Genomic DNA, 113,879 nt, shown 5'->3' with positions numbered 1-113,879 from the left:
TGGCATAGTTATCGCGCTGTCACGCAATCAGATGACAGTCCCGCGTTTTTGCTAGAACCCGCAGCGCAACCTCTGGTGCTTGAGGTGTTTCAAGCGACGGGTTTCACAGAAATCAGCAGTTATTTTTCGGCCCGCGTGCCCCTTGCGCAAACGGCACAAACGCCCCCGCCAGCAACTGAAAACTTCACGATTGAAGCTTGGAACGGCAAAAATCCCGAAGGATTGTTTGAGCAGGTTTTTGCCCTGTCTACCCAAGCTTTTGCGAAAAACGCGTTCTATAAACCCATAACCCACGAGGCGTTCATGGCGATGTATATGCCCATCGTACCCTTGTTGAAACAAGAACTAATCTTCTTTGCCCGCAGGCCGGATCAATCTTTGGCTGGGTTCCTATTTGGCACCCCGAATTATGCAGAAGGGCCAAACCCAACCAGCGCTATTCTCAAGACCTATGCCAGCCTATCGAAAGGCGCGGGCCAACATCTGGCTTATGCTTTTCACACTGCGGCGAAGAAGGCCGGATACAGCAGCGCTATCCATGCCTTGATCCACGATGACAACTTGTCTGCATTGCGCAGCGCTACTGAAGGGGCGGATATCTTTCGACGCTATGGTTTGTTTGGGCTGAAGTTGGATGACTAACCTCCTTGATGATTTTGCCGCTGCGGTTGCCAAACATCCTGACAGGATTGCAATCATAGACGGCAAAGGGCGCGAAGTAACATTCGCTCAACTCAAGGAGCGCGCCGACGGTTTTGCGCGCGCATGGCATGCACGCGGGATTCGTCGGGGCGATAAAGTCCTGTTGGCGATGTCGGTTGACGCCGACCTCTACGCCGCACTTGCCGCTCTTTGGGTCCTTGGGGCGACGGCGGTTTTGCCCGAACCTGCGATGGGTCTCGCCGGATTGCGCCATGCGGCACGCGCCACAAATATCAGCGCATTTTGCAGCTCTGGACTGTATGGGCTTTTGAAATGGGTCATACCCGCATTATGGGCGCGGCGTCATCTAAGGCCACATGGTATCAAGGGGGCGGATTTCGACCTCCACACGCCCGATGACTCGGATATCGCGCTCATCTCATTTACGTCAGGAACCACGGGCGCGCCAAAAGCTATTCCCCGCAGCCACGCGTTTTTGTCAGCGCAACATCGGGCCATCGCCCCTTTGCTGCAAAGCGCTCAGGTGGAGCGTGATCTCGTTGCGTTTCCTGTTTTTGTGCTGATCAATATAGCAAGTGGGCGGACGTCCATTTTGCCCAATTGGAAAATGTCCCACCTTGATCAACTGACTCCAGAGCAACTTGTCGCTTGGATCACAAGCCAAAACATAACGCGAGCCCTGCTGCCGCCGTCGCTTTGCGAAAAACTGACCAAGGCGAGTATTACGGATTCGCTACACACTGTCTTTACGGGGGGTGGGCCCGTCTTTCCCGATGCTCTGGATCGTCTGACTACGTCGAAACCCGATCTGAAAATTGTCTGCGTTTATGGTTCGACCGAAGCGGAGCCCATCGCTCATCTTGACGCCGCCGACATCTCCTCCGATGATCGTTCTGCGATGGCCAAGGGACGCGGACTTCTGGTGGGGCGTCCCGTAGAGGACATTCGCCTGCGCATAAGAGATTATGAGATTCAAGTCGCAGGCGCCCACGTCAACAGTGGCTACCTAGACCCCCGCCAAAATGTGGAAAACAAGGTTCAAGAAGGAGATACCATCTGGCATCGCACCGGAGACGCGGGGTATTTGGATGAACAGGGGCGTCTTTGGCTCTTGGGGCGGATGGGCTCGCAAGTTTTCCTAGCGGGCCGCGCGACTTTTCCATTCTCGGTTGAGGTCGCGGTGCGCCAATGGGACGGCGTGAACCAATGCGCGCTCATGTCCATGGAAAACGAAAGCTACCTCGTGATTGAGGGGGATCCGCGCCATGAAACGATTTGGCAAAAACGGGCCACAGAGTTCGATATTGATCGAGTTGTACGGGTCGCCAAGATGCCGATGGACAAACGACACGCCTCCAAGATTGATCGATACGCACTGCAGAAAATGATCGCCTCCTGACAATGTGCACGGCCGCCCTACATACCTATCCTACTTTAAATTGTGGCCGTTTCCTTGTGTCTAAGAGAAAAGATTTGCGCCGAGAAAATCCATCTTTCGCTCTCGTCGGATGTGAAGGCTGCCCACCGTCCACGCATCTGTTTTCAAAGGCCTCACTTAGCCGATCGCAGCGAGTTCCTTTGATGCAAAGTCGTAAGGTTGCTCGCCTAGCGTGGCGCCAGTTCGATGCGGACTAATGGGCCGTGTCATTGTCCTTGTCGTGCCTCGTTCGAATTTGTTGCACAGTACCTCCATCGTCTTTCCAACGGTCGATAGGAACCTCGCGCGTCGAGGACGATGTCTCTATTGCGAAATGGTTTTTGGGTTCAAATAAATGTGGGAAGAGCTCTTCAAAGTCAGCTTTACAAATCATCATTGGTTTGTCCCTTTCAGGTTGATTTTCTCTTTCATTTTCGTTCGGATGGGGTGCGTCCTTTAAGTACAAGGGCGCGCCCTTTTTGGTCTGCTTCTCATTACGCAGCTTGCCGCAAAGTGTTTTGATCTTCCACACGCGCGATTTGCTTTGGCGCAAATGGAACTATGCCGAGTTCACGTTCTTCAATGCCATCAACGACGCGCTCAATGTCGTAGCGGAAAATGCCGATATCTCTGAGCAGGCGGTCATCCATTGCCTGCAATACCGCGATCATTTTGCGCCGCTTCCAGCTTCGGATGGCCGAACGCAACCAACGCCGCAAGACCCCGCCCCGAACGGGTGCCCTGTGAGGGTGTACGACCGCTGCGTTCATACGATGTGTTAAGTGATTCCGGTTCAATATATAGGGATGCATGTCATCCTCCAAGTATAAGGTTGCTGAAGCCATGACGCCGAATTTTGCCGCACCCAAATTTCAGACAACGGTTATTCGCGATTTGAAATTGGACTGTGCAAAGACGGGCGTCTTCGAAATAAGATCAAAGTGATCTGTATGAACCCCGAGGCGGAAAGCGGCACAAATGGCGCGCCCCCCTCGGGGTTATCAGCGGTTCGGTTGTTTACCTGCAAAAAGCAGGAACCTCATATCAACGTTATACATCATTACTCTAATGTGGGGGGCCTGACCGAGCGCTTCAAGACGGATGGGGGCGGAGATTATCTTTTTAAGCAGGCATGTTTGCTTCTGGGCCATTTGGGTAACAAGACGCTTAAGACGCCAATATTTTCCCGTCAGGATTGACTATTGAGGCGTCGATACATAGCTATAGAGGCATGTTGGAACACGCAGATCATTATCGATTTCTACTGCTGAACCGCCCGTAACCCCGGGCGGTCAAGGTGCGTTCGCACCTTCCATACCTTCCGGGGTCTCCTCACATTCCTAAAACGTGAACGCGGCGAAATCTCGCCCGAGGAGGTGGTATGAAAAGTCTCGTCCAAGCCGAACAGTCCAGTAATCAATGCCACTCTATTTTGCGGGCCCTCCGGAATATTCCGTCTCCTTTGCCCGAGGCGGATTATCAGAAACGACAAGCGCACCTTGAAGATTGCGCACGTGCCATGCGCTTGAGTTCGCAACTGCCTATGTCCTGGCGAATAAGTTGATGAACACGCGGCCTTTAGCCGATGTCTATTTCTCTGATTTGGTGATCGTCGTCACACATTCGGCCTAGGCCATCACATAATTTACAAAAGGAGTATCCCTTATGTCACTCACCGTCCAACCCCTAAAAAGAGCGACCAAAGCTAACCCAAGAGTCATCATTAATGCAGAAGAGCTTGCGCATTTGGAAGGCCTCGCTGACGGCATAATGAAGCGTAATCCGGCATTGGCTGACCGCATGCTCGAAGAGCTTTCCCGCGCGCGCATTGTGGCTCCCGCAAAGGTGCCTAAAAATGTCGTGACCATGGGCAGTACCGTGAGGTATCGCGACGAAATGACGGGCCAAGAAAAAACGGTGACGCTGGTATATCCGGAAAACGCCGATATCGCACAGCTTCGGGTCTCGGTGATGACGCCAATCGGTGTCGCCCTATTGGGACTGGCAGAAGGCGCAAGCTTTTATTGGGATACCCGAGATAATCAGCGCCGTATGTTGACGATTATCACGGTCGAGCAACCTGCGGCGATAAATTAAACATTGCGTATTGAGGGTAAGGCGCCTTGAGTGGTTCGTACCAATTACCTGACCATTACATGAGTATAATATGCCGATGCGCATCCCTAACGAGAAGGCTGCGCATCTACACACAAGGTAACAGCAGATACGGCGCTGGAAACAGCCGACGCTGCCAACGAAAGGGTTTGCTATGAAGGTTGTTGTTATGGGCGCGGGCGTCATCGGCGTTACCACTGCGTATTATCTGGCCAAACAAGGTGCCGAGGTCGTGGTGATTGATCGTCAGACAGGTCCGGGGCTGGAGACCAGCTATGCCAACGCGGGCCAGCTAAGCTATGGTATGACTTCGCCTTGGGCCGCTCCTGGCATTCCGATGAAAGCCGTCAAATGGATGTTTATGAAGCGCCGCCCGCTGTTCATCTGGCCATTGATCAGCCCGACCATGTGGAAATGGTGCGTGCAGATGGTCGGCAATTGCAACGAGGAAAGCTATCGCATAAACAAGGGGCGTATGGTGCGTGTCTCTAGCTATTCGCGCGATGTTATGCCCGATCTGATTGCGGAAACAGGCGTCGAATACGATGGCCGCGCGCAGGGTACCTTGCAGCTGTTTCGGACTGCCAAACAGATGAAGGGATCCAAGGCCGATCAGGATATTCTGGCGGAATACGGATCGCCCTATGAGGTGCTTGGCCGCGACGCCTGTATCGAGGTTGAGCCTGCTCTGGCAGAGGTGCGCAACAAATTCGTCGGTGGCCTGCGCCTGACGGCCGACCGCACTGGCGATTGCCGCATGTTCACAATTGCGCTGACGGAGAAATGCATCGAAATGGGGGTAGAGTTTCAATATGGTCAGGCGATCAAATCCATCGCCGTTGAAGACGGCAAAATCGCTGGTGTGGATACAGAAATTGCGGGGCGCATCACGGGCGACGCTTATGTCTGTGCCATGGGCAGCTATGCTGTGAATGTACTAAATCCGATTGGAATCAAGCTGCCCGTCTATCCGGTCAAGGGGTATTCCGTCACGCTCCCTGTCACCGATGATGCCTTTGCTCCCCAATCCACGATCATGGATGAAACCCACAAGGTCGCGATCACCCGTTTGGGCGACCGCATTCGCGTGGCAGGGCAGGCCGAGATTGCGGGGTATTCCAACCGCCTTGGGCCACACGCCACCGATACGGTGAAACACGTCATCGGTGATTTGTTCCCCAAAGGTGGCGATATTTCGCGTGCCGAAGGATGGACAGGTCTGCGCCCTATGACACCAGATGGCACACCGGTTCTTGGGCCAACCCAATACGATAATTTGTTCCTGAATACTGGCCATGGCACTTTGGGGTGGACGATGGCCTGTGGCTCAAGTCGTGCCGTAGCTGATGTGGTCCTAGGGAAAACGCCCGAGATTTCCATGGAGGGGCTGACTGCGGCGCGTTACGCGCGTTAGGGGGCGCGGTTGCCGCTTAGTGTGGATCATCCAATGAGCCGTGAATTGCGAATTGCTCAAGCCCCGCCGCCTGTGCTTCGATCACGCGGTAGCTTTCCCGCACGCCTGCCTCGGTGAGGTCGCGCGCGACCGTAAGCAATGTGTTGGGATCGTGTTCATCACACAAATCCGTCATCTGTGACAACTCTTCCAGCGCGACATTGCGGGCGGCCTCAAGGGAGGGCGCGCCGTAGATGTCGACGAAATGCTGCGCCAATAAATCGGCCAGCGCGTCGCGTTCGGCGGGTTCTATTTGGGTCACGGCCACGAAACTGACGCGGCCAAAGGTTTCGCACCCCATCCAGCCGTTGGCAAAGGCCTGCCGTGCTTTTCCCGTCAGGTCCGCCTCGGACCAGTTGGAGAATTCAAAGCCGCCTGAAATGCACCATTCGCCAGTGCGCGCAGGGTTGTGGAAAACGCGTGTGTCGCTTTCGTCAAAATGGATGGCGCGGGCAAGTTTCATGCGGGCTCCGTAAGCAGGTCGGTGAGAGGGAACAGGCGGGTTTCGCCTTCGGATTTTAACAAGAGGCCAAGGTTTTCATCAATCCCGATGTATGTTCCGCGATGCCCAGATATTGTCATGTCGGTATCGAGTCCCTGCGCCAAGCCAAGCCAGTTGCGATGCAGGCGCGCAGGTCCATCATCGGCCCAAGTGTTTATTTCGACGAGTGTGTGCCGCACCCATGCTTCCAGCAATGTCACCGCGTCGACCTCGCCACAGCCCTCGGCGTAAAGGGCGGTGGCGTCGGGCGTTAAGCCCGTGTCATCAGAAGGCGGCCAAAGATCCAAGGTGATACCGATGACCAACCAGTCGGGGAGCGCGTTAGGATCACGGCTTGATGCCGCGATGCTTAACTTACCGCAAAGGCCGCCGTTCAAATAAATTTCGCCGCCCCATCCCAAATGCACGCCCACTTCTGGCGGGGCCAACGCCCCAAGTGCATTTTGAAATCCAACGCCACATAACGGCAGCATGCAAGCCGCGTCGCGCAGCGGCACTTCGGGGGCAAAAACGATTGCGGCCCGCAGCCGATCATAGGCTAGATCATAGGTGACCAATCCCGCGTCGCACACGTTTGACGCCTCGGCACAAGCCAGCACAAAAGGGCTGGTGCCTTTGGCGTCTAAGCCGGAAAACAGCGGAGGGAACACGGGCGGTGTCATGCGTGGCCAAGTTCTATCAACTGCTGTGCCACGGCGCGAAACCCTGCAGCTTGGGGACTGTCGGGTTTGGAGACGACAATCGGCGCGCCTCCATCTGCGGCCAGTCGGATATCAAGGTGCAGCGGAATTTCGGCCAGCAACGGTACGCCCAGTTTGGCGGCCTCCGCCTTAACGCCGCCATGACCAAAGACATGTTCCTCGTGACCACATTGCGTACAGATATGCGTGGACATGTTCTCGATCATCCCGATGATGGGCGTGCCGAGTTGGTTGAACATATCAATGCCCTTGCGCGCATCCAAAAGCGCCACATCCTGCGGGGTGGACACAATGATCGCCCCGTTAAGTTGTGCTTTTTGGGCCAATGTCATTTGCACATCGCCCGTGCCAGGGGGCAGATCAACGATCAACACATCTAGCGCGCCCCACTGCACCTGTGTCAGCATTTGCTGCAACGCCCCCATCAGCATCGGGCCGCGCCAAACAACGGCTTGGTCTTCATTTGTCATCAGTCCGAGGGACATCATCGTCACGCCGAAATTGCGCATCGGCAGGATCGTTTTGCCATCTGGCGACGAGGGCCGCCCCGACACGCCGAGCATGCGCGGTTGCGATGGGCCGTAGACATCGGCATCGAGCAGCCCAACACGCCGCCCTTCCGCCGCCAGAGCACAGGCGAGGTTGGATGCGACCGTGGATTTCCCTACGCCGCCCTTGCCTGAGGCCACGGCAACAATCCGATCTACTCCGGGTATTTTTTGCGGCCCTGCGGGTTCTGCGGGGCGGCTCAATTTAAGGTCGGGAGGCGCGGCAGGTGCGCTGTGGGCCGTCATTACGACAGACAGTTTTTCAACACCGGGCAGGGCCTTAATCTTGGCCTCAGCCTCCTCCTTGACCTTACCATACGTTGCCGCATGGTTGCCGCTGACTTCCAGCACAAATCGCACGGCACCGCCCTCGACGGTTAGCGCCTTGATCAATCCAGCATCAACAAGCGACGCGCCACTGACTGGATCGGTCAATGTTTTCAGCGCGGCCAGCACATCCTCGCGAGCGAGTGTCATATCCGGATCAACCCTTGATCGTGCCGGTTACGACGTGTTCTAAATCCACGCCATCAATGGTCAGGACTACGCGCGCCTCGAATTGCTTGCCCTCGGTTCCGCCCGCTTTGCGAAACGCTTCTTCGATGGCCTGTTGCGAGGTCACACCGACCTGCTTGAGAAATTTACGCATGGACATGTTGAGATCTTCGCTCATTTTCGTCTCCTATTCGAATTTAGTGATCTTTGCGTTTTGACAGGTAGTCGTCCGTCGTGCGTACACGTGGGCGTTCTTTGCCCGCGAAGGGATTGTCTTGAGAATGGAATTGGGCTTGAACGCGGCAATTGTCGCACATTTGGATCATCCGCGCGGTCGCGGGATTGGCGAACATTGCGTGGTTTCCAGCAAGTTTTTCCATGATCTTTTCGACGGTGGATTTGACACCAAAAAGGTTGCCGCATTCAACACAGGCGAAAGGCTCTTCCTCGTTTAGCACCACTTGCGCTAGGGCCGTGTCGGTGAGGTTGATTTGCGGTTGCAAGGTGATGGCCTTTTCAGGGCAAACATTGGTGCACAGCCCGCATTGCAAGCAGGCATCCTCCTGAAACCGCAGTTGCGGCATATCGGGGTTGTCGACCAATGCGCCAGAGGGGCACAGCGAAACGCAAGCCAAGCAAAGGGTGCAGGCATCCGTGTCGACGATCACCGCGCCGTAAGGTGCGTGCTCGGGCAGGGGGGCGACTTGGACGTCAACCATGAGGGCTTTGGCTGCGAGGCGGGTAATTTGGCGTCGCGACCCTTGGGCAAGGATGGGGTTTTCCACACGTATAGGTGTCGCCGCGCGATCATGAAGTTGCTCGGACAATTCGTCGGGATCGGCAATATCAAGCAGTCGCAGCGAGTCTCCCGCGCCCATGGCCATGGCCAGTTCAGATTGGGCCGCTAGCACGGCGCGGTCGCTTTTTGGAGCAAGCAAAATGTCGACACCCGCAAAGCCGCTGGCCAGAGCGGCAAGCATCTCGGCGTGGCCGAACATGGCAAGGGCGTCGATCTCCATGGGAATGACCTGTGCGGGCAGGCCGTTGCCAAACCGCGCGGCCAATCGGATCATTTCGGCCCCGTGGGCGTCATGGATCAGCAGCACGCCATCTTTGCCGTCCGCCTTGCGATAGGCCGAAGCCAACGTGCCGACGCGGCGGAAGACGAAATCAACCGGCGGCGTATCATAGCTGATCGCGCCCGAAGGGCAGACCGCAGAGCACGCGCCACATCCAGCGCAAATCATTGGGTCGATGCTTACATGCTCTCCCGCCGAGAGGATCGCACCGGTGGGGCATACATTCAGACAGTTGGAGCAGGCAGGCTTTTGCGCGCGCGAATGGGCGCAGAGAGAGGTATCTAGCCGGATATGCAGCGGTTTTTCAAAGGTGCCGATCATTTGGCTGGTGGCAAGGATGGCATCGGCCACAGCAGGGAGGCTTGCGGGGTCGGCGCGTACATATCCGTCGCGCTTTTCATGGGCCGAAAACAGCGGGGTGTCGCCCGTTAGGTCGAGAATTAGATCACATTCAGATTGCGCGCCATCGCGCGGTTCTGTCAGTAAAGGGGCGCCACGGCCGCCTGGTAAAACCTGTTGGAACCCGTCAATCGAAACGCGGAATTGCCCGAGTGTTCCCTTCGCATGGCGCAATTTCCCAACGTGGGCGTCATAGGTGTCCGTCACGGGCATATCTGAAGCTTCGGCTACTAATACGGTGACTGTCAAAATATCCGCGAGCTTCTCTGCGGCAGCAAACGCAACCTCTGGTGCTCCGATAATCAGGCAGATCCCTTCGGATACAACATCCACCGTTTTAGGGGATGGTTGCGGTAAAAGGGCGTCCGCCACCAATGCCGCCATCTTGGCAGAGGTGTCGCCAAGGTCGGACGTCCAGCCCGCGCGGTCGCGGATATCAACGAAAGCGGGAACGGGCGCGCCAAGGTCTTCGGCAAGGGCCGTGAAACGGGGGGCTTCTTGCTGGCAGGCAATCACCACGTCTCCGGTTTTGATGGCTTTAGCCGCGAGGTCGAGCTGGGATTGGCAGAGCGATGTATGCATCCGCGAACATTCCAGCCCTGTTGCCGTACTTAAGGCAGATGCATCAATAGTTTGTGTGCCAAGGCAATCACAGATCAGCAGTGTTTTTTTCATTTTGCCCCCCTTAAGCTTGCAACGGTAGATTGGATCGGCAGTGGATGAAAGAGGCTCCGTCACAATTCTGATCCAAATTCTACTTTGGACCCCATAATTGACAGAGAAATCGGATCGAGAAGCGAAACGATGAAGATGCCATCTTTAAATTATTTCAATAATTCAGTATACTGTGGTTAAACAATGATGTTGTCCAGCCAGCGGAGGAGCCAGCTTGTCGTTCGTCTTTCCTAATTCTCAATCCATCCCACTTGGAGTTGTGATCCGCAAATCACCCGGCGTGACCCGCTGGGCGAAGTGGGCATGGCGCGCGGTTGGTATTTTGCCTGGTGCGGGGCCTGCGGAATGGACGGTTTTGCGCCAAGAGGGGGACGTGACAGAGTTTCATGCGGGGACTGTGCCGCTTAATTTATATGTTTCGGATACCGAAGCCTATGTTCACGAATTACAGACCCGCGCGCCGTCTATCTATGTTGTCCTGAGCCCAGATACCACTTTGCCGAGTATACCGTGGAAGGTGATGTTAGCGACCGCTTCGCCTTATGAAGCGCAGGATTATTGCGACTCAGCTGAGGTCCAAGTCGAAAAAATTGTGATGCCAGAGGGTATGTTGGCTTGGGTCGCGGATTTCGTAAATAGCCACCACGAGGAAGAAGCTTTTGTCAAACGCAAGCGTCGAGACTGGCGCGAAGACGAAAAGGAGGATGGTATCGGTGATCCGCGGATTTCGCAGGACAGCGATGTGTATCGCGCGCCTCGGGGTCGCAAGGCAGGGATGAAATGACACGCACACCAACCTTCTGGGGCCAGCGCCGCGCTGCGGTCAAAGCCGAAGAAATCGCCATCGCCGATGCCGAAAAAGCCGCGCAGGAAGCCGCGTATCAGCAAACCCTTGCGGAGAAAAGTGACGAGGAGATTCTGCAAGAGCTGGACCTGCCTGATCCAGAAACGCTGAAGTTAGGCGATGATTTTGCCGCGTTTATGGCGCAGGCCGTACCTGAGCATCTGCGCAAACGTGCCCTGCGCAAGTTGTGGCGGAGCAATCCGGTTTTGGCCTGTGTGGACGGGCTTAATGATTACGATGATGATTATCTGACGGGCAGTTTTGGCAATGCGCCGATCACCACGAGTTATCAAGTGGGCAAAGGCTTACTTTCGCATGTTCTCGAGATGGCGAAGCCGGACGAAGTTGAAGCCTCTGAGCAGACCACCCTCGACAAAGTGGAAATTTTGGCCGAAGATATACAGCAAGAGGATTTGGTGGCTGACGCTGGGACGGATGTTTTGGCGGAAGATGTTGAAGAACCAGAGTTTTCACCACCACGCAGAATGGTTTTTAGTTTCGACGGGAGCGACGCATGACAGCGGTTCAAGCACAAGTCAAAATTGCCGAAGAAGATCGTCTGCGCGCGGACCTTTACAACTATCTCGGCGTTTTGCTTGCTGGGCCACCGGATGAGCTATTGTTGGCGCAAACTGCCGGTTTGACGGGGGATTCCTCACCATTAGGGCAGGCGATCAGTGGCCTTGCTCGGGTCGCAAAAGTCACCAAACCCAAATCCGCACTGAGCGAGTATAACGCCCTTTTTATCGGTTTGGGACGGGGCGAACTCTTGCCCTATGCCAGCTACTATATGACCGGATTTCTGAACGAAAAGCCGCTCGCCAATCTGCGCGCTGACATGGCCGCACAGGGAATCACGCGCTCACAGGATACGTTTGAGCCGGAAGACAGCATCGCGTCGTTGATGGAAATGATGGGCGGTATGATCGTTGGGCGCTTTGGCGATGTGGCTCCTTTGGAGCAGCAGAAGGATTTCTTTAACAAACACATTGGTCCATGGGCCACACATTTTTATACGGATCTACAGGGGGCAAAGACATCGGTTCTTTACGCTTCTGTCGGGGCCGTTGGCGCAGAATTCCTGAAAATTGAGCGGGAAGCGTTTAGGATGATGATAGGCTGAACGCCTGTCCCCTCATACGCAACATCGAAGACAACGGGAGAAGGAAACATTTTATGGCTGATACAAAAGCAGAGACAACCCGCCGGAATTTTCTGAAGGTAGCAAGTGCCGCCGTTCCAGGAGTGGTGGCGGTTGCCGCGGGTACCCAAGCAGAGGCTGCAGCTCCTGCGCCGGTCGACCTGTCATCGGACGTGATGCAAGACACAGAACATACGCGTGCTTATCTTGAAAGCACCCGTTTCTAAGACACCTCGCCCCGACTTACTGTGTCAGGGCACCGAAATTTTATGGCTACCAAGGCTGAGGCAACGCAGTAGTAGGGAGAACGACCATGCTCAGAAGAAAGACCAATGGCATTGCACGCGGGTCGGCACGACCCGCAGTGGCACAGGCCAAATCCACCTCCGTTGACCGCCGCTCGTTTTTGCGCGGCTCAGGACTTGTGATCGGCGGACTTGCCGCTGTTGCCGCAACTGGCGGAACTGTTTCAAAAGCCACAGCGCAAACTGCCTTGGACCGCACGGTCGAGATCAAAAAATCCATTTGCACCCATTGCTCGGTTGGTTGCACGGTTATTGCCGAGGTTGATAATGGCGTCTGGACGGGGCAGGAACCCGGCTTTGACAGCCCGTTCAACTTGGGGGCGCATTGCGCCAAGGGTGCTTCGGTGCGCGAACATGCCCATGGTGAGCGCCGTTTGAAATACCCGATGAAGAAAGAAAACGGCGAATGGGTAAAAATAAGTTGGGAAACTGCGATCAACGAGATCGGCGATGGCATGATGAAAATCCGCGAAGAAAGCGGACCGGATTCGGTTTATTGGCTAGGCTCTGCGAAGCACAGCAACGAGCAGGCCTATTTGTTCCGCAAATTTGCCGCTTATTGGGGCACTAATAACGTCGACCATCAGGCGCGGATTTGCCACTCGACCACTGTGGCGGGTGTGGCGAATACATGGGGCTATGGCGCCATGACCAACAGCTACAACGACATTCACAATTCCAAAGCGATTTTCCTCATTGGTGCAAACCCCGCCGAGGCCCATCCGGTTTCCTTGCTGCATTTGCTAAAAGCCAAAGAAGAAAACAACGCGCCACTGATCGTTTGCGATCCGCGCTTTACCCGCACGGCGGCACATGCCGACGAATACGTGCGCTTCCGTCCCGGATCGGACGTGGCATTGGTGTGGGGCATTCTGTGGCATATCTTTGAGAACAAATGGGAAGATACCGAGTTTATCCGCACCCGTGTTTGGGGCATGGACCAGATCCGCGATGAAGTGAAGCAATGGAACCCAGAAGAAGTAGAACGTGTCACAGGCGCGCCTGGGGAACAGTTAGAGCGCGTGGCGCGTACACTGGCGAACAACCGTCCCGGCACTGTGATCTGGTGCATGGGTGGCACCCAGCACAGCAACGGGAATAACAACACCCGCGCTTATTGCATCCTGCAACTGGCGCTTGGAAATATGGGTGTCGCAGGCGGGGGAACTAATATTTTCCGTGGCCATGACAACGTGCAAGGCGCCACCGACCTTGGCGTCCTAGCCGATACTTTGCCGGGATATTACGGCCTGTCCGACGGCTCTTGGGCGCATTGGGCGCGTGTATGGGACGAAGACCTTGACTGGCTCAAGGGGCAATTTTCCGATGCGAGCTTTGGCGATACCAAGATGATGAATCTGACCGGGATTCCGGTCAGCCGTTGGATTGACGGGGTGCTAGAGGATAAGGCCAACCTTGATCAGCCTGACAATACCCGCGCCATGGTTCTTTGGGGCCATGCACCAAACTCGCAGACCCGTATGAAAGAGATGAAAACCGCGATGGAGCGCCTCGAGATGCTCGTTGTGATCGATCCTTATCCGACGGTTTCTGCCGTGATGCAGGATCGCACAGATGGGGTTTACCTTCTCCCCGCCGCGACACAGTTCGAAACTCGCGGTTCTGTCACGGCATCGAACCGGTCACTGCAATGGCGCGAGCAGGTCATGGACCCATTGTTTGAGTCGCTGCCCGACCACACAATCCTCGCCAAGTTTGCCGAGAAATTCGGTTTCCATGAACGGATGTTCCGCAATATCGCGATTGACGAGGGCGGTGAGCCGAATGTCGAAGACCTGACCCGCGAGTTTAATCGTGGCATGTGGACCGTCGGTTATACGGGGCAAAGTCCCGAGCGGTTGAAAATGCACATGGAAAATCAGCACACCTTTGACCGCACGACGTTGCGCGCCATTGGCGGACCTGCGGATGGCGATTTTTACGGGTTGCCATGGCCTTGCTGGGGCACACCGGAAATGAATCATCCCGGAACGGCCATTCTGTATGACATGTCGATCCCTGTGGCGGAGGGCGGCCTGACCTTCCGCGCCCGCTTTGGTGTGGAGCGTGAAGGTGATAACCTGCTGGCCGAGGGCGTTTATTCCAAAGGGTCAGAGATTAAGGACGGCTATCCCGAATTTACGGTGCAGATGCTGCGTGATCTGGGATGGGAAAATGACCTTACCGATGTCGAAAAAGCCAGTATCAACGGCGTTGCCGGATATCCCGATGGGGCGCCCTTAACGGCGGAGCCTGCGGATGATGGTGGCTCTAACAATGCTGAAGAAGTGGGCGAGACATCGCAGCAAGGCGATATTCCGTCAGACTTCCTAGCCAAAACAGGCGGCGTGAATTGGAAGACCGACCTGTCGGGAGGCATTCAACGGGTTGCGATTGCGCATGGTTGTGCGCCCTTCGGGAACGCCAAGGCCCGCGCTGTGGTCTGGACTTTCCCTGATCCAGTCCCCCTTCACCGCGAACCCCTTTATACCAACCGCCGCGATCTCGTGGTCGATTATCCGACCTACGAAGACAAGAAATTCTGGCGGGTACCAACAATGTACCGCTCGATTCAGGAAAATGATTTCTCGCAAGAATACCCGATAATCCTGACCTCCGGTCGCTTGGTTGAATACGAAGGCGGGGGCGACGAAACCCGCTCCAATCCATGGCTTGCGGAATTGCAGCAGGACATGTTCGTCGAGATCAATATACGGGATGCCAATAACCTTGGTGTTCGTGATGGCGCACAGGTTTGGGTCGAAGGCCCTGAGGGTGGCAAGGTCAAAGTTATGGCTATGGTCACCGAACGCGTAGGGACGGGCGTGGCGTTCATGCCCTTCCACTTTGGCGGCCATTTTGAGGGGAGGGACTTGCGGGACAAATACCCCGAAGGCGCAGACCCCTATGTATTGGGCGAGTCGGCCAACACGGCGCAAACCTATGGCTATGACAGCGTAACCCAGATGCAAGAGACCAAAGCGACTCTTTGCAAAATCTGGTCGGCATAAAGGGAGACAGATCATGGCTAGAGCAAAATTTCTCTGCGACGCCGAACGGTGCATCGAATGTAACGCCTGCGTTACGGCTTGTAAAAACGAGCACGAGGTTCCGTGGGGCATTAACCGCCGCAAGGTGGTAACGATCAATGACGGTAAACCGGGAGAGCGATCAATCTCGGTTGCGTGTATGCATTGCTCGGACGCGCCTTGCATGGCGGTGTGCCCTGTGGATTGTTTTTACCAAACCGAAGACGGCATCGTTCTGCACTCCAAAGACCTGTGCATCGGGTGTGGCTATTGCTTCTATGCGTGCCCCTTTGGTGCGCCGCAATATCCACAGGCGGGCAATTTCGGGTCGCGTGGCAAAATGGACAAATGCACTTTCTGTGCCGGTGGACCGGAAGAAAACCACTCGTCCGCCGAGTTCTCCAAGTATGGACGCAATCGGATCGCAGAAGGCAAACTGCCACTCTGCGCCGAGATGTGTTCCACCAAAGCCCTGCTCGCAGGGGACGGTGATACCGTTGCTACCATTTACCGCGAACGTATCGTTTCGCGCGGATTTGGCGCTGGGGCTTGGGGCTGGGGTACGGCTTACGGTCTAAAGGGCGGTTAATTTTCGCCCTCCCTTTGCGATGCAAAATGGGCGGTCTGTGACGGACCGCCTTTCTTTTACGACACTGTAAAGGTCCACTCTGATGTTTCGTCTTTTCGCTGTTTTTTTCTTGCTGTGCAGTCTGCTTTCTCCGGCTGTAGCGCAACAAGCTGCTGTTACGCCGCGCGCGGAAACGGGCGGCGCACAGACGCTTAACGATATTCTCCTCCGGCAAAATGCGCAAAAAGTGGACGACGAATTCCGCCGCTCGGCTGTTGGCGATCCGGACGCTGCCGCGCAAATCACCGCGCCGCTTGGCACGCTTGGTGGCCAATCTGATCCGGAACTGTGGCGGGCGCTGCGGTATAACACGGCCGATGTGCAGACCCAATCACGCGGGCCCGCAGCGACAACGTTGATCCAAGATGGTGGCATGTGGTGGTTGGAGTTTCGCCAAGGCCCACTTTTGACTTATGGCGCTGGGCTGCTCGGGGGCACTTTGGTGCTTCTAGCGTTATTCTACCTCATCCGCGGACGTGTTCTCATCGAAGGTGAAAAAACGGGCCGCACAATCACACGTTTCGGTGGCGTTGAGCGGTTCGGCCATTGGCTTTTGGCGAGTTCGTTTCTTATTCTTGGCGCGACGGGCTTGATATCGCTGTTCGGGCGCAAAGTGTTGATACCGACCTTCGGCCACGAAGCCTTCTCTACCGTCGCCATCGGCACTAAGTGGGTGCATAACAATATTTCTTGGGCGTTCATCGTGGCGCTTATTATTATCTTTGTTTTCTGGGTTGGGCACAATTTGCCCGATCGAACCGATCTGTTCTGGCTGAAGAAAGGCGGCGGTATCTTTGGCGGAGGTCACCCGCCAGCCAAGAAGTTTAACGCAGGTCAAAAGGTAATATTCTGGTCTGTGATCGTCTTGGGGTCGTCGATTTCGGTGTCGGGACTCTCTTTGCTGTTCCCGTTTGAATTCCATATGTTCGGGGCAACGTTTGCAAAGCTGAACGCTTGGGGCGTGACGGGATGGTTTGGATTTGACCCGCTGCCATATCCGTTGGCGCCGCAGGAAGAGATGCAATATGCCCAGTTGTGGCATGCAATTGTGAGCCTCGTTTTAACGGCCATAATCTTTGCGCACATCTATATCGGGTCTGTTGGTATGGAAGGTGCTTTTGATGCTATGGGCAGTGGTGAAGTCGAGGAACAATGGGCGCGGGAACACCATAGTCTTTGGGTTGAAGACGTTCGAAAAGCCGAAATGCAGCAAAGCAAGGACGCGTAAGATGAAGGCATTTTTGTTAGCATTGTTTATGTTGGTGGTGATCACAATTGGTGCGAACCGGGTACTGGTTATGAGCGGTTTTTCATCAGAGGCAACCTCGGTGTCATCCGGAAATGTTAGGCTAGGTGAGGGCGCTGCCGGAGGAAACTAGCCGATTTCGTTGCAGTTGATTGCTACAAAATACGCCATTTTCCACACCTCCGCTTTGCCAAACCAAGGCATTGCTGTGGTCACGCCGTTTGTCTCAAGTGACGCTGCAATCGTTGCGAAGGCCGTGGACGAAATCGCCAAGGAATTCTCGCAGGTTGAAAAAGAGCTCGCAGCTGAAAATCAAGTCTATTTGCCGACAGGCGTTGCTCACGCTCATATCAAATTTTCTCGATAGCTAGTTTTATCCGTTGCCGATCTTGGAGGCAAAAAGGTTGCGACTTCTGGATGCAATCTTCGTTGCCTCGAAGGAATTGAAGGCGCCGCGGGCGTTCAAGGCGGATTGCCCACCTTTTATCACATGGTGCAAACGGGCGCGACTGAAGCGGCAATGTTGTGGCCAGAAGCGGCGCTGACTCACAACATGGTTGAGGTTGCACCCAATATGCTCAAGGCTGTCCTTGGGGCAGTAAACTCGAAAATATTGACATTCAATGCGGCGTTTTTTTGCTCATCTCCATGGCCGGATGCCGGGCTTCCAAATCAACTCGAAGAAGCTCTGCCCACGAAGGACATGTCGTTCTTTCAGATCCTGGTCATCTCTGTGACTCTTAAGCCGGTCCTGATCTTATTGATCTAGTCCCCCATCCTCTCCCCTTTAAGTCTACACTAATTAGGAATTCCGATGATGGACGTTTCAAGCTATACCATAACCCAAGCCTTTGTGGATTATTGCGCCAAGGATACCGGTACGCATTTATCAAGGAAACGGAACAGACCCAAAAGAGTGGATACGCGGTCCCAATTTCTGATGGATGCTGGGAAAATTTCGGACAATGAGTACAGCGAGTTTGATTTATTTCTGATGCCACAGGTCTGTCTTCGCTGCTAGATATGTTTGGTTCGCAACATGAAAGTACCTCGGAGCGTGCTTGGCCCCTTCGACATTTTGGGGCTCCCGAAGTCCCTGTTGGCGGCGACCCTAAAAAGGACAACGGCGGCGCAAACAGTGTTGTTGAGGGTAGAATAACAACGCCCGACGCAATCCCGAGCGAAGGGGCCGTGCTTGACCTGTGGCAGGCCGCCGTTAACGGGCTATATTCTGGTCAAGATGAGAGCCAGCCCGAGTATAACTTTGGGGTTCCAGGAAAGTAGGGGCCGAAAGTCGCTAGGCGCTGACATTTACCCTGTTCGCTTTGCGGTGTTTGTGTGTGCGAAAACTTGGTGACGGTTTGTAATGCACCATAATGGCAAAAGGCTTGGCTGGCCGCGTGCCAATGAAATGCGCCATCGAATTTAGCCACTCAAGGCGCGCCAGTGCCACTGTGGAAACGACAGGCAGGGTCCAAAGGTTTCGCATCATTGGCTTTTTCGGACGCAAGAAACCATGCGACATCCGCGAGTAGGGACTTGCGGGTCTCTGGGAGCATCGCGTCGATTTCTTCTTTCGTTGCAGGAAGGGATTTTGCCAGTTCAGAATCGTCGCGCGGCCATTTGCCGAAGCTCATGATGGCATTTGGGATTTTGTTGTGAGGGCCACTTTGACAGAAAATCAGGGGTTCTTCCTGAAGGTCGTGGTGAAAAGTTCAAGCGGCGATTTGGTGCCGCCCTCAAGGTCTTCCTGTGTATCGAGTTCGCTGTTGGGAATGGAAACGGTAACATAGCCACTCGCCGTTCCCGTCACGGGAACCGATGCAACGACCCCTGACTTTCCGGTTCGCTTGGCATTGCTGTTTAGACGGGGTTTTTGCTCATCCTCTGCGATGAATTCCTGAAAATGCGCGCTGCTTGAAACGTCAAAAGGCTCGGATCGGTTGGAGCACTCGACATATCCTGAGGGGGCACATATTCGGCGAAGGAAAACCGACCTTGGGATTCCGCATCAAAACGGCAGAGCACGCCTGCGCATCGCCAATAATATCGGAAACCGCCGCAGTGAGAGCCTTTGCCGCGCCCAAGCCCCACCATGAATGCTTCGCGTTCTGACTGGGCATAGTAAGTGGTTCGTGCGTGAAGATTGAGGTTGCGTACCTCGGCCAACTCCCGTTGCAACACTTGTGTTTGATGGACGGCAATCAACCCGTGAGGGAGCAAGGCAACCGTCAAAGTCGCCGCTAATTGTACTGAACACGGCGGCATCCCCGTTTTCGGCGGCCGCTTTCGATGTCTGCGGTTTCTTGGTCATCTCGATCTCCTAATCGATAAGATGAACCAGAAATCCTCCCTTATTCAAATCCTCAAATCTGTCCAGCAGGTGCTGACGTCAGATACCTCTTCGAAAACCCGCCTTAGGTTTTCGTCGATTTTGGTCTTAAGATCAGGTCGGATTGTTTTGAGTGCCACATCTTACCAACTGGATATGTTGAAGTGGCAAAAAAAACTCGCGTACTCTGGAAAAAACGCACGACTGGTACGTTTGTTCCATGAAAAGTTTAAGAACAGGGGAAAAGAATGTCGAACACTGCCCAAAAACCCCTGGAAATGTCCGATCTGATCAGGCAGCACTTGCCATATTTGCGGCGCGTTAACCGGATCGCAAACCAGTGGCGACATCTATGCGGCCTCGACCCTTGAGGCAGCTTTGGCCGATCCACCCTGTTTCGATGCGCCGCGCCTTGGGGGAAAACCGCCCTGTTTCGTGTGTTTCACATACTTTGGTCAAGCAGCGGGCAACCGATTGAAGATACTGCCAAAAACCTGCGCGCCAAGGCCCAGTTCTACCTCTCGCGGCTCTCCGCTAACACCCGCGAAGCCCTGCTTTTGTCGACCGTCGCGGACTTCGACACCAAGGATATTGGCGCGATCATGGCTGTTTCTGAACAAGACGCCACAAGCCTGATTTTACTGGCCCATGATGAAATGCACCAGTCTGTGTTCGGCAAATGAAGCAATTGTCGCGTTGTAAAACGCTTCATTTCCAACATTGAGTACCGTGACAACGGTGCCTTCGGGATAGTGAGCTTGGGCTTGCACCGCCGTAACCGTCAACTCGAAACTCTCGTGTTAGGCGGTGTCATCTTCCTTGATCACAACGGCGCCTCTATGCTGTGTTTCGGCAACACCAAGCATTTGCGACAGGCTATTCGCCAAAGAAACCTCATCAATGTCGATCAAGATTGTGGCCCCTTCCTCGGTGATTTGATCCACCAAGAGTTTGGCAATGGCCGTTTCGAGATCGCTCGCGATGTCGTTCCAGACTTCTGCGGCTTCGACATCGGTAGTTGCATAGGCTGAGCTTGCATGGATTGCATCTGCAAAAAGAAGGGCGCTAAGGGATGTTAATAGTTTCATGGGTCACTTCACCTGTGTTTTCGACGTCTTCTCCAATGCCTTCGACGGCCTCACAGGCGGCAAGGGTTAGGACGCAGAGGCAAATCATAGTGAAACGAAACATGGTGTTCTCCTTTTTGTTCGTCGATGATTGACCAACGCTCCTTATTGAATAAATGTTTTATAAAACCGCAAGAATAGCAGATTTATTTGTGGGTTTACTGTGGGGAACAACGTTGGGGAAACCCAATTTTGTTGTTTTAAAACGGCGTCCAAAAAAACGCGCTTAGCTGTGATGTGGAGGGCCGACGGCACGATCGCTGTCCTGTGGTCATGCATGAATTACTGCGGTTTTTGGGGGCAGGTTCGGTCCCAATACTCCACCGCCCCCGATCTGCTAAAGTTTCAACGCATCGAGATTGCGCGCGAGGGATGAAACCTTGCCAGTGCCTAAGAGCACACTTGCAACGATGTCTTTTGAGAAGCCAAATTGCATTGCAGCGGTTGCCAGCGGTATCCCGTCACGCAAGCACTCTTGCTCAAGGGCGCGCGTTTTCGCAAGGATTTCTTCGGACGCAGGGGCGTAGTCAAAGTGCGCGCCTTCCTTGGCACCGGTGGCCAGAATCCCAGAGTTGAAAATCCCCCCGAGGACAAGGCTCGTGTTGGCCTGTTGGCAAAGCGGTATGAGTTCCTTTTCGGCACTTCGGTCTAGCAAAGTCCACCGGCCTGCGAGGAGGATAACATCGAGTGTATGGTGTTTCATGACGTCCACACAGACTTCACATTCATTAACGCCCAGCCCATAGGCCCCAATTTTACCGGCGACCTTGAGGCGTTCCAGCGCGGGGAGGCCCGTTGAAAGCAGATCCTCCATATGGCGGTCATTATCGGCCCCATGTGTCAGTTTTCCAATGTCGTGCACATAAACGATATCAAGGTGATCGACGCCCAACCGCTCAAGGCTCCCTTCGAAACTCTCCATAATTCCGGCACCAGAATAGTCATACCGCACGTCGTTGGGGAGGGGGGAGACAAACCCGTCCGCTTCGCTTCTCTGCTTCCCCGGAGTCAAAACACGACCAACCTTGGACGAGAGGGTGACTTCATTTTTTGGTACAGTTTGCAGGAACTGCCCTAGGCGTGTTTCGGATAAACCACGGCCATAATGAGGGGCCGTATCAAAATAACGAATGCCTCGCAGCCAAGCGTAGGACAGCACGTCTTGCGCCGCTTTGTCCGTCACACGCGCATATAAGTTGGCGATGCTGGCGCAGCCAAAGGAAATATGGCTAACGGTTACATCGGTGGTGCCTAAAGATCGTGATTGAAGCATTGTGTTGTCTTTCTTGTTTAAGCGGCGTTGGTGGATTTCATTTTTCTTGGCAGCAAAGTTTATGGGTAAAGCGTTGCCCTCATTATGCAGGTTTTGTATTTATATGCAAAAAAAACCTTTGACAGCGGGATAGGTTGTTTTTTATAGATAAGTAACAGGTCGACAATTCGATGTGTAAGTGGAGGAGGGACAGTGATGACGAGCGCGGGTATTTCAAAGATTATCCTAGAGGCCAAGGGGATCAGCAAGCATTACGGCGGCGTTAAAGCGATCGACGACGTTAGTATCGACCTTCGCGAAGGCGAGGTTCTTGCGATTGTCGGGGACAACGGGGCCGGGAAATCAACATTGGTTAAGGCAATCACCGGAGCGCTTGCTAAAACAAGCGGAACTATTTTTCTGGACGGCAAAGAAGTTCGGATCGATAGCCCCACGGACGCCAAAGCTGCCGGTATGGAAACCGTCTATCAAGATCTCGCGCTGGTGAATGAATTGTCGATTACCAAAAACGTATTTTTGGGACGCGAAATCGTTAGAAAAGACATTCTGGGCAAGATTTTCGGCGCGCTCGATTTTAAGACGATGGACGCGGAAATCCGGTCCTTGTTTGAAAAGCTTGATATACGGATTGCCGACATCTATCGGGATGCGCAATCGTTCTCAGGCGGGCAAAGACAGGCCGTCGCCCTTTCTAAAACAGTGATGTTCGGCAAGCGGATTGCCATTCTTGATGAGCCAACTGCGGCGCTCGGTGTGCGCGAAAGCAAAATGGCGATGGACCTTGTGCGGTCTCTCAAAGATCACGGATTGTCGGTCATCATGATCACCCACAACATGCAACATGTCCTGAATTACTGCGATCGCGTTGCGGTTCTCAGGCTGGGGCAACTCTCGGCGGTTCGCGATGTGAAGGATGTCGATGGCGACACGCTCGTCGGATTGATTACGGGCACTATCGATACGAAGGCGGCTTGATATGACAACGACCAATGAAAACAGTTCAACATCCATAACGACCCCAACAGCAAATTCGGGAAATTGGGATGCCTTCAAGCACCAATTCATGCAGATTTGGCAAGTGCTTGCAGCTCTAGCGCTCATTTATATGGTGTTCTTTATCCTCTCGCCTCCGTTTAGGAGCGTCGACACCTTACTCTCAATTTTCGGACAAGCCTCAATCCTTGCGATCTTGGCGTGTGGCACGACGGTTGTGTTGATCTCGGGCGGGCTTGACCTGTCTGTTGGTTCGATTTTTGCCGTTGTGGGCGTCGTTGTTGGCATTCTACTTGCGGAATACAACCTGCCAGTCATCGTTGCCGTCGGCCTAGGCCTTTTGACGGGTGTTGCCCTTGGGGCGTTGAATGGCATCCTGCAAGTCGTCACCCGTGTTCCCGCGTTCATTGTGACACTCGGAGGCCTTACCGCCTATAAAGGCGTTGCGGAAATTCTAGCCAGCGGACGCGATTTGTCGCGCTTCCCCGATCAGTTTCAACTGCTTGGCTCTGGCTATGCGGTGCCCATGTTCATCATGTTTGGGGCTGCTCTTCTGACGGGCCTTTTCCTAACCAAAACCCGCCTTGGAAACCACGCTTTTGCAATTGGTGGCAACGAAGAGGTCGCCCGCCTGTCTGGTGTGAATGTCGCCAAAAGCCGTATTTATTACTACATGATCGGTGGCTTGATGGCGGCAACCGCAGCGATCTTGGAAGTGTCCAAACTCAATTTTGCGATGCCAGCCCGCGGTCAAAGCTACGAGCTATTCGCAATCGCGGCGGTGGTTATTGGCGGCACCAGCCTGTTTGGTGGACGCGGCGGTGTTGGCAAGACCATCATCGGGATGCTGATCATGCAGACCATCATTGTGGGCCTCGCTTACATGGGCGTTGGGACATCTGTTCAGCGGATCGCCATCGGCGCCATCATCATTCTCGCCGTTTACTGGGACGTCTGGAGACGCCAGACGCGATAATTCGGCATCAAGAATTTGCATCCAAAGCTGAGGAGGTTTTGGACACAATCTCGCCCGATATGGGCATTCAATCCAACGGAGGACAACTATGAAACGAACAACCCTAAAAGGCCTCGTAACTGCCGCAACACTGACGGCGGCAATGTCCAGTGCGGCCATCGCTGCCGATCTTAAAATTGCCTATACGGGCTATTCTACGGACAATACCTTCTGGATCGGAGTTGCGAATTCCGCAGCGGCGACAGCAAAAGAAATGGGCGTTGAGCTGATCGACATGACAGCCTCTTCCCCCGATGCCGCAGCTCAAAAAGACGCCGTAGATCGCGCTATCAATATGGGCGTCGACGGTATCATTATTGGTGCAGTTGATAACCGCGCCTTTGATGCATCCCTTGATATGGCTGCGAAAAAAGGCATTCCCGTCGTTGCTGTTGATACCGGAATTGAGCATGAGCACGTTAAGAGCCTCGTTCAAACGGACAACTTGGCAGCGGCTGGAATTGCCGGTGAATATATCGTTAACAATATTGGTGAAGGGTCTGTTTTGATCCTTGGCGGTTCAGCGGGGCACCAAACTGGTAACGCACGTCGCGACGGTGTTCTTACGGCTGCCGAAGCTGCGGGCCACGAAGTTATCTTCCAAATCTGCGATTGGCAGGACGCTTGTGCGTATGAAACCACAATCAACTTCTTGCAATCCAACCCAGATATCCGTGCGATTTTCGGCGCATGGGACCCAGGCGCACTTGCCGCGGTTTCCGCAGCAAACGAGCTTGGAAAATTGGACGATCTGGTCATCGTTGGATTTGACGGCAACCCTGCCAACTTGGCCTCCATCGAAGCCAACGAGCAAAGCGCTACTATCAAGCAAGACAACGTCCGGATGGGCGCTGAAGCTGTTGCCAATGTTATTGGTCTGATCAAAGGCGAAGAAGTTCCAGCGTTTACGCCAATCGACGGAATTTTGATCACGTCCGACAACGTTGCAGAATTTAAATAACTCTGAAAATCGGGCGCCCAGAAGGATTTTGGGCGCCCACTCCATTTTAAGTCATTGGGAATTAGGTCACGTCATGAGAGCTTTGGTAATCGAAAAAATTGGACAGGCCGGGTTTCGTGAAATCGACGCGCCCCAACCCAAAGCGGATGAAGTGCTGATTGATGTTAAGCATGTGGGGCTGTGTGGGAGCGATTTGAACACATTTCGTGGCACCAACCCCCTCTCAAAATTACCCAGAATCCCGGGGCACGAAATTGGCGGTGTCATTCGCTCTGCAGGTTCCGAGGTCCCCATTGAATTTTCCAACGGCGCATCGGTCATTGTCATCCCCTATTCGACCTGTGGTAAATGCTCTTCCTGCCTGAATGGCCGCGAAAACGCGTGCAAATATAACGAAACACTTGGGGTTCAAAAAGACGGCGGGATGTCGACCAGCATTGTGGTCCACCATGACCGTTTGATCCGAAATGACCAAATGCAACCTGCGCATCTTGCCTTGGTGGAGCCGCTGTCTGTTGGCTTTCATGCCGTCGCCCGTGGTCGAGTAAGCGCCAAGGATACTGTCGTTGTGTTGGGGGGCGGCATGATCGGCGTTGGCGCGATGCTTGGCGCAAAGGCGCGCGGCGCGCGGGTTATTGCTGTTGAAGTGAGCGAAGAAAAACACGCACCCCTTCTTAAGCTCGGCGTCGATCATGTGATCAACCCGACGAAAGAAGATCTGGAAAAAGCCCTAGCCACGCTAACAAATGGCAACGGAGCGGATGTCGTGGTCGAGGCCGTCGGGCTTCCCGAAACTTTCCGCGCGGCGATTGATTTGGTCTGTTTCTCTGGGCGCGTTGTCTATGTCGGCTATGCCAAATCAGAAGTCAGCTACAACACATCCTTGTTCAACCTCAAAGAGCTCGACATCCTTGGCTCCCGCAACGCCACGCGCACGGATTTTGACGCTGTTATCGCCTTTATCTCTGGTCAAGAGGAACTGGCCTCAAGTTTGATTTCGCGCGTATTCGCATGGGCAGAGGCCGATCTGGCTTTCGAATATTGGGAGGCCAATCGCAACAAGACCTTCAAAGTAATGATTAATCTGGCAGATGGCTGAAATGACCAGCACCAGTTCGCTTGAGAGAATTTACAGCCTTAAAGGACGAACTGCGTTGGTCACGGGCGGCGGCACGGGGCTTGGTAAGGCGATCGCCACCTGCCTCGCACAGGCTGGCGCAAAGGTCATTATCGCCGGACGCCGTGCGGAGGTTCTTGAACTCGCATGCAAAGACATCGGGCACGGATGCTGCTCCCTGCCTCTGGACTTGGAGAAAACTGACACGATTGCTGCCTTCGCACAAACTCTCGCAACCCGCTTTGGCCCCGTCGATATTTTGGTGAATAATGCGGGAAATACGGTAAAAAAGCCGTTTGAGGAGTCCTCTCTGGAGGATTTCGACAGCGTGTTCGACGTCCATGTGCGCGGCGCGCTAGAACTTACCCGCGCCATTATCAAGCAAATGTTGGCGGAGGGGCGGGAGGGGTCAATCCTGTTTACCTCTTCCATGACGGCCTATATCGGCCAGCCGATGGTGTCGGGCTATACTATTTCAAAAACCGCGATTAATGGCGTCGTTCGGGCATTGTCCGCTGAATTTGCGGGCCGTGGAATTCGCGTGAACGGGGTCGCTCCCGGATGGATCGACACAGAGCTTTACAGGGCGGCGACCAAAGGCGATGCCGCCCGCCAAACCAAGATCCTGAGCCGTATCCCAATGGGCAAGCTTGGCGATCCTGAAGATATCGGTTGGTCATGTGCCTTTCTTGCCTCGGCGGCCGCCAAATATGTTACGGGCCAAGTTATCCTAGTGGATGGCGGCGGCGCGACAGGTTTTTAGTTTTGGAGTTTGAAATGAGTGATTTTAAAAAGTTTAAAGAAATTGAAGATCGGTTGTTCACCGCGGTTATCGGCGACGTTTTGGATGTTTTGGGCTATAGAAATCAATTCCTGCCACAGCCGATCAAACCCCTCGTTCCGGGTAAAAAACTCATTGGACGGGCGATGACTGTGCTGGAGGCCGACTATCCAGCAGGTTCAGGACGAGGACCATTATCCGACCGACCTTTTGGCCTTTTGTTCGAAGCTTTGGATGATCTCAAAGAGGGCGAAATTTACATCGCAACGGGCGCTTCCTTTGACTACGCGCTTTGGGGCGGATTAATGTCGACACGTGCAACTTATCTTAAGGCCGCGGGCGCGATTTTGAATGGCTTCATCAGAGATTGTGATGAAATTAAAAATCTGGAATTTTCGGTATTCTCGCGTGGTTCCTACGCTCAGGATCAAGGTGTGCGCGGGAAAGTCGTCGACTATCGTGTTCCGATTTCCATCGAGGGCGTTCTTGTCCATTCCGGTGATCTGATCGTTGCGGATGATGAAGGGGTCATCATTATTCCTGCGCAAGTTGAAGATGAGGCCATCGCCGCCGCATTGGAAAAAGTCTCTACCGAAAATGAAGTGGCAAAGGCCATTCGACAGGGCATGTCGACCAGTGAAGCCTTCGAGACTTTTGGGGTGATGTGAGCGAATAACTCACATGGATGGTTGGCGGACCGAAATCTGAATGCGCCTTGCCAGCACTTGGCGTCTTTACTCGACGCATCATTTGAAGAAATTTTCTCCTCGGCAATTTTTAACCAGAGTGAGGTCAATCCCTCAGAAGCCACGCGCTCAAAATAGCGCAATTCTTTGGTTAAGGGGTAAAGGCAGGATGACAATTTAAGGGTGGGGCAGTAGACACGAGGCTCGCTTCAGGTTTCGCTCGCCCCAAGAATGCATTAATATGGCGAGTAATCCACGCGAATGAGTTGTCTAAAACCTTTACTGCGAGAGGCATTCTGAAAATGTCGTCAAATCACGAAATTACACTCCGTTTGGCGAGTCGTCTCAAAGATGAGCGCAAGGAGAAGGGATTGAGTCTGGATGCATTGGCCAAACTTTCTGGTGTATCCCGATCTATGCTGTCCCAAATCGAACGCGGTGAATCCAGCCCGACGGTTGCGAGCCTTTGGAACCTCACGCGTGCTTTGAACGTTGATTTTGCGGAACTGCTCGATGAGAAAAGTAGCACAATCGGTCCCATCCTTGATGTGGTGCGGGGCGAAAGTACGCCCGTTATTCACAACAAAACCGCGCGCTGCTTAATCCGAATACTGAGTGCGCCAGAAGATGTTGGCGACACCGAAGTATATGATATTCATTTCGAAAAGGGCGCGAGCCTGGATAGCTCCCCCCACAAAGCGGGCTGTGTGGAATCCCTAACCGTGCTTGAGGGACGCTTGGAAGTGACGACGGATGATCAAAGCGAAAACGTGACAGCAGGGGATACAATTCGCTACGTGGCGGATAAGGAACACGCCATTCGCGCGCCCGAAAAGTCTCGGGCAATATTGGTGGTAAAAAACGCCTAAGTTTTGGAGTGTTGCAAAATAATCCGGTATATTGACAATTCATCCCGTATAATGGATATTGATCCGCTATAAGGGAGACGCGCACATGACGAGCCAATTCTTAGACTACATCACCACAACTCTGGAAACCATTCAAGCAGAAGGCTTGATGAAGCGCGAGCGCGAAATCCTCTCTCCCCAGAGCGGCACCATCACAGTAGGGCATTCCGGAAAAGGCCCGACCCGCATGGTGAACCTATGTGCAAACAACTATCTGGGATTAGCCGACGACGCCCGACTGATATCCGCCGCCAAAGCGGCGATGGATAGCCACGGATATGGCATGGCCTCGGTGCGCTTTATTTGTGGCACGCAGGACATTCACCGTGAACTTGAACAGAAGCTCGCCAAGTTTCTTGGCAAAGAGGACGCCATCCTTTTCGCGGCTTGTTTTGACGCGAATGGCGGCTTGTTTGAACCCCTTCTTACTGCTGATGACGCGATCATATCCGATAGCCTGAACCACGCTTCGATCATCGACGGGGTGCGCCTCTGCAAAGCAAAACGCTATCGCTACGCCAATTCCGATATGGGGGACTTAGAGGCGCAGCTTAAACAAGCGCAAAGCGACGGTGCTCGGTTTATCATGATCGCGACGGATGGTGTGTTTTCCATGGATGGCTATCTTGCCAAGCTTCCCGAGATTGTGACGCTTGCCGAACGTTATGGCGCGCTGGTGATGGTGGATGATTGCCATTCCACTGGGTTCATGGGGCCTGACGGCGCGGGGACGCCATCGCATTTCGGTGTCGATGTGGATATCCTGACAGGTACGCTTGGTAAGGCGCTTGGCGGCGCACTGGGCGGTTACATTGCGGGACCACAGCAGGTCGTTGACCTGTTGCGGCAACGGGCACGCCCCTACCTATTCTCCAATTCGCTGCCGCCTGCGATTGTTGCTGCGGGGATCGAAGCCTTGCGGATCGTCGAGGAGGGGGCTGACCTCAGGGCCAAGTTGTTTGAAAACGCCGACTACTGGCGCGCAGGCCTCACATCGCTTGGATTTAACCTCCTTCCGGGCACACACCCGATCATTCCTGTGATGCTCGGGGAGGCCCAGCTTGCCCAAGATATGGCGGCGCACCTAAATGATAACGGTGTCTATGTTGCAGGTTTCTTTTTTCCGGTCGTGCCCAAAGGGCAGGCGCGCATTCGCACACAGATGAGCAGTGCCTTAACGCGTGACGACCTCGATTTTTCGCTGGAGGCCTTTAAGAAGGCAGGGCGCGCGACAGGAGTATTGGCATGACAAATCTCATGAAGGCACTGGTGAAAGCAAAGCCGGAACAAGGCTTGTGGATGGAACGCCACGCCGTGCCTGAAATTGGCCCAGACGACGTTCTGATCCGGATTAAAAAGACCGGAATTTGCGGTACTGATATTCATATTTGGAATTGGGATGAATGGGCGCGAAAAACAGTGCCAGTCCCCATGATTACAGGGCATGAATTTGCCGGTGAGATCGTTGAACTGGGCAAAAACGTCTCGGACCTTGAGCTTGGGCAAAGATGCTCTGGCGAGGGGCATCTGATAGGCAAAAACAGCCGCCAATCGCGGGCGGGCAAGTTCCACCTTGATCCCAGTACGCGCGGCATTGGCGTGAATGTGCAAGGCGCGTTTGCGGAATACCTATGTTTGCCCGCCTTCAATGTTGTACCCCTTCCGGATGATATCAGCGATGATATCGGTGCCATTCTCGACCCGTTAGGCAATGCTGTGCACACTGCGCTGTCTTTTGATTTGTCGGGTGAAGACGTCTTGATAACTGGTGCGGGCCCCATTGGCATCATGGCCGCGGCGGTTGCCCGTCATGCGGGCGCGCGCAATATCGTTATTACCGACATAAATTCGGATCGGCTCGCCTTGGCTGAGAAGGTCGCAGATGTGGTGCCGGTGAACGCGGCAACTGAGGACCTGAAGGACGTCATTACGCGGCTAAAAATGCGCCAAGGCTTTGATGTTGGGATGGAAATGTCTGGAAATCAGGCCGCGTTGGACCAAATGGTAGACGCCATGGTCATGGGCGGGCGCATCGCGCTTTTGGGCATTCCATCTAGCAAAGCGCCCTTCGATTGGTCTCGCATCGTGTTCAAAGCAATCACTATTAAGGGCGTCTATGGCCGTGAGATATTTGAGACATGGCACAAGATGATTGCGATGTTGCAAAGCGGGCTTGATGTGAGCCGCGTCATCACGCATCGCTTTCCTGTTGATGAGTTTAGAACCGGCTTTGAAACCATGAAGGCAGGTTCAAGTGGAAAAGTAGTCCTCGACTGGACCGCCTCCTAACATTTTCCGAAAAGGGTAGGGATATGGACTATATCAGCACGCGCGGAAGCGCACCAATACTGACGTTTAAAGAAGCCTTACTTGTGGGGCTTGCAGAGGACGGAGGTCTTTATGTTCCCCAACACTGGCCGAAGTTCAGTGCCGAGAAAATACGGTCGTTTCGAGGCATGCCGTATACGGACGTTGCATTCCACATCATCAGTGCCTTTGTCGACGGGGAGATCGAAGACGCACTTCTGCGCAAAATGATCGATGAAGCCTATGCTACGTTTCATCATCCTGCGGTGGTTCCTTTGGTGCAAACCGGTGCGGATAGCTGGGTGCTGGAGTTATTCCATGGTCCGACCCTCGCCTTTAAAGATGTTGCGATGCAAATTCTGGCCAAGTTGATGGACCACATTTTAACCGAGCAAGGGCGGCGTCTTACCATTGTCGGTGCAACGTCTGGCGACACAGGTGGCGCCGCGCTTGAGGCCTTCAAAGACTGCGAAGGGATCGACACATTCTTTATGTTTCCGAGTGGCAAGGTTTCGGATGTTCAGCGTCGGCAAATGACGACCATTGGCGCCGCAAACGCCCATGCAATCGCAATCGACGGATCGTTTGATGACTGCCAAAGCATGGTCAAAGCAATGTTTGCGGACCACGGGTTTCGGGATGCGGTGCAATTGTCTGCTGTGAATTCGATCAACTGGGGGCGGGTCATGGCCCAAACGGTGTATTATTTCACGGCCGCCGCTGCCTTAGGTGCGCCAGATCGCGATGTATCCTTCACCGTTCCGACCGGAAATTTTGGCGATATCTTTGCGGGGTATGTGGCAAAACAAATGGGGTTGGGTATTGATCGGCTAGTGATTGCGACCAACGAAAACGATATCCTGAGCCGCACGCTGGCGAGCGGTTCCTACACACTCGCCGAGGTTGAAGTTACCATCACGCCGTCGATGGATATTCAGATCTCATCAAATTTTGAGCGCCTTTTGTTTGACGCTGTTGGGCGAGACCCGAGTGTTGTTAAAAATCTCATGTCGGATTTGAAAGACAACGGGGATTATGCGCTCCCTGAAAGCGCGCATCGCTTTGTGACGGAACTTTTTAGTGCAGGTTCCGCCAGTCAGGCCCAAACCCTAGAAATGATGGGCGAGGTTTACAATCGGTCAGGATACCTTGCGGACCCGCACACGGCGGTGGCAATGCGCGTTGCAGAGCAAGCTGTTGATCAGACCACGCCAATGGTCACCCTTGCGACCGCGCATCCCGCCAAATTCCCTGATACAGTGTATAAGGCAACGGGGCAGTCGGTAAGCGTGCCCGATTGGGCCACGCAAAGAGCGCAGAATCCGGAAATCCTAAGTCTGATCGAGAATGATCTTGCCGCAGTTGAGGCCTTCATCATCGACAAATCGCGCATTGGGTCTGGTCGCAACGCCGATTGAAATTCGCATTGCCAGTGTGTCATGTTCTTGTCGTACAAAACGCGCTAAGGTCCGTTTGAGGGAACGCTATAAGTTAAGCAGAGCATCCAGCGGAAAGAAGGTAATTTCTTGGAAATTAAATGGCTGGAAGATCTTTTGGCACTTGCGGCCAGTGGCAATTTTCGCATCGCAGCCGAGCAACGTAACGTCTCGCAACCAGCATTCAGCCGCAGAATTCAGGCGCTTGAGGCGTGGGTTGGAACCTGCTTGGTTGACCGAAAAAGCCAGCCTGCATGTCTAACGGATGCTGGGGCAACTTTCGTTGTTGTCGCTCAGACAATCGTCAGCGCCGCCTATCACTCGCGCGAAGACATTTTGGCCAAAGTATCGCTTGAGAAACAGAAAATCCGGTTCTCGACGCTCAGCACACTGGCCCAGTATTTCATGCCCGCGTGGCTAAAAGACCTTCAGCCGTTTATTGACACCGATCAGTTTGTTGTGCGCACCGATTTTGAAACAATTCCGCAGTATCTTGTAGGGCTTGAAGAAAACGTTGTGGACCTGTTTATCTCCTATGAGAATCCAAACGCAGGGTTTTACAGCGACCCCAAAAAGTTTACCTCGCTCACGTTGGGGCAGGAGGCCTTGGTGCCAGTCGTCGCCCCTGATGCCACTGGCGCGCCGCTTTGGTGGCTGCCGGACAGGCCGACGGATTCGGTCCCCTATCTTCATACCGCGTCGTCGCTCTCCCTCTGGCCAGTCGCGGGGCATCTTGAGAAACACTATGGCGATTTAACGTTCACGACGGTCTATGAAGCCTGCATCGCGACAAGCGTGAAAGCCATGGCGGTTGAGGGCTATGGTGTTGCTTGGATACCCCGCTTTATGGTCGCAGATGACTTGGCGAATGGGCGCCTTGTGCGCGCCGCAGGTATTGCCGATGACATTATTGTCGACATCAATATCTATCGTTGCAAGGATTTCAACGAACCAAAAGTCGCCGCGTTCTGGCGGGCCTTACTTGAGAAGCAGGTAGGGTCTGCGGCTTAATCCTAACAAGGCCTAACTTTCCTAAGGATCTTGCGGAATGCGCGCGTCATGCGGCATGGCGGGCTTCTTCATTTCCATAACATTACTGCATTGCGTCATGGGTCGATGCGTTTCCTGCATGAGGCGCGCTGACATCGGCATTGGACGGCTTTGCCGTAACGCCAATACAGTCCAACAAAACGCAACCAACTCGGAGAATACGGAATGAAACGAAAATCTCAAATTGTGACGCTTGCAGCTCTAAGCACAGTTGCCGTAATGGGCGCATCTGTTGCCTCGGCTGAGAGCACTTTGGAAATAGTCAAAGAGCGCGGAAATCTGCGCTGCCAGGTTGGGCCGCCGTCGGCAGGATATTACAATCTCGACAGTGAAGGCGTTTGGTACGGGCTTGACGTTGCGATGTGCAAAGCCGTCGCTGCCGCCGTATTCGGCGATGCCACAAAAGTGGAAATCCAGTCGGTGTCGAGCCAAGCGCGGTTTACTGCATTGGCAAATGGCGAAAGCGATATGTTGTCGCGTACCGCCACATGGACGCTGTCCCGTGACACCCAGTTGGGCATCGATTTTCTGCCGCCCAACTTCTATGATGGACAGGGCTTTACCGTTCGTCGCGATAGCGGCATTACCAGTGCGCTGGAGCTGAAAGGCGCCAAGGTTTGCGTGACCACCGGTACCACTAACGAGTTGAATTTAACGGACTTCAGCCGCACCAACGACCTTGGCATCTCAAACGTTACCTTTGAAGACTTCAACGTTCGCGACGATACCTACCTGAATGGTGGCTGTGATGCGGTGACGGGTGACAAATCCTCGATGGCAGGCAATATCGCGTCTTTCCCAGTTCCTTCTGATCACATGATCTTGCCTGAAACCCTGTCAAAAGAGCCGCTTGCGCCTGCGGTACGTCATGGCGACAACCAATGGGCCGATATCGTGCGCTGGAGCGTTTTCGCGCTGATCAACGCCGAAGAATTGGGCATTACCCAAGCTAACGTCGATGAAATGCTGGCCACGTCGACAGACCCAAATGTTCTTCGCATGCTGGGAGCCGAAGGCAATCTGAACGAAGGTTTAGGACTAGAGCCTGATTGGGCCTACAACATCATCAAACAGGTCGGCAATTACGGCGAACTTTATGAGGCCTACATGGGCGGCGGCGAGCTGGGCATCGGGATCGACCGTGCCGGTACGCTTAACGCGCTTTGGACGGATGGCGGGTTAATGTATTCGCCCCCCATGCGCTAATAAATAGAGGGGGACTCCGGTGGATTTCATCGGCGTCCCCTCCTACTTCCATACCCACTTCTAACAAAAAAGATTGCAGAAACCGCAACGGGGACACACATGAACAACGCCGCACCAAAGACGGGTTTAAAGCGCGCCAAGCCGAAAGAGACCTTCGACTTTTTCCACGACGCACGCGTTCGTTCCGTCTTTTACCAACTTGTTACCGCTGGGTTGTTTGGCTTGTTGATGTGGTATCTTATCACCAACACCTCCCAAAACCTTCAAGCGCGCGGCATGAGCACGGGCTTTGGTTTTTTGAACACGTCGGCCGGTTTTGATATTGATTTCAAACTGATAGACTATGCGCCGGGCAAGGGAACTTATGGCCGGATCTTTGTGATCGGGGCGCTCAATACCTTGCTCGTATCCTTTATGGCAATCATTCTCAGTACAGCTTTGGGGTTTTTGGTGGGCGTTTTGCGGTTGTCAAATAACTGGCTGGTGTCAAAGGTCGCCCTGTCATTTGTTGAAATCTTCCGCAACACGCCGCTGCTGATCCAGATCGTGTTTTGGTATATTGGTGTGTTTGCTGTGTTACCCGCGGTCAAGCAAACGATTGACCTTTCATTGGGTGCCAAGATGCTGCTCCTGAACAATCGTGGGCTTTATATGGCGACGCCTATTATCGGCGGGCTGTTCTGGATGACCCTTCTTGCACTCGGCGTTGCGCTTGCGGGCGTATATATATTGCGACGTCGTGCGCGCAAATTGCAAGAGAGCAGCGGCAAGCAAACCAAAACGCTTATTCATTCGCTTGGATTGTTGGTTTTGCTGCCGAGTGCCGTATTTCTCCTAACGGGCAGACCACTTAGCTGGGATATGCCAACGCTTCAGGGCTTCAATTTTACTGGCGGAACCAGCTTGCCTCCCGCCTTTCTCGCGTTGATTGTGTCGCTGAGCATTTATCACGCGGCGCAAATCGCCGAGGCCGTAAGGGCCGGTATCTTGTCGGTGAGTAAGGGGCAGAAGGAAGCAGCCCTTTCGATTGGCCTAAAACCTGGTCGGGTTATGGCCATGGTTGTCATCCCACAAGCGATGCCCGCAATTGTGCCACCCATGATTTCGCAATGGATGACCACGGTGAAAAATTCGTCGTTGGCCATCGCCATTGGCTATGCCGATATCGTTTCCCTCTTTATGCAGACCACGCTGAACCAAATTGGCCATGCCGTGGAGTTGGTCGGGATGACGATGGCGTTCTATATGGTCATCAGCCTGTCGATTTCCGGCCTCCTGAACATCTATAACAAACGTGTACAGCTGGTGGAACGTTGATATGGCTATAATTACCCCAACAAAAACGCCAGACAGAGCCGCCCCTCTTGCCGAACGCTCAATAATCGGCTGGATGCACAAAAACCTGTTCAGTTCTTGGTTCAATGCGATTCTGACTGTGGTCACGGCCTACCTTGTTTACATCACGGTCACGGGCCTCTGGACGTGGGGCGTGACGGACGCGACATTTATCGCAGACAGTCGGCGCGAGTGCTTTGAAAATAGCCTTACAGGCGCTTGCTGGGCCGGAGTTATCGACTGGTTCGACAACATCTTTTACGGTCGCTACCCGCGGGAACAGATTTGGCGGATCAATCTCGGAGCAGTTTTGCTTGTCCTGTGGATGGCCCCGTTGTGGATGAGCCGTGTCAAAGGCAAAGTCTTGATCGGCGCCGGAGTGGTTGTGTTTTACCCCTTCCTAGCGGGCTACTTGTTTGCGGGCGGCGAAAAAGGCCTGTTGACCCAGCTCATGGTGAGTGGCGCTATCGTTGCGCTGATCGCGAATACTTCAAACATGCTCATAGGGATAACGACACGCGCCTCCCTAAAAGAGTTTCTGTTGCAAATTCTCGGAAAGGCCAAAGCGCCAGACCGTCCCCAGCGCAATTTATTGCTTTCCTTTTTCCTCCTTGTCTTTGTCGCGGTGTTTATATGGCAAATGCAATGGACGGCGGAAACGGTCAGTTGGACCCAATGGGGTGGGCTATTCCTAACCATGGTGATTGCGGGCATCGGGATCGCCTCGTCCTTGCCCGGAGGGATACTCCTCGCGCTGGGGCGTCGCAGCAAACTTACGGTGGTCCGTGTCCTTTGCACGGGTTTCATCGAAGTCTTTCGCTCTGTGCCGCTGATTAGCGTGTTGTTTATGGCCACAACGATGTTCCCACTGTTCATGCCAGAGGGTTTTGTTCTGAATAAGCTGGTGCAGGTCATCATCGCGGTTGTTCTGTTTAACGCCTGCTATATGGCCGAAACCGTGCGCGCTGGGCTTCAGGCAATCCCGAGTGGGCAATACGAGGCCGCCCATACCGTCGGGCTTGGCTATTGGCGCACAACTGGGCTGGTCATCATGCCTCAAGCGCTCAAGTATATGATTCCCAATATCGTAGGAACCTTTATCAGTTTGCTGAAAGACACCACGTTGGTGTCGATCATCGGATTGTTCGACATCCTTGGGATGTTGCGCTCCATCAGCAAGGACATTCCGTGGCTGGGCCTTCACAAAGAACCCCTGATTTTTGGGGCGATGTTGTTCTTTGTTCTGTGCTTCTCGATGTCAAAATATAGCCGCCATCTGGAAACGAAACTCTCAGCCGGTGACCAGCATTGATCCGCGAGCTAAGGAATTCCCCATGACAAACAAACTTTCTCAGGCTCACCTTAAGTCGGCCGCCTCGACCGAAGTCATCATCGAAATCGCAAAGATGAATAAATGGTACAGCGCGTTTCATGTTCTCAAAGATATCGATTTGACGGTGCATAAGGGCGAGCGGATCGTCGTTTGTGGCCCCTCGGGGTCTGGTAAATCGACGCTTATTCGCTGCATCAATGCGCTCGAAGAGCACCAAGAAGGCGACATCATCGTTGATGGAATCAAACTAGGTAAGAACTTGAAAAACTTAGAACATATCCGCACAGAGGTCGGCATGGTGTTCCAAAATTTCAACCTGTTTCCGCATATGAGCATTCTGGAAAACCTAACCCTTGGGCCGATTTGGACTCGCAAGATGAGCAAGTCTGATGCGATCGAAACTGCGATGACCTATTTGGAGCGGGTTAAAATCCCAGAACAAGCGGATAAATACCCCGGCCAACTGTCCGGTGGACAACAGCAACGCGTCGCGATTGCTCGCAGCCTGTGCATGAATCCAAAGATTATGCTGTTTGACGAACCGACCTCGGCGTTGGATCCGGAAATGATCAAAGAGGTGCTCGATGTGATGGTCGACCTTGCCGATACAGGCATGACGATGATCGTGGTCACGCATGAAATGGGCTTTGCACGGACAATCGCAGACGAAGTGATTTTCATGGACGCAGGCGACATTGTCGAACGCAACAACCCCGAGGCGTTTTTTGAAAATCCCGAACATGAACGCACACAGCAATTTCTGAGCCAGATTTTGTAGCCATTTTACGCCTGAGATGCGGACCAAAGGATCTAACAATATGATCACAGTAACTGAATGCGAAAATCCCGTTGATTTGGTGACATTTGTCGAGACGGACCGCTTGTTCCTAAATCCATTGGAAACGGATGATTGGCGCATAAGACGCGCTGTGCGCGATAAGGTCGTCGCTTGCGCCGAAGCCTTGCCGGACGGGCTGTGCCTCATGGTGTTCGACGCCTTCCGCACCCGCACCCGACAGTGGGAATTGTGGAAACCGGTTCTTGCCAACATTACCCAAAACAACCCCGACTGGAGTGATGCACAGGTCTATACCGAGGCTGCACGTTGGGTTTCTCCACCCGATGGTTTTGGCAGCGGGCATCAAGCAGGGGCGGCCGTTGATGTAAAACTGGCGCGTGGAGATCGCACAGAATTGGAGTTCGGCGGTGCCATGAAAGGGCTCTCGGGGGTGGCTCCGACCAACTGGCCGGTCTCGCCTGAACTCCGTAAAAATCGCGACATGCTTGTGGCGGCGATGGAGGCCACGGGAATGGTGAATTATCCTGATGAATGGTGGCATTTCTCCTATGGCGACCGGTTATGGGCCGAAGTAACCAACCGCACAGAGGCCTTTTACGCACCGATAGAATAACGGATATTTTTTGGTTCAATCCTCTGCTTGAAGGGGGATAGTCCTTTCCCATCCGCGTTGACCACAAATAGACTTTGAAAGCCAAAATCATGCAAACAAGCTTTTTCACAACGCCTGGTCGGTTCCTTCGCGGGAACTTACACACTCATTCCACCGGATCAGACGGCATTCATTCCCCTCAGGAGGTCTGCCGAAGATATCAGGCGCAAGGCTATGATTTCATCGCCTTGACGGACCATTTCGTTGGACTTTTCGATTACCCTATTACGGACACCACAGAGTGTCGCAACGCCGACTTCACGACTCTTATTGGGGCAGAGATGCACACCGGTACGATGGAAAACGGCAATTTGTGGCACCTGTTGGGCATCGGTCTTCCCGCTGATTTTACCGCGCCACATGCACCGCACTTTCAATCGGTGGCTGGGTCGGAAGCCGCGGCAAGCATTGCGCAACGTGCCCGTGACGCTGGCGCATTCGTGGCCATTGCACATCCGCATTGGTCGGGAATGTCAGAGGCCGATGCGCGCTCGATCACGGCGGCCCATGCCGTCGAAGCTTACAATTACGGCTGCGTTGTTGATAATGATCGCGGCGAGGGGTTCTTGATTTTAGAACATCTTTTGAACCAAGGACGTCGCCTTAATCTGATTGCCGCTGATGATGCCCATTTCAACACACCGGATCATTTTGGGGGCTGGGTCATGGTCAAGGCGGAGGAAAATACGCCCGAAGCGCTTTTGACATCTCTAAAGGCGGGCGCATATTATTCAAGCACGGGGCCCGAAATTCACGATATACGCTTCATTGAAGGTGGTGTTGACGTCGATTGCTCTGCGGCAGCGACGATCGTGATTCAAGGAAAAGGCACGTCAACGGCAACCCTGCATGGTCATGAAATGACTGGCGAAACCCTGTCATTGAGCCGCCTGAAAGATTCACCATGGGTTCGCGTCACGGTTATCGATGAAAACGGAAAGCGTGCTTGGTCTAATCCGATTTGGCTCGATGGGGGTGCCTGACTTTAGGGGCAACGGCGTCTCCTCCACGTGAGACGCCGTTGCCTTCGGGTGTGCTCTTAGTTTTGTGCGGCCGTGACGATGAATTCGACCAAATGGTCTGGCGTAGCCAGCTTCGCTTCGCCAGTGGCGCGGGCAGGTGTATGCCCTTCTGGCACCCAAGTATCCCAAACCGCATTCATCGCGGCGAAATCGGACATGTCTGCCAACCAGATGACAACCTGAAGCATGCGCGTTTTATCGGAACCCGCTTCAGCCAAAAGCGTGTCGATTTGCTCGAGACAGGATTTTGTCTGTTGGGCGACATCGTCTGTTGGTTTTCCGACCTGACCAGCCAAATAAACTGTGCCGTTATGGGTAACGATTTGGCTCATTCTTGGGCCGCCATGGTGGCGTGTAATCGTGCTCATTCTAATAGTTCCTTTATGTTGTCCGGAATCGGTCCGGGGAGAGGGCGTCGAGGATGTTATCGTTCATTGGCGACCGAAGTTCTAGGCATTGTGCGGCGCAAATTGTAGCAAGTGCGGGGGCCGTTTGAACGCCGTATCCGCCTTGCCCCGCGAGCCAGAAAAAGCCCTCCGCTGTGGGATCAAAGCCGACAACGGGGGTTCGGTCGGCCACGAAGTTGCGCAAGCCCGCCCAGCTATGAGTAGGGCGTGTGATGGGAATGGTGACGGCCTGCTCAAATCGGTCCAAACCTTCGGCAAGCACCATGTCATCGGGCCACGCGTCGTGTGGTTCTACGGGGTCTTCATCGGCTGGTGAAACAAACAAACACCCCGCGTCGGGTTTAGCATACCAGCTTTCGGATGCCGATGCGAACAGGGGCCAGTTGTCGATTTTGTGCCCGTCGGGCGCTTTTAACAAGACCGCAGAGCGGCGCATTGGCATCAACCCAATTGGGGCCAGTCCCGCCATGCGCGCGACGATATCTGCCCATGCGCCTGCGGCGTTTATAACGATGGGTGCAGACCATGTGCCGTTTTGGGTCGTCACCTGCCAACTGCCCTTGCTGCGGGTGATGCCTGTTACGGGGGCGCCCGTCACGGTTTCGCCGCCGCGGTCGCGCAACAGGCGCGCATAGCCTTGAAGCATGCGATCCACGTCAATATCCTGTGCGTCCCACTCGATTACCGCAGCCGCGATCCGTTCGGGTCTGAGAATGGGCACAAGGGCGACGGCCTCGGCGGCGGTTAAACGTTCAAGGCCCGTCGCTCCCTCGGAGTAGGCCTCCAGCACCGCTGTTTCGCTCTCTTGCGCGATAAGCATTTGGCCGCGTGGGGATAATAAGGAGGTGTCCCACATCTCGCTCGGCGTTTCCAGAACAGGAGCGGAGGCGGCATTCAACGCGCGCAAAACCGCGTTGCCATAGTTGCGGATAAAGATCGCCGCAGAACGACCCGTGGAATGATAGCCAAGCTGTGGCTCGGCCTCAATCAACACAACACGCGCGTCTTTGGCCAACATCGCGGCCGCGCTGGCCCCGGCAATGCCGCCACCGATGACGATGATATCAGGCTGGGTCATTTGTTTTGAAATCCATTCAATATGCTCGTTAGGTTGTGGCCCAACTCGTCGCACAGATAGCCGCCCTCTTGAACAAAGAGCGTCGGGAGATTTAATTCTGCTAGCGCCGCGCCGATGCGTGCAAATCCGGGCGTCGTCACGGCGAACCCCTTGAAGGGATCACCGATATAGGTGTCCAGCCCAAGGGCGATAACCACCACATCTGCCCCAAAGGCGCGCACGCGGGTCAGCGCCGTTTCCAGCGCCGCTAGGAATTCGTCATCATTGGTGCCGCGCGCAAGGGGGATATTGAGGTTGTAGCCCAAGCCCGCTCCCGCGCCGCGTTCGTGGGCATGGCCCCAGAAGAAGGGGTAAAATCGCGCGGGATCAGCGTGGGTTGATACGGTCAAAACATCGTTGCGCTCATAGAAAATGCCCTGTGTGCCATTGCCGTGATGCACATCGATATCCAAAATCGCGGGCCGCATACCCCCAAGGCGCAAGCGTTCCGCCGCGATAGCCGAGTTGTTGAGAAAACAAAATCCGCCCGCGAGATCGCCAAAGGCATGGTGACCGGGGGGGCGCGAAAGCACATAGGTCGCGCGGGCACCGCCCAGCATCGCATCGGCCCCCGTCACTGCGGATTGGGCAGACCAATAAGCGGCCTCCCACGTTCCCGAAGCAATGGGGCAGGAGCCGTCAACCTGATGGAATCCGGACTGACCTTCGGCGGACTCAGGATAGCTGTCGGAGCGGTTAGCGGGGTGGATTTTGGGGATCACCTCGTCGCCTGCGCCGTCAATCTTCTGCCAGCGGTCATAGATGGTTTGCAAGAAGCTCAGGTATTCGGGCGAATGAATTGCCGCAATCGGGCCGAGGCCTGCGTCCTTTGGGGCCTCGAAATCGCAGCCTGCGGCTTGGGCGCCTGCGTGCAGAACTTTGATCCGCTCAGGTTGTTCGGGGTTGGGCGATAGCTTGCCGTTGAGCAGGAAATGCTTTGGATCATGTTTCCATTGGCGCTCGTCAAAGATGGCTTTCATGTCTCGCCTTTCTGGGCGTTTGCCCGAAGTCGTCCAAAATTATTGTTTTCGCGCGTTGCCGCCGATTTTTCGCTAGCGGAGTAGAAGAGCCTAAATGGCCGTTCTATCGCTGCCCTTGAGGGCGAGCATTGCGCGCGCCTCGGTTGGGGTGGCAACCTCGCGCCCAAGGTCTTCGACGATGCGACGGATTTTGCTCACTTGTTCGGCGTTGGTTTTGGCCAATTTTCCGCGCGAAATCATTAGGCTGTCCTCAAGTCCGACGCGTACATGTCCGCCCATCGCCGCCGACATGGTAATCAGGGGCATTTGGTGCCGTCCGGCGGCCAGCACTGAAAAGGTGTAAGTGTCGCCAAACAGTTTGTCGGCAATCCGCTTCATATGGATCAGGTTTTCGGGGTCAGCACCAATTCCACCCAAAACGCCGAACACGAATTGGATGAATAACGGCGCCTTGACCAATCCACGGTCGACAAAGTGGCGCAGCATGTACAAATGGCTGACGTCATAGCATTCAAACTCAAACTGCGCGCCGCGTTCTTGGCCCATTACCGTTAGGACGTGGGCAATGTCACGCGGCGTATTTTTGAACACCAGATCGTCGGAGTTTTCCAGAAAGGGTTTTTCCCAAGCGAACTTCCAGTCGGTGATCCGCGCGGCTGCCGGATACAACGCGAAATTCATCGAGCCCATGTTGAGCGAACACATCTCTGGTTCTGCTGCGAGGGGGGCTGCGAGGCGTTCGTCCAGCGTCATATTCGCATTGCCACCGGTCGTGATGTTCAAAACCGCGTCGCAGTTTTGCTTGAGGCGGGTCAGAAATGGGCGAAAGTGTGCGGGCTGTGCAGACGGGCGCCCGTCTTCTGGGTCGCGGGCATGAAGATGCAAAATCGCCGCCCCTGCCTCGGCCGCTTCCATAGAATGTTCGGTGATCTCGTCAGCCGTGATTGGCAAATAGGGCGACATGGAAGGCGTGTGGATGGAGCCTGTGATGGCACAGGTGATAATGATTTTTGACATTTGGACTTTCCTTTATGACGTTGGATCGACTGAATTGGGCATCTCTGCCATCAACTGTTGCATCGATTGATCCAGTATATCGGTAATTTCATCGAGTTGCGGTTCGGTCACGATCATTGGGGGGCAGACAAGGAAATGATCGCCCGCAATACCGCCACGGGTGCGGCGGGAATAGATGATCAAACCCTTGTCATAGGCGATATCTACCAGTCGGCTGTGGGCATTAAATGCGGCGGGCAGGGGCTCTTTGGTGGCGCGATCCGCCATCAGTTCAAACGCCAGCAGCAACCCTTTTCCGCGCACATCGCCAATGACGGGATAGCGTTGCATCATCGCCTCAAGGCGGGTTTTAAGTGCGTCGCCCATTTGTGCCGCATTCTCGGTCAAGCTGTGCAGTTCGATTTCGTTCAAAACGGCCAGTCCTGCGGCGCAGGCCAAAGGGTTTCCGGCGTAGGTATAGCCGTGGATAAAACCGCCGCCATTCATCACCGCCTCAACGATGTCATTGCGCGCGATCATCGCGCCAAGGGGCACGTATCCCGCGCCAAATCCTTTGGAGAGGGCAATGATATCGGGCGTTACGTCCCAGTGATCCGCGCCAAAAAAGCGCCCCGTGCGCCCGCCGCCCGTCATCACTTCGTCGTGGATGAGCAAGACGCCGTATTGGTCGCAAATCTGGCGGATGCGTTGCATATAACCTGCAGGCGGCACCAAGGCGCCGGTTGACGCGCCGCCGATGGGTTCGACGATAAAGGCAAGAATTGTCGCGGGGCCTTCCTCAAGGATTTTGGCCTCCAACATATTGGCATAATGCAGCCCAGTTGCCGTATCCGTAGGATCGAGCCCGTCAAGATAGGCGCGGGGCGCGGGGATTTTCGGCATCGCATGCATCATCGGATCAAACGGCGCGGTCATTGGCGCATAGCCCGTAATCGCGAGCGCCCCAAGTGTGGAGCCATGATAGCTCGGATAGCGCGAAATAACCTTTGTGCGCTGCGCCTGCCGTTGAGTGAGCGCATATTGGCGCGCCAGTTTCAGCGTGCTTTCTACAGCTTCTGAGCCGCCCGAAACAAAGAAAACGCGGTCCAGCCCTTTGGGGGTCAGGCTCGCGACCTTATCCGCCAATGCTTCGCTGGCGTCGGTTTGGAAATGCAGTCTGTAGCCGAAGGTGGATTTGTCCATTTGCGCCCGCATCGCCGCCAGAACCGCAGGGTTTGAATGCCCAATGTTGCTGACCATCGCACCCGATGAGCCATCGATATAACGCTTGCCGGAGGTGTCCCACATATAGATGCCTTCGGCGCGGGCGAGCGTGGGGCGGGGCGCTTTGGTCTGATAGAACAGATTGCTCATGTGGGGCCTGCCTTCAACGACTAAGGTGTTTGCGGAGAAAATTGCGGGTGCGCTCATGTTCGGGGTTTTTAAATATCACCGAGGGAGGGCCTTCTTCGACCACCACCCCTTGGTCCATAAACAACACGCGATCACAAACCGAGGCCGCGAAATCCATTTCATGGGTCACGATGATCATGGTCATGTGCTCTTCGGCCAGTTGCTTCATCACCAGATTGACCTCTTCGACCAGTTCAGGGTCAAGCGCCGAAGTCGCCTCGTCAAACAGCATCACCTTGGGTTGCATCGCCAAAGCCCGCGCAATCGCCACGCGCTGTTTTTGACCGCCAGAAAGCCGTGAGGGGTACTCGTCGATTTTTTCCAACAGGCCGACTTTGGCAAGCTGTTCTTCGGCAAGCTTGTTGGCCTCCTCCAGCGATAGCCCTTTGAGCATACGCGGAGCGAGCGTGATGTTGCCTCGCACAGTAAGATGCGGGAACAGGTTGAAGTGTTGGAAAACCATGCCGATATTCTGGCGTACTTGATTGACGTGGGCCTCATATTGGCGATGGGGCAGCTTCTTGTTGATTTGCACATCCTCAAGCCAGACTTCGCCCGACGAGAGCGGATCAAGTTCGTTGATCGCGCGCAGCAACGTCGACTTCCCAGACCCCGAAGGACCGATAATGGCGACGATCTGGCCGCGCTCAACCGTGAGGTTGATATCCTTGAGCACCTCAAGTTTGCCGTAGCTTTTGGCCGCGTTTTTAATGGTGACGAAGGCTTGTTTGGTCATCGGACTCTCCTGTCTCAGCGCGAAGCGGCGATGCGGCGTTCAAGGCGGCGCAATCCCGCCTCTAACGCGAGGTTAATAATGTAGTAGCAAAAAGCCGCTGCGAGGTAGAATTCGAACGGGCGGTAGGTGCGGCTGATGGCCTGTTGAGCCGCAAGCGTGAGTTCCATAACCCCGATCACCGACACCAGTGCCGAGTCCTTCAGAAGCGCGATCATGTTGTTGCCCATCGGTGGGATGACGGCGTGTACCGCTTGCGGAATCACGACACGGCGCAGGGTCTGGCCGCGCGATAGGCCAAGGGTGCGCGCGCCTTCATATTGGCCCTTGTCCACCGCGAGGATCGAAACCTGTATCAATTCGGAATTATAGACGGCAAAGTGCAGCCCCAACCCGATGACCCCAGCCAAGAAAGCGGGCAGGTCGATGCCGACCTGGATCAGGCCGAAATAGATCAAGAACAGTTGCAGCAAAAGTGGCGTGCCCATGAAGAGCCACACGAAGGCGCGGACGGGCAGGCGCAGGGTCCAATGGCTGTAGAGGGCGATAACGGCAAAAACGATGCCGCCGACAAAGCTGAGGATGCCTGCACAAATGGTGATCGCGACGGTCCAACCAGCCCCCATTAGGAGCAAGCCGAAGTAGCTGGGTACGACTGAAAAATCAAGCCCCATGACGGCCTCCTGTTATTGTGTTTACGCTACTCATACGATCTGCGCCCGACGGTCGAGCCAGTTGATGCCCTGACCGACCACATAGATAATCACCATATAAAGAAGGCCAGAAAGGAAGAACATCTCGAAGGGTTTGTAGGTGGAGCCGATGAAGCGTTGCGCGGTATAGGTCAGCTCGATCACCGAAATTGGGGCTACCAGCGCGGTGCCTTTGATGAGCGCGTTGATGTTTACACCCAGTGGGCGGATCATCATGCGCGCGGCCTGTGGCAAGATGATTTTGCGCATCGTTTCGCTGCGGCTCATGCCCAAGGTGCGCGCGGCCTCGGTCTGGCCCTTGTCGACGGATACGATGGCGCCGCGGATGGTTTCGGTCATATAGGCGCCGATGTTGACCCCCAGCGCGATGGTGCCGGCCGCAAATGAGTCAAGCTGAATGCCGATCTGGGGGCCACCAAAATAGAGGATGAAAATTTGGATGAGGGCAGGGGTGCCGCGAAAGACGCTGACGTAGGCCGCCGCGATCCAGCGTAGCACAGCCAGTCGCGACAGGCGCGCAGCCGCGCCAAAAGCTCCGCAAGTGAGGCCCAGAAGGGCTGTCAGGATTGAAAGTTCTATCGTGACCAGCGCCGCTTCGAGGAAGAACGGGTAGACACGCAGGATGAGGTCGATGTCCAAATCTTTAGCCTTTCAACTCAGTGATGGTCTTGACGCGGCAGGATCGGCAACGCACGAATTTCGCGGATTAAGGCTGTGGTTTCCTCAATCGCCGCGTCCAGAAAACGCTTGCCCGTCTCGGGGGTGGCGACGGTCGGGTCGCCCATGGTGCCGTCTGGCGACACTTCGGACCACCAGCGCATTAACATCGCCCCGCCGCCAGTTCCGGCAAGATCGAGGTTAAAGAATTTACTGTCGGGATTGTGCAGGTTTTGCGGCACCGATTTTTCGATATGCACACGCTCCGGATGCAAATGCATGTACATCGCGGCCTCAAATTCACCCGCATGGGCAATTCCGCCAATTTCGGACTTGCGCACCTCGTTGATCCGCGCCGACATAAGGTTCCAGTAGGAAGCCGAGACACAGATAATCCCCGTTTCGATCACCGTTTTGCGCGCGGCAAGGTCCAGAACCGAATGGTTCGAGCCATGCGAATTCAGTAGCAGGATACGGCGAAACCCGTGATGAGCCAGCGATTTTGTGATGTCGCAAACGAAGGCGATCAGGGTTTCGGGCTGAATCCAGATAACACCGGGGAAATCTTTGTGATGCTCGTTAAACCCGTAAGCCACGGGCGGCATGACGAAAACCTCGTCCGGCGCGGCTTTGGCGACTCCTTCGGCCACGGCCATGCCCAGCACCGTATCGGTATCAAGCGGCATGTGGGGGCCGTGATCCTCAGTCGCTGATACATTGAGGATAACCACGCGATCCTTGTCGGCATCGCGCACGTCTTCCCACGTCAAATGGCCGTAAGTCGTTGTCACGAAAGCAGTCCTCGAAGCAGGGAAAAGGGCCTGCCGGAATTGACCGGCAGGCTGGTTGATACTTTGGGTTTAGCGAATGTCGCCGCCGACCCATTCTTCGGCAATCGCGAGGTAAGTGCCGTCTGCCATCATCTCGTCCAGCGCTTTTTGCATGGCGGCGGCGAGGTCTGGGTTGCCTTCACGGATCGCGATACCCGCGCCAATTGGTTCGGCATCTGGATCGTTGATGGTTGCCAGATCATACTGACCGGCCTTCATCGCGAGCATAACTGGAATAGAGTCATTCACGATGGCGTCCACACGGCCATTGTCCAGCTCAAGAAGCAATTCGGGTAAGCCTTTGTAAGTATTTATGTTATAGCCTTGATCGCGGGCCCATTGCTCATGTGTCTCGCCGAGCGTTACGCCGACTTTCGCATCATCCAAATCTGCGACAGTGGTGATGTCGGAACCTGATTTGGTAAAGATCGCCCGTTTGGTGCTGTAATAGGGACCGACAAAATCGATCACTTTGTCGCGCTCTTCGGTGATCGACATGGAGCCGACGACTGCGTCGTATTTGCTGGCAAGAAGGCCGCCAATGATGCCATCCCATGCGGTTGTAATGATCTCAACTTCAAGCCCCATGCGCTTGGCGATTTCAGTGCCGATCGCGGGGTCAAAGCCAACCACTTCGTTTTGTTCGTTTACAAAGTTGAACGGTGGATACTGGCCGCTCATTGCAATCTTGAGCGTACCGCGTTCTTGAATATCGGCAAGTTCATCCGCGCTCGCTGCCAACGGCGCAAAGCTTAAACCCATCAGTGCGACTGATCCCATCAAGACGTTCCGGCGCAGAATGTTCAGTGTATTCATCATTCCTGTTCTCCCTGTTGTTTTTGTGCCTCTTGTTCCTGTGCCCGAGGGGCCGCAGTTGAAAGGCGTTATGAAACACAGGTTGCGCCGTACCGTCGCATAGAGCAAATAGATAATTCCAATTCCTAAAATAGATGGCTTCTATGATTAAATTAAATGCACAACGCTTTCCTTGGAACTTGGATTGGAATTTGCTGCGGACTTTCATGGTCGTCGTGGATGAGGGGGGAATCACACCTGCGGCACATTTTCTGGGCTTGAAGCAGCCGACGATCAGTGCGGCACTGAAACGACTCGAGGATATTGTTGGGCGCAAACTGGTGAACCGCTCGCCCCGACATTTCAGCGTTACGCCTTTGGGCGAAGTCCTTTACGCGGAGGCCAGTTCGATTTTTGGTGCGGTTTCGCAATTGCCGGATTTGATGAGCAGCCTTGATGATGAAGTGACGGGCCAGATCAGTATCGCGGTGGCAAGCCACGTTGTTTCCCCGCATTTTGACGCCGTTCTAGCGCGGTTTAACGAGCTTTATCCGCGTGTGAGTTACACAATTTCGACCATGGGCAGCGCCGATGTGATGACCCACCTTCAGCAAAATCGCGTCACTTTTGGCGTTTGCCTGTTTTATGAGCAGCCTGCGGGTCTGGAGGCGCGCCACCTCTACCGTGAATATTTCGGATTGTTCTGTGGTCCGCGGCATCGCCTCTATGGCCGCGACGATATCGACCCATCCGAGCTTAAAAACGAAGATGCGGTGTCTTTTCACACCGATGAAATCGACGGTCCCCTGTCTGGCGTTGCTCATCTGCGACGGCGGTTGGGCATGCGCGCCGATCCCAAAGGGCTATCGTCCAACCTGCCAGAAGTCCGCCGTATGATCGTCGCCAATATCGGAATTGGAACCCTGCCAGTACATGTGGCCCGCAAGGATGTGGAATCAGGTCTGCTTTGGCAGGTGCCCCCGTTTAAATCGTTGCCCGCCGTGGATATTCATATGCTGACCAACGCCAAACGCAGCATGAATCGCGCAGAAAAGATCCTTCTTGAGATGATTAATGCCGAATTTGATTCCCTGCCGTTGGAAGACCGCACGTATAGCGCATAGTCATGTGACAAAGAGTGTAGCGTGCTTCAACACACGTGCCGGTGTTGTTTGGATTTATGGAAAGCGTTGAAAAGGTTTGGTTTGTCAGCCGCCATCAATGTGAAAAATGATGTCTTAGCCTCGCTGAGACGCGTTCAAATTGGTCAGTCCTTCCCCAAATTATCCAAAAAAACGTTGACATAAATTTCGAATTCCTATTAGTTCGGTATCTAGACGAACTAATAGGATGCGCCATGATTGATCCAACAAATATTTCCCGAAGGATGACTTTGAGTTCAGTTGTGCAGGCAATTACGACTTATGGGCCTATTTCGCGGGCGAGTGTCGCAAAGATGACGGGCCTGTCTAAGCAGACGGTTTCCGAAGTTGTTGCCTCGCTTGAAGAGGACGGATGGGTACAAACCGTTGGTCGCACTGAGGGAAACATCGGGCGTCGGGCAGTTGTCTATGAAATCGTTCCCGAAGCGGCCTTGGTGGCCAGCGTCGATCTTGGAGGGACGAAGGTTCGCGTCGCGCTTTGCAATCTTTCTGGCGCGGTTGTTTCTGAAATCATGGAACCCACAGTGCAGACTGGCGGGAAGGATGTCGTTGCCCAGATTGGCCGAATTATTCATAAATCGGCGTCGGATTTGGACATTAGCACCGATAAAATCCGCGTTGCCGTCGTTGGCGTTCCCGGCGTTTTGGATTCGGCGAGTGGAAACATCAATATGGCGCCCAACATTGCGGGGATCGACGCTATCGATTTTCCGACTTTGATGCAGGAGAGCCTCGGGATCGAGGTGCTGGTGGAAAACGATGTGAACCTCGCCGCGTTAGGGGAGCACTGGATGACGCATCAGGGAGAAAAGGACGACTTGGTCTTTTTGTCGATTGGAACGGGCATCGGTGCTGGCCTTGTTATTGGCGGGCAGTTGGTGCGTGGCGCAACGGGTGCGGCGGGCGAAATCGGGTATCTGCCCTTTGGTGCCGATCCATATGAAGCCGAAAGCCTGACGGTTGGCGCGCTGGAACGCATGACCGCAACCAACGCTATCAAAGGCCACTATTTAGAATTAACGGGCGTCCAGAAATCCGTCCCTGAGGTGTTTGATGCCGCACTGGCTGGGGATGCCGTCGCGCAAAAAGTGTTGGCCCAAGCGGCACGTTATATTGGGCGGGCGATTGCGGCAATCGCCGCCGTGGTAGACCCCGCATGTGTCGTTATCGGCGGTTCCATTGGCGCGCGCCACGAATTCACTAAGCTGATTGAACCTGAAATTCGCAAGTGTTTCCCAAGACAGATTCCGATTGAAGTCTCCGCCCTTGGAAATCACGCGGCGCTCGCTGGCGGCACGTCCATCGCGCTGTCCCGGCTGCATGTTGCATTATTTTCTGGAGGGCTTCCGGGCGCGAAAATTATCATCCCTGCACCGCAACTGAAGACCTATCAGGAGGACGTCGCATGAGTGATTTTGATTTGATTGCCAAGCTTGAGGCCCGGCAAGATGCGCGTACCGACATTGAACTGCTTCGCGGGGCCATCGGCTGCGAAAGTGTCACCGGCAATGAGGGCCGTTTTGTCGACTTCCTGATGTCAGAGATGACACGGATAGGGTTGAAGCCTGCTTCGGGCGATTTCCTACCTGATCGTCCGAACACTTGGGGCGCTCGGGTGGGGACCACAGATGGCCCTAATCTTATGTTCGTCGGGCACACCGATACTGTTCATGTGCGCGGTTGGGCCGAACACTGGAAAGGGCAGCCCCAAGAAGACCCTTTTTCCGCCCCCGTTATCGACAACGAAATCTGGGGCCGAGGTGCCTGTGACCTTAAGGCAGGCATCTGTTCTGCCCTCGCGGCCTTACGACTCCTTGATACTGTTGGCGTGCAATTGGCGGGCACCGTTTCCTTCGCGTTTATTGGCGATGAGGAGAGTGGCGAGCCAAACACGGGCGTTAGTGCTGGCGCAAAAGATTTGGTGAAACGCATCGTCACAGGAGAAATCGCTAAACCCGACTTCGCCGTCTATGTTGAGCCGACAAAATTGGATGTTTACACCGCGCAGATCGGGTTTTTCATCGCGGAGATTTCGATCACAGGGAAGTCCGCCTATTTTGGAACGCCACAAGACGGGGTCGACGCGCTAAAGGCAACACACCAACTTCTCACCGCACTTTGGCAGCATGCCGAGGAGCTTGCCCAAGGTCCAACTCATCCTTTGGTCGGTGCTTCCGACATCTTGGTGACGAAAATCAACGGCGGCGGCTATATTGCTGTCCCTGGCGAATGTGAGCTTTCGTTGATCCGAAAACTGCGCCCCGGCGAGAACCTCGACGAAGCGGTAGCGCAATTTGAAGCGGTCGTGAAGGGTGTCGCGTTCGACGACGGTATCTCTTTCGATATCAACTATCCCGCTGGGCGCGATCACCGTTTTGGCGGGTCGCCCGTTGAGATCGACCCCGACCATCCCGCAGCAAAATCTCTCGCCAAATGCGTCACAGAGGTAAGGGGGGCCACGGCTGAAATCGGCGGAGCGCCTTACTGGTCGGAAAGCCCGTTCCTCGTGAATGAAATCGGCTGTCCAACCGTTTATTGCGCCCCCGGCGACATCAGTATTGCCCACACTTTTGAGGAACGCGTCGCGGTGAGCGAGTATCTTGCGGGTGTCCGAGCCTTTGCACTTTTTATCGCACGCTTCTGTGGAACGAAAACTGAGTCAACGAATTTAAATGGAGGAAACCAATGAAACACTTACTAAAAAACGTCCTGTCTGGCGCAGCTTTTGCTCTGGCAGCACTTCCCGTCGCCGCCCAAACAGTGGGTCCCCAAGGCGAAGCCGCAACCCCGTCATCGGCGATTGTGGTTCCAGACACCAGCGCAGAGGCGGTCCGCGCGGGCGCGTATACGGCCGCGCTTCTCTGGCATGACCAGTCGGATTTCGTAAACGCGGTAACGGCAGGCGCGACCGATGAATTCACGCGCTTTGGCATTACGGTTGTTGCGACGACAAGCGCCGGTTTTGATGCCGCGAAACAGCGGAGCGACATCGAAACTGCCCTCGTAAAAGCGCCGGATATCATTCTGTCCCTCCCCCTAGATCCCGTCACATCGGCGGCCGCCTTCCAAGAGGCCAAGGAAGAGGGTGTGAAACTTGTGTTCTTGTCCAATCTACCTTCGGGCTATGAGCATCCCGCCGACTACGCGGCGATCGCAACGGATGATTTGTTCCAAATGGGCAAGCAAGCAGCAGACGCACTTGCCGCCGCGATGGGAAATGAAGGCACTGTTGGCTGGATTTTCCACGACGCGGAATATTATGTAACAAATCAACGGGATAACGCGTTTAAGGCGACGATCGAAAACGACTACCCGAATATCTCGATCATTGCCGAACAGGGGATCAGCGATCCCGCGCGCGCAGAAGATATAGCGAACGCAATGTTGCTTCGTAATCCCGACATTGGCGGTATCTATGTCACTTGGGCGGGACCAGCCGAGGGTGTTTTGGCGTCGCTTCGGGCCAACGGAAATTCAACCACTAAAATCGTCACCCTAGATTTGTCCGAGCCGATTGCATTGGACATGGTCCGTGGTGGGAACGTGGCTGCGATTATTGCGGATGAGGCCTATGAACTTGGCCGTGTGATGGCTGCTGCGGCCATTCTTGACCTGCTGGATCAAGACGTACCACCGTTTATCGTGGCCCCAGCAGTCACTGTGACGGCCGACAATGTCGCCGAAGGTTGGATGAAATCCTTGCATATCGAAGCGCCAGAAAGCCTGAGCGCAAACTAAAATAAAACGGGCGGCCCAGTCTTTATTGGGCCGTCGACCGCTTCGCCTAGCGGCGAACGAGATACCCCCAACAGGAATCCACAAGTGAAGTCGGCTTGAAATTAAGCTGGCAACACTTCACGCGAAATCATCGTTTGGTGCCTTCGACCCAATGTCAAATCTCATCTGGAAGGCTGATATGACACATATAAAATCCCGACTAAACGGCGCTGACTTCCAGCAAATGGTTGTCTACTTCGGATTTGTTGCAATCTTCATTTTCTTTGCGCTTACCCTGCATGACGACGGGTTTCTAACCCAACGGAACCTAACGAATATTTTGCTGCAGACCGCGCCTGCGACGATTATGGCAATTGGCCTTGTCTTTGCCTTATCCGCTGGCGAAATTGACTTGAGTTTTGGATCCATTGTTGCGGTGTCGGCATTATCCGCAGCGGTCGCGATGCAAAGTTTCGGCATGGCCGTCGGTGTGATTGCGGGCTTGGGGGCGGGTATCCTCATCGGCGCTTTGAATGGCGCCCTCGTGGCCTATCTTAAGCTCCCGTCCTTTCTGGTGACTTTGGCGACGATGGGTCTCTTTGCGGGGATTGCGCGGTCTATGACCAATCTGCGCTCGATCCCCGTTTTGAACGAAACATTCACGGGTATCTTCGGGTCTGGCAAGCTCTTTTCGATCCCCTCACTGGTAATCTGGACAGTCATTGCCGTGGGTGTTGGACATCTGGTCTATCGCAATACGCGCTTTGGCGCACATGTATTGGCGACGGGTGATAATCCACGCGCAGCCCAAGTTTCCGGCATCAAAGTTCCCCGCATCCGCTTCTATGTTCTGACCATTTGTGGCGCGACAGCTGGCTTGGCTGGGTTGCTCTATGCGGGTCGCCTGCAAGCGGCGAAATACACGCTTGGTGAAAGTGATCTGATGACAGTCATTGCGGCGGTCATCGTTGGCGGCACCGCCCTCAAAGGCGGCAAAGGCTCCGTCATTGGCGCGCTCGTAGGCTCGCTGATGATGGGGATGCTGAACAACGGACTCATCCTGATGAATCTCGAAGTTTCCAATCAAATGATTGTTCGAGGACTAATTATTCTCCTTGCCGTAGCGGTATCTCTCCGCGACAGCAGCCGATAAGCGAGGACCTAAAAGATGTTCCTAGACGTACTTCTACGAAGAAATCCGCAGTTCATTGAGGCCGCGATGGCCTTGCATCAATCGGGCGCGATCCCGCCAAACTCTTATGTTCTCGATCTTGATGCAATCGAAAGCAACGCAAGATTATTCGTGGCGACCGCCAATGCGCTGGGCCTCAAAACATTTGCCATGACCAAGCAGGTTGGCCGTCATTCGGGGTTCTGTGAGGCGATTATGCGTGGGGGGATTGACCGCTCCGTTGCCGTTGACATGGATTGTGCCGTTGCCTGCCATCGGGCGGGTCTCAAAACGGGCCACCTCGGTCATCTCGTGCAAGTGCCACAGCGTGACGCCGAGTTTGCCGCCGCTAAATTGCAGCCCGATTATTGGACGGTGTTCAGCCAAGATAAGGCCCGCGAGGCGGCAAATGCAGCGGTTAAGGCAGGACGGGTGCAAAACTTGATGGCGCGTATTCAAACAGAAGGGGATACGTTTTATCGTGGCCACGAAGGTGGGTTTGCCGCCTCAGATATTTGTAATGTCGCAGATCAAATTGACGCGATGGAAGGGGCAGCATTTGCAGGGATTACCACATTTCCTGCGCTCCTGTTTGATCGAGAAAGCCGCAAAGTCAAAACAACTCCGAATTTGGCAACTCTTGCGCGCGCTTCCGAAGCGCTGGCGGCGGCGGGGCGTTCCGACATTGAAATAAACGCCCCTGGCACCAATTCCACGGTGATGCTGGCCGCACTGGCCGAGGCGGGCGCGACCCAATGTGAACCCGGAAATGCGCTGCATGGCACGACGCCGCTGCACGCGGTTGAGGATTTGCCCGAAAACCCCGCCGTGCTTTATCTTAGCGAGGTCTCGCACCATCACGGCGGCAATGCGTTCTGCTTCGGCGGCGGTCTTTATATTGATCCGGTGTTCCCGAAATATGATGTTCAGGCCATCGTTTCTTCGGAACCGACAAGCGCACGCAAGGCCTTGGCCAGTGTCGAAATTCCCGATTATTCCGCCATCGACTATTACGGGATGATTGACGCCACTGGACCCGTAAAACCAAAAACAGGCGATACGGTCGTGTTCGGATTTAGGGGGCAGGCCTTCGTTACGCGCGCAAATATCGTAGGTGTTTCTGGCATCTCAACAGGCACCCCCAAAGTCACGACAATAGAAAACATTTTCGGCGAGGTCACTGGTTGGCCAGAAAGGGCTCTCTAATGGCATCCGATACAAAAGTTCTCTCCCTCAAAAACATTCACAAATCCTTTGGCGGTGTCGTGGCAATTCAGGATTTCTCGCTTGACCTTGAAGCAGGCGAGATCGTGGCCCTTGTTGGCGATAATGGTGCGGGGAAATCCACGCTGATTAAGATCGTGTCGGGTGTTTACAGCCCGACATCCGGCGAAATTTCTCTGGACGGCACGCCCACAAGTTTTAGCGACGCAAGCTCCGCGCGGGCCAAGGGGATCGAAGTGGTCTATCAAGACCTCGCCTTGGCCGACCAACAGCCCGTTTATATGAATATGTTTCTGGGGCGGGAGCTAACCAAGCCCCCTTTCGGCCTCCTAGACAAAGCGCGTATGTTGCGAGAGTCACAGGATCTTGTCGACGAACTTGATGTCCGTATCCCATCGGCAGGCTCAACAATCAGCGAACTAAGTGGCGGGCAACGCCAAGGGATCGCGATTGCGCGTGCGACGGCGTGGGCAAGTAAACTCATCTTGTTGGACGAGCCGACAGCCGCGCTCGGGGTGGCGGAAACCGCGCGGGTAGAAGAACAAATCGCCGCGCTCAAAGCCAAGAACCTCGCAATCCTCATCATCAGTCACAGCTTGGATCAGGTCTTTCGCCTGTCCGATCGCATTTGTGTTTTACGTCGGGGCGAGCAAATCGGCATCCGCGAAACAGCCAAGACAGACAAGAACGAAATCGTTTCTATGATCACCGGAGTAGCGTGAGATGAATAAGCCAATCGAGACAATTATGGCCGGTGAAATCCGTGAAATTCCAGATGTGATCGCCCGTCAGATCAATGAAGGCCTCGCAGGGTACATGGAGGCTGGGCGCAAGGCTGCGGCGTCTAATCCGGTGGGGTTTGTGACCTGCGCGCGCGGTACTTCGGATCACGCGGCGACGTTCTTCAAATATGTGATGGAGATTCAAACGGGTTTGCCTGTTGCGTCCATTGGCCCTTCGGTTGCGTCCATTTACGAGACCCCGTTGAAGTTGGATAATTTTATCTGCCTGTCCATTTCGCAATCGGGTGGCAGCCCTGACCTTGTCGCTTTGCAAGAGGCCGCCAAAAAGGGCGGAGCAAGCACATTGGCAATTCTCAATGAGGTGAACAGCCCCCTTGGGCATGGCACGCAAACCGTGTTGCCAGTGTTCGCAGGGCCAGAGAAGGCGGTCGCGGCGACTAAATCATTCGTGAGCAGTTTGTTTGCGATTTTGGGTTTCGTTGCGGGCTTTACACAAGACAAAGACCTTGAAAAAGCCTTGCGCGGCCTTCCTGACGTACTGCGCGCCGCGCTAACCTGCGATTGGTCAAAAGCTGAACTGGCCCTCGCAAGGGCTAGATCGGTTTTCACGGTTGGCCGTGGTCCTGGACTGGCCGTTGCTGCCGAAGCGGCACTGAAGTTAAAGGAAACCTGCCGCATCCACGCTGAAGTTTTTTCCTCGGCAGAGGTGCTGCATGGCCCCGTCGTCCTCGCAGACCAAAAATTTGCCGCTCTGTTATTTGATCCTGAGGATCGTTCTCGCAGTTCCGTTGAAGCGGCGGCCAAAGCTATGCGTGAAAAAGGCGCAGCCGCGTTCTCGATTTCTTCTTCTATGGGCCCAAAAATGAATCTGCCTGTTCCAGTAGTGACCAATCCCCTCGTACTTCCGTTGATACAGATTACTGCATTCTACAGTTTTGTTGAGGTTTTGGCGCAAAATCTGGGCGAAAACGCCGATGCTCCCGTGGGGCTCAATAAAGTGACTGTCACCATGTGACCTTTGGGCATGTATAATCCGCGCGCAATTTGGGGCAGTAATATTGGCCTAATGTAGAAGAGTTCGATTTAGTCTGACAGCACTCTTGGAAAGTCCTCGTCACCACCATAAGGTGGTGCAATCAAAAATGGACCTATGGGAGGACTAAACTATGAAATTTATCAAGACACTCGCGGCTGCCACGCTGGTTATGGCCGCACCTGCCTTCGCGCAGGAACAGCTTTCAATTGCAACCGGTGGAACCGGCGGCGTCTATTATCCAATTGGCGGCGGGCTTGCGGAAATCATCAACAACCATGTCGACGGCTATGCCGCGACCGCCGAAGTTACAGGCGCATCCGTTGAGAACATGGGCCTGATTGCTACGGGCGATGCCGATGTCGCGCTTGCTTTGGCCGATACAGTTCTACAGGGCTATACTGGAACAGGCCGTTTTGAGGGGCAACAGCTTCCGATGCTGCGCGCAGTTGGCGTTGCATATGCAAACATGGTGCAAATCGTGTCCCTGAAAGACAGCGGTATTACTTCGCTTCAGGACATGGTCGGCAAGCGCATTTCCATCGGCGCCCCCGGTTCCGGTACTGAGGTCAACGCCGAGCAAATTCTGACGGCAAACGGCATTTCTTATGACGATATCGATGAGCAGCGTCTGAACTTCAACGAAACCGCAGATGCGCTGGCAAATGGCGATATTGACGCAGGCTTCTGGTCTGTTGGTGCGCCAACGTCCTCGATCCTTAACCTTGCAACCACGAACGATATTGTTTTGATCGAACTTGGTGCCGAAGAATTGGCCGCAGCGGACGCCGCCAATCCGGTGTTTGCCGTGACTACGCTTAAGGGCGGAACCTATGTCGGCGTCGATGCGGATACGTCCGTGATTGGCGTGCCCAACGTCTTGGTCGTCTCTTCGGAAATGTCGGATGATCTTGCCTATCAGATCACCAGCGCCATGTTCGAAAACATCGCAGAGCTTCAAGCGGTTCACCCCGCAGCAAACCAGACAACCGTCGAATTGGCTTTGTCTGCCTCGCCGATCCCACTCCACCCAGGTGCGATCCGCTACTTCGAGGAAATTGGCGCGACAGTTCCTGACGAATTGCGCCCATGATATCATGGTTCGGAGGGGGGCTTTGTGCTCTCCTCCTTTCGTTTAACGCTTCGGTCGCCCAAGCCGATACTCTGACGGCGACCCAAGTGGACACCGGCGAAACGCTTGCCGTGTTTGATGCCCCAGACGGGGCAGGCTGGTGCGTGCTTTGGCATCATTCCGTGCAAGGGTTCGAGGTATCGGATTGCTATGAAAATCGCGGGGGCCGCATGGTTTTGGTGCGCGCTCATCTGCCGGATTTCGCCGCTGGACTTGACCATATCCCCGGACGCGGCGTGCAAGTGTCGGACGGGCAGGGCGGTTACTGGATTGAAGATATCGACGAGGCCGTTCCCACAAACGCCTATATCCTACGTCCCGGTGCGGGATTTGTAGATCATCGAATTAACATGGACGGGACTGAAGTCTCGCTTTCGGCTGTTGCCCCGCGTGCGCGCGTTCGCATTGCCTTAATAAGGAACTAATCGACGATGACCACCGATCTTGCAGAACGCCCCCCAATGCCACAGCCAACTGTGGCGACCTCGCGCCTCTTGCTTCGTGCGATAGCCATCGTCGGCATCCTGCTCTCCCTGTTTCAGCTTTACGCCGCTGGGCTACAGCCCCTTGGTCTCTTTTTTCAGCGCCCGATCCATCTGGGATTTATTCTGGCACTTTGCTTTCTGATCTATCCGGTTTTCGGCCAAGATCGCGTGCGTGGCGTGCTTGGTTGGGTTATCGACGGCGCGCTCGTACTCTGTGCAGTTTTGGTCGGCGTTTGGTTGCCGATGAACATCGACATTATCGCCAATTCGATTTTTTCGCGCCCGATTGACATCACTGTCGGGGTCATCACGACGCTGGTTGTGCTTGAGGGCGCGCGTCGTGCTGTAGGCCTTGGCATGACAATTATCGGCGCGACCTTCATTGTGTATGCCTTTGCTGGCAACCGTGGCGAGTTACCGTTTCTCTCCGATTGGATGCCCGGTATTCTTAACCATCGGGGCTATACTCTGGACCGCTTGGCAAGCCAGCTGACCCTCGGAGCGGAGGGGATTTTCGGCCTACCATTGGGTGTGGCTGCCACGTTCATTTTCGTCTTCGTGCTTTTTGGCGCGTTCCTTGAGGTGACTGGCGCGGGCAAATTCTTCATTGATTTGGCCTATGCATCGACGGGGCGGCAACGGGGCGGGCCAGCCAAGGCTGCCGTGATTGCCTCTGCCGGCATGGGCTCGATTAGCGGATCGGCAATCGCCAATGTTGTGACCACGGGAGCCTTCACGATCCCATTGATGAAAAAACTGGGCTATCGGCCCGCGCAGGCTGGCGGTATCGAAGCCGCGGCCTCCACGGGTGGACAGATCATGCCGCCCCTTATGGGCGCGGGCGCGTTCCTGATGTCCGAATTCACGCAGGTTCCCTATGTCGATATCGTGCTGGTGTCGATTTTTCCCGCCTTCCTTTATTTTGGCGCGGTCTATCTGCTGGTCCATATCGCAGCGGTCAAACAGGGCATGAAGGGCCTGACAGCCGAAGAACTGCCGAGTGTGCGCAGGGTGATGGCTGACGGATGGCATTTCATGCTTCCGCTGGTGGCGTTGGTATGGTTGCTGGTGTCGGGTTATTCGCCGATGCGGGTAGGGTTTTACGCGATTATATCGGTGGTCGTAGCGGCTTCGGCCCGCGCGTTGTGGAGCTACGCAACCGACCGACCAACCATGGACGGCTTTGTTGCACTGTGTCGTCGTGGGCTGTCCTTAACGGCGCAGGCGATGGAATTGGGCGCGCGGAATGCGGTTGCTGTGTCGATGGCTTGCGCGGTGGCGGGGATCATTGTGGGCGTTGTCGGGCTGACCGGACTTGGGTTGAAATTTTCGTCGATGATGATCGCCTTTTCGGGTGGCAACATCGTTTTGGCGCTGATCCTGGTGCTCCTCGCAAGCTTAGTCCTCGGCATGGGTTTGCCGGTAACCGCTGCCTACATCGTGCTGATTATCCTCGTCGGCCCCGCGCTGACATCGGAATTCGGCGTGCCGCTTCTGATCGCGCATCTGGTGGTGTTCTGGTATTCGCAAGACAGTAACGTCACGCCGCCGGTGGCGCTCGCGGCCTTTGCGGGGGCCGCGATTGCTGGCTCAAAACCGCTGGAGACCAGTTTACAGTCGTGGAAATTTGCCAAGGGGCTTTACCTCATCCCGCTTTTCATGGTGTTCAACGAAAGCATCATCCTTGGCGGACCAATCCCCTTGGTTCTTTGGAGCGGTTTTCTCGCGATTATTGCTCTCACCGCCTTTGCCGCCTGTCTTGAGGGGTATCTTTTCGCACCGATTGTTTTATGGCAACGGTTGCTAATCGTGCCGGGAGTTATTGCGGTCTTCTGGCCAGATTTGCGGGTCGAGATTGTGGGAGTTGCAATCTTGGTAACTATGCTGACGCTAAATTGGTCCCGAGGTCGCCGCGAATTTCCTGTAAATGGTTTGGCGTGATGCGTTTGCCGTCCTGTCGTGCAAGGCGCCCGTGGCTTATTTGATGCTCGTTTAGGGAGTCGCAAGCATCAGATTGGCTATGGTGATTGCGGCGGTTTTCTGATCATCGCTTTGGGTCATGTCGGTATTGACGTGAATGACCTTGTTGTCGGCAGTGAGAATCGACAATTGCCCACGCATTTCTGACCAAACGGCTTGGACACCCAAATCCGCAACCGGAACTGCGTCTTTGTAAACTGCGAGCACGCGATCAAAATCAGAGGCTCTCGCGGCGCGGGCCGCGATCACATAAAGCCTTTTGCCATCAGGCTTTGCCCCCAATTCAATACGCAGAGCGTCATCTGCGTCGGGCGCGCCCCAGATGTAGGTGCATGTGAACGTGCGGTTTCCATCGCACGCGGCCATTTTCAAACCGTCGTCAGGCGCGAACTCCAAAATGGTGCGCAACTGGTCTTCGGGTATCAACAGCAACAACGGCTCGTCCGCAGGCGCGATCGTTCCCGTCAAAAGTAACGCGCAGATTGCGGAGGCAAGGAAAAAAGAGGGCTTCATATGTGGCCTTTCAAAGTGTGCGTGAGAAAAACACTGGATTTGGAAATATGTCGCGGAAGGTAAGGATCGCGCCTACAGCCCTTACCTAATCAAACATTGCTCCACGATTCTGGCCTTCACTGCTTCGGGCGTGCTTTTGGAAAGATAAGTATAAACCATCTCAATCAAATAACTGGCGCCCAGTGGCTCCAACGCGCCGATACCTTCGGGCGATGCCAAGATCGCCGCTTTGGCCTCTTCCACGGGCAAGCCATCTTGGCTCATGATTAAGCCCCGCACAGCGAGGTCGCCTTGTGCGTCGCAATCGGCGGCAATACTTTCTGCTGTTGGTTTTGCGGCCTCAAGGGCAAGTCGTTGGGCTTCCTCGTCCGCAAGCTGTTGCTGAACGGATTCCTCCATCTGCTGGGCAAAAGTCTTTTTGACGGGCTGATCCTGCGCCGCCGCAATCTGGGGCGTCGTCAGGCTGATAACGGATGCTAAAAGAATGTGTTTGATCATGATGTCTAAAAACTCCCGGAAAAGCGGGCTGTAAATTAGGGCTTTTCACGCAAATGGTTAACCAAATAAGCAACCTTGAGCGAGATTGCATATTATTGCAAGCCCGCTCAAGGTTGCGGCTTTGCAATAGGTTTAGCATTGGAAAAAATCAGGCGCACACGACACAAACTGGCGGTTCTTATACAGGAAATTAATGCCACAGCATCGCTTGGTGCAGCTGGATCTTATATGGAGCGTTATGAAAAAAGCGGTCACATAAGAAAACTCTGACAGGCCCTCAATTAATTTTATTGACGGGGAACTGGACGGCGCGGCGGGTTGGATGAAGAAAAATGTGATCGAACTGACGGTTCCCAAAGCGACCAGTGACGTCAGAATTACTATTGAACCCCCGCGAAAGCCCACCGCAGTCTGATCAAATCTCGATGTTTTACGGTGGTGCAGATCGTCAAAATCTTTGGGCCAATGAATGTGTTGGCGACGGGGTCGGCTTGCCAAAAGACATTCTCGCCCGCGGCAAGGAGTTAATTTCCGATGGCTTAAGTTTAGTCGGTTCCATTCCTTAGATTTCCGTTGCGAAATCACTACCGGCGGCAGTGGCATCACTTCAATATTCGGAATTTTAAGACGTAAGGCGAACAGGAAAAACTCTGGTCGTGGTCGTAACTTCTTACCAGTTATAAAAATTTGCCAAGCTATGTTCTTGCGGGGGCTAGTTATTTGGATAGGAAAACCGCATGTTCATGCTATTTAGAACACATTGCCCCCCTTTTTTGACTTTTGCACTGGATTTGAAAATGAAGGTATTTCGCATCTTTCCGGCTCTATTTTTTTTGGCATCTTCATGGGGGGCGCCTGTTTTGGCTGCGCCTGATGTGGCATGCGGTTATGGCACTCCAGAGGCTTGGGCGAAGGTCGATGCGCTTTTTGTCGGAACGTGGAAAATTCAGCACCACGCGGGGTTCTATGTGGCGGGTCCCATGACGATGCCTTTCCCCGCGAGCGGCGACACCGACACGATGCAAATCGAAATGCTGCCTTCAGGGCAACTGGTTGGTACACATCCCGAAGCGCAAGCTCCTATACCGTTCCTCTGGGCAGATGAGCCAGCGTGGAGTTTTGAGAAACACGCAGCCGACGACGGGGCTCCGGCGCCCATGCTGACCTCGTCGGATGTTGAAACGCTGATGGGCTGCGGCGTCGAGAATCTGGCCCGCCTGATCGGCCACACGACAGTATCAATGGACGGCGTGGTGATGGAAATGACGTTACGCCTGATGGTGGTTGGCGTGGATCAGATGTACGGCATCTTTCACACGTCGGCGGTGGCCAGAGGCATGCCTGTGAAAAGCTGGCGTACGGTGACAATGACCCGCTAAAATCAGGCGACAGTTGCGAGAGCTTATAGACGCCAACCCAAGGCACAGGCCAAGCCAATTAAAACCGAAGGGTCGCCCTAAAAGATCTTCGGTGCTTCCGCCCTTTTTTGCAGTTAATCTGGTGTGGAAATTGAGGGGCTTCAACGCCGCGTTCTCTTTGGCGCAGACCTGTGGTTTTGCGCATTTCCCTTTACGTCTCAATCGACGGGCACGACAGTTTTGTCCCTTCTATGGTGACGCTCACGGCTTCTGAAACGGGGTGGGCCGTGGGCTCTTTGGCAAAACTGTCTCTGCACGAGTATCGCGTTTGGTTCCGCCGAACCATTGGTCAAACAACAACAAGAACACGATGCCTACCAATCCTTGTCGAAGGGGGCGAGATTTCGCAAACTAGCGCCTATGAGCAACCAAACGCGCTCGAACCGAAGGTAATCCCTATTGCAACCGAGGGGCTATCGAGAAGGCAGCCGGCCTTGATCGGGGTGAATGGGCGCGCGCATCCTGATCTGTTCGACACGAATGGCGATACCGCTTTATCTTGCGCCACTGGAAGCAGGCATGCGCAATTGATCTGCCCATACGCCGATCTCTGAGGTACTTGCGGCGTTTTGACGGGCGGTGAGAAGACCGGTGACGGCTACATCGAAGAGGTTCTCAGGGCGTTGGCGGCACAAGGGATCGCAACCCGCATTGATATTGTTGGCTTCACCATCGACGGTTCCAAGTTCCGCTCGCGCCTAAAGGTTATATGTTGATTGACGACGGTCACATAGAACCGCTGGTGATTAAAATTGCTTTGGGGGAGGATCAAGTTATTGATCTTGCGAAATGAAGGATTTGCAATACATCTACGCCTGCTAGAATACGACGTTGGCTGAATCGGCTTGGAAGGGCTGTACCTCATATGCGCGTATTTTATAGTGAAGATCACAGGCTCCATTTTCCGCAAGCGGAACTGTCGGGTGGGCAGTTTGTCACGCCGTTTGAGCGACCGTCACGGCTTGAATACATCCTCAACCGTCTGAGAGAACGGCAGTTCTTAGATGTTGTTGCACCTGAAGCGGTGGATATGGCGCCGATTGCCGCATTGTTAGATTCTGGCTATCTGACCTTCTTGGAAACGGCTTGGGATGAATGGAAAGCGGCGGGAATGGGAGGCGAGATTATTGCCGCGAACGTCCCTGCGCGGGGCATGCATATGGATCGCATTCCCGAAAATATCGACGGGAAAGTTGGGTACTATTGCCATGCTTCGGAAACCGCCATTACACAGGGGACGTGGAAAGCAGCCTTGTCGTCCGTGGCCTCCGCACAGGCCGCGCAACGTCATGTTGCGGCGGGGGCAAATGCCGCGTTTGCGCTTTGCCGCCCACCTGGGCACCATGCAACGGCCGACCAATACGGCGGTTTCTGTTTTATCAACAATGCGGCCGTTACGGCACAAATGTTTCGCGATTCAGGTGCGGGGCGGGTTGCCGTACTCGATATTGATTTTCACCACGGCAATGGCACGCAAGACATTTTTTACGAACGTGCAGACGTGTTATTCGCCTCGCTACATGGCGCGCCACAACAGACCTATCCCTATTTTATCGGCTATGCCGATGAAAAGGGGCGCGGCGAGGGCGAGGGATATAACTTTAATTATCCGATGCTATCTGGGACAGGCTATAGCCAATGGTCTGCGGCGCTTGATGACGCGATTGCCAAGATCAGCGCATGGGGCGCGGAAGTACTTGTCGTGTCGCTGGGCGTAGATGCCTATAAGGATGACCCAATCAGCTTCTTTCGACTGGAGAGCGAAGATTTCACCGATGCGGGCCGCCGCATTGGGCGGATGAAACTGCCGACAGTATTTTGTATGGAGGGGGGGTATGCGGTTGAGATGGTCGGTGTGAATACAGTCAACGTTCTCGAAGGATTTGCCGACGCTTGAAATCGCTTTTGTATTTAGGGGGGCGGGGCCCGAAACAGGCCCCGCCCCATTTGTTTATTTGACCAGTTCGGTCCAAATAGCGGTATAAAGTTCAGTCGCGCTTTGTGGGCAGGTTGGCAGGAATTTCCCTGCGGAGACAAACTCTGCGGGCACAACGATTTCTGGTGCGGTTTTCATCTCTTCGGGCATGAACGGCGCAGACCCTGCGATCCCGTTGGCATAACGGGCAAAGGACGAGATCATCGCGGCGTTTTCAGGGATCATGACGAAATCGAGGAACTGATAGGCCTCGTCGACGTTTTTCGCATCCGCCAGCAATCCAACCGAATCCATCCAAAGGGGGTAGCCTTCGACGGGGTATCCATAGGCGACTGTCGGGTTGTTCAGGCGCGCGCGCATTGTGGACCCGTTCCAGTTCACGGAAGCGGCGTAATCACCCGACGAAAGCTTGTCTGTGGTGCCATAATCCATCGACAACCATGACGGTTTTGCCGCCATCAATTTGTCACGAACCTTACGCAGCACGTCGAGATCTTCGGTGCAAGCTTCGCCGCCAACGTTAAAGATCGCAAGCGCCATAACGTCGCTCATTTCGGGAACCACGTTGACCTTGCCAATCAGTTCGGCAGGCGGGTCAAGGAAGATGTCAGAGGTGTTAATATCACCACTATAATCGGCGGTATTCACGGCAACAGCGGTGGTGCCCCAAAGCCATGGAACGGTGTGGGTCCGCCCCTCGTCCCAAGGTACATTTACCCATTCAGGCGCAACGTTGCCGATGTTGGAAAGGCGCGAATGGTCCAGTTCGGCCAAAAGGCCCTTTTCAACAAAGATCGGAACATAGTTGGCCGATGGAACCACAAGGTCAAAACCAGAGCCGCCCGCTTCAACCTTGGCAAGGGCGGTCGTGTTGCTGTCATAATCGGTGATCGTAACGGTGATCCCTGTTTCAGCCGTGAATTTCTCGATCATTTCGGGGCTGGTATAGTTCCCCCAGTTGAAAAGGTTCAACTGGCCTTCGGCTTGCGCAGCAAGAGTGCCGCCGAGTAAAGCCGTGGTGGCGATAAGAAAAGATTTCATGTGATACTCCTTAAAATGGGAAGGCAGGGTCTAGCCCCGCTTCCGGGTGGCGAGAAAAAAGAGAGTTAGTACGAGCACACTGACCGCCAGCAAAGCGGTCGAGATCGCGTTGACTTCAGGTGTCAGCGCACGGCGCAATTGGCCCAGCATATAGGTGGGGAGCGTATCCTGTCCCGCTGATTTGACAAATTCGGTGATGATCACGTCGTCAAGGGAGATGATAAACGCGAGCATCGCCCCCGCGACCACACCGGGCATCAAAAGCGGGAGGGTCACATAGCGAAACGTCTGCCATGGTGAGGCATAAAGATCGGCCGCAGCGGTTTCCATTGCGGTGTCCATCCCCTCAAGTCGCGCCTTGATCGGCAAATAGGCAAAGGGCACACAGAAAGCCGAATGCGCGATGATAAGATAGCCGAGGCCCGTATAACCCGTGGCGATTTTGATCGACGAGAAGAAGATCAGAAGCGCAACTGCTGTAACAATTTCGGGCACCATCAAAGGTTGGTTGATGACGATATAGATGAAGGTTTGGCCCTTGAATTTCCCCCGTCGGGTAGTGCCAAGAGCCGCCATCGTCGCCACGGTTGTCGCAATTGCGGACGCCCAGATTGCAATCACAAAAGAGCGCATCGCGGCACCTTGCACCGCTTCATTCTGGGCCGCGATTGCGTACCATTTAAACGAAAATCCGCCCCATTGATTGACGGAATTGCCGCCATTGAACGAATAAAAAACCAGCGTGACGATGGGCGCATAGAGCAACACAAAAGACAGCAGTGCCAAGAAGGTGAAGCCGGGCAGCTTGGTCACGTCAAAAGATTTATGCTTACCCATGCGGGTCCTCCCGCGATGAAACGCGTGTATAGATTAACAGCGAGCCGAGAACGACAACCAACAGAACCGTTGAAAGCGCAGCACCGAGTGGCCAGTTTTGCCCTTGTCCGAATTGCAGCTCAATAAAGTTCCCGATCATCATATTTTTGCCGCCACCCAAAACGCGCGGCGTTACATAGGCACCGAGGCTTGGGATGAAAACAAGGATACACCCCGCCACGATGCCGGGGCGAATAATCGGCAAGATCACCCGCCGAAGAATTTGCAAACGCGAGGCATAGAGGTCGTAACCCGCTTCAATCAGCCGAAAATCAAACCGGTCGATCGCTGCAAACAGCGGCAACACCATCAAAGGAAGATAGACATAGGCCATCCCGATTAGCACAGCCGTGTCGGTATACAAAATCTGGATCGGCTCTGAAATCAGCCCGTAGTGGATGAGGAATGTGTTCAAAAGACCCTGATTGCGGATCACTTCCATGATCGCGAAGGTGCGGATCAACAGGTTTGTCCAGAAGGGGATTGTGATCAGAAACAGCCAAAATGCGCGGTATTTCGGCGGACGTGTCGCGATAAACCACGCAGTCGGCAGGCCGAGCACAAAGGCGATCACGGTCGTCGATAGCGAGAGTTTTACCGAACGCCAGATGATGGAAAGGTTAGCATCGGCAAGGCTTACTGTGCCGTCAAAAATGTCCTTTTGAAACAGCACCCGAAACCAAGCATCCCCCGAGAAAACCCAGCGCACACCAGAGTAGTCGCCCTTTTCCAGAAACGAATAGGTCACGACAATCAGCAATGGCCCACTTGCTGCGACGAGCAGTAACAACAGCGCGGGCATGGACAAAAGCCAGCCATTGCTCCCCTTACTACGCCCTTTGCCAAGGGCGCTCATGCTTCTAAAACCTGCACCGTTTCGGCGTCGATATTGACCCCTACGGCATCGCCGATTTTTAGGGATGCACCCGCGTTGCTTTGCACCCGCGCCACAAGGCGACCCTCATCGCTCAGCGCCAATGTGTAATGCGTGTCGGTTCCCAGATAGGTCGCGTCGACAACCTTGGCGGGAATGCCCGTAGCGGCGTCCCCAATCCCGATTTGCTCAGGCCGGATCGCGAGGGTTACCGCGCCAGTTTGCCCCGTCAACGCTACCGCAAGGATTTCCCCCGATCCAATCCGAACACCACCGGCCTCAACATTGCCGGGGAGGAAATTCGTCTCGCCGATGAAATCCGCGACAAAGCGGTTTACGGGACGGTTGTAGATATCATGCGGTGTGCCGACCTGCAAAAGCTGTCCCGCCGACATGACCGCGATCCGGTTCGACATCGTAAGCGCTTCCTCCTGATCGTGGGTCACAAATACGAAGGTGATCCCAGTCTCTGTCTGAAGGCGTTTCAACTCGCTTTGCATTTCTTTGCGTAGCTTAAGGTCAAGGGCCGAGAGCGGCTCGTCGAGCAAGAGCACCTCCGGTTCAGGAGCAAGCGCGCGCGCCAAAGCAACGCGCTGTTGCTGGCCGCCCGATAATTGTTGGGGCATCCGGTCGGCGAAGGCTTCAAGCTTGACCAATGCCAATACCCGTGCGGTAGCCTTGGCCACCTCATCGCGTGACTTGCCCAACATTTTAAGTCCGAAACCCACGTTGTCCGCGACAGAAAGATGCGGAAACAGGGCGTAGGATTGAAACACGGTATTCACGGGGCGCGCATTAGGCGGGGTGAAGGTGATGTCACGACCCGAAAGTAGAATTGCGCCAGACGTCGGCGTCTCAAACCCTGCGATGCAGCGCAACAACGTCGTTTTCCCGCAACCAGAGGGACCAAGTAGCGTGAAAAACTCGCCCTTTTCGATACTGATTGACACGTCGCCAAGGGCTGTTACCGCCGCAGAACCAGAGCCGTATATCTTCCCAACATTCCGTGCGACGACGGCAAATTCTTCATTCAAGATACAATCCCCCTAGGGTAAATGTGCGACGCGTTCAAAATTTAGTCAAGGTTTTCCGCACCATACGGGTGGTTTGCGCATGGCCCAAGGTTGCGCCTGCTCGCATTCTGCACAAAGGGCGATCAAGGTGGCATCCTCGCCAAAGGGGGCCGCAAGGTGGATGCCAATTGGCAAACCCTCATCGTTCCAATGCAAAGGGACAGATGCCGCCGGTTGTCCACTGGCGTTGAACGCGGCACAAAATGGCGAATAGGAAAACACCCCTCCTTCGCCGATGCGATAGGCCTCATAGTCGTCGCGCTCATGGGTGAACCGTCCGACCTTTGCGGGGGGCTCGGCAAGGGTCGCCGACAACAGGATGTCGTAATCTTCAAATGCGGCTGCCATCTGTCGGCCATAGCTGTGGATATCCCCCACGGCCTTCAGATAATCAGCGCCGCTGATGTCCTGCGCGTAGCGGATGGCGCTTTTGGACACCCCTTGCAGGTCGTTCTGACGATCCTGCAAACCCCGTGCTGAAAGGGCCGTGCCGCAGGCCACGATTTTGGTCCAAGCCCGCATCATTCCGTTATGGTCGGCCTTAGGGCAGGCCGGTACCACGGTATGGCCGAGCGATTCCAAGAGTTTGGCCGTTTCCGTCACCGCTGCCTTGCAGTCGGGATGGATTGCTGCGCCTGTAAATGTTGTGTCGCAGATACCAATGCGCAGGCGGCGCGGCGGACGCGCGATTGCAGCGGAATAGCTCATCTCCATTGCGGGCGCAGCATAAGGTGCCCCCGCGTCAGGGCCCGCACAGGCATCCATCATCGTGGCGTTGTCGCGCACGGAACGCGACAAAAACCCGTCGATCGCCATGCCCGCCCAACCTTCGCCAGCAGCAGGTCCATCGGGAAGCCGAGCGCGGGTTGCCTTGAAGCCAAATAATCCAGAACTTGAGGCCGGAATACGCACTGAGCCTCCCCCGTCAGACCCATGCGCCAAGGGGACGATGCCCGCAGCAACCGCCGCCCCAGCACCACCCGAAGATCCTCCCGAGGTGCGCGAAACATCCCACGGATTTCGCGTTGGGCCACCATAGACCGCGGCTTCGGTGACGGGGCCAATGCCTCCTTCTGGCGACGTGGTTCGCCCAAAGGTCACAACCCCAGTGGCGCGCATGCGGCGATAGATTTCGGCGTCGTAAGTATAGCGCGTATCGCGCAACGGGATTGATCCACTGTGGGAGGGAAAATCGACCGCTTCGGCTCCCAAGTCCTTGATTAGGAACGGCACACCTTTGAAAGGGCCGTCGGGAAGTCCCACCTGAATTGCACGCCGCGCTACGTCTTCTTGCAAGAGCACCACAGCATTCAGTGCCGGATTTACAGCCTTTACCCGCGCGAGAGCGTCGTCCAAAAGTTCACTTGGTGATGCCGCACCAGACGCGATTAATTGCGCCAAGGAGGTTGCGTCGTCTGGGTTGTTTGTTGTCATGAAAAAAAGGCTTTCAGCTGCGTGTAAAAAGTATTCTTTAGGAGGAAATTATCCCCTGTCAATGCCAAACCATCCAATCTGCATGGGCGTGATTATATTTAGGGCGGGTTGGGAATTAGGGCTATGTATTTAGGCTGTTTTTTGATCCCAGGTCTCCACTTTCGTTAGGGAATTCTGAGGGTATACTTTACGCCTGAGGTAGGGATGAAAAGGCGATTTCGAATTTACCTACCGCCATCGTTAAGGCCACTTGGCCAATGGTCGAAAGTGGCCTGCATGCGCGTCGGGTTTGCTGGCAGATTGGTGAAATGCTCAAACGCCCGAACCGCCTGAAAAAGCGCCATCCCCGCACCAGAAAGAACACGACATCCTTTGGCGCGGGCGGCCGCGAGCAGTTCGGTTTCCAACGGAAAATAAACAACATCCGCGACCCAGTGATGCGCTTGAATGCATTCTGTCGGCAACGGCAGTCCGGGGAGTTTTTCCATCCCGATGGGCGTTGCGTTCACAATCCCGTTCGCATGATGCGCGGCATCTGGCAGGTCAGTTACTGCGCAGGCTCGATCTGCTCCGAAACTGTGGTTGAGTGCGTGTGCCAGCCGCTCTGCTGCATTGGTATTCGTGTCGCAAATAAGAAGTTGCCCGATGTTTTCCATGGCCAATGCGTTCGCCACCGCGCTCCCTGCGCCGCCCGCACCAATGAGGAGGACTTTGTCGCGAATTGTGTTGGCCATGCCGCGACGAAAACTTTCGCCAAACCCCCACGAGTCTGTGTTGTGTCCGTGCCGTTCACCATCGCGAAAAACGATGGTGTTGGTAGCGCCAATTGCCCGCACACTTTCGGACAAAACATCCAGATGAGGAAGCACGCTTTGTTTGTAAGGGAAGGTGACGTTTATCCCGTTAAAACCGGCCGCTTGGATTTTGTCGAGGACCTCATTCAGGGGTGGTTCGTCGGTGCGACCCGCAAAATCTAACAAACGGTAGTCAATATCTATACCCTGCGCTTGCCCCTCGTTTATGTGCATGCGAGGCGTGCGGGAGGATGAAATCCCATGCCCGAGCAAGCCCAAAAGCACCGCTCCCTCGGTCGCTTTCTTTTCGATATTTGGTATCCATTTGCTCACCGCAATTACGCCTCCGTTCAACCTGCGTACCCCATCATGCGAGGCAGGGTTAGGACCAAGCCCGGCCACAAAACCATGCAGAGTAAAGCCAGCAGAAGCACGCCCAAAAACGGCCAAACCTCGCTGATGATTTCCGAAAGGGGGATTTGAGTGACGGCGGTTATGACAAAAAGCAGGATGCCGTAGGGCGGGGTGATTAAACCGATCATGCAATTGACCACTGCGACCACGCCAAAATGCACGAGATCAATCCCCAACTCGCGGCAGGTCGGAATGAACAGCGGGATAATCACCAAGATGATTGTGGTGGCGTCGAGCAAACAGCCCAGCAGGAGCAACAAAAGGTTGACGCTTAGCAGGAACACGAGGGGGTCGACATCGAGGCCAACCAGATGTTGGGCGAGGACGCTCGGGATGTTTTCCGAGGCAACGACATAGTTGAGAATAAGCGCGCCGCCGATCACCAGCCCCACGGCCGCAGACGAACGCGCGCTTTCGACGAGGATATGATAGAGCGCCCTAAAGCTTAGCGCCCGATAGAACAGGGCCGCCAGCAACAGCGCATAAAACGCGGCAACGGCTGCGGCTTCTGTTGGGGTCGTGACACCGCCATATATTCCATAAAGCAGGATGGCGGGCATCAATAACGCGGGGAACGCATTCGCCGTGCGGCGTGGCAATTCACGAAAAGGGACGGGTTCCTCCAAGGCAAATCCGCGCCGTTTGGAAAGCCACCAATTCATCGCCATCAATACACCGCCCATAAACAATCCGGGCACAATGCCACCTAGAAATAGGTAGCCAATGGATGTGTTTGAGACGAGCGCATAGAGGACCATCGGGATTGACGGTGGAATGATAGGCCCAATCGTGGCAGATGCGGCGGTGATTGCTGCTGCGTAGCCACGCGTATAATGGCCGCTTTTGGTCATCATTTCGATGATGATTTTGCCAATCCCCGCCGCATCTGCGATGGCCGATCCGGACATTCCCGAAAAGATCAGGGAGGCAACGACGTTAACGTGCCCCAAACCACCGCGAAAACGCCCAACAAGAGCCACACAGAAGCTTAACAGTCGGTCGCTGATGGTGCCTGCATTCATGATGTTGGCCGCGACAATGAAGAGGGGGACCGCCAGCAAGATAAAACTTTGATAAAGCCCATCCATAAGCACTTTGCCCGCAATCCCAACGCCAGCACCGCTCGCGAAAAGGTAAACGAAAACCGCGAGGAGAATGGCATAGGCAATCGGTGCGCCGATCCCTGCTAAAACCATCAGCGTTGTGATGCACAGAAAGAATTCAAACGTCATGCGTCTTTTTGCTCCGTGTTGGAATTTTCCGGCTCTTCAACACCAAACCTGATGGCGCGATATGCAGCCCAGCCATAACGGAGGGAGACAACAACAAGGAAGATTATGTAAATCGAATAGAGGTCGCGCATACGGACCCAATCGCCCAAAAGGCTACTGAGAGTGGCCGTTTTCTTGAGCCGCAGGATGTAGAATTTTGCCCATGTCGGCTCAATCGCGAGGAACAAACCCACACAGATTGCACAGCTGGTGATGATGATGAATTTTCGCCGTAAAGAGGGGCGTACATAGTTCAGGAGGATATCAAAAACGACGTGGTCGCGTGGGCGAACCACAAAGGCATTGCCCCAGAAGACCAGCCACACCCACAGCAGGAGGCAGAATTCGAGCGTCCAGCCAAAGTTCGACGGCTCAAAGATCGGATGAATATCAGGCAACCAGGCCAGCCGCGCCGAATACCGCACAGCGATCTGTAAAATGAACGTTAGAAACATGGTCGCCATCATGATTGCGGCAACAGCTTCGGCAAAACGTGTGAATTTAGACAGGATTTTAGTCATCGGAATGCGTTCAGATACATCGGGTGCCTATTCCTGTTTTTGTTTATATTTAGCGGCAGTAGGAGAGGCGCGATGCACGCCTCTCTCTTTGTTTGAAAACGTCAGAACCTAGTTTCCGAGTGCATTGATCTGTTCAAGCACGCCTTCTGGCCAAGATGCCGCGAACTCAGACCCAACATATTGCTGCTGAACATGGGTGCGGAAGGCTGCAAGATCAGGCTCATAGATTTCTAGGCCTTTTTCTTCGAGGAAGGACACAAGATCAACTTCTTTTTGCAATTGGTTCTCGCGACCACTCAACGCTGCGGCATCCGCAGCGGCTTGCACGGTGACTTGTTGCTCTGGCGTTAATGCGTCCCATGTCGCCTTGGAAAGCGCGATGTAGTTCAAATCAACCAAGTGAGATGTTAGAACAATCTGGTTTGTTACCTCATAAAACTTGGCATCGACCACGGTAGGAAGGGGGTTGTCTTGACCGTCAACCGAGCCTGTTTGCAGGGCGGTATAAACTTCGGTGAAGGACATTGGAGTGGGGTTTGCACCCAGAGCTTTGCCAAGGAACTGCCATGCATCCGTGCCTGGCATCCGCAGATTGATACCCGCAAGATCGGCAGGCGTCATAACCGTCAACTCGTCTTTTGTCTGTCTTAGGTTCACGTGCCGACGTCCAAGATACATGACGGCTAGCAATTTTACGCCCAGCTCTTCTTCAACTTTAGCCTTGAACGGATCCATCAGTGGATCGTTGAACACGCGCACTTGGTGCTCGGCGTCTTGATGGACATACCCAGTGGCAAAAATCGAAAACTCAGGAAAGAATTGCGCCAACTCTTGTGCCGATGCAATCGACATTTCCAGATCACCAGAGGCAATCGCTTCCAACTCTGAACCCTGCGCAATCAAGGACGCGTTGTAGTGCGGCTCGTAAGTTGCGAACTCTGCGATCGCAGGCGCAAAAACTTCGGCAAGGGCAACCGACCTCTGATCGGTATCAGACGCAGGCGAGGACATCCGCAAAGTAATTGTGTCGGCAGCAAAGGTGGGGCCTGCAATTGCGGCCATTGTAATCGCAATAACTGCGCGGCGGGTAAAGTTCATCATTTTTGGTCTCCTCCAAAATTAGTGACGCGGCGCATGTCCGCGATTCGATCCCCAACCCTTTGGGTGGGGAATTTGGCCAAGGGGTTTAAACTGACTTTGTTAAACTTAGCTTGGTTTTAGTTTTAATGCTAAAAAGTGTTTTCCTCCAAACACTTAATTCAATCTCGCAACGCAAACCCTTCGGGTGTCTTGTTGCGACTACTCCCTTTCCCCCCTCCGGTCGTAACGCGATTTCATCCAAACTGTGGCAACTCAACCGTTCGGTGTCAAGGTAACATGTTACACGGCGTTTAACTTTTTGCACTGGATGGAAACCGTAGGGCAGGAGGTAAGCCTTATGCCCGTAACTATTCACTTAGAGATGGGGACGTATGGTGCGCGTTTCTTCAACGAGCCTCCCATTTCATTTCGAGGTTTTAGCTCGGCGGCGAATGCACGTTGACATCTGTAAATAAAGCAAATTAACATGTTAGTCGAAAACAGGAGAGAAGCGCATGAAAAAAACTAGGATCTTTGGCCTTTCGGCAGCATTGGTAACGCCATTTGGGCCAACGGGCGATCCTGATTTGACCCGTGTGGTCAGTCACGCAAAATTCGTCATCTCCGGCGGGTGTGACAGCGTTACTCTCTTCGGTACGACGGGCGAGGGATTTGGCCTTAGTTCGCACGAGCGGCGGGATATTTTAAAAGCGGTTTCAGGCGCTCTATCCAAAGATACACCGATTGGCGTGGGCATTCTGACCTGCGATATCGCGACCGCAGCCGAACAAGCGCTTTCTGCCTATGCAGGCGGTGCGTCGCGGTTGTTGATGGCGCCGCCGTTTTTCATGAAGAACATGGGGGATGATGGACTTTTTGCGTGGTACAGCGCCGTTTTCGATCGGATCGGCGATGCCCTTAAAAACGTAATTCTTTATCACATCCCAAGCCAAACAGCGGTGCCGATTTCCGTTGAGTTGGTTTCTAGATTGCGCGCCGCATATCCCGGTGTGATCACAGGCATTAAGGATAGTTCCGGCGATTGGGACACCACCCAAAAATACCTTGCGGCACATGGCGATATATCCATCTTGGTGGGCGACGAACGCCAATTGCCAAAAGCCATGGCAAATGGCGCAGAAGGCTCGATTTGTGGGGTTTCGAATTTCCTTCCCGGACTTTTGCGAAAAATTATCCATGAGGGGGCTGATGCGCGGCTTTTGTCCGGAATCGTTGATATGGTGGTTGCGGGCCCTGTAACGCCTTCGGTCAAAGTTCTGACGGCGCATGTCTCCGGTGACCCTGATTTCATCCGCGTCCGGCCGCCCCTGTCGCAATTGCCCGAATCGGCCCAGAAGGCGCTCATCCAAGGGTACGAAGCGGCCATGGCAAAGGGATGACGCGCCGCTTACCATAAACGCTCTCCATGCTAATCAGGTTTTCGCTAGACGTGCGGCCACATGAACTAAAGTGCTTGTGGAAAAACCTTGATGGGTGGGGGCGCCTCCTTTTGCGGACGATGATTAGGCCCCCCGCGTGCGTTATTTTAAATCGCTGGTCTCGAATGGGGAGGTCGAAGGTCACTTGAGGGGAAAATTGGCTTTCCGACGGATGATCCGTGTGACATGTTAATTTGAAGTTAGGTCGCAAGGGCGTCAAAAGTCACTTAATCGTTCTTACTGGAGGTGCCAAATGAAAACTTCGAAATCGATCCCAAAGCCCGACGAAGGTAAAACCAACAGTTTGCGCGAGCAAGCCTATGGCAGTTTCACAGAGCATCTTTTGGCGCGCTCCCTTCGGCCGGGTCAATTCGTTTCACAACGAGAGTTGGTCGAGTTGACGGGGCTTGGTCTTGGTGCCATTCGCGAATTGGTCCCGAGGCTTGAATCGGAAGGATTGATCAAGACTGTTCCCAAGCGCGGGATGCAGATAGCGCACGTCGATCTAAACCTGATCCGCGACGCGTTCGAGTTTAGGCTTTTCATCGAGGTAGAAGCCGCATCCCTATTCACTCAAAATGCATCGAATGCCGATGTCGCGCGTCTCTATGAGGAACATGTTGCAATTGTTCAGGAATGTGAGGACGCCGCGGCGGCAGGAGGCATTCAACCCGAACTCGTTGCGCGGGCGCAATCCATTGATTGGGGTTTCCACGCGACGATTGTTGATGCGCTTGGCAATCGGATCATCAACGATGCTTATCGCGTGAATATGATTAAAATCCGATTGATTAAGCAAGAACAGACGCAATTAAACCTCGCGGTGATTGTTCCGACAATGCTTGAACACATCAAAATCATTGAGGCTTTCAAGGTGCGCGACGCTGCCAAAGCCAGTCAAGCCATGCGGGAACACATAATCAGCGCGAGAAACCGCGCCTTGGAACAACGCTAATTGTCAGTTCAGACGCAAAGTTTGCGAGGGGCAAGGTGGTTTCTGTTCATTCTAACTTAAAACCCTGTCCCCCTCGATCCAAATGATATCAGCAGGCGTTTAAGTAAGTTGCAATTGGCCATTCATCTTTTCGCAACATCGTTTTCTTGATCCAGCCTGCAGCCTCGCCGAAACGTGCGCGGCACCAGATTCCGTCAGAGGCTGTTGTGCAATAGTTGACCTTTAAGCAGGTGCCTTTTGGTAGCGTCCCTACCGAGAGCGAATTCCCTCGCGGTTGTTCGCGGACGTTTAGGTTCACAAGCAATTCAACCGAGGAAATAACGCCGCCGCCCTCTGTGAAAACAGGCAGGGCCAATTCCTCTTTTGTTGCGCATTCAGCCGTGTAGCCTTTGTAAATACACCGGTGTTCGCGAAGGGCTTGGCTGAACTTGGCGTTCTCTGGGGCGCCATTAGCACGCTCTAAAATAACGCTGCGAAATGTGTCCCCGACGTCGCCAGTCACGCGGTTTTGGTTGCCTCCGAGGCGGGCAATCAAAGCGTCATTTTCAGCATAGAGGGCAAGTTGGTTGTCTTCGATATCCCATGCTTTGACACTGTCAAAAGGGGCCACACAATTTTCGGAGGTACCGGAGGGGCGCAATTGAGATTCTTCAACCACGCCACGCAGTTCAATCACATTCGTAAGCTCAAAGGAACACGGAGCGGGGCTGGTTGAAAACGACGTGTCAAATATCAGCCATTGACCAGAAAAAGCCTCTAAAAACATCTCTTTAGATTGTGCTGCTGCCTGCATGGAAAAACAAAGAACAAGTGAATTTATAAGCCCAAATAGACATAATTTCGATTTCATTTTCTTACCCAATTTAATGTTTTCCTGGTTCTATATCTGAAGTCGCGCGCGCGATCTCCAAACCTTCGGATCTTACAATAAGGACCACTTTCAATGTGGTGGTGTCATTTAGGTTAATGCCGCTTGAGCCAATGGTGTCGATGCTGCCAGCGTGGACCTGAAACTCACCAGACTGCCGCAGGTTCGCGGTGCCCGATGCGTCTCCCTTGGAAACGATCATTTCCGCTTCGACAACGCCTTCGGACAAGCCAAGTACACGGCCCGTAATGACAACTTTGGACTCTTGAGGGACGACAGAAAGTTCAGCGATGGCAATATCGCCACTTGCCGGCGCACTTAGAAGCATAATGGCCAATACAACTGCAGAAAATCTGCGCATATTTGACGCTATCTACTTAGGGTGGTTTGAGTAATCACAACGGTGCCCGCATTGGAAAATACAGTTGGGGAACCTGTTGCCGTCATGTTGTTTCCAACCTGATTGAACGTTACATTTGTGGCACTGCCGGACACAGAGAGACCATAAGTATTGTCGTTACCGACTTGGTTCAACGTACCGGAATTACTGGTGCCGCTCACCAAAACACTACCATTGTTTCTATCTCCGGTTTGGGAAAGCGAGCCTATATTTCCGCGTCCCGTCACCTCAATATTTCCGAGGTTTCCGCTGCCAAGTTGCTCAAGTGCCACCACGGCCAGTTCGCCGCCAAATATCGTCGCAGCGTTTCCGCTCAGGCTTGGCGCCAAGCTGTTATCTTGGTTGAGGAGAACAGTTGCCCTCTCATTCTCAACAGTAATGTTCGCGCTGTTTCCACCCCCTAGTTGAAGGGCTGGCAAAAATCCATTCAAGCTACCTGCGACGCTAGAATTCGTGGCGAGAGACTGATCAATCTGCAAGGTATTTCCCAGCAAACTGTCCTGAGTGTCCTGAACCAAATACAAGTAGTTGCCATCGCCAGCCATTACCGGGGCACCCCCAAGGGCGCCAATGACAGAAGTTGCAACGTAAATAGCGGAAATTTTTAAATTTTTAATGATTCTATCCATAATATAAGGACGTTACCACGAACCTTGAAAAATCGACAACGAATTTTGGCTGCCTTGTTGCGAGAAAACCGCTTGGTTCTGCTGCCCGCTTTGGACGACGGTAAAGGCGTTGGATGTGCCTGAAGAATATCCGCGTATCGAATTGTCGTTTCCATTTTGAACGACCGAAAAGAGTGTATTCGTCCCCAAAACATCTATGTCCATGGTGTTGCGGTCCCCACTTTGAAGGATGTTTCCAGGTTTCAGTGAGGGGAGCAACAATGGGTTGGAGTCCCAATCGCGCCCCAGGCCGCCGTTCTCGCTCCCCGTTACTGTTAAGGAGAGAGTGTTTCCCGACGTACTTTCGATATGTAGAAAGTTGTCGAGGCCCGTGATCAGGACTGTATCCCGCCCCTCTGGCGCGGAATTCCCAACCCCTGCTGCCAATAAACTCATCACAAATACTAGAATAAGATACCGAGATACCCCAAAAATATTGCACGACATAGCTTCACCCCTTGCCAGCCGGACGCTTTCGCCCGTTTCGTGTTCGCTGGCAGTTGGCGCTTATATTGTGGCAGAAATTTGATGCAGGTGAGGCGGTTTAATGTGTTGTTTAGATTTAGCCGAGAACCTCGTCGTCAACCGGCGGGGTCGGCAATCTGACAGCCCCAGTTTCCGGTGTAAGTTCACGCACAACCGAGGCAGGCGCGACGTCCTTCTTTTTCGGAACCGTTTGCTTTATCGACGCTGGGTTGCGCGTTTGAGGGGCCTTGGCCAATCGGGCGTAAGCGGAGTATGCGCCGAGTTTTTCGCTCTTATTTTTTGCAATCAATCGCGATTGAGTTGCTTTATCAGAGAAAGACCAAATCCCTTTCTCCGCGCCCTCAATTATCATGCTGTAAACGGCTTTCTCTATCGCCTGTTGCAAGGCAATCAAACGCGGTTCATTCGCACTCATACCCGCTTCAACTTCGAGCAATTCATCAAGTTCGATATAAGAAAAGATACTCCCTTGGATCAAGGAAGACCCAATCGATTTTTGCGCCATCGTGTTGGTTAAAACCTCACCAGTGGAGGTCGAAACCGCGCGCAAGCTTACAGTGACCGTATCGGTCCGCCACTCAGAATTTGCGCCGACTCCGAGCAAACGAGCGCCCGCACCCCCGGTTTGTGTGTTGCTGTCATAGCCTACGATCCCGCCCTGCAGGATGATACCCGCGTGGAGGAGGGGGCCAAGTGCGGCTGGATTAACTTCGTCTTCGCCGCGATATTGACGGCGCATTTCTGTCAAAATCTGACGCTCTCTCACAAGATCGGGAAGGCTGGCGCGATCCAAAACCGAGAACCAGCGCCCTTCACCAGCATCTTGTAATGCTTTTATCAGAACTGCCGACCCACCTTGGGAAACGGCGCGTGACAACGACTGAACCAGTTCGCGCTCTTCATATTGACCCGTCAAGTCGGGGAAATCGTACACAGCAACATTCATCCGCTGTATCGGTGATGGCAGGGTGCGCAGCGCCATACTCTGCTGCGTCGGGGCAACGAGTGTTGGTTGAGCTTCCCCGAAGAACGGTGAGGGGGCTGGTGTGCATCCCGCAAGTGCCGTTGCACCTGCGATTGCGGCTAGTTTTGTCATGGCCCGAAGGCCGCTTGGTAAAGAAAAACTATCAAAATTCATTAAACAAGTCCCTGCTCGATTATTTGTCCCAACTTTAAATGCGGTTGAGTTTTTGTTTAAGAGTCCGTCAAAAGCTGGGGCACAATAATCTCGGTAACGGTGCCATCTAATGAATCTGTAATGAGTAGTCGAATAGTCTCGGGCGTGCGTTCGTAGGTAACTTGGGTCGAGCCGAAGGTAATAGAACCACCTTCAGACCCCGTGTCGCCAAAAATGGCCTCTGTCACTTGCCCTGCAAGAGCGGAGAGCAGGCGACCTTCAAGCTGTCTTACAAAGAGATCGGCCTGAGAACTTGACGTGTCAGTTTCCGTCCCGGAGGTGCCAGAATTCTGGTTCGCGTTCCGAGCCGTTGCATCCCGCTGGGCGGTTGCTGTTGCAATAAGGTGAGAGGAGTTTAGGGGGGAACCGCCAAAGGAGGGATTTACAGGTTGATATGTAATTTCCGACCCTATCGCTGGGGACGCTGTGACAAACATCGCAGCGACAACAAAACTTATACTTTTCATATTCACAAACCCTAAATACTAAAACGCGCCCAAACTGATCTCTCAATAGCAGCGAGATCAGTGGAAAGTCATATACACCGACTTATTAGGCCATCAATGCAATTTTGCGGCAACGTGTTGCTAGGTTAACGATTCCAATACGGGCAAATGAGGTTGGATTTGTTGTCAATATGATACGATTTAGGGGAAAATAAGCCAAAAAATAGTTTACCTTTTGCAAGTTTTGGAAGGGCGTTACTGCCCGAAAGCTCTTTTCTAGGCCCTCAGTTTAAATGAAATTCGGTACGAATCGCTAAAATTGCATGTTTTGTTTTCGCAATAAGTTTTTGTTATTGTATCTATTTTTTGCCTAATGGTGGCTCGCTGCTCAAATCGTCTACTACCTAAGGTTGTAATTTTCCTGATTTGTTTTGAAATGAGGCTAAAATTGGGCATGGGAAGAAATTTATCTTGTTTTTGACACTTTTCTGTCTCAACTTCGGACTTATTCGAAAACTTGGCAGAAATTTGGAGGCCGTACCATTTCACAGCCGTCTGGCTGATTTCGAAAGAGAGATATGCAATGGCGAACCCTGCTGTTGCTGCAAAGGCTTCGCGAGAAACGGAGTGATGCATGGTGCTGCTGCTTACAGGTTGCGCCTGAAATAGATCAGTATGTGTAATAAATTAACTATGACAGGAAATAAAATGAACGTTATTAAAATCTCACTTTTTGCAACCACAGCACTAAGTCTCTCGTTTGGTGTGGCTTTTGCCGATGAAAACGAAGCATTTTTAGAACAGCTTTCTCAAGGCTCGACTTTTAACAACTCTGCGCTGGTTGACCAAAGCGGCGGATTGCGGAACAAGGCTGGTTCAGCAGGCGATAAAATGAAGCAACAATCGCTGCATCTCTATGTGTCCGGCAACAGCCTGAACATTGATCAAAGCGGTAACGACAACGAAATTGGCTTGACTGGCTCTGGTGTGAACCAACTGGCACAAAAAGCAAACGGCAACGCTGCTACAATCGAGCAGAGCTCAGACAGAAACTCGGTTGGTTCAATTCAGCAAGCTACACGCTACGGTGGCGGATATACTTCTGGGAACACACTGACAATCGAGCAATCCGGCGGTGACGACAACTCGATCGGTAGTGTTGTACAAGAACGCAACGGTGGCTCCAACGGAAGCGTTGCGACGCTTACTATGACCGGCTCACGCAACAACATCGACAAGGCCACTCAAGGCACCACCTTTTTAGGCGGAAATGGCAACACAATGACGGCCGAAATTTCGGGTGACGACAACGGCAAGGGAACCTTGTCGGGTTTCGCGGCACTCAGTGGCGCAAACACTAGCGTGCTGGACCAAGGTGGTCGGTATTCTTTTGTGTCACAAGGCAACAACAGCATGAACCTGTTGATTACAGGTAATGAAAACCAATTTGGTGTCACCCAAGCGGGCAACGGCAATGGCGTTGGTACGCTTACTATTAATGGCGACCGCAACGAATTGGGAGTAGTTCAAGGCGGCTGGACCAATGTTGTGACTGTGGCGGCAATTGACGGGTACGACAACAATATTGGTGTCCTACAACTGGGCATTTCCAATACCGCATCGGTCACGGCTCTCAAAGACGGTAACGCCTTTGGGGTTGGCCAGTTCGGCAATTCAAACGATGCGACCGTGTTTGTCGACGGCAACGGCAATGGATCAACAACCAGCACGCCTGTTCTTGCGGGTGACGCACTTGCAGCAGCAGGTTTGACACCCTTCTTCATCGAAGGCGCTGTGATCCAGCTTGGTGACGATAACATCGTGAATGCTTCACTCACAGGCGACAACAACCTGTTCGGAATGGTGCAAGACGGCAATAGGAACAACATCTCCGCAACCGTGAACGGCAACAGCAACCAATCAGTCGTTGTCCAAATGGGCAGCGATAACTCAGCGACCTTTAGCCAATCTGGTAGCAACAACATCGCTGGCATTGTTCAGTAATTATGACTGAAGGCGTCGCCACGGCTTCGCTTAAAAACACGACCACGGGGTGCAAGAATGTGCCCCGTGGTTATTTGATTTAGGGTTCTTGTATATGCGTTCATTTCGGTTTGTGGTTGTGCTGGGGGTTTTGACAATCGGCCCCCTAAGTTGGGCGTATGCGGCGGATAACAATCTGGCGTTCGTTGATCAAATTGGAGCAGATAACACCGGACTGATTTCTCAGTTAGGCTCCGCAAATCAGGTCGGCACTGAGCTCGATCCCGTTTTGCAAAATGGCTATTACAACGATCTAACAATTACACAGACTGGCGGAGACAATGTTATCGGCCTCGAGGGGCTGGGAGTCGATCAGGCAGGCAATTCGGCGACGCCTTCGATCTTCAACACCATTCTTATAGATCAGGATTCCAATTCAAATTCGGTCGGAAGCATTCAACAGTCCGCATTGGGCGCCATTCCAGAAGGCGCAAACCGTTTGACCATTCAACAGGGTCTGGACGGGGCGGGGGATCGCAACAAGATTTCGCTCGTGGTCCAAGAGCAGCTCGGCGGAATGCCCGGACAGGTGGCAATCCTTACGCAAACGGGCGAACAAAACACTGTCGCTCTCGTTGAGCAACGGTCACTGACGGCGGCGCAATTCAAAGAAAACATCATTGTCGCCAATTTCAGCGGTTCCTTTAATGGTCGCGGAGATCTTACGGGTCCTGCCCTTACCTCTAGGGCGGTAGCAAACTCTCTTATCCAGCGGGTCGGGTATGACGCTTTAGGCGCGAACGGCAACGAGATGAACCTCATGGTTAGTGGCGATTTTAACCGTTTCGGGGTTTTTCAAGGTGGCCGCAAAAACTCAATTGGCTTCCTCACGATATCCGGAAATTCCAACCAAGTCGGATTCCGTCAAGATGGTTTGGAAAATGACATTACCGCATCGGAAATACTCGGCGATGGCAACAATATCGGTGTCGGTCAAATAGGCACCAACCGTGCATTTCTCAATATAGTTGGCCTGAGCAGCGACAATGAGGTCCTTGGACTGCAAGAAGGTTCAAACGATCTGCTGTTTTTCGTCGATGGGGACGGGAACGATCTCAGGGTTGAGCAGGGGTATAATAGTGGCCTTGGCGGCGGAAATGACGCGGATGTTTCCGTTATCGGCGACAGTAACTTTTTTGACGTCACACAATTCGGTACCAACTCTACGACAATCTCGGTGACGGGTGATTTCAACAATGATCCAAGCCAGATTTTTTCTGGGAACGCCCAACTTGGGCTGGCTGCCGGAACCATTGAACAAGTTGGCACAAGCAATGCTGCAACTCTGGCCATCACCGGAAACCGGAACATGGCAGCGGCGCAGCAAAACGGGGATTACAACAGGATTTCTCTGGGCGTCGTTGGAGATTCCAATCAGGCGGCATTTATTCAAATGGGCAGTATGAACGTGGCGTGGCTTCTGCAATCGGGCAACGGAAATATCGCTGGCTTTAAACAATAGGCGCAGGCGGTTCGCATGAATGCCTAGAATAACCAAAAGGTTATCCTAGGAATCGAGAGCGTTTTGGAGACCCTCCCGCAGGATCAGAAAGTAAGGCTAGTGACCAGTTGCGTTTGGCTGCCGAGGCCGGACACTTCTAGATCAACAACGTCGCCATCACATAAGAATTTAGGCGGGGATAATCCAAGGCCGACCCCTTCGGGCGTGCCCGTCGCGATAATATCCCCGGGCCGTAGAACCATGAAGCGCGACATGTAGGAGATAATCTCAGCGACGCTAAAAATCATGTCCGAAGTCGAGCTGTTTTGATAGGTTTCGCCATTGACCGAGAGCGAGAGGGTGAGGTTTTGCGGATCGGGAATCTCATCCGGAGTGACAATCCATGGGCCAATGGGGCCGAAACTGCGGGCTGATTTTCCCTTCATCCATTGGCCGCCAAGCTCAATTTGAAAGGCGCGTTCACTTACGTCATTGATCGTACAGTAGCCTGCGACATACTCAAGGGCTTCGGCCTCGCTCACATACGCGCAGTTGCGCCCAATTATGACGCCGAGTTCAACTTCCCAATCGGTTTTTTGCGATCCACGCGGCAAGATGATGGGATCATTTGGGCCAGAAATACAGGATGTAGACTTTGAGAAAAGCACGGGTTCGACGGGTTCGGGATTGTTGGTTTCGCGGGCATGGCGCGCGTAATTCAGGCCAACGGCATAGAAATTTCGGGCGCGGCCTACACAGGCCCCAATGCGCGTCTTGGCCGAAACTACAGGCATCGTGGACAGATCTGTATTCGCAAGCATCGAGAGGGTCGTGCGCGAGAGAGTCTCAGGTGTGAAGTCGGAAATCAGGCTTGAGAGGTCGCGTACCCGGCCTTCTGTATCAAGATATCCAGGTTTTTCTTGGTCCACGGGACCATGGCGGAGAAGTTTCATAGGTATGTCTTTCAAGTTTTGGGAGGGAGCAGCGCTAGGCCGATTTGAGGATCATATCTGCGGCTTTTTCTGCGATCATCACGACGGGGGAGGCGGTATTGCCCGACACAATCCGTGGCATAATCGAGGCGTCGACCACGCGAAGACCGGAAAGACCCCGTACGCGTAGTTCGGGATCGACCACAGAAGCGGCGTCACTGCCCATTCGACACGTGCCGACGGGATGGAAGATGGTGGTGCCAATATCGCCGGCGGCACGGGTTAAGTCCGCGTCATCCGCAATGTGCGCCCCGGGTAGGTTCTCGTGCGGCGCGTATTTTTGCAATGCGGGCATCGTCATCAAATCGCGGGCTTGACGCAGAGCGCGCAATGCCACGGCGCGATCGCCCTCAGTGCTGAGGTATTGGGGCGAAATGTCGGGCTGTTTTGTGAGGTATTTTGTCGAAATATGGGTTGAACCACGGCTTTCTGGGCGCAGATTGCACACAGACACCGTGACCGCAGGGTAGGGATGTAAAGGGTCACCAAGACGGTCGGTTGAGAGGGGCTGAATGTGGTATTCTAGGTCTGGAGTGGCCAAGCTGGGGTCGCTTCGCGTAAAAATACCGAACTGGCTTGGCGCCATCGAAAGCGGCCCCGAACGGTTCCAAAGATATTGGAGTCCCATCGAGATTTTACCCGTGACAGAGTTGGCGATTTGATTGAGGGTCCGTGCGTTTTGCACACGGAAAATCATGCGCAATTGCAAATGATCTTGAAGGTTTTCACCTACCTCTTGGCTGACACGCACCACATCCATTCCCATGTCTCTGAGGCGTGTGGTTTGGCCAATACCTGACGCCTCGAGTAGTGCGGGGGAGTGAATTGCCCCCGCCGTGAGCAGGACCTCGCCTTGGCTTATCGCATGCTGTACGCGGCCTTTGTGCGAAAATTCCACACCTGTGGCGTGACCGTTTTTAAACGTGATCCGTTGCACGCAGGCATGGGTGATAAGGCGTAGATTTGGCCGTTTCAGCGCAGGGCTGAGAAACGCGCGGGCGGTGCTCCAACGGCGGCCGCCGTTTTGATTGACCTCAAAATACCCTGCGCCCTCGTTGTTGCCCTCGTTGAAATCGGTGGTTGATGGAATGCCCATTTGCGTCGCGGCATTTTGGAAATCATCCAGAATGTCCCATTTCAAACGCTGGCGCGCGACTTTCCATTCGCCGCCTTGGCCGTGGGTTATTCCGTCTGCATCTGGGCGATCTTGGGAGCGGACAAAATAGGGGAGGACGTCGCTCCAACCCCAACCCGTATTGCCCATTTGCGCCCAGCCGTCATAATCTGCAGCTTGGCCGCGCATGTAAATCATACCGTTGATTGAGCTGCATCCGCCTAAGACCTTGCCGCGCGGATAGCCCAAAGCACGTCCGTTTAGCCCTTTTTCCGGGGTGGTCGACATCATCCAATCGGTGCGCGGATTCCCAATACAGCGGAGGTATCCGACCGGAATGTGAATCCATGGGTAGGTATCCCGTCCGCCTGCCTCTAGGAGCAAGACCCTTGTGCGGGGATTGGCCGAGAGGCGGTTTGCCAGCACGCATCCCGCCGTGCCGCCCCCCACGATAATATAGTCGTAATCGCCGTCTAAACTGCGTGTCATAGTCAATTCCAATTGTTCGAGATGTAACGGCGTTTGCAGTTAATGGATGGCGAGCGCTGGAAAGATAATCAGCAAGCCAACCGCGATCACTTGGAGGCAAATGAATGGTACAAGCGATCTGAAAATCTCACCCAGAGAGATGTCCGGCGGTGCCACGCTTTTGAGGTAGAACGCGGCCGGACCAAAGGGCGGTGTGAGGAATGACACCTGCATATTCATCGCGAATAATACGCCAAACCAGACGGGATCATATCCGAGGTCTTTGATGATCGGCACGAAAATCGGCATGGTCAAAAGCGCGATCCCGACCCAGTCAAGGAACATGCCAAGGATGAAGAGAATGAGCATCATAAACAGGATAATGACGGTGGGGGAGTCTGACACACCTGTGATGAGGGTAGAGATAAAGCGGATACCTCCCATGAGGTTATAAACGCCAACCAAGGCGCTCGCGCCGATGCCAATCCACATAATCATTCCGACTGTGGCCAGTGTGTGTAGCGCGGAATCTAAGAGCATACGGAATGAAAATTCGCGCCGTAAGATTGTTGAGGCAATGACGCCCGCAACCCCGATGGCGGAGGCTTCTGTCACCGAAGCGATGCCGCCATAGATTGATCCAAGCACGAAGCCGACGACCAACATGGGCAATATCAACCCGCGCAGGAGAGGCAATTGGTCTTTGAAAGGCGTGCGCTCCATGGGGGGCGGTGGTGCCGCGTTCGGGTCAATATAGGAGCGAAAGAGGATGTAGAGGATGTAGAACCCCGCGAGCATAAATCCAGGCAGGAACGAGGCTGTAAACAGATCGCCGACCGAGACATTTGCTGTGAGGCCGTAAATGATCAAAACGATCGACGGGGGCACCATTGTGCCAAGCGAGCCGCCAGCACAAACCACGCCAATTGCTAGTCGTCGATTATAGCCGAGCCGCAGCATTTGGGGCAGGGCAACCAAGCCGAGCAGGACAATTTCGCCACCGATGATACCACTCATGGCCGCAAGAATGACCGCCACGAAAATCGTTTGAACTGCCACACCACCACGCAGACGTCCGCCCACCAGTTTCATCGCATCAAACAAGTCGCGTGCAATGCCAGAGCGATCAAGGATGGCCGCCATCAGGACAAACATCGGGACCGAAACAAACACAAACGACGAGACAAAGCTGTAAACGCGGCTGGTAATCAGGGGGACGGAGTTTGGCCCAAACCAGCCAATTGCGAAGATGAGCGCCACAAGAAGTGTGACCATAGCCAAGGGCGTACCCGTGAGCAAAAGCCCGACCAGCAGCACAAACATCAACAGCGTGCCCCACTCAATCCCGAGTGATTTTAGGTTGAGACCGAAGTCTAGAAGTTCAAACATTTTCATGCCTCTTTGGCGGGGTGAGGCCGCGTGCGTAATTGAAGGTAAGGATGAGGAACTGGACGCTCATCGTGATGAGGACCGCCAGCAAAAACAGTTTTAGGAGGGCGGGCGTTGGCGGATTCCACGCGCTGCCACTGGTTTCGAGAAAGAAACTACCGTCAGGGCGATAGATTGCTTTGAGCGCCATAAGCCATGCGGCCCATGCGAAAAACAGGCTGGCGCAAAGGCAGGCGATTGAAATGAGGATATCGAGGATGCGGCGCACGGGCGAGCGAACGACGTCATAGATCAGCACCACGCGGATGTGCGAGTTGCGGGCAACACAGTATAATCCGCCAAAAATGAACGTCACGGCGCTCAGAAATGTCGTTGTTTCATGGGCCCATACCGTGGGCGCATTGAACACATACCGTAGGAAAACCTCTACAACGAGGACAACCATCGCGATCAAAATTCCGACAGCGAAAACGCGGGCGACTGAGGTGATTACTTTGCCCAACCAGCCTGCTTGCGGCAGGGCCTCTTGAGCCGTGAATTCGGGGGGCAACGGCTCAATGGCCGAAGTCGTTTCGGGGGTGCGGGACATGAGGGGCCAATCGTGTCAAAGGGGTGTGATGGCGGATGCTCGGGCGCAACGCGTGCGCCCGAGGCTGTGGATTATTCCAGTAGGCCTTGCGACGCGAGATAAGCGGTCAATTGGTCATAGACCTTTTGTGCATTCGGCGAACGTGCGGCCACTTTTTCCCATTGATCCATCGCGATTGTACGGAACTTTGCACGCTCTTCGGCAGACCAATTGTGGACGGTGATGTTTTCATCGGCTGTGGCTTCGGCGAAGGCTTTTAGGTCATTCATCGACAAAGTTGCCACTGCGTCCTGTGCAAAATCGCGCACCGAAACCGTCAAGATTGCTTGTAGATCAGAGGGCAAAGCATTCCATTTGTCCAAGTTCATCGAGACTTCGACCAGTGGCATGGAGTGGAAACCAGGATAGACGGGGTGGTTGCCAACTTTATGCAAGCCTTGCTGATGGTTGGTCGAGAAAACAGTGGAATCCGCAGCATCAATCACGCCCTTATCGAGCGACGTGTAGACCTCGGAGTAGGGCAGGTTGACAGGAACCGCGCCCGCCGCCGCAAACACCTCTTGAATGAGGCCTTCTGGCGCGCGCATTTTTAGACCCTTGAGGTCGGCAACGCCGTCGAGCGGCACTTTGGAAACAAAACCTTCAAGGCCCGTCGTCGTCGCCCCGATGAAGTGAAGGCCATAGGGTCCTTCCAGTTCATTCATGAGTTCATAGCCGCCGCCATAGTTGATAAAACGGAACATTTCATCCGGAGCAGACCAAGCGCCGATCGGATTGGCAATAAGTCCGAAGGCGGGGTCTTTGCCCGCGAAATAGCTCACATCGGTGATGTGCCCATCCAAAATGCCAGACCCAACGGCATCTTGTGTTTCGATATAATCGACCACCGCGCCTACGGGCAGAAGATCAATCGTCATCCGTCCGCCAGACATCTCTGCCACGCGCGCTGTCCATGCCTGTTGGATGGCAAAGTTTGGATTTCCTGCGGGGTCTACGGATTGGAACGTCAATTGGTGCTCTTGCGCCATGGCGCCGGTGCCGCCCAATAGGCAAGCCGCAATAAGTGTACTTAAGTGTTTGTTATTCATGGTTTCCTCCCTAGAACGGACATGTTTACGTGATCCCATGCCCTTGGATCATATCGTGGCGTCAACCCCGTCGGAGTTGGCGCGTTAGGCGATATCCCTTACGCGTTTCGTGGCGGGGGTGTTCACAAGGTTTCGCAACTTGCCTTCGCGCAAAAACCGCACCGCAGTTTCAACAGAAAGGCGGCGTGCATCCGCGACGCTCTCGGGGCTGGACCATGCCGCATGGGGGGTGACAAACAAACGTTCCCCCACAAGGGGATCCGTGCCGTTTGCATAGGCAATCGCCAATGCGTCGGTCGGGGATGGGGGCTCAACGGGCAAGACGTCGATGCCTGCACCAGCGATTGTGCCTGCGCGCAAAGCGGTCAAAAGCGCGTTGATGTCAATGATTGCGCCCCGCGCCGTATTGATCAAAACAGCATGTGGTTGCATTTTGGCCAAGCGCTCGGCGTTGATCATATTGTGGGTTTGAGGCGTTAGCGGGCAGTGCAAGCTTACAACGTCACTTTGCGCGAGTAGCTCGTCGATGGACTCACATCTATCGACACCCACAGCGATTTCGGTGCCGCGCGAAACCAGCGGATCATAGGCCAAAACCCGCATGCCAAACGCCTTCGCTCTCAGGGCGGCAGCAATGCCGATACGCCCCAAGCCAACCACGCCAAAGGTCTTGCCTCTTAGCCGCCCCAAGAGAGGAGCGCGCGCGTGATCGAAGCCTGTCTGCGGAGATTGCATGAGATTTCGGTGGTAGGAGCCAATGCCACGCCGCAAATTCAACATCAGCGCAATTGCGTGATCGGCGACTTCGCTGGTGCCATAATCAGGCGTGTTGCAGACGGGAATGCCCGCTTCTGCGGCAGCATCCAAATCGATATGATCAAAGCCTACCCCGGCCCGTACAATGATTTTGCACCGCTCCAATTGAGCGATCATCGAACGGGTAACGGGCATCTCGTGCCAAACCACCATCGCATCACAGGAGTTCAGAACCGTTTGCGGAATACGGTGAATTTCGCGTTCGCGGAATATATCCCAATCGATATTATTTCCGGCTGTCGCCCGTTCGATCAGAGCGTCGTCTGGATATTGTGCGTCGGGTGTCAGGAGACGAAAGCGGGGCATGTGAGTCCTTTTGGGTGTGGATATTATTATTTGTTATTCTAGAATTCTAGAATTTTAATAACTTGTCAATCCTGTTTTTTTCATGCTTGGTAAAGGAGTAAAATTAGTGGGTAGCGCGCTTAGCCGTCCATGCTGTAACTAGGAATGACCTATGAGGAGAGTGCTGTGTCGTTGACCCAAGATGCATGTGAGCGGATTCGCGAGGCAATTGTCTCTGGCAAGCTGGAGTTCGGCGAGCGGCTGTCCGAGGAGCAAATCGCGCGGGCGCTTGGGATGAGCAAAGCCCCCGTGCGGGCGGCCTTTATGGATTTGCGCGACATGGGCCTCGTGACGGTTGTGCCACAGGCAGGAACCTATGTGTTTGCGCCCTCCAAGCAGGACGTCGAGGAAATGAGCCACTTTCGCGCCATGTTGGAAAGCAAGGCATTGAACGATGCCCTTGCGCGTGATCCCGAAGCGGTTGTGCAGGGGCTTTCCGCGGCAATTTACCAAATGGAACAGGCGATCGCGGCGGGGGAATGGGCGCTCTATAGCAAAGCCGACAGCGCCTATCATCGTGTATTGTTGCAGCTTGCGGGCAATCGCTACCTTGAAAAAGCCTATGATTTGACTGCGACGGCTCTGGAGGCCTTGCGTGCTCGTTTGCAATCGGGGGAAGGGAATTTTTGGCAACGCTCTTTTGCCGAGCACATTCAAATGCGCGACCTTATCGTTAAGGGCAAATTCGACGCGGCACACGCAATACTGCAGGAACATATTTTGATCATTAATCGCTCGCTACCCGAGCCAGATACAAATCCGTATAAGCGCACAAAAGTTCAGCGCCGTTCAGACGAAGAATGCACCACGTTGATGCAGCAAGGCGGTCCAACTTCCCGCCGAGTTTAACGGGCCGTTTTGCAGGAGAATATTTTGAAAAGTGAGATTGTGATTTATAACCTGGCCACAGGGGCAGCGGAAACTATTTTGCTATTGGATCAACATCTTGAGGCTCCCAATTGGACACCAGATGGCACGGCTCTTATTGTAAATGGGGACGGGCGGCTGTATCGCGTTGACCTAAGCGCACCGGCGCTGGCAACTATCGAAACGGGGTTTGCAACGCAGATCAACAACGACCACGGGGTTTCGCCGGATGGCACCACATTGGTCATGAGCGATTCAACCGAGGAGGGGAGTAGCGTGATCTATACGCTGCCGGTAAAGGGGGGCACGCCGACGCGGATAACGCCTTTGGCACCTTCGTATTGGCACGGGTGGTCACCAGATGGCGCGACTTTGGCCTATACCGCGAAACGTGGCGAAACCTTCGAGATATACACCTGTCCGGTTCATGGTGGCAAAGAACGGCAAGTCACCTTTGGTTTTGATCACTGTGACGGTCCAGATTATACGACTGACGGCGCTTGGATTTGGTTCAACGGCGAACGCGATGCCCGTGTTTGTTTGTGGCGCGTGCGCCCTGACGGGCGTGATCCGGAATGTATGGTGGCAGATGATCGGGTGAATTGGTTTCCCCATCCCTCACCAGACGGAAAATCTGTGCTCTACTTGGCCTATGAAGACGGGACGCAAGGGCATCCATCCGAGCGTCAAGTTGAGCTGCGCCTTGTGTCCGCAGAGGGCGGCAGACCGCAAGTGCTCTTGGAACTATATGGCGGGCAAGGCACGATAAATGTGCCGTGTTGGGCGCCGGATAGTCAGCGTTTCGCATTCGTGCGTTATCACGACTAAGCGGTTTCATTTCTCGCAGGCGTTTTGGAATGCGGGGCGTTCGCATCGACCAATTAGACGCGCCCGATTTTGAACCCCCGCGAAAGATGATTTCGCATCGCAAAGAGTAACACCACGCCGGGCAGCATAGAAGCGAGGGTGACGGCCATAACCAGCCCAATATCGGTTTGAAAACCAAAGAGTGCGTTGATCGCCATGCTGATCGGTTTCCCGTTGGTTGTGGTCAGGATGCGCGCGAAAACCACCTCAACCCACGAGAACATGAAGCAGAAAAACGCTGTTACGGCGACGCCCGAAGCAATTTGTGGCAAGAGGAATTTCCAAATAAACATAGGCCGCGAATAGCCGTCGATAAAGGCTGTTTCATCCATTTCCTTTGGGACGGCCGAGATGAACCCTTGGAGAATCCAGATCGAGATTGGGACGTTGAACAGGCAGTGCGCTAAGGCGATGCCGAAGGTTGAGTTCACGATTCCAAATGCGGAGAAAAGTTGAAATATCGGTAGGGTTAGCACCACGGGCGGGGTGATACGAAAGGCGATGAAGGCAAGGAACAGGTGTTTGTCGCCTAAGAAGGAAATGCGCGAGAAGGCGTAGGCCGCAGGGATGGCAACGGGTATGGTGATGCAGATATTGATCAGCACGTATGCGATGGAATTCAGGAACGCCGAGCGTAGGTTTGGGTCGGTCCAGATGCCCCGATAATTGCTTAGCGTGAGGCTGCCAACGTCAATATTTGGGGTTGCCAAAGTCGCGGTGAAGCTGAGGAGGGTCAGTTGCACCAGCGGCAGGCAGGTGAACACCATGAAGGCCAGCAGGGCCGTTGCTTTGAGGAAAGGGAGCGCGCGGATAAACATAATTAGGCGGCCTTTTCTGGGGGCACGTCATCAAGCTTGCCTTGGGCTTTGCTAAACATCCACGCGACGGTCAACACGATCATGAAATAGAGCACAGAGCGCGCGGCGGAAGGGCCGTAGTTGAAGGCTTTGATTTCTTCGCCAAGGTCAACCGCGAGGAACATTGTCGCGCCGTTTGGACCGCCCGCATTGATGGGAAAAGCCTCCGTGTAAATCATGAAGGAATCCATAAACCGCAACAGGATCGCCATAAGCAGAACGTTGTATAGCTTGGGCAATTGGATGAATCGAAACACCTGCCACGGGCCTGCGCCGTCGATTGCGGCCGCTTGGTAGTGGGCCGCCGGAACGGTTGTCAGGGCACTATAACACAGGATCACAACCAAGCTTGTCCAATGCCAAACGTCCATCACAATGATGACCAGCCATGTGGGAACCACCGAGAATTTCCAATCCGCGGGCCAGCCGAAAGTAGGTAGAATGCGCCCCAAAAGACCCGTGTCTGGGTTGAGGAGACTGAGCCAAAGTGATGGGACCATGTTCCACGGCACCAGAAGCGGCAAGGCCACCACACAGAGCGAGACGCCGACCCAGAATTTGCGTTGGGGGATGCAAAGGGCAATCGCAATGCCAAGGGGAATTTGGATGGTTAAGATCAGCGCCGAAAACAATGTACTGCGGCCAAAACTAGCCCAGAAACGGCCTGAACTTATGATCTCGGAGTACCATTCCGTCCCGACCCAGAAGCGCGAGTCTAGGATGAAAATTTCGAAGAAGGAGTAATTAACAACGGTTATCAGAGGGATCAGCCCCACGAGGCCAAGCACGAGTACGGCTGGCAAGACAAAGGCCCATCCGACGTTACTGCGCGTTTTCAAATGAAAAATTCCCCCGAGCGTGATCGAAGCCCGTTTAAACCGTGACCACTTCGGTGCCCCAACTGCTACAATTCGCCAGCAGATCTTTGGGCAATGTACCGTCGGTAAAAAGAGCGCTCACATCCGCGAGAGAGCAGATTGTGAGCGGTGCTTTGCGCTGAAATTTAAGGTGGTCTGCGACGACCATCACTTTACGCGACCGTTTTATGGCGGTGCTGCTGACCATAATCTCCTGCCCGTCAAAATCTAGCAGGTCGCCGTCCTCATCAATGGCGGAGCAGCCTAAAACCGAATAGTCGAACTTAAATTGCTTTACCATTTCAACGGTTAAGCCACCGACAATGCCACCATCCGCACGGCGCAAAACGCCACCCGCCAAAATGATTTCGCAGCTATGGTTGGCCGCAAGAATATTCGCGATGTTGATGTTGTTCGTCACAACCAGCAGGTTTTCGTGGTCGAGCAATTCGCGCGCCACAGCCTCGGTACTTGTCCCGATGTTCATAAAGACCGACGCGCCATTTGGGATTGCTTCGGCGCATTTCACGGCAATCGCCTTCTTGCCCGTATCGTTCAGGCGGCGACGTTCCTCGTATTGAATGTTCACAACGCCAGACGACACCACCGCGCCGCCATGCACCCGTTGAAGACGGCCGCGATCGGCCAAATCAGAGAGGTCGCGCCGGATAGTTTGCACCGTGACATCGTAGAGTTCGGCAAGGCCATCCACGGTGACTTTGCCCTCTTTGCGCGCAAGTTCGAGGATATCTTTCTGTCTAAAGTTTGAGACCATGGCTTTCTCCCTGACGTCGCGTAATAGAATCCTAACAATCAACAGTCCGAGCGGAGCGTCAAGGGTTCGAATCGATTTGCGCAGATAAAATTCGCCAAAAGGGAGGGAATAGAAAAATTAAATACATGGATTTCAACATTTTATCCGAAAAGGAAAAGAAACGAACATTCGCTATTGATTTGCGAAGTGGCTTAGTGTTGTCTTGATGGATGTTGAGCGCTGGGAGGCGGCGACAGAAAATCGACGCTTGGGAGGCTTCATTGAATCAACGTAATCTTCACGACATCGTGGACCTTTTCGTCATTGGCGGCGGCATCAATGGATGCGGTATTGCGCGTGACGCGGTTGGCCGTGGTTTGAGTGTTGAGTTGGCGGAAATGAACGATCTGGCCTCTGCAACGTCCTCTGCCTCCACCAAGCTTTTTCACGGCGGATTGCGCTATCTTGAGTATTTTGAGGTCCGCCTTGTCCGCGAGGCGTTGATCGAGCGCGAGACCCTTCTCAAAGCGATGCCGCATATTTCATGGCCGATGCGATTTGTGTTGCCCTACCACAAGGATATGCGGTTCGACACCGACACTCCGACGTCAAAATTGCTTAGTATTGTGATGCCTTGGATGAAGGGGCGCCGCCCTGCGTGGCTCATTCGGTTCGGACTTTTCCTCTATGATAATCTGGGTGGTCGCCAAATTCTGAAGGGGACAACCTCTTTGAGTTTGGCTGGTACGCCTGAAGGCGCGCCGCTACAGGACCGCTTTGAAAAAGCCTACGAGTACTCCGATTGCTGGATAGAAGACAGCCGCTTGGTGGTTCTGAATGCGCGGGACGCTCAGGCGCGCGGCGCAAAAATCAATGTGCGCACCAAGGTTGTGTCCGCCGAGCAAGTTGACGGTCTTTGGGAAATTACGCTGGAACCAAAAGGTTTGCCGCGACGTGTGGTTCGGGCCCGTATGTTGGTAAATGCGGGCGGCCCTTGGGTTGAGGATATTATCCGCAACACGGTGCGGATAAATGCCACAGAAGGTGTGCGACTGGTGCGGGGCAGTCATATAGTGACGCCCAAATTATACGATCACGACAAGTGTTATTTCTTCCAAGGCGAAGATGGCCGGATTATTTTTACAATCCCTTATGAGACTGATTTTACGTTGATCGGAACCACGGATGCCGAGCATACTGACGTGTCACAGAAGCCCGTTTGTACCCCAGAAGAGCAAGCCTATCTTGTTGAATTTGCGTCGAAGTATTTGAAAATGCCTGTCACCAGGGATGATATCGTCTGGACCTATTCCGGCGTGCGCCCCTTGTATGATGACGGCGCGACCTCTGCGACGGCGGCGACTCGTGACTATGTGTTGAAAGTTGATGAATCCGCGGGCGCGCCAATCCTGAACATCTTTGGCGGCAAGATCACCACCTATCGCCGGTTGGCCGAGAACGCGTTTAAAAAGATAGCGCCATTTTTTCCAAATGCAGGCGGACCCTGGACCGCAGGTGTTCCCATGCCGGGAGGGGATTTTCCCGTTGATGGGGTCGCGGATTTGCAAGCACGTCTTACGGCGCAATACCCGTTTTTAACTGAACGCTGGGCGGAGCGGTTAGTCAAAGCTTATGGCTTGGATGCCTTTGAGGTTCTTGGGGATGCGAAAACAGAACCCGATCTGGGGCAGCCTTTTGGTGCTACACTGACTGAACGGGAAGTTATCTGGCTGGTGCAAAAGGAGTTTGCACGTTCCGCAGAAGACATCGTTTGGCGTCGTTCAAAATTAGGCCTACGCTTGTCCAAAGACGAAATCGAAATGCTTGACGCATGGCTGGCCAAAGCGCCCGTAATGTCATTGCAGCAAGACGCAGTGTAAGCTGCGGATAGGGAGAGAGAAATGTCACTTGTTCTAGAGGGCGTGTCGAAGGTTGCGAATGGCCAGACACATATTTACCCCACCGACTTAGAGCTGCAGTCCGGCACTATGAATGTTTTGCTTGGGCCAACCTCATCGGGCAAGACTTCTTTGATGCGTTTGATGGCCGGACTTGATGTGCCTAATACGGGCAAAGTAATCTGGAACGGTCAGGATGTGACAGGCATGCGTGTGCAGGAGCGCGGGATTGCCATGGTCTATCAACAGTTCATTAACTACCCGTCGATGAGTGTTTACGACAATATCGCCAGCCCGATGCGCCTTTTGGGGCAATCGGCGGACCAGATCGACAAGGCCGTTAAGAAGGCCGCCGACCTGATGAAACTTGCGCCGTTTCTTGAGCGCAAGCCGCTTGAGCTTTCTGGTGGTCAGCAACAGCGGTGCGCGTTGGCGCGGGCGCTGGTGAAAGATGCGGGCCTTGTTTTGCTGGATGAGCCATTGGCAAACCTCGACTATAAGCTGCGCGAAGAATTGCGCGCCGAGATCCCGAAAATCTTTGAGGAAGCTGGCTCGATCTTTGTCTATGCGACCACGGAACCCGAAGAAGCACTATTGTTGGGTGGCAATACCGCGACCCTCTGGGAAGGCAAAATCACCCAATTTGGGTTGACGCCTTTCGTTTACAGACAGCCCGTAGATGCGACCACCGCCCGCGTATTTTCCGATCCGCCGATGAATTTCCTGCCTGTTCAAAAGGTCGGAAACCGCTTGAAGTTTGGCAATGACCAATCAGACAGCGCGGCTTCGGGGGCCTTTGCTGATCTTAAGGATGGCCGTTACGTCGCGGGGTTCCGACCCAACCATCTGAAGCTTGAAAAGCACACGCAAGGCGCTCTGGAATTCACGGGTAAGCTGAACGTAACCGAGATAACGGGGTCAGAAACATTCATCCACCTCGACCACCACGGCGAAAACTGGGTTGGTTTGGTTCATGGCGTGAAGATATTGGAAATTGGCGCTTCGTTGAAGGTCTATCTGGATCAAAGCCATGTTTACATCTTTGCAGAAGACGGCACTTCGGTCGCCCCTGCAACTTATGCAACCGCAGCCTGAGGGACATTCAAATGGCAAAAATTACCCTCGAAAATCTGGCACATTCGTACCTGCCCAATCCGAAAAGCGACGACGACTACGCGCTGAAAGAATTGAACCACGACTGGGTGGATGGAGAAGCTTACGCCCTGCTTGGGTCCTCAGGTTGTGGCAAGTCCACACTGCTCAACATCATTTCAGGTCTGCTGCATCCCAGTCAGGGTCGTATCCTGTTTAATGACCGTGACGTGACAATGGAGCCGACAACACAGCGCAATATCGCGCAGGTTTTCCAGTTCCCCGTTGTTTATGATACAATGACCGTGCACGACAATCTGGCGTTTCCGCTGCGCAACCGTGGGGCTGATCCCGCCTATATCAAAGAACGCGTTCAGCAAATAGCGGCGATGATTGGCATGGAGGCCACCCTTGGTCACAAGGCGCGCGGGCTGACTGCGGACGCAAAACAGAAGATTTCGTTGGGGCGTGGCATGGTGCGTGAAGACGTGAATGCGCTGTTGTTTGATGAGCCGCTGACCGTGATTGACCCACATATGAAGTGGGAATTGCGCACGCAGCTTAAATCGCTGCATCACGAATTTGGCCACACGATGATCTATGTGACCCACGACCAGACCGAGGCCCTGACTTTCGCGGATAAAGTGGTGGTTATGTATGACGGGCGGGTTGTGCAAATGGGCACACCGCAAGAACTTTTTGAAACACCAGCGCATACGTTTGTTGGCTATTTCATCGGCTCTCCGGGGATGAATGTTCTGTCCGCCGAAGTGACGGGAAATACCGCCGTGATTGGTGGCACAGAGATCGCGCTTGGCAAAAGCTATGGCAGTCCGGCGGGCAAAGTCGAACTTGGCGTGCGGCCCGAATTTACCGCGCTCGTTACGGGGAACGAGGGTTTGCCCGTGACCATTAAGCGGGTCGAGGATGTTGGCCGCCACAAAATCGTGCGCGCCGATTTCCAAGGGACCGAGATCAATATCCTCGCCGAAGAAGGTGCTAACATTTCACCCGACATGAACCGAGTCGTGTTCGATACGGCCGGAGTGAACGTCTATTCCGATAGTTGGCGGGTTCCCCCGCAAGGAGCGTGACATGATGATGAAATCGAAAACCCCGCCCTTCACATCTTTGCAAGGAATGAGCCATGAATAAGACAGTCAACCAAAAGGCCTGGTTCCTCGTTTTACCAGTGCTGCTCCTTGTCGCGTTTTCTGCGGTTATTCCTTTGATGACCGTTGTGAATTATTCGGTTCAGGACACCTTCGGAAAAAACGTATTTTTCTGGGCTGGCCTCGATTGGTTCCGCGATATGATGGCCTCAGAACGCATGTGGAATGCGCTGGGTCGCCAGATCGCGTTTTCCTGTATCATCCTTGCCATTGAAATTCCGCTGGGGATTTTCGTGGCGCTGAACATGCCGAAAAAAGGATTCTGGGCCTCGTTTTGCCTGATCCTGATGTCGTTGCCCTTGCTTATTCCGTGGAACGTTGTGGGCACCATTTGGCAGATTTTTGGGCGTGTTGATATTGGTCTGTTGGGCTATACACTGGCCGCCTTGGGGATTGATTATAACTACACCCAAGACTTCTATGCTGCATGGGTCACCGTCATTGTGATGGATGTTTGGCACTGGACGTCATTAGTTGCGCTTTTGGCTTATGCGGGGCTTCAGTCGATCCCCGATGCCTATTATCAAGCGGCGAAAATCGACCAAGCCAGCCGGTGGAAAGTATTCCGCTTTATTGAGCTGCCCAAGATCATGGGCGTTCTTATGATCGCGATCCTGTTGCGCTTTATGGACAGCTTTATGATCTACACCGAGCCTTTCGTGGTGACGGGTGGTGGACCTGGGAACTCGACGACGTTCTTGTCGATTGACTTGGTCAAGATGGCGCTAGGACAGTTTGATCTTGGCCCCGCAGCCGCCTTCTCGATCATGTATTACCTCGTGATCCTGTTGATTTCATACGTCTTCTACACTGTGATGACGAACCTTGATAAAAGGGATGGCCACTGATGTCTGATTTTACCAACACAGCGCCAAAACGTGGTTTTGCTTTGCCAAAGATCAGAGGCAACGCCATTGTTATGGGCCTCTACTTGCTGTTCTTGCTTTTGCCGATCTATTGGCTTTTGAATATGAGCCTCAAGACCAACTCGGAGATTTTGAACAATTTTACCCTTTGGCCACAGGATTTAACCTTCGACAACTACCTGACGATCCTGACGGATCCATCTTGGTACACAGGGTATCTGAATTCGATGACGTATGTGGTCATGAATATGGTGATCTCCCTCGCGGTTGCGCTGCCAGCGGCCTATGCCTTCAGTCGTTATACCTTCCTTGGGGATAAGCATTTGTTCTTTTGGTTGCTCACCAATAGGATGGCGCCCCCCGCCGTTTTCGCGCTGCCGTTCTTTCAGCTCTATAGCTCGGTCGGGTTGTTCGACACGCATATTGCCGTCGCTCTCGCGCATTGCCTGTTTAACGTGCCGCTGGCGGTTTGGATTTTGGAAGGGTTTATGCGGGGCGTGCCCAAGGAAATCGACGAGACTGCCTATATCGATGGGTATTCTTTCCCACGGTTTTTCATTCGGATTTTCACGCCATTGGTTGCCTCTGGTATTGGGGTCACCGCGTTCTTCTTGTTCATGTTTAGCTGGGTTGAATTGCTTCTAAGCCGCACGTTGACCAGTGTGAACGCCAAACCGATTGCCGCCACAATGACACGGACCGTCGGTGCCGCAGGGATCGACTGGGGTGTGCTCGCAGCAGCGGGTGTCCTGACAATCGTTCCCGGTGCATTGGTGATCTATTTTGTCCGTAACTACATCGCCAAAGGCTTTGCCTTGGGTCGCGTGTAAGAAAAGAAAGAGGAGAAACAAGTATGGAATGGATGGCATGGACTTGGCCGACCGCCGCTTTCTTTGGGGTTATCGCGGCAACGCTGATTACTTTTACGACCCTTGCGATTAAATTCCCCGAGGTGCCGCGCAATGGCGTCCTTGGGATTGAAACAACGCGCGGTGACCGACTGTTCATCACGCTACTTGGCTCGGCCTTTATTAATCTGGCTTGGCTTGGAATGCTCAGTGCCCCCCAATGGGGAGCCCTGATCGTATGTCTCTTTTATGCCATCGCGGTTTTCCGCTGGGTTTAAGGGACGGCATTATGGGGCGGTCCCAATTATAAAAAATGACCGCCTTACTTGTTCTATTTTTGGGAGGACTAAAATGAACTTACGACTACTTAAAGGAACGACCGCGCTTGGACTTGCAGCTTGCATGCTCACAGCGCCGGCGTTCGCAGACATGGAAGCCGGCAAGGCTTTCCTTGACAGCGAGATCGGCGATCTTTCGACGTTGTCGCGTGCCGATCAAGAAGCTGAACTTCAGTTTTTTGTCGACGCGGCACAGCCGTACCAAGGCATGTCGATCAACGTTGTCTCCGAAACAATCGGAACGCATGAGTATGAGTCCAATGTTTTGGCTCCAGCGTTCGAAGCCATCACCGGCATCAAGGTCACACATGACCTGATCGGCGAGGGCGATGTTGTTGAAAAGCTGCAAACACAAATGCAGTCGGGCGAAAATATCTATGACGCCTATATCAACGACTCCGATTTGATCGGGACGCACTGGCGTTACCAACAGGCGCGTAACTTGACCGACTGGATGGCGGGTGAGGGTGCTTCTGTTACCAACCCTAATCTTGATCTGGAAGACTTTATTGGACTTTCATTCACCACGGGTCCAGATGGCAAAGTCTATCAGTTGCCAGACCAACAATTCGCGAACCTTTACTGGTTCCGGTATGATTGGTTCAACGACGAGCAAAACAAAACGGACTTCAAAGAGAAGTACGGCTACGATCTCGGCGTTCCTGTAAACTGGTCCGCCTATGAGGATATCGCTGAATTCTTCACAGGCCGTGACTTGTCGCGTCTTGGCGTAGAAGGCGAAGTCTTTGGCAACATGGATTATGGCAAAAAAGACCCGTCCTTGGGTTGGCGCTATACTGATGCGTGGCTGTCCATGGCTGGTGCAGGCGACAAAGGTGAGCCAAATGGCCTGCCAGTTGACGAATGGGGTATCCGCGTTAACGAAAACTCACAGCCTGTAGGCTCGTGTGTTGCGCGTGGCGGTGCCACAAACGGTCCAGCAGCAGTTTACGCTGTGACCAAAGCAATCGAATGGTTGGAAAAATATTCTCCACCCGCGGCTGCTGGTATGACATTCTCCGAAGCAGGCCCAATTCCTGCACAGGGTAATGTTGCTCAACAAATGTTCTGGTATACAGCCTTTACTGCGGCTTCGGTTGAGCCCGGTCTGCCTGTGATGAACGAAGATGGTACGCCAAAATGGCGTATGGCCCCTTCGCCACACGGCGCATATTGGACTGAAGGAACAAAAATCGGCTACCAAGATGCCGGTTCTTGGACTTTGATGAAATCCACACCAGTGGATCGTGCTCAAGCGGCTTGGCTCTATGCCCAGTTCGTTACGTCCAAAACTGTTGACGTGAAGAAAAGCCATGTTGGCCTCACATTCATCCGTGAATCCACAATCCAGCATGATAGCTTTACTGAGCGTGCACCAAAACTTGGTGGTCTCGTTGAATTCTACCGTTCGCCAGCGCGCGTTCAGTGGTCGCCAACAGGGACAAACGTCCCAGACTATCCAAAATTGGCACAATTGTGGTGGCAGAACATCGGCGACGCTATGTCCGGTGCGAAAACTCCACAAGAAGCCCTCGATACGCTTTGCGCAGACCAAGAAAAGGTTATGATCCGTCTTGAGCGTGCAGGTGTCCAAGGTGATATCGGTCCGAAAATGAACGAAGAGAGCGATCCTTCTTTCTGGCTCGATCAACCTGGTTCGCCAAAAGCGAAACTGGCAAATGAAGACGAAGATCCCGTCACAATTTCCTATGACGAGCTGATCAAGTCTTGGCAGTAAGAAACTGATTTTGGGGCCATTCACGTGGCCCCAATTTAATACTCAATCGACATTTCTTTGGACGAACGGTGGGCCAACCGGCCAAAGAAACGGGCGGTCGCTTTTATCGGTGGCCGCCTACCTACATTAAAAGCATGGTGGAAATAGCATGACCTACATCCTCGCGATTGACCAAGGCACGACCTCAACACGTGCGATTGTGTTTGATAGAACGATGGCCGTCGTTGCCAGCGAACAACAAGAGTTCGCCCAACATTTCCCCCACTCCGGCTGGGTTGAACACGCGCCCGCCGACCTGTGGAATACCACGCTTGCCGCCTGTCATGGGGCGATCAAACATGCCGAAATCTCACCCACAGATATTGCCGCCACCGGGATCACCAACCAACGCGAAACCACGATTGTTTGGGACAAGGTCACGGGCGAGCCCCTTTATAACGCCATCGTCTGGCAGGACAGGCGCACGGCCGATCAATGCCGTACCCTGCGCGAGGCTGGCCATGAAGAGATGATCACCGCCCGCACTGGTCTTTTGCTCGACCCCTATTTTTCGGGCACAAAACTTAAGTGGATTTTAGACCACGTCGAGGGAGCACGCGAACGTGCCGCCAAGGGCGAATTACTCTTTGGTACCGTCGATAGTTTCCTGATTTGGAAGCTGACGGGGGGCGCAGTTCATGCCACAGATGCAACAAATGCCGCGCGCACAATGCTTTACGACATTCGCAAAGGCCGCTGGAGCAAAACGATTTGCGACCTGCTTGAAATCCCGATGGAGATGTTACCAGAGGTCAAGGATTGCGCCGCTGATTTCGGTAAAACGGACGCGGATTTGTTTGGCCGCGCGATCCCGATTTGCGGCGTTGCTGGCGACCAACAGGCCGCGACCATCGGGCAGGCGTGTTTTCAACCGGGTATGATGAAATCAACTTACGGCACGGGGTGTTTTGCGCTTTTGAACACAGGTGAAACTCCTGTTGTGTCGCAAAATCGCTTGCTGACCACGATCGCTTATCAACTGGACGGAAAACCAACCTACGCGCTTGAGGGGTCGATTTTTGTTGCCGGAGCCGTTGTGCAATGGCTGCGGGATGGGTTGCAAATCATCCAAGACGCCTCGGAAACGCAAGCGCTGGCTGAACAGGCGGACCCGCATCAAAATATTGTTTTGGTCCCCGCCTTTGTGGGCCTCGGCGCGCCCTATTGGAATGCGGAATGTCGCGGGGCTGTCTTTGGGCTGACCCGCGGGTCGGGCCCTGCGGAAATGGCCAAGGCCGCACTTGAAAGTGTCGGTTATCAGACCCGCGATTTGCTGGACGCGATGTCCGCTGATTGGCAAGCGACAGGTGTTCAACCAACCCTGCGGGTTGATGGTGGCATGTCGCAAAACGATTGGGCGATGCAGTTCCTTTCGGATATTATCGCCGCCCCTGTGGACCGCCCAATGAACCACGAAACTACGGCCCTTGGTGTGGCGTGGCTCGCGGGAATGCATGTTGGTGTTTACCCTGATCAGGCAGAATTTGCAGAACAATGGGCCCGTGAAATCCAGTTTGTACCGCATATGGACGACGCACAACGCCAAGAAAAATATGCAACTTGGAAAAAAGCCATCGACGCGACACTTAGCTTTTAGGCGGTATCGGTTTTTCGCGGATACCGTACCAATGCGAAAAATTTTTCTCAAACGGCAGGGTAAACATGCGATCCACCCGTTGCTCTAGGAGTCCGGCGTAAAAACTGATGCGCGCAAAAGGACGCGGCGCACGTCAATCAAATGCGCTTGCATCCGTCGACGACACAATTCCGCATCCCGCGCGGCGAGCGCATCTAGAATGAGGCGGTGATGTTTTAACGCCGTGTCCTGAGAATCGCCAAACAAGCCAGTAAGTACCCCCATGCGCTCGAAAAGGGGCGAAAACATTTGGGACCAAAGCCCGTCAACGATCCGCACAAGTGGTTCGATGCGGGTGGCCTCCGCGAGGGTGATATGAAAGGCGCGATCCGCGTCACGATGCGTTTCTTTGCCGTGGGCACTTGCCATGGCACTGATGCTCGCCTCGATTGCCATCAAATGGTTTGCGTCGATGGATGTCGCAGCCCTTGCTGCAATCTCGCCTTCGATGAGTTCCCGCGCATCCAATAGTTCCAACGGGCCCGCCCCAAGGTCATCTCCAGTTAAGGCCCCCGCCTTGGTCACATAGATACCAGATCCCGTGCGGATATTCACTTGTCCTGCAATTTCTAGCGCTATCATCGCTTCTCGCAGGGTAGAGCGAGCGACGTTAAGGCGCGTGGCGAGTTCCCTCTCTGGTGGCAATCGGGTTCCAGGTTTTAGACCCTCATCAATGATGATTTTGGTGATTTGGTCGGCCACTTGGCGATAAAGCCGAAATCCGGGTTCGTGAAAACGCTGGGTCAAAAGGGCCTCCTCGCCGAGTTGTCGGGGTATATTATGCCAGTGCGCGGGGAAACAAAAGGCAAATATCCAGAATTGGTCTTGCCGAAAGAGTAAAAATCGGGTCAAGTTCGTTAATTGGACGGGCCAATTTAGGGGAATCAAATATTTTTTGACTATATGACGTTGTTTAGTTTGTATTGGATGCCGTTTATTTTGACCGGTCAGACCAGTCGCAACGGTTACGCATCGTCATCCGTCATCCCGATTGGGAAGGACCCGATAATCCAACAACCACTCTAGGGAGGAGTTACTATGAATAAGATACTTAGACTTAGCCTTGCCGCAGCATTGCTGGCAGGAACCGCTCAGGCGCAGGAATTGCGTGGCTGGAATACGCACGTGCCAGATTACCCAGTCTCTATCGCGCTTGATCGTTTTGTTGAATTGGTTGAGGAGCGCACCGAGGGCCGCGTTCAAATGCAGAACTACCATGGCGCGACGCTGGGCGAGGGCGAGTTTGCAACAGAGCAATTGCAGTTTGGCGCGCTTGACTATGGTGTCTTCTCGACGGCGCCGATGGTTAACACAGTCAAAGAGCTTGGCGTGACGTCACTGCCCTATGTTTTCAAAGACCCTGAACATCAGTATCGCGTAATGGAAGGCCCGATCGGCGCGGACATCGCAGCGGCCATGGCGGAAGCCAACATGGTACCCCTGTCTTGGTTCGCGTCTGGTTCGCGCAGCTTCTATGCAAATGAGCCGCTGAACTCGGTTGAGGACATCGCGGGCAAGAAATTCCGCGTGCAAAATAGCGACATCAACGTGGCCATGGTTGAAGCCCTAGGCGCGAATGCGACGCCGTTGCCATTTGGTGAAGTCTATACATCAATCCAGTCCGGAGTTGTGGACGGGGCCGAAAACAACTGGCCAAGCTATGAATCCACAGGGCATTTTGAAGTTGCGCCTTACTATATCATCGACAACCACACGATTGTTCCTGAAGGCATCATCTTTGCCAAAACCACTTGGGATAAGTTCTCGGAAGCCGATCAGGCCATCATCAGTGAAGCTGCGCAAGAAGCTGCGATTTATCAGCGCGAGCTTTGGGCGGCCCGTGAAGCAAAATCGCGTGAAATCGTCGAAGCTGGCGGGGCAACCATTGTCGAAGGCATTGATACCACAACGTTCTCTGCCAAAATGGGGCCGGTATATGAGCAATTCGCAAGTGATCCGGTCGTAGCTGATTTGCTACTGCGCATCCAGAACACCGAATAACTCAAATATGGGGCGCTGCATATGTAGCGCCCCTTTTTAATTGAACCTAGGAAATTGCTTCATGTATTGGAAAGCCGTTGACCATATTGCTCGTGCCGTGGTTGGCATCAGTTCGGTAGCGCTGGTGTTGCTCGTGGTGTTCACGGGCTGGCAAGTTTGGGGGCGTTATGTCCTGAATGACACGCCGACGTGGACCGAAAAGGCGGCCTTATTGCTGGTCTTGATTGTGTGTCTCCCGATGGCCGCCGTGGGGCTTCGCGAGAATTTCCATCTGGGTATCGACTACCTTACCGATTATTTAGGACCAAAAGCGCGACGTATTCTAAAGACAGCAAACACCTTTGTCCTCGGCTTTTTTGGCGTGGCGATGATGGTCGAATCTTGGCCGCTGGTCGTTGGCACTTGGGGGCGGGATATTCCGCTTTTGGGGCTGCCACAGGGGTTGCAATATGCGCCCCTGATCCTCACGGGGGGCTTGATTGTCCTGTTCATGGTTGAGCGTGTTTGGTTCTTGTGGATGGGCGACGAGATGGATCCGCCGCTGGATGTTTCGCAAATGGGAGATATCTAGGATGGGTCTTACAATTCTTCTTATGGTCTTTGTCATCACAGTGATCGCAGGGATTCCAATTGCTTTTGCCTTGGGCATCGCCGCACTAGCAACCGCAACTTATCAGGGTATTCCCGAGTTGATCGTCTTTCAGCGCATCGTTGCTGGGATCAACGTCTTTTCCCTGCTCGCAATTCCCTTCTTTATTTTCGCAGGCGAGATCATGATGCGCGGCGGGATCGCGATCCGATTGGTCCGTGCGGCAGAGACCGTTGTAGGGCAGGTGCGCGGCGGCCTCGGCGTCGTCAACGTGCTCACATCGATGCTTTTCGGTGGTATTTCTGGCTCGGCTGTGGCCGATACCTCCGCGCTTGGATCGGTCATGATACCGATGATGCGCGAACGGGGCTATGACGATGACTATACGGTCAACGTCACGGTTACCTCATCAATCGCCGGCGTTCTGATCCCGCCAAGCCACAACATGATCCTCTATGCACTGGCCGCAGGTGGCGGTATTTCGATCACCTCCCTATTCATTGCGGGCGTTATCCCTGGCATTATCCTGTGTCTTTGTTTGTCCGTCGCGGCCTATGTGATCGCGGTTCGTCGGGGCTATCCAACGGGCATCTTCCCCGGCTGGCGCGCCGTTGTGTTTGCGATGGGAGCGGCGCTTCCCGGATTTATGACGGCCGTTATTATCATCGGTGGCGTGGTTTCCGGCATTTTCACCGTGACGGAAAGCGCGGCTATTGGCGTGATCTATGCGCTTTTTGTCACCGTGTTTTTCTATCGTTCCCTGTCTTGGCAGGACTTTAGGGACAGCGTAACGCAGGCCATTCGCACAACGGCAATGGTGATGATCCTTGTCGGTACGGCCCAATCGTTCAGCTATTTCATCACGCTGTATCAGGTGCCATCCGCCATTCTTGCGGGTATGCAAACGCTTTCGGAAAACAAGATCGTTCTACTGCTGTTGATAAATTTGTCGCTGCTTGTACTGGGCATGTTCATGGATATGGGCGCGCTGATCTTGATTTGCACGCCGATCTTTTTACCCGTTGCTAAAGCGCTTGGGGTTGATCCAGTACAATTCGGGATGATCTTGATGATGAACCTTGGCCTTGGCCTCACGACACCACCGGTGGGGCCTTGCCTGTTTGTCGGCTGCTCGATTGCGAAGGTGAAGATCGAAAGTGTCATCGGAACAATCTGGCCGTTCTATCTAGCGATTTTCGCAGCACTCATGCTCACCACGTTTGTGCCAATCATCAGCCTCGGCCTGCCACGCTTAATGGGCTACTGACCAAGTTTGGCGAGATAAGGCGCGCACTGTTCCTTACCTCGCCAACGATCTTTTCGCGCGCATGTGAAACTTTAACTCAGACTTAGTCTGCTCGTTGCCCTTGCAAGAATCTTTCAACTCAGACACAGTGTATTCATGTATACAACAGAGCGACAAAGTAGAGGCGGTTGAAGATAGTGCAGTATTCCGACCCATTTTATCCTGCCCGCCAAGGCGCTCGCACTAATGTGCGCCTGCACAAAACCGTCAAGGAGACGCTACAAAATGGCTAACCAACCCATTCGACTGGCCGTCATCGGCCTTGGTATGGCTTCAAAGCCGCATCTGGCCGCCCTGCGCCAACTTGCGCCAAACGTCGAAGTGGCTGGCGTGTTTGCCCGCAACGAAGAGCGGAGAAAGGCGGTCGCAGAACAAGGCGGTTGGCGGGCGTATGATAGTTTGCAAGCCATTTGTGAGGACGCGACTGTTGACGGAGCAATCGTCATAACCCCTCCAAATGCGCGGGCGGATATCGTGGCGGCTCTGGCCAAGGCTGGCAAACATGTCTTGATGGAAAAGCCTGTTGAGCGGGATTTGTCGCGCGCCGTTTCTCTTGTTGAAACCTGCGAAGCGGCGGGGGTGCAGCTTGGGATTGTTTTGCAGCATCGGTTTCGTGCGGGGGCGGAGGCGCTTCGCGGCCTTGTTGACGGCGGTACTCTTGGCAAAATCAATATGGTGCGCGTGACGGTGCCTTGGTGGCGCGACCAATCTTATTACGATCAGGCTGGGCGGGGAACCTATGCGACGGATGGCGGCGGAGTTTTAATTACCCAAGCCATTCATATGCTGGATTTAATGTTAAGCCTTACAGGGCCAGTGTCCAAAGTCTCCGCGCTTATTGGCACAACATCTCTCCATGACATGGAAGGCGAGGATTTCGCCAACGCGGGGTTGGTTTTTGCGAATGGTGCGATTGGTTCTGTCATGGCCACAACAGCGAGCTATCCGGGTGGGGCGGAAACCTTGGAATTGGATACGGACAAGGCAGGCCTGCGCTTAGCTGCGGGCGAGTTGGTGATTAACTGGCGCGATGGCCGCACCGAAACCATCGGCGAAATTACCGGAACGGGCGGCGGTAGCGACCCGATGGACTTCCCCTGCGACTGGCACCGTGACTTGATCGCAGATTTTGCCATGAGCCTGCGAGATGGGCGTGCGCCGCGCATAACCGGACGGGATGCTTTAGACGTGCACAGGTTGATCGATGCGATTGAACGGTCGGCGCGATCAGGTCAACTCACCGCTGTGCAGGTGGCGTCATGACGTTAAAATTCGCGGCGTTGGGACTGGATCACCGGCACATTTACGGGATGTCGCAGGGCATGATCGATGCGGGTTGTACATTTGCCGCCTACTGGACCGAAGGCGAGCCGCAACCCTTGGCCGGTTTCACCAAACGGTTTCCCGATGTTGCGCGTGTGACGAGTATTGATGAAATCCTGAACGATGAAACCATTCAACTGGTTTTGATTGCAGCGGCACCCAAAGATCGCGCCCTCCTGTCAATTGAGGCCATGCGGCATGGCAAGGACGTGATGTTGGACAAACCAGGTTGTCTCACGTCAGAGGAATTGGTCGACATTGAAGCGACAATCAAAGCGACGGGGCGTATTTGGTCGATCAATTTCTCAGAACGGTTTGAGGTGCCTGCGGTCACGCTTTGCGATCAATTCCTGGCCGAAGGGCGGATTGGCGAGATTGTGCATATCATGGCCGTCGGCCCGCACCGATTGAATGCCCAGATGCGGCCAGACTGGTTTTGGTTACCATCAGAATACGGCGGCATTCTGGGCGATATCGGCGCGCATCAGATTGACCAGTTCCTCCATTTCTCGGGTGCGGAAACGGCGGAAATTACCCGTTCAACCGTCGGAAATATGAACACACCCGCGCATCCAAAATTTCAGGATTTTGGCGAAATGAACCTGAGTGCTGGTCGGGTGCAGGGCTATGTCCGGCTCGACTGGTTTACCCCTGATGCGGCCCCCAATTGGGGCGACGGTCGTGTAACGATTGTTGGCACTGAGGGTTACATCGAGTTGCGAAAATATATGGATATCGGCGGACAAGCGGGAGGAGATCATGTGTTTTTGGTCAACGGGACGGAATGCACACGGTTTGATGCGTCAAACGCAGGAACGCCGTATTTCGCGCATCTGCGCCACGATATCGAAAATCGAACCGAAACGGCCTGCCCACAGAGGCACACACTAACCGTGATGAGGCTGGCAATGGAGGCCCAGAACCAAGCTATTCGGCTCGGCACACTGGCAGACAGGCATTGAGCTTAAAAACGAACCAACTGGAGGAAACTATGAGATTTAAACATTATTTAGCAGCCGGAGCGACAGTTGTAGCGACGGCAATTGCGGCCCCTGCGATGGCAGAATGGCCCGAAAAACCGATCCAACTTATCGTGCCATGGGGTGCGGGTGGTGCCACCGATCAGGTGACCCGCATCGTGGCGGCGGAACTCGAAGATGCGCTTGGGCAAAACGTTGTTGTCGTTAATCAAGAAGGCGCGTCTGGCTCAATCGGTTCAAAAGCGGCATGGGATGCGCCACACGACGGGTACACATGGACCGCAGGCGCGGCAAAAGACCTCGGGACTTATGCGGTGACAGGGAAAATGGACACCTCGATCAAAGATTGGGATCTCTATTTGAATTCAGCATTGGCGAGCGTGATTTCGGTGCCTGCTAACTCCGAAATCAATGATCTTGCGGGTTTTCTGGCAGCCTTGAAAGCTGGTGGCCTTAAGGTTGGCACTTCGGGCGTGAATTCCGCGGGGCACTCGTCGATTGAAGCCCTGTCCAACGCGGTTGATGGATCCTACATCCACGCGATCTATGATGGCGGAGCGACGGCAGTTCAATCCACAGTCGCGGGCGAAACCGACGTCACAACCCAACTGATCTCCGAGCAAATCGACATGCTGCGGGCGGGTGTGCTCAAACCCATTGCGATTATCTCCGACAGCGACGTTGAAGTCAAAGGGGCGGGCGTAATCCCATCGGTTTTGACCGAATTGCCCGACCTCGCCGTTGCTCCGATTTACTTCGGTATTTTCATCCCTGGCGATGTTCCTGACGAAGTGACCGCCAAAATGGAAGCTGCTTGGAGCGATGTGATGGCAAACTCCACGGCCCTTGCGGAATACACCGATGGGCGTGGATCAATCATGACTGTGTTCTCGGGCGATGAGGCCCAAGCCAAGGTTTGGCCTTCGATCCAATCAAACGCATGGTTGCTGCATGACGGCGGGCAATCGACCATCAGCCCTGACGAACTTGACATCCCGCGCCCCTAATCTCGCGCGTAAACTCCGCCGGACCGTCCTGTTTTCGGTCCGGCACTTAAGGAAGGTCATGACATGAACAACAGCAGTCTGGATCGGATTTCCGGCGTCTTTTTTACCCTGCTTGGCGCGCTGGTTTTCGCAGGCGCTTGGGCAATGCCTCGGTTTGAGGCACAGGGTGCTCCAATTTACCAAGCCCCCGGTTTCACCCCCGCCCTCTTGGGAATTGGCTTAAGTATCTGTGGCTTGTTCCTTGTATTTAGGCCAGCAGGAAAGGCCGCAGAGGACTTCGAATTTTGGAGCGATGTTTTCGGGAATCCCGCCAATCGCAAGCGCGCCCTCGCGGCGTTTGTCCTGACGCTTGGCTACGGCGCGGTATTGTTTGGAAATATGCCCTATGTGCCCGCGACTTTCTTGTTCATATTTGCCTTCGTTGCGGTGTTTGAAACATGGCTAAAACCCGAAGACGCGACCAAGAAAACGCCGATATGGCGCATCCTCACGATCGCGGCCGTCCTTGGTCTGATCGTGAGTTTTGGCACCCACATAATATTCCAGAAGCTCTTTCTCGTGCAGCTTCCTTGAGGTCATAATGCCAGATTTTATGCAGATCCTCGCCGCGTTTCAGCTGGCACTTGGACCCAGCCTCTTGCTGACCACCCTCTGGGCGACCCTTCTTGGCGTTGTCATCGGTATGATGCCCGGTCTTACCGCCACGATGGGACTCGCGCTTCTGACGACGTTGACCTTCCAGATGGACAGCGCGGAGGCAATCACCGCGCTCTTGGGGATGTATGTGGGCTCGATTTATGGCGGCAGCCGAACGGCGATCATCCTAAACATGCCGGGCACACCAGCGAGTGCCGCCACCACCCTCGATGGCTACCCTTTGGCCCGTCAATCCAAGGCGCGTGAAGCCTTGGGGCTTGCGACAATCGGCTCGCTCCTTGGCACATTGGTCGGAGTAGCTTTGTTATTGTTTACGGCCCCGATTTTGGCCAGTTATGCCCTGAAATTCGGCTCGTATGAGTTCTTCTGGCTTGCCTTGTTTGGCATCGTTATTTCGGGCCGATTGACCGCGAGTTCCGATCCCCTGAAGGGCTTTATCGCAGGCTTTTTGGGGTTGATCCTCGCAATGGTCGGACAGGAACAAGTCTTTGCCTACGCCAGATATTCCTATGGAATTCATGACTTTACGGGCGGCATTAGTTTGATCCCAGCTATGGTTGGTGCCTTTGGATTTGTTGAAATTATTTCCAGTATCTCCAATAGCAAAACACCAGAGATGGCGGAAAACAAGGGGCGGCTTCTGCCCCGTATGCGAGAAATCGTAAGCTTTTCTCCCACGGTCTTGCGCTCGGGGGTCGCGGGAACAGTGATGGGGTTGATACCGGGTGTCGGCGAGGACATAGGTGCTTGGGTTTCTTATGCTATCGCCAAGCGTTTCAGCAAAGAAAAAGAGATGTTTGGTAAAGGCTCCAAAGAGGGATTGATCGCCGCGGAAACTGGAAATTCGGCTGCCGTTCC

Annotated in this window: 115 protein-coding genes (2 of these 115 running past the window's edge); 67 read left to right on the top strand and 48 right to left on the bottom strand. The window is 53.9% G+C overall.

Features of this window, described 5'->3' with window-relative positions:
* Together AB9F29_RS08180 and AB9F29_RS08175 are read left to right on the top strand one after the other, a co-directional pair.
* A protein-coding gene (locus AB9F29_RS08180; protein WP_369755270.1) for a hypothetical protein crosses the window boundary here: on the top strand, positions 1 to 642 show its 3' portion. 204 nt of this gene lie to the left of the window's left edge; only the last 642 of its 846 coding nucleotides appear in the window; its start codon lies beyond the left edge, outside the window; it ends in the stop codon at positions 640 to 642.
* A complete protein-coding gene (locus tag AB9F29_RS08175; RefSeq protein WP_369755269.1) occupies positions 635 to 2,062 on the top strand; it encodes an AMP-binding protein in 1,428 nt (475 codons plus the stop codon). Before AB9F29_RS08180 ends, AB9F29_RS08175 begins: the two co-directional genes overlap by 8 nt.
* A 512-nt stretch (positions 2,063 to 2,574) precedes the next feature.
* Here AB9F29_RS08175 and AB9F29_RS08170 read toward each other — a convergent pair.
* Entirely contained in the window at positions 2,575 to 2,892 is a 318-nt protein-coding gene (locus tag AB9F29_RS08170; RefSeq protein WP_369755268.1) for a DUF1127 domain-containing protein, read from the bottom strand.
* An 853-nt stretch (positions 2,893 to 3,745) separates the two neighbouring features.
* Between AB9F29_RS08170 and rnk the strand changes: the two genes are divergently transcribed.
* A complete protein-coding gene (gene rnk, locus AB9F29_RS08165; RefSeq protein WP_335585986.1) occupies positions 3,746 to 4,177 on the top strand; it encodes a nucleoside diphosphate kinase regulator in 432 nt (143 codons plus the stop codon).
* 172 nt (positions 4,178 to 4,349) lie between these two features.
* Positions 4,350 to 5,609 (top strand): D-amino acid dehydrogenase, encoded by a 1,260-nt coding sequence (locus AB9F29_RS08160; protein ID WP_335585987.1) that lies wholly within the window; start codon positions 4,350 to 4,352, stop codon positions 5,607 to 5,609.
* Positions 5,610 to 5,625: 16 nt separating this feature from the next.
* On the opposite strand, the gene AB9F29_RS08155 is transcribed toward AB9F29_RS08160, so the two are convergent.
* Genes AB9F29_RS08155 through AB9F29_RS08135 form a run of 5 tightly spaced genes read right to left on the bottom strand, consistent with a single transcriptional unit; the run spans position 5,626 to position 10,047 of the window.
* Positions 5,626 to 6,111 (bottom strand): DUF6505 family protein, encoded by a 486-nt coding sequence (locus AB9F29_RS08155; RefSeq protein WP_335585988.1) that lies wholly within the window; start codon positions 6,109 to 6,111, stop codon positions 5,626 to 5,628.
* Positions 6,108 to 6,812 (bottom strand): DUF4444 domain-containing protein, encoded by a 705-nt coding sequence (locus tag AB9F29_RS08150; protein WP_369755267.1) that lies wholly within the window; start codon positions 6,810 to 6,812, stop codon positions 6,108 to 6,110. The genes AB9F29_RS08155 and AB9F29_RS08150 overlap by 4 nt, the downstream gene beginning before the upstream one ends.
* Entirely contained in the window at positions 6,809 to 7,876 is a 1,068-nt protein-coding gene (locus AB9F29_RS08145; protein WP_369755266.1) for an Mrp/NBP35 family ATP-binding protein, read from the bottom strand. Before AB9F29_RS08145 ends, AB9F29_RS08150 begins: the two co-directional genes overlap by 4 nt.
* A gap of 7 nt (positions 7,877 to 7,883) precedes the next feature.
* The gene (locus AB9F29_RS08140; protein WP_039003920.1) at positions 7,884 to 8,072 is read right to left on the bottom strand and encodes a DUF6494 family protein; all 189 of its coding nucleotides are present in this window, start codon (positions 8,070 to 8,072) and stop codon (positions 7,884 to 7,886) included.
* A 19-nt stretch (positions 8,073 to 8,091) separates the two neighbouring features.
* Positions 8,092 to 10,047 (bottom strand): 4Fe-4S binding protein, encoded by a 1,956-nt coding sequence (locus tag AB9F29_RS08135; RefSeq protein WP_369755265.1) that lies wholly within the window; start codon positions 10,045 to 10,047, stop codon positions 8,092 to 8,094.
* A gap of 214 nt (positions 10,048 to 10,261) precedes the next feature.
* Between AB9F29_RS08135 and AB9F29_RS08130 the strand changes: the two genes are divergently transcribed.
* The 7 genes from AB9F29_RS08130 to AB9F29_RS08100 all read left to right on the top strand — a co-directional run bounded on the left by AB9F29_RS08130 (position 10,262) and on the right by AB9F29_RS08100 (position 17,222).
* Positions 10,262 to 10,831, top strand: a complete 570-nt coding sequence (locus tag AB9F29_RS08130; RefSeq protein ID WP_369755263.1) for a DUF3305 domain-containing protein — start codon at positions 10,262 to 10,264, stop codon at positions 10,829 to 10,831.
* Entirely contained in the window at positions 10,828 to 11,409 is a 582-nt protein-coding gene (locus AB9F29_RS08125; RefSeq protein ID WP_335585993.1) for a DUF3306 domain-containing protein, read from the top strand. The genes AB9F29_RS08130 and AB9F29_RS08125 overlap by 4 nt, the downstream gene beginning before the upstream one ends.
* Positions 11,406 to 12,014, top strand: a complete 609-nt coding sequence (locus AB9F29_RS08120) for a molecular chaperone TorD family protein (protein ID WP_335585994.1) — start codon at positions 11,406 to 11,408, stop codon at positions 12,012 to 12,014. Before AB9F29_RS08125 ends, AB9F29_RS08120 begins: the two co-directional genes overlap by 4 nt.
* Positions 12,015 to 12,067: 53 nt before the next feature.
* Positions 12,068 to 12,259: a twin-arginine translocation signal domain-containing protein gene (locus AB9F29_RS08115; protein ID WP_039003916.1), complete on the top strand. Its 192-nt coding sequence runs from the start codon at positions 12,068 to 12,070 to the stop codon at positions 12,257 to 12,259.
* A gap of 86 nt (positions 12,260 to 12,345) precedes the next feature.
* The gene (locus tag AB9F29_RS08110) at positions 12,346 to 15,348 is read left to right on the top strand and encodes a formate dehydrogenase subunit alpha (protein ID WP_369755262.1); all 3,003 of its coding nucleotides are present in this window, start codon (positions 12,346 to 12,348) and stop codon (positions 15,346 to 15,348) included.
* 13 nt (positions 15,349 to 15,361) lie between these two features.
* Complete coding sequence (fdh3B, locus tag AB9F29_RS08105; protein WP_039003913.1) at positions 15,362 to 15,955, top strand: formate dehydrogenase FDH3 subunit beta; 594 nt, start codon at positions 15,362 to 15,364, stop codon at positions 15,953 to 15,955.
* 82 nt (positions 15,956 to 16,037) lie between these two features.
* Positions 16,038 to 17,222, top strand: coding sequence for a formate dehydrogenase subunit gamma (locus AB9F29_RS08100; RefSeq protein ID WP_369755261.1), 1,185 nt, complete (start codon positions 16,038 to 16,040; stop codon positions 17,220 to 17,222).
* Between the two features lie 147 nt (positions 17,223 to 17,369).
* Here the strand turns inward: AB9F29_RS08100 and AB9F29_RS08095 are convergent, their stop codons facing one another.
* On the bottom strand, positions 17,370 to 17,513 hold the full coding sequence (locus AB9F29_RS08095) for a hypothetical protein (RefSeq protein ID WP_335583672.1): 144 nt from the start codon (positions 17,511 to 17,513) through the stop codon (positions 17,370 to 17,372).
* 199 nt (positions 17,514 to 17,712) lie between these two features.
* Between AB9F29_RS08095 and AB9F29_RS08090 the strand changes: the two genes are divergently transcribed.
* Positions 17,713 to 18,009, top strand: coding sequence for a hypothetical protein (locus AB9F29_RS08090; RefSeq protein ID WP_369755260.1), 297 nt, complete (start codon positions 17,713 to 17,715; stop codon positions 18,007 to 18,009).
* A gap of 254 nt (positions 18,010 to 18,263) precedes the next feature.
* A complete protein-coding gene (locus AB9F29_RS08085) occupies positions 18,264 to 18,524 on the top strand; it encodes a hypothetical protein (protein WP_369755259.1) in 261 nt (86 codons plus the stop codon).
* Between the two features lie 149 nt (positions 18,525 to 18,673).
* Here the strand turns inward: AB9F29_RS08085 and AB9F29_RS08080 are convergent, their stop codons facing one another.
* Positions 18,674 to 18,877, bottom strand: coding sequence for a hypothetical protein (locus AB9F29_RS08080; protein ID WP_369755258.1), 204 nt, complete (start codon positions 18,875 to 18,877; stop codon positions 18,674 to 18,676).
* Between the two features lie 1,132 nt (positions 18,878 to 20,009).
* On the opposite strand from AB9F29_RS08080, the gene AB9F29_RS08075 reads away from it, so the two are divergent.
* Entirely contained in the window at positions 20,010 to 20,255 is a 246-nt protein-coding gene (locus tag AB9F29_RS08075; RefSeq protein ID WP_369755257.1) for a hypothetical protein, read from the top strand.
* A gap of 117 nt (positions 20,256 to 20,372) precedes the next feature.
* On the opposite strand, the gene AB9F29_RS08070 is transcribed toward AB9F29_RS08075, so the two are convergent.
* From AB9F29_RS08070 to AB9F29_RS08060, 3 genes are all read right to left on the bottom strand, one after another.
* On the bottom strand, positions 20,373 to 20,660 hold the full coding sequence (locus AB9F29_RS08070; RefSeq protein WP_369755256.1) for a hypothetical protein: 288 nt from the start codon (positions 20,658 to 20,660) through the stop codon (positions 20,373 to 20,375).
* On the bottom strand, positions 20,638 to 20,763 hold the full coding sequence (locus tag AB9F29_RS08065; RefSeq protein WP_369755255.1) for a hypothetical protein: 126 nt from the start codon (positions 20,761 to 20,763) through the stop codon (positions 20,638 to 20,640). The genes AB9F29_RS08070 and AB9F29_RS08065 overlap by 23 nt, the downstream gene beginning before the upstream one ends.
* Positions 20,764 to 21,036: 273 nt before the next feature.
* Positions 21,037 to 21,972 carry an aldo/keto reductase gene (locus AB9F29_RS08060; protein ID WP_369755254.1) on the bottom strand — a complete coding sequence of 312 codons (936 nt, stop codon included), beginning with the start codon at positions 21,970 to 21,972 and terminating at the stop codon, positions 21,037 to 21,039.
* A 195-nt stretch (positions 21,973 to 22,167) separates the two neighbouring features.
* On the opposite strand from AB9F29_RS08060, the gene AB9F29_RS08055 reads away from it, so the two are divergent.
* The 17 genes from AB9F29_RS08055 (at position 22,168) to AB9F29_RS07975 (ending at position 39,534) form a co-directional block, all read left to right on the top strand.
* Positions 22,168 to 22,947 (top strand): ATP-binding cassette domain-containing protein, encoded by a 780-nt coding sequence (locus AB9F29_RS08055; RefSeq protein ID WP_335583666.1) that lies wholly within the window; start codon positions 22,168 to 22,170, stop codon positions 22,945 to 22,947.
* A gap of 1 nt (position 22,948) precedes the next feature.
* Positions 22,949 to 23,941 (top strand): ABC transporter permease, encoded by a 993-nt coding sequence (locus AB9F29_RS08050; protein ID WP_335583665.1) that lies wholly within the window; start codon positions 22,949 to 22,951, stop codon positions 23,939 to 23,941.
* 88 nt (positions 23,942 to 24,029) lie between these two features.
* On the top strand, positions 24,030 to 24,941 hold the full coding sequence (locus tag AB9F29_RS08045) for a sugar ABC transporter substrate-binding protein (protein WP_335583664.1): 912 nt from the start codon (positions 24,030 to 24,032) through the stop codon (positions 24,939 to 24,941).
* A 73-nt stretch (positions 24,942 to 25,014) separates the two neighbouring features.
* The gene (locus AB9F29_RS08040; RefSeq protein WP_369755253.1) at positions 25,015 to 26,040 is read left to right on the top strand and encodes a zinc-binding alcohol dehydrogenase family protein; all 1,026 of its coding nucleotides are present in this window, start codon (positions 25,015 to 25,017) and stop codon (positions 26,038 to 26,040) included.
* A 1-nt stretch (position 26,041) separates the two neighbouring features.
* The gene (locus AB9F29_RS08035; protein WP_369755252.1) at positions 26,042 to 26,821 is read left to right on the top strand and encodes an SDR family NAD(P)-dependent oxidoreductase; all 780 of its coding nucleotides are present in this window, start codon (positions 26,042 to 26,044) and stop codon (positions 26,819 to 26,821) included.
* 14 nt (positions 26,822 to 26,835) lie between these two features.
* On the top strand, positions 26,836 to 27,507 hold the full coding sequence (locus tag AB9F29_RS08030) for an RraA family protein (protein WP_369755251.1): 672 nt from the start codon (positions 26,836 to 26,838) through the stop codon (positions 27,505 to 27,507).
* 320 nt (positions 27,508 to 27,827) lie between these two features.
* Positions 27,828 to 28,394: a helix-turn-helix domain-containing protein gene (locus AB9F29_RS08025; protein WP_039003891.1), complete on the top strand. Its 567-nt coding sequence runs from the start codon at positions 27,828 to 27,830 to the stop codon at positions 28,392 to 28,394.
* An 85-nt stretch (positions 28,395 to 28,479) separates the two neighbouring features.
* Positions 28,480 to 29,682 carry a glycine C-acetyltransferase gene (locus AB9F29_RS08020; protein ID WP_369755250.1) on the top strand — a complete coding sequence of 401 codons (1,203 nt, stop codon included), beginning with the start codon at positions 28,480 to 28,482 and terminating at the stop codon, positions 29,680 to 29,682.
* Positions 29,679 to 30,722, top strand: a complete 1,044-nt coding sequence (gene tdh, locus AB9F29_RS08015; RefSeq protein ID WP_369755249.1) for an L-threonine 3-dehydrogenase — start codon at positions 29,679 to 29,681, stop codon at positions 30,720 to 30,722. Before AB9F29_RS08020 ends, tdh begins: the two co-directional genes overlap by 4 nt.
* Positions 30,723 to 30,745: 23 nt before the next feature.
* Positions 30,746 to 32,158 carry a threonine synthase gene (thrC, locus tag AB9F29_RS08010; RefSeq protein ID WP_369755248.1) on the top strand — a complete coding sequence of 471 codons (1,413 nt, stop codon included), beginning with the start codon at positions 30,746 to 30,748 and terminating at the stop codon, positions 32,156 to 32,158.
* Positions 32,159 to 32,266: 108 nt separating this feature from the next.
* Entirely contained in the window at positions 32,267 to 33,187 is a 921-nt protein-coding gene (locus tag AB9F29_RS08005) for a LysR family transcriptional regulator (RefSeq protein ID WP_369755247.1), read from the top strand.
* Positions 33,188 to 33,391: 204 nt separating this feature from the next.
* Complete coding sequence (locus AB9F29_RS08000) at positions 33,392 to 34,432, top strand: amino acid ABC transporter substrate-binding protein (protein ID WP_039003887.1); 1,041 nt, start codon at positions 33,392 to 33,394, stop codon at positions 34,430 to 34,432.
* Between the two features lie 99 nt (positions 34,433 to 34,531).
* A complete protein-coding gene (locus tag AB9F29_RS07995) occupies positions 34,532 to 35,749 on the top strand; it encodes an amino acid ABC transporter permease (RefSeq protein WP_369755246.1) in 1,218 nt (405 codons plus the stop codon).
* A 1-nt stretch (position 35,750) separates the two neighbouring features.
* Positions 35,751 to 37,079 carry an amino acid ABC transporter permease gene (locus AB9F29_RS07990; protein ID WP_369755245.1) on the top strand — a complete coding sequence of 443 codons (1,329 nt, stop codon included), beginning with the start codon at positions 35,751 to 35,753 and terminating at the stop codon, positions 37,077 to 37,079.
* Positions 37,080 to 37,101: 22 nt separating this feature from the next.
* Positions 37,102 to 37,878, top strand: coding sequence for an amino acid ABC transporter ATP-binding protein (locus AB9F29_RS07985; protein WP_369755244.1), 777 nt, complete (start codon positions 37,102 to 37,104; stop codon positions 37,876 to 37,878).
* A 40-nt stretch (positions 37,879 to 37,918) separates the two neighbouring features.
* The gene (locus AB9F29_RS07980; RefSeq protein ID WP_369755243.1) at positions 37,919 to 38,512 is read left to right on the top strand and encodes a M15 family metallopeptidase; all 594 of its coding nucleotides are present in this window, start codon (positions 37,919 to 37,921) and stop codon (positions 38,510 to 38,512) included.
* An 89-nt stretch (positions 38,513 to 38,601) separates the two neighbouring features.
* Complete coding sequence (locus AB9F29_RS07975) at positions 38,602 to 39,534, top strand: CehA/McbA family metallohydrolase (protein WP_369755242.1); 933 nt, start codon at positions 38,602 to 38,604, stop codon at positions 39,532 to 39,534.
* Positions 39,535 to 39,590: 56 nt separating this feature from the next.
* Here the strand turns inward: AB9F29_RS07975 and AB9F29_RS07970 are convergent, their stop codons facing one another.
* The 10 genes from AB9F29_RS07970 to AB9F29_RS07925 form a co-directional block, all read right to left on the bottom strand.
* On the bottom strand, positions 39,591 to 39,941 hold the full coding sequence (locus AB9F29_RS07970; RefSeq protein WP_335583649.1) for a RidA family protein: 351 nt from the start codon (positions 39,939 to 39,941) through the stop codon (positions 39,591 to 39,593).
* 13 nt (positions 39,942 to 39,954) lie between these two features.
* On the bottom strand, positions 39,955 to 41,058 hold the full coding sequence (locus AB9F29_RS07965; RefSeq protein ID WP_369755241.1) for an NAD(P)/FAD-dependent oxidoreductase: 1,104 nt from the start codon (positions 41,056 to 41,058) through the stop codon (positions 39,955 to 39,957).
* Complete coding sequence (locus AB9F29_RS07960; protein ID WP_369755240.1) at positions 41,055 to 42,077, bottom strand: histone deacetylase family protein; 1,023 nt, start codon at positions 42,075 to 42,077, stop codon at positions 41,055 to 41,057. Before AB9F29_RS07960 ends, AB9F29_RS07965 begins: the two co-directional genes overlap by 4 nt.
* Positions 42,078 to 42,167: 90 nt before the next feature.
* Positions 42,168 to 43,094 (bottom strand): 3-keto-5-aminohexanoate cleavage protein, encoded by a 927-nt coding sequence (locus AB9F29_RS07955; RefSeq protein WP_369755239.1) that lies wholly within the window; start codon positions 43,092 to 43,094, stop codon positions 42,168 to 42,170.
* A gap of 12 nt (positions 43,095 to 43,106) precedes the next feature.
* The gene (locus tag AB9F29_RS07950; protein ID WP_369755238.1) at positions 43,107 to 44,447 is read right to left on the bottom strand and encodes an aspartate aminotransferase family protein; all 1,341 of its coding nucleotides are present in this window, start codon (positions 44,445 to 44,447) and stop codon (positions 43,107 to 43,109) included.
* A 13-nt stretch (positions 44,448 to 44,460) separates the two neighbouring features.
* Positions 44,461 to 45,222 carry an amino acid ABC transporter ATP-binding protein gene (locus AB9F29_RS07945; protein WP_369755237.1) on the bottom strand — a complete coding sequence of 254 codons (762 nt, stop codon included), beginning with the start codon at positions 45,220 to 45,222 and terminating at the stop codon, positions 44,461 to 44,463.
* Between the two features lie 14 nt (positions 45,223 to 45,236).
* The gene (locus tag AB9F29_RS07940; RefSeq protein WP_039003875.1) at positions 45,237 to 45,893 is read right to left on the bottom strand and encodes an amino acid ABC transporter permease; all 657 of its coding nucleotides are present in this window, start codon (positions 45,891 to 45,893) and stop codon (positions 45,237 to 45,239) included.
* Between the two features lie 30 nt (positions 45,894 to 45,923).
* Positions 45,924 to 46,571, bottom strand: coding sequence for an amino acid ABC transporter permease (locus AB9F29_RS07935; RefSeq protein ID WP_039003874.1), 648 nt, complete (start codon positions 46,569 to 46,571; stop codon positions 45,924 to 45,926).
* A gap of 17 nt (positions 46,572 to 46,588) precedes the next feature.
* Positions 46,589 to 47,380, bottom strand: coding sequence for a creatininase family protein (locus AB9F29_RS07930; protein ID WP_369755236.1), 792 nt, complete (start codon positions 47,378 to 47,380; stop codon positions 46,589 to 46,591).
* Positions 47,381 to 47,449: 69 nt separating this feature from the next.
* Entirely contained in the window at positions 47,450 to 48,238 is a 789-nt protein-coding gene (locus tag AB9F29_RS07925) for a transporter substrate-binding domain-containing protein (RefSeq protein ID WP_236939921.1), read from the bottom strand.
* 140 nt (positions 48,239 to 48,378) lie between these two features.
* On the opposite strand from AB9F29_RS07925, the gene AB9F29_RS07920 reads away from it, so the two are divergent.
* The 11 genes from AB9F29_RS07920 (at position 48,379) to AB9F29_RS07870 (ending at position 60,823) form a co-directional block, all read left to right on the top strand.
* On the top strand, positions 48,379 to 49,338 hold the full coding sequence (locus tag AB9F29_RS07920) for a LysR family transcriptional regulator (RefSeq protein ID WP_039003954.1): 960 nt from the start codon (positions 48,379 to 48,381) through the stop codon (positions 49,336 to 49,338).
* Positions 49,339 to 49,571: 233 nt separating this feature from the next.
* Positions 49,572 to 50,786: an ROK family protein gene (locus tag AB9F29_RS07915; RefSeq protein ID WP_369755235.1), complete on the top strand. Its 1,215-nt coding sequence runs from the start codon at positions 49,572 to 49,574 to the stop codon at positions 50,784 to 50,786.
* Positions 50,783 to 52,066, top strand: a complete 1,284-nt coding sequence (locus tag AB9F29_RS07910; protein ID WP_369755234.1) for a M20 family metallopeptidase — start codon at positions 50,783 to 50,785, stop codon at positions 52,064 to 52,066. The genes AB9F29_RS07915 and AB9F29_RS07910 overlap by 4 nt, the downstream gene beginning before the upstream one ends.
* Entirely contained in the window at positions 52,063 to 53,115 is a 1,053-nt protein-coding gene (locus AB9F29_RS07905; RefSeq protein ID WP_335583639.1) for a substrate-binding domain-containing protein, read from the top strand. The genes AB9F29_RS07910 and AB9F29_RS07905 overlap by 4 nt, the downstream gene beginning before the upstream one ends.
* 178 nt (positions 53,116 to 53,293) lie before the next feature.
* On the top strand, positions 53,294 to 54,247 hold the full coding sequence (locus AB9F29_RS07900; protein ID WP_369755233.1) for an ABC transporter permease: 954 nt from the start codon (positions 53,294 to 53,296) through the stop codon (positions 54,245 to 54,247).
* 15 nt (positions 54,248 to 54,262) lie between these two features.
* Positions 54,263 to 55,471, top strand: coding sequence for an alanine racemase (locus tag AB9F29_RS07895; RefSeq protein ID WP_369755232.1), 1,209 nt, complete (start codon positions 54,263 to 54,265; stop codon positions 55,469 to 55,471).
* On the top strand, positions 55,471 to 56,211 hold the full coding sequence (locus tag AB9F29_RS07890) for an ATP-binding cassette domain-containing protein (protein ID WP_335583636.1): 741 nt from the start codon (positions 55,471 to 55,473) through the stop codon (positions 56,209 to 56,211). Before AB9F29_RS07895 ends, AB9F29_RS07890 begins: the two co-directional genes overlap by 1 nt.
* Position 56,212: 1 nt before the next feature.
* Positions 56,213 to 57,247: an SIS domain-containing protein gene (locus AB9F29_RS07885; RefSeq protein ID WP_369755231.1), complete on the top strand. Its 1,035-nt coding sequence runs from the start codon at positions 56,213 to 56,215 to the stop codon at positions 57,245 to 57,247.
* Positions 57,248 to 57,398: 151 nt separating this feature from the next.
* A complete protein-coding gene (locus AB9F29_RS07880; protein ID WP_369755230.1) occupies positions 57,399 to 58,358 on the top strand; it encodes a TAXI family TRAP transporter solute-binding subunit in 960 nt (319 codons plus the stop codon).
* On the top strand, positions 58,355 to 58,822 hold the full coding sequence (locus tag AB9F29_RS07875) for a DUF1850 domain-containing protein (RefSeq protein WP_039003866.1): 468 nt from the start codon (positions 58,355 to 58,357) through the stop codon (positions 58,820 to 58,822). The genes AB9F29_RS07880 and AB9F29_RS07875 overlap by 4 nt, the downstream gene beginning before the upstream one ends.
* A 6-nt stretch (positions 58,823 to 58,828) precedes the next feature.
* A complete protein-coding gene (locus AB9F29_RS07870; RefSeq protein WP_369755229.1) occupies positions 58,829 to 60,823 on the top strand; it encodes a TRAP transporter permease in 1,995 nt (664 codons plus the stop codon).
* Positions 60,824 to 60,874: 51 nt separating this feature from the next.
* Here AB9F29_RS07870 and AB9F29_RS07865 read toward each other — a convergent pair whose 3' ends face one another.
* Positions 60,875 to 61,375 (bottom strand): hypothetical protein, encoded by a 501-nt coding sequence (locus AB9F29_RS07865; RefSeq protein ID WP_369755228.1) that lies wholly within the window; start codon positions 61,373 to 61,375, stop codon positions 60,875 to 60,877.
* Between the two features lie 81 nt (positions 61,376 to 61,456).
* A complete protein-coding gene (locus AB9F29_RS07860; protein WP_369755227.1) occupies positions 61,457 to 61,873 on the bottom strand; it encodes a hypothetical protein in 417 nt (138 codons plus the stop codon).
* Between the two features lie 797 nt (positions 61,874 to 62,670).
* Between AB9F29_RS07860 and AB9F29_RS07855 the strand changes: the two genes are divergently transcribed.
* The 3 genes from AB9F29_RS07855 to AB9F29_RS07845 all read left to right on the top strand — a co-directional run bounded on the left by AB9F29_RS07855 (position 62,671) and on the right by AB9F29_RS07845 (position 65,188).
* Positions 62,671 to 63,252, top strand: coding sequence for a hypothetical protein (locus tag AB9F29_RS07855; RefSeq protein ID WP_369755226.1), 582 nt, complete (start codon positions 62,671 to 62,673; stop codon positions 63,250 to 63,252).
* A gap of 170 nt (positions 63,253 to 63,422) precedes the next feature.
* A complete protein-coding gene (locus tag AB9F29_RS07850) occupies positions 63,423 to 63,845 on the top strand; it encodes a hypothetical protein (protein ID WP_369755225.1) in 423 nt (140 codons plus the stop codon).
* Between the two features lie 311 nt (positions 63,846 to 64,156).
* On the top strand, positions 64,157 to 65,188 hold the full coding sequence (locus tag AB9F29_RS07845; protein ID WP_369755224.1) for a histone deacetylase family protein: 1,032 nt from the start codon (positions 64,157 to 64,159) through the stop codon (positions 65,186 to 65,188).
* Between the two features lie 54 nt (positions 65,189 to 65,242).
* Here AB9F29_RS07845 and AB9F29_RS07840 read toward each other — a convergent pair whose 3' ends face one another.
* From AB9F29_RS07840 to dctP, 9 genes are all read right to left on the bottom strand, one after another.
* Complete coding sequence (locus tag AB9F29_RS07840; protein ID WP_335583626.1) at positions 65,243 to 66,268, bottom strand: extracellular solute-binding protein; 1,026 nt, start codon at positions 66,266 to 66,268, stop codon at positions 65,243 to 65,245.
* A gap of 30 nt (positions 66,269 to 66,298) precedes the next feature.
* Positions 66,299 to 67,105 carry an ABC transporter permease gene (locus AB9F29_RS07835; RefSeq protein ID WP_369755223.1) on the bottom strand — a complete coding sequence of 269 codons (807 nt, stop codon included), beginning with the start codon at positions 67,103 to 67,105 and terminating at the stop codon, positions 66,299 to 66,301.
* Positions 67,098 to 68,000 (bottom strand): ABC transporter permease, encoded by a 903-nt coding sequence (locus AB9F29_RS07830; protein ID WP_335583624.1) that lies wholly within the window; start codon positions 67,998 to 68,000, stop codon positions 67,098 to 67,100. The genes AB9F29_RS07835 and AB9F29_RS07830 overlap by 8 nt, the downstream gene beginning before the upstream one ends.
* Positions 67,997 to 69,052, bottom strand: a complete 1,056-nt coding sequence (locus tag AB9F29_RS07825; RefSeq protein ID WP_369755222.1) for an ABC transporter ATP-binding protein — start codon at positions 69,050 to 69,052, stop codon at positions 67,997 to 67,999. The genes AB9F29_RS07830 and AB9F29_RS07825 overlap by 4 nt, the downstream gene beginning before the upstream one ends.
* Before the next feature lie 45 nt (positions 69,053 to 69,097).
* A complete protein-coding gene (locus AB9F29_RS07820; protein ID WP_369755221.1) occupies positions 69,098 to 70,525 on the bottom strand; it encodes an amidase in 1,428 nt (475 codons plus the stop codon).
* A gap of 224 nt (positions 70,526 to 70,749) precedes the next feature.
* Complete coding sequence (locus AB9F29_RS07815) at positions 70,750 to 71,652, bottom strand: shikimate dehydrogenase (protein WP_369755220.1); 903 nt, start codon at positions 71,650 to 71,652, stop codon at positions 70,750 to 70,752.
* A 17-nt stretch (positions 71,653 to 71,669) separates the two neighbouring features.
* Positions 71,670 to 72,965 (bottom strand): TRAP transporter large permease, encoded by a 1,296-nt coding sequence (locus AB9F29_RS07810; RefSeq protein ID WP_039003854.1) that lies wholly within the window; start codon positions 72,963 to 72,965, stop codon positions 71,670 to 71,672.
* Positions 72,962 to 73,525 (bottom strand): TRAP transporter small permease, encoded by a 564-nt coding sequence (locus tag AB9F29_RS07805; RefSeq protein WP_039003853.1) that lies wholly within the window; start codon positions 73,523 to 73,525, stop codon positions 72,962 to 72,964. The genes AB9F29_RS07810 and AB9F29_RS07805 overlap by 4 nt, the downstream gene beginning before the upstream one ends.
* A 108-nt stretch (positions 73,526 to 73,633) precedes the next feature.
* The gene (gene dctP / locus AB9F29_RS07800; protein ID WP_369755219.1) at positions 73,634 to 74,626 is read right to left on the bottom strand and encodes a TRAP transporter substrate-binding protein DctP; all 993 of its coding nucleotides are present in this window, start codon (positions 74,624 to 74,626) and stop codon (positions 73,634 to 73,636) included.
* A 494-nt stretch (positions 74,627 to 75,120) separates the two neighbouring features.
* Here dctP and AB9F29_RS07795 point away from each other — a divergent pair, with 494 nt between their 5' ends.
* Positions 75,121 to 76,005: a dihydrodipicolinate synthase family protein gene (locus tag AB9F29_RS07795; protein WP_369755218.1), complete on the top strand. Its 885-nt coding sequence runs from the start codon at positions 75,121 to 75,123 to the stop codon at positions 76,003 to 76,005.
* 292 nt (positions 76,006 to 76,297) lie between these two features.
* A complete protein-coding gene (locus AB9F29_RS07790; protein ID WP_369755217.1) occupies positions 76,298 to 76,999 on the top strand; it encodes a GntR family transcriptional regulator in 702 nt (233 codons plus the stop codon).
* An 88-nt stretch (positions 77,000 to 77,087) separates the two neighbouring features.
* Here AB9F29_RS07790 and AB9F29_RS07785 read toward each other — a convergent pair whose 3' ends face one another.
* The 6 genes from AB9F29_RS07785 to AB9F29_RS07760 all read right to left on the bottom strand — a co-directional run bounded on the left by AB9F29_RS07785 (position 77,088) and on the right by AB9F29_RS07760 (position 81,065).
* A complete protein-coding gene (locus AB9F29_RS07785; RefSeq protein WP_369755216.1) occupies positions 77,088 to 77,849 on the bottom strand; it encodes an SH3 domain-containing protein in 762 nt (253 codons plus the stop codon).
* A 13-nt stretch (positions 77,850 to 77,862) separates the two neighbouring features.
* A complete protein-coding gene (gene csgH / locus AB9F29_RS07780; RefSeq protein WP_369755215.1) occupies positions 77,863 to 78,228 on the bottom strand; it encodes a curli-like amyloid fiber formation chaperone CsgH in 366 nt (121 codons plus the stop codon).
* An 8-nt stretch (positions 78,229 to 78,236) separates the two neighbouring features.
* On the bottom strand, positions 78,237 to 78,812 hold the full coding sequence (locus AB9F29_RS07775) for a hypothetical protein (protein ID WP_369755214.1): 576 nt from the start codon (positions 78,810 to 78,812) through the stop codon (positions 78,237 to 78,239).
* A gap of 96 nt (positions 78,813 to 78,908) precedes the next feature.
* Entirely contained in the window at positions 78,909 to 79,382 is a 474-nt protein-coding gene (locus AB9F29_RS07770; protein WP_369755213.1) for a hypothetical protein, read from the bottom strand.
* 115 nt (positions 79,383 to 79,497) lie between these two features.
* Positions 79,498 to 80,559: a CsgG/HfaB family protein gene (locus AB9F29_RS07765; protein ID WP_369755212.1), complete on the bottom strand. Its 1,062-nt coding sequence runs from the start codon at positions 80,557 to 80,559 to the stop codon at positions 79,498 to 79,500.
* A gap of 56 nt (positions 80,560 to 80,615) precedes the next feature.
* Positions 80,616 to 81,065 (bottom strand): curli assembly protein CsgF, encoded by a 450-nt coding sequence (locus AB9F29_RS07760; RefSeq protein WP_335583613.1) that lies wholly within the window; start codon positions 81,063 to 81,065, stop codon positions 80,616 to 80,618.
* 687 nt (positions 81,066 to 81,752) lie between these two features.
* Here AB9F29_RS07760 and AB9F29_RS07755 point away from each other — a divergent pair.
* Together AB9F29_RS07755 and AB9F29_RS07750 are read left to right on the top strand one after the other, a co-directional pair.
* Entirely contained in the window at positions 81,753 to 83,048 is a 1,296-nt protein-coding gene (locus AB9F29_RS07755) for a hypothetical protein (protein ID WP_335583611.1), read from the top strand.
* A gap of 94 nt (positions 83,049 to 83,142) precedes the next feature.
* Positions 83,143 to 84,549: a hypothetical protein gene (locus AB9F29_RS07750; protein ID WP_369755210.1), complete on the top strand. Its 1,407-nt coding sequence runs from the start codon at positions 83,143 to 83,145 to the stop codon at positions 84,547 to 84,549.
* Positions 84,550 to 84,632: 83 nt separating this feature from the next.
* On the opposite strand, the gene AB9F29_RS07745 is transcribed toward AB9F29_RS07750, so the two are convergent.
* The 6 genes from AB9F29_RS07745 to AB9F29_RS07720 form a co-directional block, all read right to left on the bottom strand.
* Entirely contained in the window at positions 84,633 to 85,481 is an 849-nt protein-coding gene (locus AB9F29_RS07745; RefSeq protein WP_369755209.1) for a fumarylacetoacetate hydrolase family protein, read from the bottom strand.
* 34 nt (positions 85,482 to 85,515) lie between these two features.
* Positions 85,516 to 87,123 (bottom strand): GMC family oxidoreductase, encoded by a 1,608-nt coding sequence (locus AB9F29_RS07740; RefSeq protein WP_369755207.1) that lies wholly within the window; start codon positions 87,121 to 87,123, stop codon positions 85,516 to 85,518.
* 39 nt (positions 87,124 to 87,162) lie between these two features.
* A complete protein-coding gene (locus AB9F29_RS07735; RefSeq protein ID WP_335583607.1) occupies positions 87,163 to 88,491 on the bottom strand; it encodes a TRAP transporter large permease subunit in 1,329 nt (442 codons plus the stop codon).
* The gene (locus AB9F29_RS07730; protein ID WP_335583606.1) at positions 88,484 to 89,080 is read right to left on the bottom strand and encodes a TRAP transporter small permease subunit; all 597 of its coding nucleotides are present in this window, start codon (positions 89,078 to 89,080) and stop codon (positions 88,484 to 88,486) included. Before AB9F29_RS07730 ends, AB9F29_RS07735 begins: the two co-directional genes overlap by 8 nt.
* Positions 89,081 to 89,151: 71 nt before the next feature.
* Positions 89,152 to 90,168, bottom strand: coding sequence for a TRAP transporter substrate-binding protein (locus tag AB9F29_RS07725; protein WP_335583605.1), 1,017 nt, complete (start codon positions 90,166 to 90,168; stop codon positions 89,152 to 89,154).
* Positions 90,169 to 90,252: 84 nt separating this feature from the next.
* Positions 90,253 to 91,290: a C-terminal binding protein gene (locus tag AB9F29_RS07720; protein ID WP_335583604.1), complete on the bottom strand. Its 1,038-nt coding sequence runs from the start codon at positions 91,288 to 91,290 to the stop codon at positions 90,253 to 90,255.
* A 165-nt stretch (positions 91,291 to 91,455) separates the two neighbouring features.
* Between AB9F29_RS07720 and AB9F29_RS07715 the strand changes: the two genes are divergently transcribed.
* Entirely contained in the window at positions 91,456 to 92,178 is a 723-nt protein-coding gene (locus tag AB9F29_RS07715; RefSeq protein WP_369755205.1) for a GntR family transcriptional regulator, read from the top strand.
* A gap of 24 nt (positions 92,179 to 92,202) precedes the next feature.
* Positions 92,203 to 93,024, top strand: a complete 822-nt coding sequence (locus AB9F29_RS07710; RefSeq protein WP_369755204.1) for a TolB family protein — start codon at positions 92,203 to 92,205, stop codon at positions 93,022 to 93,024.
* Positions 93,025 to 93,077: 53 nt separating this feature from the next.
* On the opposite strand, the gene AB9F29_RS07705 is transcribed toward AB9F29_RS07710, so the two are convergent.
* Genes AB9F29_RS07705 through AB9F29_RS07695 form a run of 3 tightly spaced genes read right to left on the bottom strand, consistent with a single transcriptional unit; the run spans position 93,078 to position 95,552 of the window.
* Positions 93,078 to 93,881: a carbohydrate ABC transporter permease gene (locus tag AB9F29_RS07705; RefSeq protein WP_369755203.1), complete on the bottom strand. Its 804-nt coding sequence runs from the start codon at positions 93,879 to 93,881 to the stop codon at positions 93,078 to 93,080.
* A 2-nt stretch (positions 93,882 to 93,883) separates the two neighbouring features.
* Entirely contained in the window at positions 93,884 to 94,759 is an 876-nt protein-coding gene (locus tag AB9F29_RS07700) for a carbohydrate ABC transporter permease (RefSeq protein WP_369755202.1), read from the bottom strand.
* Between the two features lie 34 nt (positions 94,760 to 94,793).
* Complete coding sequence (locus AB9F29_RS07695) at positions 94,794 to 95,552, bottom strand: DeoR/GlpR family DNA-binding transcription regulator (protein ID WP_335583599.1); 759 nt, start codon at positions 95,550 to 95,552, stop codon at positions 94,794 to 94,796.
* Between the two features lie 260 nt (positions 95,553 to 95,812).
* Between AB9F29_RS07695 and glpD the strand changes: the two genes are divergently transcribed.
* The 8 genes from glpD (at position 95,813) to glpK (ending at position 105,119) form a co-directional block, all read left to right on the top strand.
* Positions 95,813 to 97,411: a glycerol-3-phosphate dehydrogenase gene (glpD, locus tag AB9F29_RS07690; RefSeq protein WP_369755201.1), complete on the top strand. Its 1,599-nt coding sequence runs from the start codon at positions 95,813 to 95,815 to the stop codon at positions 97,409 to 97,411.
* Between the two features lie 21 nt (positions 97,412 to 97,432).
* Positions 97,433 to 98,524, top strand: a complete 1,092-nt coding sequence (locus AB9F29_RS07685) for an ABC transporter ATP-binding protein (protein ID WP_369755200.1) — start codon at positions 97,433 to 97,435, stop codon at positions 98,522 to 98,524.
* An 11-nt stretch (positions 98,525 to 98,535) separates the two neighbouring features.
* Positions 98,536 to 99,615, top strand: coding sequence for an ABC transporter ATP-binding protein (locus AB9F29_RS07680; protein ID WP_369755199.1), 1,080 nt, complete (start codon positions 98,536 to 98,538; stop codon positions 99,613 to 99,615).
* A gap of 53 nt (positions 99,616 to 99,668) precedes the next feature.
* Positions 99,669 to 100,541 carry a carbohydrate ABC transporter permease gene (locus AB9F29_RS07675; protein WP_039003842.1) on the top strand — a complete coding sequence of 291 codons (873 nt, stop codon included), beginning with the start codon at positions 99,669 to 99,671 and terminating at the stop codon, positions 100,539 to 100,541.
* Complete coding sequence (locus tag AB9F29_RS07670) at positions 100,541 to 101,389, top strand: carbohydrate ABC transporter permease (protein ID WP_369755198.1); 849 nt, start codon at positions 100,541 to 100,543, stop codon at positions 101,387 to 101,389. The genes AB9F29_RS07675 and AB9F29_RS07670 overlap by 1 nt, the downstream gene beginning before the upstream one ends.
* Before the next feature lie 23 nt (positions 101,390 to 101,412).
* On the top strand, positions 101,413 to 101,685 hold the full coding sequence (locus AB9F29_RS07665; RefSeq protein WP_039003840.1) for a DUF2160 domain-containing protein: 273 nt from the start codon (positions 101,413 to 101,415) through the stop codon (positions 101,683 to 101,685).
* 73 nt (positions 101,686 to 101,758) lie between these two features.
* Entirely contained in the window at positions 101,759 to 103,483 is a 1,725-nt protein-coding gene (locus AB9F29_RS07660) for an ABC transporter substrate-binding protein (protein ID WP_369755197.1), read from the top strand.
* A 148-nt stretch (positions 103,484 to 103,631) separates the two neighbouring features.
* Entirely contained in the window at positions 103,632 to 105,119 is a 1,488-nt protein-coding gene (glpK, locus tag AB9F29_RS07655) for a glycerol kinase GlpK (RefSeq protein WP_369755196.1), read from the top strand.
* Between the two features lie 84 nt (positions 105,120 to 105,203).
* Here glpK and AB9F29_RS07650 read toward each other — a convergent pair whose 3' ends face one another.
* Positions 105,204 to 105,905: a FadR/GntR family transcriptional regulator gene (locus AB9F29_RS07650; RefSeq protein WP_369755195.1), complete on the bottom strand. Its 702-nt coding sequence runs from the start codon at positions 105,903 to 105,905 to the stop codon at positions 105,204 to 105,206.
* A gap of 291 nt (positions 105,906 to 106,196) precedes the next feature.
* On the opposite strand from AB9F29_RS07650, the gene AB9F29_RS07645 reads away from it, so the two are divergent.
* From AB9F29_RS07645 to AB9F29_RS07610, 8 genes are all read left to right on the top strand, one after another.
* Positions 106,197 to 107,159 (top strand): TRAP transporter substrate-binding protein, encoded by a 963-nt coding sequence (locus AB9F29_RS07645; RefSeq protein WP_369755194.1) that lies wholly within the window; start codon positions 106,197 to 106,199, stop codon positions 107,157 to 107,159.
* Positions 107,160 to 107,220: 61 nt separating this feature from the next.
* Positions 107,221 to 107,730 carry a TRAP transporter small permease gene (locus tag AB9F29_RS07640; RefSeq protein WP_369755193.1) on the top strand — a complete coding sequence of 170 codons (510 nt, stop codon included), beginning with the start codon at positions 107,221 to 107,223 and terminating at the stop codon, positions 107,728 to 107,730.
* 1 nt (position 107,731) lies between these two features.
* A complete protein-coding gene (locus tag AB9F29_RS07635) occupies positions 107,732 to 109,015 on the top strand; it encodes a TRAP transporter large permease (RefSeq protein WP_335583590.1) in 1,284 nt (427 codons plus the stop codon).
* Positions 109,016 to 109,279: 264 nt separating this feature from the next.
* Positions 109,280 to 110,317: a Gfo/Idh/MocA family protein gene (locus AB9F29_RS07630; RefSeq protein ID WP_369755192.1), complete on the top strand. Its 1,038-nt coding sequence runs from the start codon at positions 109,280 to 109,282 to the stop codon at positions 110,315 to 110,317.
* Positions 110,314 to 111,339: a Gfo/Idh/MocA family protein gene (locus tag AB9F29_RS07625; protein WP_369755191.1), complete on the top strand. Its 1,026-nt coding sequence runs from the start codon at positions 110,314 to 110,316 to the stop codon at positions 111,337 to 111,339. The genes AB9F29_RS07630 and AB9F29_RS07625 overlap by 4 nt, the downstream gene beginning before the upstream one ends.
* 29 nt (positions 111,340 to 111,368) lie before the next feature.
* Positions 111,369 to 112,364, top strand: coding sequence for a Bug family tripartite tricarboxylate transporter substrate binding protein (locus AB9F29_RS07620; RefSeq protein WP_369755190.1), 996 nt, complete (start codon positions 111,369 to 111,371; stop codon positions 112,362 to 112,364).
* A 63-nt stretch (positions 112,365 to 112,427) separates the two neighbouring features.
* Positions 112,428 to 112,937 carry a tripartite tricarboxylate transporter TctB family protein gene (locus tag AB9F29_RS07615; protein ID WP_369755189.1) on the top strand — a complete coding sequence of 170 codons (510 nt, stop codon included), beginning with the start codon at positions 112,428 to 112,430 and terminating at the stop codon, positions 112,935 to 112,937.
* Between the two features lie 7 nt (positions 112,938 to 112,944).
* Positions 112,945 to 113,879, top strand: the 5' portion of a protein-coding gene (locus tag AB9F29_RS07610) for a tripartite tricarboxylate transporter permease (RefSeq protein ID WP_369755188.1). The gene runs 559 nt beyond the window's last position; only the first 935 of its 1,494 coding nucleotides appear in the window; its start codon is at positions 112,945 to 112,947; the stop codon falls past the right edge of the window.

Source organism: Falsihalocynthiibacter sp. S25ZX9 (genome assembly GCF_041205405.1).
Taxonomy (GTDB): Bacteria; Pseudomonadota; Alphaproteobacteria; order Rhodobacterales; family Rhodobacteraceae; genus Falsihalocynthiibacter; species Falsihalocynthiibacter arcticus.
Note: the sequence above shows the minus strand (reverse complement) of the source record. Positions and strands in the feature narration are given on the sequence as shown.

Excerpts from the sequence above, each read along its gene's own strand:
- AB9F29_RS08175 (WP_369755269.1), top strand. The coding sequence starts at position 635 with ATGACTAACCTCCTTGATGATTTTGCCGCTGCGGTTGCCAAACATCCT.
- AB9F29_RS08170 (WP_369755268.1), bottom strand. The coding sequence starts at position 2,892 with ATGCATCCCTATATATTGAACCGGAATCACTTAACACATCGTATGAAC.
- rnk (WP_335585986.1), top strand. The coding sequence starts at position 3,746 with ATGTCACTCACCGTCCAACCCCTAAAAAGAGCGACCAAAGCTAACCCA.
- AB9F29_RS08160 (WP_335585987.1), top strand. The coding sequence starts at position 4,350 with ATGAAGGTTGTTGTTATGGGCGCGGGCGTCATCGGCGTTACCACTGCG.
- AB9F29_RS08155 (WP_335585988.1), bottom strand. The coding sequence starts at position 6,111 with ATGAAACTTGCCCGCGCCATCCATTTTGACGAAAGCGACACACGCGTT.
- AB9F29_RS08150 (WP_369755267.1), bottom strand. The coding sequence starts at position 6,812 with ATGACACCGCCCGTGTTCCCTCCGCTGTTTTCCGGCTTAGACGCCAAA.
- AB9F29_RS08145 (WP_369755266.1), bottom strand. The coding sequence starts at position 7,876 with ATGACACTCGCTCGCGAGGATGTGCTGGCCGCGCTGAAAACATTGACC.
- AB9F29_RS08140 (WP_039003920.1), bottom strand. The coding sequence starts at position 8,072 with ATGAGCGAAGATCTCAACATGTCCATGCGTAAATTTCTCAAGCAGGTC.
- AB9F29_RS08135 (WP_369755265.1), bottom strand. The coding sequence starts at position 10,047 with ATGAAAAAAACACTGCTGATCTGTGATTGCCTTGGCACACAAACTATT.
- AB9F29_RS08125 (WP_335585993.1), top strand. The coding sequence starts at position 10,828 with ATGACACGCACACCAACCTTCTGGGGCCAGCGCCGCGCTGCGGTCAAA.
- AB9F29_RS08120 (WP_335585994.1), top strand. The coding sequence starts at position 11,406 with ATGACAGCGGTTCAAGCACAAGTCAAAATTGCCGAAGAAGATCGTCTG.
- AB9F29_RS08115 (WP_039003916.1), top strand. The coding sequence starts at position 12,068 with ATGGCTGATACAAAAGCAGAGACAACCCGCCGGAATTTTCTGAAGGTA.
- AB9F29_RS08110 (WP_369755262.1), top strand. The coding sequence starts at position 12,346 with ATGCTCAGAAGAAAGACCAATGGCATTGCACGCGGGTCGGCACGACCC.
- fdh3B (WP_039003913.1), top strand. The coding sequence starts at position 15,362 with ATGGCTAGAGCAAAATTTCTCTGCGACGCCGAACGGTGCATCGAATGT.
- AB9F29_RS08100 (WP_369755261.1), top strand. The coding sequence starts at position 16,038 with ATGTTTCGTCTTTTCGCTGTTTTTTTCTTGCTGTGCAGTCTGCTTTCT.
- AB9F29_RS08085 (WP_369755259.1), top strand. The coding sequence starts at position 18,264 with ATGTTTGGTTCGCAACATGAAAGTACCTCGGAGCGTGCTTGGCCCCTT.
- AB9F29_RS08080 (WP_369755258.1), bottom strand. The coding sequence starts at position 18,877 with ATGAGCTTCGGCAAATGGCCGCGCGACGATTCTGAACTGGCAAAATCC.
- AB9F29_RS08070 (WP_369755256.1), bottom strand. The coding sequence starts at position 20,660 with ATGAAACTATTAACATCCCTTAGCGCCCTTCTTTTTGCAGATGCAATC.
- AB9F29_RS08065 (WP_369755255.1), bottom strand. The coding sequence starts at position 20,763 with ATGTTTCGTTTCACTATGATTTGCCTCTGCGTCCTAACCCTTGCCGCC.
- AB9F29_RS08060 (WP_369755254.1), bottom strand. The coding sequence starts at position 21,972 with ATGCTTCAATCACGATCTTTAGGCACCACCGATGTAACCGTTAGCCAT.
- AB9F29_RS08055 (WP_335583666.1), top strand. The coding sequence starts at position 22,168 with ATGACGAGCGCGGGTATTTCAAAGATTATCCTAGAGGCCAAGGGGATC.
- AB9F29_RS08050 (WP_335583665.1), top strand. The coding sequence starts at position 22,949 with ATGACAACGACCAATGAAAACAGTTCAACATCCATAACGACCCCAACA.
- AB9F29_RS08045 (WP_335583664.1), top strand. The coding sequence starts at position 24,030 with ATGAAACGAACAACCCTAAAAGGCCTCGTAACTGCCGCAACACTGACG.
- AB9F29_RS08040 (WP_369755253.1), top strand. The coding sequence starts at position 25,015 with ATGAGAGCTTTGGTAATCGAAAAAATTGGACAGGCCGGGTTTCGTGAA.
- AB9F29_RS08035 (WP_369755252.1), top strand. The coding sequence starts at position 26,042 with ATGACCAGCACCAGTTCGCTTGAGAGAATTTACAGCCTTAAAGGACGA.
- AB9F29_RS08030 (WP_369755251.1), top strand. The coding sequence starts at position 26,836 with ATGAGTGATTTTAAAAAGTTTAAAGAAATTGAAGATCGGTTGTTCACC.
- AB9F29_RS08025 (WP_039003891.1), top strand. The coding sequence starts at position 27,828 with ATGTCGTCAAATCACGAAATTACACTCCGTTTGGCGAGTCGTCTCAAA.
- AB9F29_RS08020 (WP_369755250.1), top strand. The coding sequence starts at position 28,480 with ATGACGAGCCAATTCTTAGACTACATCACCACAACTCTGGAAACCATT.
- tdh (WP_369755249.1), top strand. The coding sequence starts at position 29,679 with ATGACAAATCTCATGAAGGCACTGGTGAAAGCAAAGCCGGAACAAGGC.
- thrC (WP_369755248.1), top strand. The coding sequence starts at position 30,746 with ATGGACTATATCAGCACGCGCGGAAGCGCACCAATACTGACGTTTAAA.
- AB9F29_RS08000 (WP_039003887.1), top strand. The coding sequence starts at position 33,392 with ATGAAACGAAAATCTCAAATTGTGACGCTTGCAGCTCTAAGCACAGTT.
- AB9F29_RS07995 (WP_369755246.1), top strand. The coding sequence starts at position 34,532 with ATGAACAACGCCGCACCAAAGACGGGTTTAAAGCGCGCCAAGCCGAAA.
- AB9F29_RS07990 (WP_369755245.1), top strand. The coding sequence starts at position 35,751 with ATGGCTATAATTACCCCAACAAAAACGCCAGACAGAGCCGCCCCTCTT.
- AB9F29_RS07985 (WP_369755244.1), top strand. The coding sequence starts at position 37,102 with ATGACAAACAAACTTTCTCAGGCTCACCTTAAGTCGGCCGCCTCGACC.
- AB9F29_RS07980 (WP_369755243.1), top strand. The coding sequence starts at position 37,919 with ATGATCACAGTAACTGAATGCGAAAATCCCGTTGATTTGGTGACATTT.
- AB9F29_RS07975 (WP_369755242.1), top strand. The coding sequence starts at position 38,602 with ATGCAAACAAGCTTTTTCACAACGCCTGGTCGGTTCCTTCGCGGGAAC.
- AB9F29_RS07970 (WP_335583649.1), bottom strand. The coding sequence starts at position 39,941 with ATGAGCACGATTACACGCCACCATGGCGGCCCAAGAATGAGCCAAATC.
- AB9F29_RS07965 (WP_369755241.1), bottom strand. The coding sequence starts at position 41,058 with ATGACCCAGCCTGATATCATCGTCATCGGTGGCGGCATTGCCGGGGCC.
- AB9F29_RS07960 (WP_369755240.1), bottom strand. The coding sequence starts at position 42,077 with ATGAAAGCCATCTTTGACGAGCGCCAATGGAAACATGATCCAAAGCAT.
- AB9F29_RS07955 (WP_369755239.1), bottom strand. The coding sequence starts at position 43,094 with ATGTCAAAAATCATTATCACCTGTGCCATCACAGGCTCCATCCACACG.
- AB9F29_RS07950 (WP_369755238.1), bottom strand. The coding sequence starts at position 44,447 with ATGAGCAATCTGTTCTATCAGACCAAAGCGCCCCGCCCCACGCTCGCC.
- AB9F29_RS07945 (WP_369755237.1), bottom strand. The coding sequence starts at position 45,222 with ATGACCAAACAAGCCTTCGTCACCATTAAAAACGCGGCCAAAAGCTAC.
- AB9F29_RS07940 (WP_039003875.1), bottom strand. The coding sequence starts at position 45,893 with ATGGGGCTTGATTTTTCAGTCGTACCCAGCTACTTCGGCTTGCTCCTA.
- AB9F29_RS07925 (WP_236939921.1), bottom strand. The coding sequence starts at position 48,238 with ATGATGAATACACTGAACATTCTGCGCCGGAACGTCTTGATGGGATCA.
- AB9F29_RS07920 (WP_039003954.1), top strand. The coding sequence starts at position 48,379 with ATGATTAAATTAAATGCACAACGCTTTCCTTGGAACTTGGATTGGAAT.
- AB9F29_RS07915 (WP_369755235.1), top strand. The coding sequence starts at position 49,572 with ATGATTGATCCAACAAATATTTCCCGAAGGATGACTTTGAGTTCAGTT.
- AB9F29_RS07910 (WP_369755234.1), top strand. The coding sequence starts at position 50,783 with ATGAGTGATTTTGATTTGATTGCCAAGCTTGAGGCCCGGCAAGATGCG.
- AB9F29_RS07905 (WP_335583639.1), top strand. The coding sequence starts at position 52,063 with ATGAAACACTTACTAAAAAACGTCCTGTCTGGCGCAGCTTTTGCTCTG.
- AB9F29_RS07900 (WP_369755233.1), top strand. The coding sequence starts at position 53,294 with ATGACACATATAAAATCCCGACTAAACGGCGCTGACTTCCAGCAAATG.
- AB9F29_RS07895 (WP_369755232.1), top strand. The coding sequence starts at position 54,263 with ATGTTCCTAGACGTACTTCTACGAAGAAATCCGCAGTTCATTGAGGCC.
- AB9F29_RS07890 (WP_335583636.1), top strand. The coding sequence starts at position 55,471 with ATGGCATCCGATACAAAAGTTCTCTCCCTCAAAAACATTCACAAATCC.
- AB9F29_RS07885 (WP_369755231.1), top strand. The coding sequence starts at position 56,213 with ATGAATAAGCCAATCGAGACAATTATGGCCGGTGAAATCCGTGAAATT.
- AB9F29_RS07880 (WP_369755230.1), top strand. The coding sequence starts at position 57,399 with ATGAAATTTATCAAGACACTCGCGGCTGCCACGCTGGTTATGGCCGCA.
- AB9F29_RS07875 (WP_039003866.1), top strand. The coding sequence starts at position 58,355 with ATGATATCATGGTTCGGAGGGGGGCTTTGTGCTCTCCTCCTTTCGTTT.
- AB9F29_RS07870 (WP_369755229.1), top strand. The coding sequence starts at position 58,829 with ATGACCACCGATCTTGCAGAACGCCCCCCAATGCCACAGCCAACTGTG.
- AB9F29_RS07865 (WP_369755228.1), bottom strand. The coding sequence starts at position 61,375 with ATGAAGCCCTCTTTTTTCCTTGCCTCCGCAATCTGCGCGTTACTTTTG.
- AB9F29_RS07860 (WP_369755227.1), bottom strand. The coding sequence starts at position 61,873 with ATGATCAAACACATTCTTTTAGCATCCGTTATCAGCCTGACGACGCCC.
- AB9F29_RS07855 (WP_369755226.1), top strand. The coding sequence starts at position 62,671 with ATGAAGGTATTTCGCATCTTTCCGGCTCTATTTTTTTTGGCATCTTCA.
- AB9F29_RS07845 (WP_369755224.1), top strand. The coding sequence starts at position 64,157 with ATGCGCGTATTTTATAGTGAAGATCACAGGCTCCATTTTCCGCAAGCG.
- AB9F29_RS07840 (WP_335583626.1), bottom strand. The coding sequence starts at position 66,268 with ATGAAATCTTTTCTTATCGCCACCACGGCTTTACTCGGCGGCACTCTT.
- AB9F29_RS07835 (WP_369755223.1), bottom strand. The coding sequence starts at position 67,105 with ATGGGTAAGCATAAATCTTTTGACGTGACCAAGCTGCCCGGCTTCACC.
- AB9F29_RS07830 (WP_335583624.1), bottom strand. The coding sequence starts at position 68,000 with ATGAGCGCCCTTGGCAAAGGGCGTAGTAAGGGGAGCAATGGCTGGCTT.
- AB9F29_RS07820 (WP_369755221.1), bottom strand. The coding sequence starts at position 70,525 with ATGACAACAAACAACCCAGACGACGCAACCTCCTTGGCGCAATTAATC.
- AB9F29_RS07810 (WP_039003854.1), bottom strand. The coding sequence starts at position 72,965 with ATGACGTTTGAATTCTTTCTGTGCATCACAACGCTGATGGTTTTAGCA.
- AB9F29_RS07805 (WP_039003853.1), bottom strand. The coding sequence starts at position 73,525 with ATGACTAAAATCCTGTCTAAATTCACACGTTTTGCCGAAGCTGTTGCC.
- dctP (WP_369755219.1), bottom strand. The coding sequence starts at position 74,626 with ATGATGAACTTTACCCGCCGCGCAGTTATTGCGATTACAATGGCCGCA.
- AB9F29_RS07795 (WP_369755218.1), top strand. The coding sequence starts at position 75,121 with ATGAAAAAAACTAGGATCTTTGGCCTTTCGGCAGCATTGGTAACGCCA.
- AB9F29_RS07790 (WP_369755217.1), top strand. The coding sequence starts at position 76,298 with ATGAAAACTTCGAAATCGATCCCAAAGCCCGACGAAGGTAAAACCAAC.
- AB9F29_RS07785 (WP_369755216.1), bottom strand. The coding sequence starts at position 77,849 with ATGAAATCGAAATTATGTCTATTTGGGCTTATAAATTCACTTGTTCTT.
- csgH (WP_369755215.1), bottom strand. The coding sequence starts at position 78,228 with ATGCGCAGATTTTCTGCAGTTGTATTGGCCATTATGCTTCTAAGTGCG.
- AB9F29_RS07775 (WP_369755214.1), bottom strand. The coding sequence starts at position 78,812 with ATGGCTGGCGATGGCAACTACTTGTATTTGGTTCAGGACACTCAGGAC.
- AB9F29_RS07770 (WP_369755213.1), bottom strand. The coding sequence starts at position 79,382 with ATGTCGTGCAATATTTTTGGGGTATCTCGGTATCTTATTCTAGTATTT.
- AB9F29_RS07765 (WP_369755212.1), bottom strand. The coding sequence starts at position 80,559 with ATGAATTTTGATAGTTTTTCTTTACCAAGCGGCCTTCGGGCCATGACA.
- AB9F29_RS07760 (WP_335583613.1), bottom strand. The coding sequence starts at position 81,065 with ATGAAAAGTATAAGTTTTGTTGTCGCTGCGATGTTTGTCACAGCGTCC.
- AB9F29_RS07755 (WP_335583611.1), top strand. The coding sequence starts at position 81,753 with ATGAACGTTATTAAAATCTCACTTTTTGCAACCACAGCACTAAGTCTC.
- AB9F29_RS07750 (WP_369755210.1), top strand. The coding sequence starts at position 83,143 with ATGCGTTCATTTCGGTTTGTGGTTGTGCTGGGGGTTTTGACAATCGGC.
- AB9F29_RS07745 (WP_369755209.1), bottom strand. The coding sequence starts at position 85,481 with ATGAAACTTCTCCGCCATGGTCCCGTGGACCAAGAAAAACCTGGATAT.
- AB9F29_RS07740 (WP_369755207.1), bottom strand. The coding sequence starts at position 87,123 with ATGACACGCAGTTTAGACGGCGATTACGACTATATTATCGTGGGGGGC.
- AB9F29_RS07735 (WP_335583607.1), bottom strand. The coding sequence starts at position 88,491 with ATGTTTGAACTTCTAGACTTCGGTCTCAACCTAAAATCACTCGGGATT.
- AB9F29_RS07730 (WP_335583606.1), bottom strand. The coding sequence starts at position 89,080 with ATGTCCCGCACCCCCGAAACGACTTCGGCCATTGAGCCGTTGCCCCCC.
- AB9F29_RS07725 (WP_335583605.1), bottom strand. The coding sequence starts at position 90,168 with ATGAATAACAAACACTTAAGTACACTTATTGCGGCTTGCCTATTGGGC.
- AB9F29_RS07720 (WP_335583604.1), bottom strand. The coding sequence starts at position 91,290 with ATGCCCCGCTTTCGTCTCCTGACACCCGACGCACAATATCCAGACGAC.
- AB9F29_RS07705 (WP_369755203.1), bottom strand. The coding sequence starts at position 93,881 with ATGTTTATCCGCGCGCTCCCTTTCCTCAAAGCAACGGCCCTGCTGGCC.
- AB9F29_RS07695 (WP_335583599.1), bottom strand. The coding sequence starts at position 95,552 with ATGGTCTCAAACTTTAGACAGAAAGATATCCTCGAACTTGCGCGCAAA.
- AB9F29_RS07685 (WP_369755200.1), top strand. The coding sequence starts at position 97,433 with ATGTCACTTGTTCTAGAGGGCGTGTCGAAGGTTGCGAATGGCCAGACA.
- AB9F29_RS07680 (WP_369755199.1), top strand. The coding sequence starts at position 98,536 with ATGGCAAAAATTACCCTCGAAAATCTGGCACATTCGTACCTGCCCAAT.
- AB9F29_RS07675 (WP_039003842.1), top strand. The coding sequence starts at position 99,669 with ATGAATAAGACAGTCAACCAAAAGGCCTGGTTCCTCGTTTTACCAGTG.
- AB9F29_RS07670 (WP_369755198.1), top strand. The coding sequence starts at position 100,541 with ATGTCTGATTTTACCAACACAGCGCCAAAACGTGGTTTTGCTTTGCCA.
- AB9F29_RS07665 (WP_039003840.1), top strand. The coding sequence starts at position 101,413 with ATGGAATGGATGGCATGGACTTGGCCGACCGCCGCTTTCTTTGGGGTT.
- AB9F29_RS07660 (WP_369755197.1), top strand. The coding sequence starts at position 101,759 with ATGAACTTACGACTACTTAAAGGAACGACCGCGCTTGGACTTGCAGCT.
- glpK (WP_369755196.1), top strand. The coding sequence starts at position 103,632 with ATGACCTACATCCTCGCGATTGACCAAGGCACGACCTCAACACGTGCG.
- AB9F29_RS07645 (WP_369755194.1), top strand. The coding sequence starts at position 106,197 with ATGAATAAGATACTTAGACTTAGCCTTGCCGCAGCATTGCTGGCAGGA.
- AB9F29_RS07640 (WP_369755193.1), top strand. The coding sequence starts at position 107,221 with ATGTATTGGAAAGCCGTTGACCATATTGCTCGTGCCGTGGTTGGCATC.
- AB9F29_RS07635 (WP_335583590.1), top strand. The coding sequence starts at position 107,732 with ATGGGTCTTACAATTCTTCTTATGGTCTTTGTCATCACAGTGATCGCA.
- AB9F29_RS07630 (WP_369755192.1), top strand. The coding sequence starts at position 109,280 with ATGGCTAACCAACCCATTCGACTGGCCGTCATCGGCCTTGGTATGGCT.
- AB9F29_RS07625 (WP_369755191.1), top strand. The coding sequence starts at position 110,314 with ATGACGTTAAAATTCGCGGCGTTGGGACTGGATCACCGGCACATTTAC.
- AB9F29_RS07620 (WP_369755190.1), top strand. The coding sequence starts at position 111,369 with ATGAGATTTAAACATTATTTAGCAGCCGGAGCGACAGTTGTAGCGACG.
- AB9F29_RS07615 (WP_369755189.1), top strand. The coding sequence starts at position 112,428 with ATGAACAACAGCAGTCTGGATCGGATTTCCGGCGTCTTTTTTACCCTG.